The following is a 110,550-nucleotide window of genomic DNA, read 5'->3' on the forward strand; positions in this document are numbered from 1 at the left end:
GCTGGCGGGCGGGACCCCGGTCCTGGTTCACAATTCCAACTGCCCGCCCGATGAAACAGTCAATAACCTGCCGATGGGCGCCGCAGTATTCGGATGGGTGATCACGAGATGAACAGCAAGCCCACAATACTCCGTCACTAACACATGGACTGTCGGCAATACAATGCAGCAGCGAGTTCCCTTGGGGGGAAGTGATGAGAGTGGAAGTTCTGCAGGTCCTGGCCCCTTCGCAAGGGATCGTGCGCTTCAGGTGCGAGTCCGGTACGGCGTCTGGCCGCTGGATGGGGCGAGGCCCCGCCGAGGTGGGCCGATTCGATGTCGAGATCGAGGTTCCGGAAGAGGTCGCAGAGTGGACTGCGACTTCCTCGAGTGTTACCTCCCTCTCGGACGTAGGCGCGGGGCCCGGATCCCTGATTACGGGTGAAGTTGTCAGGTTCGAGGATGGCGATGATTCGGTCGTTGAGGTCAGAGTAGGGTCGGACATCCTCCTGATTGAAATCCCGAATCGAAGGTCAGAGCTTTCCGTCAAGGGGCTCATCTCCTTCCGGGCTCCCGAAATTCAGCTCTACCCGTACGACCTGTAGGTCAGCTGAGTCGAAGAAATCGGGGAAGGGTTGCGCTTCAGTACCGCCCCGGAAGCCCCACCGAAAGTGCTCGGTGGGGCTTCCGGGGTTCTTGAGAACCAGAACCGGTGGGCGTCTACGAGTCGGCCTGGGGGACAGGCCGGGGTCAGCGGCCCAGGGGGCGCCTTGGTAGGGGAGAGGAGTAGACGATGCTGGTGGTCACCGACCCCAGTGCGCCGATCTTCCCGGCGACCTCCTCCAAGTGGCTCATCGAGCGCGCGGCGACCTTGATCACGAAGCAGTCGTCGCCGGTGACGTGGTGCGCCTCCAGGATCTCGGGGGTCACCTCCACCAGGTCGTGGAACGGCTTGTAATGGCCGTTCGGGTACCGCAGGCGCACGAACGCCAGGATGGGCAGGCCGAGACGCTCCGGGTCCACCACGGCCGCGTACCCCTGGATCACGCCCGCCTCCTCCAGGCGGCGGACCCGTTCGGTCACGGCGCTCGGAGACATGGCGACGGCGCGTGCCAGCTCGGCGTAGCTGGCGCGGCCCTCACGCTGGAGGACGTCGAGGATGCGCCAGTCGGTGGCGTCCGTGGAATAACCGGTCATGCCCGAGAGGTAACAGGGGAATCCCCGGCAGATCAAGAGGTACGCCGGTGATCGGCTCTTCTGGGGCGGCGGGCTCGCCCGTAGATTTTTGGCCATGAGCACAACGACGAACACAGCGCACACCGAAGCGACCAGCGCCGCGAGCACGGCGGCCACCGCCGTCGGCGCCCCGAACTCCGTCCTGCGGGTGGCCCCCGCGTCCCCGGCTGCCGCCGCCGCGTACTTCGGCGCGAGCCTCGCCTTCCACGCCGACGTGTCCGACGTGGCGTCGGCGCTCGCCGCCGGCGGCGACCCCGGATTCGTCGTGGTCGACTCCCGTTCGACGGCGTCCTGGGACCAGGGCCACATCCCCGGCGCGATCCACCTTCCCACCGCCCTCATCCCCGAGCAGGCCGAGCAACTCCTCGACACGTCCGTCCCGGTCGTCACATATTGCTGGGGCCCCGGCTGCAACGGCGCGACCCGCGCCGCCCTCGCCCTCGCCCAACTCGGCTACCAGGTCAAGGAGATGATGGGCGGCTTCGAGTACTGGGCGCGCGAAGGCTTCGAGTTCGAGACCTGGGAGGGCAAGGAGCGCCGCACTCCCGACACCCTCACAGCCCCGGCGGACGCGGAGGACTGCGGGTGCTGAGAGGGGTGGTGGCGGGGTGAGGCGCGCGTCAACTCGGGTGCGTGGCGTGGCTAAAGGGCTGACAGCTCGGCCACCAGGTCGTCAAGACCCAGCGACCCCTGCGACAACGCCGCCATGTGCCACGCCTTCGCGTCGAAGGCGTCGCCTAGCCGCCGCCGCGCGTTCTCGCGGCTGATGAGCCACGCCCGCTCGCCCAGCTTGTAGCCGATGGCCTGGCCGGGGATGGAGAGGTAGCGGGTCATCTCGCTCGCCACGTAGTCCGTGGGACGGCTGCAGTGCGCGTCGTAGAACTCCTGCGCCAGGTCAGGGGTCCACCGCTCGCCCGGGTGGAAGGGCGAGTCCGCCGGGATCTCCAGCTCCAGGTGCATGCCGATGTCGACGATCACGCGCAGAGCCCGCATCATCTGGGCGTCCAGATAACCGAGCCTGCGTTCGGCGTCCTTGAGGAAGCCGAGCTCGTCCATCAGCCGCTCCGCGTAGAGCGCCCAGCCCTCCGCGTTGGCGCTGACGATGCCGATGGTCGCCTGGTAGCGGGAGAGGTTCTCCGCGACGTGCGCCCACTGCGCCAACTGGAGGTGGTGGCCGGGGACGCCCTCGTGGTACCAGGTGGAGACCAGGTCGTAGACGGGGAAGCGGGTCTCGCCCATCGTCGGCAGCCACGTCCGTCCGGGGCGGGAGAAGTCCTCCGATGGGCCGGAGTAGTACGGGGCCGCGGCGCCACCCGGCGGGGCGATGCGGGACTCCACCTTCCGTACTCGCTCGGCGAGTTCGAAGTGTGTGCCGTCCAGCGCCTCGATCGCCTCGTCCATCAGCTCCTGGAGCCAGACCCGCACCTCCTCCACGCCCTCGATGTGCGTGCCGTGCTCGTCGAGGTGGGCGAGCGCCACCCACGGTGTCCCGGCGCCGGGCAGGATCTTCTCGGCCTCGGCGCGCATCTCGCCGAGCAGCCGGTGGAACTCGGACCAGCCGTACGTGTACGCCTCGTCGAGGTCCAGGTCGGTGCCGTTGAAGTAGCGGGACCAGCGGGCGTAGCGCTCGCGGCCCACCGTGTCGGGGGCGCCCTCGATCGCGGGCGCGTAGACGTCACGCATCCAGTCGCGCAGTGCCACGACCGAGGCGGTGGCGGCGCGGGCCGCGGCGTCCAGCTCTGCCCTCAGCGAGTCGGGCCCGTCCGCGGCGAACTCCTCGAACCAGCCGCGGCCCTCGGCGCCGCCGGGGCCCGCCCACTCGCCGAGCTGCCCGATGAAGACGGCGGTGGGTCGGGGAGCCGCGAACAGCTCGCGCTCCAGGCCCAGTTCGAGCGAGGCGCGATACCCCTCGTACGCGGCCGGCACGGCCCGCAGCCGCTCGGCGATCGCCGCCCAGTCCTCGTCCGTCTCCATCGGCGTCACGGTGAAGATCTCGCGCACCGCGTGCGGGATCGTATGCAGATTGCCGACCGCGCGCAGCCCCTCGCCTGCCTCGTGCACGGCGAGTTCGGCGGTGAGCCGCTCCCGCAGGAGCCGCGCGCACCGGCGTTCGGCGTCGCTGTCGGCGCCGGGCAGGCGTTCCGCATCGTCCAGCCGGGCAAGGGTCGTGCGGGCCAGCTCCGCGACGGCTTCCTGGCCCGCCGGTGAGGTGTCCGGGAGCTTGCTGTGACTCGCCTTGACGCCGAGAAAGGTGCCGTTGATGGGATCGAGGGCGATGAGCTCGTCGACGTAGGCGTCGGCGACCTGGCGAGGCAGCGGGCTCCCGCTCCCGTTCTCGCTCGTGTTCGGGATCTTCGTGTCTGACATGCGGACATCCTCATACGCGGGACGCGCCCCCGTCATCACGATTGGCCGGAGGCCGCCCCTTGGCCATCGGCTCCCGGGGCCGGCGGCAGGAGCGGGCCGCACTCCCACTGCTGGAAGATCAACCGTGTCTCCACGCGTGCCACTTCGCGCCGCGCCGTGAACTCGTCGAGGACGAGCCGCTGGAGGTCTGCCGTGTCGGCCACCGCCACGTGCACCAGATAGTCGTCGGGCCCCGCGAGATGAAACACCGACCGGGACTCCGGCAGCGCTCTGATCCGCTCCACGAACGGCCCCACCAACTCCCGCCGGTGCGGCCTGACCTGCACGGACAGCAGCGCCTCCAGACCGCGTCCGAGCTTCGCCGGATCGAGGCGCAGCTGGTGTCCGAGGATCACACCGGAGCGGCGCAGCCGGGAGATACGATCCAGACAGGTCGACGGCGCGACGCCGACCTGGGCCGCGAGATCCCGGTAGGTGATCCGGGCATCGTTCTGCAGCAGCCGCAGGATGCGGAGATCCACCGGGTCGAGTACGACAGAATCAGCCACTTGCCGAACGTAGCACGGGCTTCAACTGCCCGGTACCGGCCTTTGTTCAGGCTGTCGGGCATGGACACGAACACGGAACCCCGCACCGGATCCGGCCACCCGGCCCCGATGCCGGCATCGCCCGCTCCGCGCGCACTCGCCACCGAGGCCGTGCACGCCGGACGCGACGACCTCGCCGGACTCGGCCTGCACGCTGCGCCGATCGACCTGTCCACCACCTACCCCTCGTACGACACCCGCGGCGAGGCGGCGCGCATCGACGCCTTCGCCGCCGACGGCGCCCTGGACGAAGGACCGCCCGTCTACGCCCGCCTCGCGAACCCGACCGTCGCCCGCTTCGAGACAGCCCTGGCCCGGCTCGAAGGGACGGAGAGCGCCGTCGCGTTCGCGAGCGGCATGGCGGCGCTGACCGCGGTCCTTCTCGCACGAGGGGCGGCGGGACTGCGCCATGTCGTCGCGGTCCGCCCGCTGTACGGCTGCAGCGACCACCTCCTCACGGCGGGGCTCCTCGGCTCCGCGGTGACCTGGGTCGACCCCGCAGGGATCGCCGACGCGATCCGCCCCGACACGGGCCTGGTCCTTGTCGAGTCGCCCGCCAATCCGACCCTCGCCGAACTCGATCTGCGCGCGGTGGCCCACGCCTGCGGCACGGTGCCCCTCCTTGCCGACAACACCTTCGCCACGCCCGTCCTGCAACGGCCTGTCGAGAGCGGGGCGCGACTCGTGCTGCACAGCGCCACCAAGTACCTGGGCGGCCACGGCGACGTCCTCGGCGGAGTGGTCGCGTGCGACGAGGAGTTCGCGCGGCAGTTGCGGCAGGTCAGGTTCGCCACCGGCGGGGTGTTGCATCCGCTCGCCGGATATCTCCTGCTGCGGGGTCTTTCCACGCTGCCGGTGCGGGTACGTGCCGCCTCCGCGAACGCGGCGGAGCTCGCGCGGCGCCTTGCCGCCGACCCGCGCGTGCGCCGCGTGCAATATCCGCGGCTCGGCGGCGCCATGGTCGCCTTCGAGGTCATCGGCGATCCGCACGCGGTGACCGCCGGGGTGCGGCTGATCACCCCGGCGGTCAGCCTCGGCAGCGTGGACACGCTCATCCAGCATCCGGCGTCCATCAGCCACCGCGTCGTCGACCCGGCGGACCGGCGGTCATCGGGCGTGAGCGACAACCTGTTGCGCCTCTCGGCCGGGCTCGAGGACGTCGAGGACCTGTGGCAGGACCTCGACCGCGCCCTCGGCCCTCGGGTGCCCGGCACGGACGCGGCGGCCCGAGTGCCCCGGGTCAGTGCCGCTCCGCACGCCCCCGCGGCTGGTCGTACGGCAGCCGTGAACTCACCGGCGTAGCCCCGAGGCCCGCGGTGATCACCAGCGTGCCCTCCTCGATCTGGTAGTCGAGGGGAAGCCCGAGGCCGCGCATCGCGGCGACCATGCCGGTGTTGGACGCCCGCGTCACCGCGTACACGCTCTCGCAGCCCGCCTCGATGGCCATCGTCACCAGGCGGCCGAGCAGTTCGCTGCCGATGCCGCGGCGCTGCCAGTCGTCCTCGACGAGCAGCGCGATCTCGGTCTCGTCGCCGTCCCAGAGCAGATGGCCGAGGCCGACGATGCGCCCGGACGCCGTCCGCACCGCAAGGGTGCGGCCGAACCGGGGGCTCAGCAGGTGGTTGAGATAGCGGTCCGCGTCCCGCACGGGGCCGTGGTAGCGCATACCGAGGGTGCGCTGCGAGCAGCGTTCGTGCATGGCCCTGGCCGCGTCGAGGTCGCCGGTGTCGGCCCGGCGCACGGTGATGGAGCTGCCCTCGGCGAGGGTCAGGACGTCCTGGCTGCGCGGGATGCGCGGGCCGAGCCGGGTGTCGAGCTCGACCAGGGCACGTGCGCGGGCGAACTCGGTGGGCGTGAACGGCAGATACGGCCGCTCCACGGTGATCACTTCGCCGTCGGGGGCCTGCAGCCGGAGCACTGTCCCTTCGCCTTCAAGGGCACCCTCGACGGGTGCGCCGTCGTCGGGCTTGTCCGACCGCGGCCCGGACGTGGCGCCCTGTGACTTCGCGGGCAGCGACCGGATGGTGCAGCGGCCCAGCAACTGACGCAGCGCGAGCGGCAGTTCGGCGGCGTCCAGGGCGGTTCGGGTGGCCAGGCCCAGGATGCGGGTGGGGGCGTCCACCAGGTCATGGGCGTCCGCCCGCTCGATCCAGGTGCCCGAGCCGCCGGCCTGCGCGACGTCTCGGGTGATCTCGGCCGCGGGCAGGTCGGCGGGGGCACGCAGCAGGAACTCGTCGACGGTGCCTTCGGCCAGCGGGTGCGCCTGGAGGCTCAGGATGTCGACCTTGTCGTGGGCCAGGGCCGTGCACAGGGCGGCGAGCGCGCCCGGCTCGTCCCGCACCGTGGTGCGCATCCGCCACAGGGTCGTCGCCTCCGCGCTCTGGTGCCCCGCGCTCTGCTGCCCTGGGGTCTGCTGCCCTGGGGTCTGGTGCCCTGTGGTCTTCTGCCCGGCGGTGTGCGACCGGGCGCCGGTATCGTCCGTCGTCGGGGGTGCGTGGTTGTGGCGGCGTGCCCACCATGTGTGGAAACCGACCGTGGCGAGCAGCGCCACGGCCGAGATCACGAGCAGGGCGGGGACGTCGGGTCCGTGCCCGATCATGTTCGCCACCGCGTCCGCCACGGCCACCGCCGTGAGGAGGGCGGCGAGTTCCACCAGATCCCGCCGCCAGTGGTGAACGGGGCGGCCGTGTTTGGTTCGCGTCACATCAGACATGTCAGCACTCATACAGCCACTGTGGAGGAAGGGTGTTGCGTGATCACGAACGTTTTGTGACTGATGAGTTAAGACACCTTCTGCCCGTTTAGTTCATCTTTGGTCTTTCGTGGCGTCCGGAGGTGACTTCTCGTTGCGTGTTCGGGGGCGTAATCACTGCTGCCCCACCCGCCCCGGCGACAGCACCTTCGTGAACAGCACCGCGCCGTCCTCCTGGCGCAGCCGCACGGTCAGCTCCCCGCTGCCGCCGTCGATGTCGACCTCGCCGAAGTACTGCGGGGTCTCGGCCGGTGACGTGTTGGCGCGGTTCGGAGCCTTGACGAAGCGCTGCTCGGCGCCGAACGTCCCGTCGAGCTTGAGGGCCTGGAAGCCGCCCGCGGCCAGCGGCCCCGACACGAACTCCCAGAACGGCGCGAAGTCCTTGAACGCCGCACGCGAGGGGTCGTAGTGCTGCGCCGACGTGTAGTGCACGTCGGCCGTCAGCCACAGAGTCCCGGTGATCTTGCGGTGCTTGATGTGCCGCAGGAGCTCGGCGATCTGCAGCTCGCGGCCGAGCGGCACACCGGGGTCGCCCTGCGCCACCGCCTCGAAGTTGGCCGAGCCGTCGGGCACGACGAGGCCCAGCGGCATGTCGGAGGCGATGACCTTCCAGGTGGCCCGCGAGCGTGACAACTCGCGCTTCAGCCACCGCAGTTGCCGGGCACCCAGAATGCCGGTGGTGTCGTCGGGCTGCCGGCCGGGAGAGTTGGCGTTGCGGTAGGAGCGCATGTCCAGGACGAACACGTCGAGGAGAGGGCCGTGCCGCAGCACGCGGTACACCCGTCCGTCCTCGTCGCCCGGCGGGAGCGTCGAGATCGGGTAGTACTCGCTGAACGCGCGCAGCGAGCGGCCGGCGAGGACGTTCACGTCCTTCTCCGTGTAGCGGGGATCGGTCAGAATCTGGCCCGGGTACCAGTTGTTGCGCACCTCGTGGTCGTCCCACTGGACGATGGAGGGCACCTGCGCGTTGAAGCGCCGCACGTTCTCGTCGAGCAGGTTGTAGCGGAAGGCGCCGCGGAACTCCGCGAGCGACTCGGCGACCTTCGACTTCTCCTCCGTGGTCACGTTCCGCCACACGCTGCCGTCGGGCAGGTTGACGCTGGGCAGGATGGGCCCGTCGGCGTAGATGTTGTCGCCGCTGCACAGGAAGAAGTCCGGGTCCCTGCGACGCATCTCGTCGAAGACGCGCCAGCCGCCGCGGTCCGGGTTGATGCCCCACCCCTGCCCCGCGATGTCACCCGACCACAGGAAGCGCACCCCCTCCTTGCGGCCCTTCGGCGTCGTACGAAAGGTGCCGGTGACCGGCTCGCCGCTGCGTCTGGGGTCGTCGGGGTCGGCCAGGACCACGCGGTAGTGGATCTGCTCGCCCGCGGGAAGGCCGCGCAGCCGAGTCGTTCCGGTGAAGTCGGTGCCCGGGCCGAGCACCGGGCCCTTCCAGCGGGTCGGGTTGCGGAACGACTCCGTGGCGGACGTCTCCACGATCATGCGGGCAGGACGGTCGGAACGTACCCACACCAGACCCGCGTGCGCCGTCACGTCACCGGCCTGCACACCCCACTCGGCCCGCGGACGCCCCGACCGGGCGAACGCCGGAGCGGCCCCGGCGACGGACGGCACGGCCAGCGCCGCCGGCACGGCGAGCGAGCCGCGCAGCACACTGCGGCGGCGAGGGGACGGGCTCGGCTGAGGGTGTGACATGAATGCGCCTCCAGTGACAGGTCCGACCAGTGTGCAGGGCCACAACTAGCGGTGCGCGGCGGCGCACACACAAACCACAAGTGAACAACTGCCCATGGGTGGAAGGGAACCGCTGTGCGAACGCCATGTCGCCCGCATCGTCGCTTCCTTGATTGCCCACACCCATTGCCCACACCCATTGCCCACACCCATTGCCCACACCCATTGCCCACACCCATTGCCCACACCCATTGCCCACACCCATTGCCCACACCCTCGCCTACATCTCCGGTCGCAGGTCCTGAGCCCGATGCCGGAAGATCGTTCGCTGTCTACGCTCGGCGGCAGAGGCGCGCGGCCGAGCGCGTTCGTTCGAAGGGGGAGCCCCATGCCGGTCAACGGGCAGAGCCACATCCGTATCGCCCGCCCGTCCCGAGACCTCGCGGCGGCCGAGCGCTTCTGGGTGACGGGCCTCGGCCTGGACGTCGTCTGGCGTTCCGAGGGCGGCGGCGCTCCCGGTGAACACGACCTGCTCATGGCCGGCTGGCCGGATGCCTCCTGGCATCTCGAACTCGTGCACGAGGCGAACAAGCCGGTCCTGCCGCGCCCCACGGAGGAGGACCTGCTCGTCATCTACCTCGACGAGCCCGTCCCCGACGACCTGGTGGCCCGCCTGGAGGCGCACGGCGGCACGCGCGTGAAGTCGCCCAACCCGTACTGGAACGAGTGGGGCGTCACCATCGAGGACCCGGACGGCTACCGCCTGGTGCTCTGCACGCGCGCGTGGGCCAACTCCTGACGGTTCTGGGCTCCTGGCGCAGCGGAGGGGGCCGTCACGCGATCCGTGACGGCCCCTTTCGTCGACGACGACTGCTCAGCCCTGAGCCGCCGGCGCGCTCCCGGCGTCCATCGACACGCCATCGGCGGACTGCCGGGCCTCCTGCTGCTCCTCACCGGGGCCGGCGACCTCTCCGGCGTCGGCGAGCCGGACGAGTTCGGCGAGCCGGCTCGGGGCCTCGCCGCCGTCCGTGGCGGAGCCTTCCGGACGGGCCGACTCCGTCGTCTGGGGAGCGGCGGGCCCGGCGTCGACGGCACCCGTGGCGTCCCGTGCCACGGAGAGCTGCCGCCCCGCCCCGGCCGCCGGGGCCGCGCCCGCGTCCTCCGCGATCGTGATGTGCACCTTCATGGCCGTTCCCCCCGCCTAGTTGAGAACCGCGTACCGGCCTTCGAAGTTCATCTGGGTGCTGCCGATGTTCTTCACCGTCAGCCAGTACGTGACCGCCGTGGCAGATGCCCGCTCGACCTCGGTCTCCCACTCGATCTGCGGGCTGCCCGTCTGCGGCGTCGTCGGCATGAAGTACCAGACGACGTGCCAGTCCTGGGGCCAGCCGAAGGTGAACCAGCGTCCGGTCTGCCCGGGGTTGAGTGTTCCGGTGAACTGTGTGCCTACTCGCATCGTCGTTTTCCTCTCACCATCCGAGAAACAGCGGAGCCCCGTCCGAGACCGCGCATCACCATCCGAGGACCGCGAACCGGGCCTCGAAGTCGACCGAGTCGGTCACGAGGTTCGTCACGTCGATCCAGTACGTCGCGTAGGTGTCGTTCGCCCGCTCGACCCGGACCCTCCAGCGGATCTGCGGGGCACCGGGGCGCGGACTCGTCGGGACGACCGTCCACACCACATGCCAGTGGGCGGGCCAGTTGAAGGTGAACCAGCGCCCGGTGCGGTTCCCGGCGAGGGTGCCCCGGAACTGGACGCCGACCCAGCTGCTCGTCTGGAGAGCCGCCGGGACGAGCTGGCGCAGATCGGGCCGCCTGCCGATGCGCTGGGTCGCCGGGCGGCCGGGCGCGTCCTGCTGCGGTGAGCCGGTGGAGCGCAGCAGCTGCCGGGCCCGCGAGGGCGACAGCGGGATGCGGCGGTTCGCGCGCAGCACGCCCTGGGTGCTCGCCAGCGCGCCCACCACGATCGGCGAGGCGCTGGACGTGCCGCTGAACTGGTCCGTGTACCAGAAGTCCTGGTTGTCGCCCGCCTGGAGGTCGCCGTAGCCGGTGGTGGTCACCTCGCGTCCCCAGCCCTGGGCGTCCACGCAGGCGCCGTAGTTGGAGAAGTCGAGCCGGGAGCGGTCCGGGCCGTGCTGGCGGCCGTGGGTGCCGGGCGGCGGTGCCCCGGCGCCGACGATCACGGCGCCGGCGTCGAGCGCGGTACGCCGGAAGGGGTTGCGCCACCAGGAGGGGAAGCCCGCCCTGGGGGTGTCGTAGTCGGCGTGGTCGAGGTTCTCCGCGCCGTTGCCCGCGGCCTCGACGACGGTGATGCCCTTGTTGACGGCGTAGCGGATGGCCAGATAGTCGTCCGGCCACCACTCGACGGCGATGTACCCCACCTGGCCGACGCCGGTCGCGTGCGGCCCCGCGCGGTGGATCTCGAGCAGGATGATGTCGCCGGGGCCGAGGCGGTCGGCGGCGTTCCTGATCGCCGTGGCCGTGGGGATGGAGAAGGCGGACGCGCTGGTGACGGCGTCCGGCGCGATCCCGGTGATCCCGAACGCGTTGACGTCGCCGCCGATCTCGCCGAGCACCGCGGTGCCGTGATCGGTGTCCGTGCTCCCGGTGCCGGAGACGATGCCGCCCTGGTTGAGCCGCAGGTCCTCATGGGTGAAGCGCCAGCCCCACTCGCAGTCGATCACCCGGACACCGGCGCCGCGCCCACCCGGCAGGGTCCACGCGTAGCGGGCGTCGACGCCGCCCGGCGCCGCGTCGAGATAGCCCTGGCGTGCGGTGAAGTCCGGGGTCACGGGCGGCGCGTCGGCTCCCGTCGGCTGCATGTCGTTGAGCGGCGGGCCCTCTGCCTCCTCGCTCTCCTTCTTCGGGACGACATCGGGGACGGCGAGGGCGACGGCGGGCTTGACGTAGGCACCCTCCACGGCGTCCGACGCGCGCAGCCGCTCGGCCAGCGCATCCAACTGGTCGGCCGGAGCGTCGACATGGAAGAAGAGCCCCATCCGGTCGAGGATCTCCAGCGTGGCGTCGTCGGTCCCGGCGCCGGGGCCGTCCGCGGTGGCCCCCGCCTGAGCCCCTGCCTGGGCGCGCAGCCTCTCCTGGTCGGCGCCGAACAGCGGCCTGATGGTGACGTCCTCCTGGGCCGCCACGGCGTCGAGACCGCTCACGGAGATGCCCGCCGCGGCGGTCGCGCCGGTCGGGGTGATGCGTACCCCGGCGTCGGCGCGCGTGACGCACACCAGCTCGGGACGTCCGAAGAGCGGCTCGAATCCTGGAGCCGGGCGGCTGTTCCCCCGGCTGTTCCCCGCACCTGATCGCTGTGGCACAGCTGACTCCTTCACCACGTTACGGAAGGTCCGCCGGTGGTTTCACATAGGCGGCCTCGACTGCCGGGTGGCCGCGCAGGGCCGTGGCGACGGCCTCGGCGTCCACGCCGGCGGGGACGGCGACCCGGTGCCATCCGATGAGCGCCGGGTCGCCGGCGCCGGGGTGCAGCGGCTCCGGCGTGACGCCGAACCGCCGCTCCAGAAGGCTGTGGACGTCCGGGAGTTCCGTGGTGGCCGCCGTCGCGGGTCGCGGTGTGGTTCGGAGCTGGATGATGACCTCGGCCTCGGCCACAGGTCTGCCCCCCCCTCGGACGCCTCCGGCACCGCGTGCGTCCCGCTCGCGGTCACCGGGCCCGGCCGACCCTAATGAGGGGCTGTCACCGGAGCGTCGCAGTGGCGTCACCGTGCCGGTGGTCCGCCTCGGCGAGGAGCCGCACCCCCTCGGCGATCCGGGCGGGCGCGAGGTGGGCGTAGCCGAGGACGAGAGCCACCCCCGCGCCGTCCGCCGCCGAGCCGTAGTCGCTCAGCGGACGGACCGCGACCCCGGCTGCCGAGGCCCGCCGCAGGAAGACCTCCTGTCCTCCCGGACGTGCGGGCAGCCGGGCGATGACGTGCAGACCGGCGGCGATGCCGGTCACCGCCGTACCGGGAAAGTACGTGTCGAGCGCCGCGACGAGTGCGTCCCTGCGCTCGCGGTAGGCGCGCTGACAGCGGCGCAACTGACGGTCGTAGTCCCCGCGCTCGACGAACCGCGCGAGCAGCGCCTGGTCCAGCGCCGGATTGCCCAGGTCCATCATGCGTTTGCGGGCGACGACCTCATCGGTCATCGACTCCGGTACGCGCAGCCAGCCGAGGCGCAGCCCCGGAGCGAGCGACTTGCTGACCGAGCCCGTGTAGGCGACGTGTTCGGGGTCGAGCCCTTGCAGCGCGCCCACCGGGGCCCGGTCGTAGCGGAAGTCCCCGTCGTAGTCGTCCTCGATGACCAAGCCGTCCACGTCCCGGGCCCAGTCGAGGAGTTCGGTGCGCCGCCGCGCCGAGTAGCCGATGCCCAGAGGGAACTGGTGGGCGGGCGTGGTGACGACCGCGCGCAGACCCCGCTCTCTCAGTACGCCGGTGACGACGCCCTCGCCGTCGAGGGGTACCGGCTCCGTCGCGACGTCCGCCGAGGCGAACAGCTCGCCGTGCTGCGGGCTCCCGGGGTCCTCGACCCCGACACTGCGCACTCCGCGCGCGTGCAGCACGAAGCCGATCAGCGCCATGGCCTGCGCGACGCCGGAGCAGACGACGATCGCCTCCGGGTCCGCGACCACGCCCCGGCGGCGTACGAGCAGTTCGGCGAGGGCCGTACGCAGCCGGGGCAGGCCCCGCGGGTCCGGGTATCCGAGTGCGTGGTGGGGGAGTTCGGCCAGCACCCCGCGGTGCGCGGCCGCCCACGCGGCGCGCGGGAACAGGGACAGGTCGGGCGTGCCCGCGATGAAGTCCACGCGCGCGTGGACGGGACGCGGAGCCAGATCGTGTGCGCCCCGAACGGCCTTCCGCGCCGCGCCACCCACCCAGGTGCCCGCGCCGCGGTCGCTGCGCAGATAGCCCTCGGCCGTCAACTGCTCGTACGTCTCCGTGACAAGGCCGCGTGAGACGCCCAGATCGGCGGCGAGTTCACGGCTCGATGGCATGCGCGTGCCCGGAGCGAGGCGTCCGGACCTGACCGCGTCGCGCAGCGCCGACCGGAGGCTGCGGCCACGGCTGCGGGCGGGAGCGGACGCGGCCGGGAGCAGTAGCTCCCAGGCGGCTGATCCTTGACCCGACGTGGATGTCACAGGGATGCGCCTCCTGAGAGCGACGGACGACCGGGGCCGGAAATCAGCGAGCCCCGAAAAGTGGTCCCCGAACAGGCCCCGGAAGTGGACCTTAAACCGGTCCGCGGCCGTTCCTAACGTCAGGGCCATGAACGCGAACCTCACACGCGGGTCCCTGCTCGCCGCCCTCGCCTGCCTCCTCGTCGGCGGCGCCTTCACCGCCAACAGCCTCCTCGGCGACTACCCGTACGCGGGCGGCCAGTTCCTGCGCTACGGCCTGGCCTGCCTGCTGCTCCTGCCGCTGCTCGGGCGGGGCGGCGCGGCGCCGCTCGGCCGCCTGACGCGACGCCAGTGGGGGCGGCTCGCGGTTCTCGCCGCCGTCGGTATGGTCGGTTTCAACCTGGCGATCCTCGCCGCCGAACGCACGGCGGAACCTGTCGTACCGGGCGTCTTCGTAGGCTGCGCCCCCGTCGTCGTGGCGGTTGTCGTGCCACTCCTGGAGGGGCGGCGGCCTCAGCGGGCGGTCATGTACGGATCGTTGGTCGTGGCCGCCGGAGCGTTCACCGTGCAGGGGTGGGGCCGTACGGACGCGTTCGGCATCCTCTTCTCCGCGGGCGCGCTCGCGGGCGAGGTCGGCTTCGCGGTCCTCGCTGTTCCCGTGCTGCGGCCGCTCGGCCCGAAGCTGCTCTCCGCGACGGTCTGCGGGATCGCCGCCGTCGAGTCCGCCGTCATCGGTGTCGTGGTGGACGGCGGGAACTTCCTGCGGATGCCCGGCACCACCGAGGCGGCGGCTCTGCTGTGGCAGGCGGGGATCGTCACCGTCATCGGGTTCGTCTGCTGGTACTCGGGCATCCAGCGCATCGGCGCCGAGCGAGCCACCCTCTTCTCCGGTCTCATTCCCGTCGCGGCGGCGTTCACCGCCCCCCTGGTCGGCACCGGCACCTACGGCGTCCCGCAGGCCGTGGGCAGCGCGCTCGTCGGCGCCGGGGTGGCACTGGGCTCCGGCGTGCTACGCGGCCGGCGCGCGGCGGCAGGTGTCGAGGACGACGCGCGAGACGAGAGCCGGATCGTCGTTCATCGGGACGTGCCCACATCCGGGAAGGCGCACCAGGCGGGCCTCGGGGACGGCGTGCTTGGCCCGCACGCCCTGGCGGCGCAGCAGGATCCGGTCGCGCGAGCCCCACGCCACGGTGACCGCGAGGCCGGGCACGTCGTCACTGAAGAGCACGTCGCGCCCGGCGGCGAGGGTCTGCTCGAACCCCGTGGCCTCGCGCAGCGCGAGCGTCTCGGCGACGACGGCCTCGGGTGAACGGCGCCCGGGCCGGGCGTAGATGCTGCTGGTGAGCGCCGCCCGGCCGGCCGCGGTCCGCGCGAGCCGTTCGATCATCGGCAACGGAAGGATCCGCGCTCCGTGCCGCATGGCGAGCAGAGTGTTGAACGCGTACCGCCGCTCCCCGGGCGTCCAGAAGCCCGCGGGGGACAGCGCGGTGACCGAGCGCACGAGCTTTTCCCGGCCGAGTTCCAGGGCGAGCAGGCCGCCCAGGGAGTTGCCCGCCACGTGCGGACGCTCGATCTCCAGGGCCTCGCACAGCGCGCCGAGCACGGACACCACCGTCGAGATGTCGTAGGGGAGCCCGTCGGGCAGGGCGGGGGACTCCCCGAAGCCCGGCAGGTCCACGGCTATCACGTCGTACTCGGCGGCCAGAATGCCGAACACCGGGCCCCAGGCCTGGCGGTGGTGCCCGATGCCGTGCAGCAGGAGCAGCGGCTCGCCCTCGCCCCCGCGTTCGTAGGCGACGGACAGCGTCCGCGGGCCGCCGGGCGATTCGACGCTGAAGGACACCTCTGCGGCCATTGCTGCTCCAGTCCCCGTCGCCCGGCGACGGTCCTCAGACACCTTAGACACCTTGTCAGCAACAATTACCGCTCAGTAGCCTCCAGTTCAAGAGGGTGGGGGGTGGGGGGAACGGCCGCCGGGCCGGTGTGGGCCGCGACGCACCCGATTCGTCTGGACACCGGGTGTTCTGTCGGATGGGATGGAGACGTGGCGACCGATACCGTGACCGACGTATTCGAAGAGCACCGGCCCGTCCTGATGGGCGTGGCCTACCGCATGCTCGGCCGGGTGGCCGACGCGGAGGACATCGTGCAGGAGTCCTGGCTGCGCTGGTCGGCGGCCGACCAGTCGCAAGTGCGCGAACCGCGCGCCTACTTGGTGCGTGTCACCACACGGCTCGCGATCGACCGGCTGCGCCACGTGCAGTCACGCCGCGAGTCCTACGTCGGTCCCTGGCTGCCCGAACCCCTCGTCACGGACTACGGGCCGACCGTCCCCGACACCGCCGAGCAGGCCGTGCTCGCCGATTCCGTGTCCATCGCCGTCATGGTCGTCCTGGAGTCCCTGTCGCCTCTGGAGCGCGCGGTGTTCGTGCTGCGGGAGGCCTTCGGGTTCCCGTTCTCGGAGATCGCCCTCACGCTGGACCGTGGCGAGCCCGCCGTCCGGCAGCTCGCGGCCCGGGCCCGCAAGCACGTCGACGAGGGGAGGCCGCGCTACGAGGTGGATCCGGACGAGCGCAGGGATCTGACCGAGCGGTTCCTCGCCGCGGCGACCGGTGGCGACCTGGACGGCCTGATGTCCTTGCTCGCTCCGGGCGTACGCCTCGTCGGCGACAGCGGCGGCAAGGCGAAGGGCCCGCTGCGCGTCATCGAGACCGCCGACAAGGTCGGCCGGTTCCTCGGCGGTGCGACCCGCAAGGGCGTGCCGGAGGGGGCGGAGCTGGAGGCCCGGTTCCTGGAGGTCAACGGCGCGCACTCCGTACTGGTCCTGGTCGACGGCAAACCGGACTCCCTCTTCCAACTGGACGTCGCCGACGGCCGGATCACCAACCTCTACATCATCCGCAACCCGGACAAGCTGGTCGGCCTCGCCTCCTAGAACGCAGACGGCGGACCCCCGTCACCCCCCGTCCTTACAGGGCGGGGGTTTTTGTCTTGTTCGCTACGCGTACGTGACACGACGCCAACATCGCGTGAATGCTCTGTGGCATCGTCCCTGTGCACGCTGTAACGGATCCAGGATTGGTCTTGACCAAGGGTGGGGGCCGCTCTATCGTCGCAGAGATAGTGCAGGAACCTTTAATAAACAAGGGCGCTAAAAAGCCGTCGGCACACGGCGATTGCGGAGGACAGGGTGGGGACCACGCAGCTGGAAACGGCTCCGGAGCCGAAGTACTGGCACCTCAAGACCGTGCTCAGCGAGGCACTCGACTCCGAGTTCACCGTCGGCGAGATCCTGCCCAACGAGCGTGATCTCGCGGCCCGGTTCGGCGTGGCCCGCGCCACGCTCCGTCAGGCACTCGAGCAGCTCGAGCTGGAAGGCAGGCTGCAGCGCCGCCGCGGGGTGGGCACGACCGTCGCCCCGCCGCGGATGGGTGTGGCCGTCGGATCCGCACAAGGCACCTGGCCGGGCGAGGTCGGCGACGCCTGGCAGCCCGCCGACTGCGCGCCGGCGGTCCCGCCCGCCGAAGTGGCCCGCTCGCTCGCGGCCCGCCCCGAGGAGCAGGTGCACGTCGTGCGGCGTACGCGCGTCTCGCACGGCCAGCCCGTGGCCGCCGAGCTGCTGTACGTTCCGCTGTCATCCGTCGCGGAGCTCTCCGCCGTCGACGCCCCGTCCGGACCGGCACGCGCGCGCGGCGTGCTGCGCGAGCTGCACCGGCTCGGCCTCGAGGGTCAGGACCGCGCCGTCGAGCTCGGATCGGCCCGCGCGGACGACGCCAAGGCGCTCGACCGGCTGCCCGGAGCCCCCGTCCTCGTCGTGACGACCCGCTTCTTCGCCGAGGGACGCACCGCCGCGGTATCCGTGGCCACGTACCGCGCGGACACCTGCCGCCTCACGTTCGGCGACGCGGGCGGCGTCGAGATCCACCACGGCCCGGAGCGCCAGGCTTCCTGACGCCGCGCTTCCCGTGCACCGCGTGGCGCCTCAGCGCCGCGCGGTGACCGTCCCCTCGACCGCGAACAACTCCTCCTCGACATGGTCGAGGGCCAGGCGCAGCGCGCCGGTCGCGACGGCGGCCTCGCCGAGCATCGACAGGGCCACCCGCGGCGGCCGCAGGCAGTAACGCGCCAACTCGCGGCGCAGCGGCTCCAGAACACCGTCCAGGCCGGCCGCCCAGCCGCCCACGACGACCAGCTCGGGGTCCAGCGCGAGCACCAGCGCCGCCACGTCGTGCACCAGGCGCTGGATGAACCGCTCGACGGCCTGCCGCGCCCGTTCGTCGCCCTCGCGCGCGTGGGCGAACACCTCCGCCACCGCCTGCTCGTCGAGCGGGTGCAGCGGCTCGTCCGTGGTCGAAAGGAGCGTCTCCGGGGTCACGTCACGGCCAAGGAGATGCAGGGCTCCGATCTCCCCGGCGGCGCCGCCGTAGCCGCGGTGCAGCCGCCCGCCGATGAGCGCCCCGGCACCCGGGCTGAGCCCCGCGAGGACGAACACCACGTCGTCGGACTCGGCCGCCGCGCCCTTCCAGTGCTCCGCCACGGCCGCCGTGTTCGCGTCGTTCTCCACCAGAACCGGGCACTTGAAGGACCGACGCAGGCGCTCGCCCAGCGGGAGACCCGTCCACTCCGGCAGCGCCGTCCCGAGGCGCACCGTGCCGTCCGCCTCCACGATCCCGGGGCTGCCGACGCCGACCGCGCGCAGTGAGCTGCGGGCGACCCCGCAACGGCGCAGCAGATCGGCGACCGCCGTACGCAGGCGCTCGATGCGTTCGTCCGCCGACGCCGTCTCGTCCACGTCCTTGGCGGCGGTCCCCATCACCCGGCCGTCCAGGTCGGACAGGACGGCCGCCACCCGATGCGGGCCGATCTCCAGGCCGAGCAGATGCCCCGCCTCGGCCCGGAAGCGAAACCTCCGCGCGGGCCGTCCCTGGCGTCTGGCCGCGCCTTCCTCGGCTGCGGTCTCCACCACGAGCCCGGCCTCGATCAACCCTTCGACCACGCCCTCGACGGTCGGCCGTGAGAGCCCGGTCACCCGGGTGACCTCGGTGAGTGTCGCGAAGTCCGCCGCACGCAGCGCGTGCAGCACCACCGCGGAGTTGATCCGCCGCAGCAGAGAGGGATCCCCGCCGGTCAGCCGCCCCAACGTCCGTCCTCCCAGCTTGTGCGCATGATGGGCGGATCGTACTCGCCGGGGCCGACCGCTGCGAGTGCCGGGCCCTCCTGTGGCACGGAGTGCCGATCAACTGTGGCTCACCTCGGGCCGTCTCCCGCGCCGCGTCGCGGGCCGTCGGTGGGCGCCATGGTGTCCGCGCCCTGCTCGGCCGGGGCGAGAAGAGTCGCGAACACGGCACGCAGCTTGCCCGCGGTCTCCCGCGAGAACATGCCGACGAGCGCGCCCAGCGCGGTCACTCCGTACGGATTGATGTCGGCGGACGACGCCATCGTGGTGGTGAGTCCGCCGCGCAGCACGAAGTACACGACCAGCGCGAGACCCGCCCCGGCGAACGGCTCGACGATGTACATCAGCACCCAGCTGCGCCGCAGCCCGCGGTTGCCCACGTACCAGTAGAGCGAACGCAGCGTGTGTATCACCGCACCCAGCCCCCCGGCGGACGCGACGACGATGAACAGCCTCGTCTCGCGCAGCAGATCCGGGGACCAGAACAGCACGCGTACCTGCGCCGCCCTGTCCGCGCCCTGGGCGGCACCGGGTGTGGGAGCGGGTGGCCACGTCTGGACGAGCGCGACACCGAGCGTCGAAGCCATGAGGATCAGCAGGCCTGCCAGGAGGATGATGTCCCGCGTCCCTGCGTACTGGGTTCCCACGGTCGACGGACCCCGGTCATCGGCCATCATGGCTCAGGCACTGCATGGCCACCGCGGCGGCGGCCAGGGCGCCGACCCCGTCGTCGTAGGGCTTGGCTGTCAGAGTGACGTCGTCGGCGGCCGTCGAGAAGGCCTGCTGGCTCACCGTCCTGCGGACGGCGGCCATGAACAGTCGAGCCGAGTCGAATTCGCCGTCCGAGACCAGTCCGCCGGGGCCGTAGAGCACGATCCGGTCCGGGTTGGTCAGGTTGATCAGCGCCGAGAGGCCGAGCCCCAGGGCCTCTCCGGTCCTGCCGAGCACGTCCTCGACGTACTTGCGGCATGCGGCATCGGACAGCAGGGCCAGTGCGGCGTCCAGGCCTTCGGCGGACCGTTCGGTCAGACCACGGATGTCTTCGGCGATGACATCGGTGCCCGCGACGCTCTCGAGGCATCCGCGGTTGCCGCAGCTGCACAAGGGGCCGTTGGACTGCACCACCACGTGGCCGATCTCCCCCGCGGAGCCCGTCGCCCCGTGGTGGATGCGGCCGTTGACCATCAGTCCCGCGCCGACGCCCTGGTCGAGGATCACCGCGGCCTCGGTACGTCCGGTCGCGGGTCGGGTCAGGGAGTTCTCCAGCTGGGCGAGCGCGTTGGCGTCGTTCTCGAGGACGGTCGGCAGCCCGGTCGCCCGATGGAGCGGCTCCGCGAGGGAGAAGCGCGACCAGCCCGCTCCTACGGCGTAGTTGGGGGCGTAGACGACGTGGCCGCGGGCCGCGTCCACATGGCCGCCGATCTCAACTCCGAGCCCGACCCGGCCGGCAGCCGCCGGTGCCCGGGCCGACGGAGCCTCGGCGAGCAGTTCGCGGACGAACTCCGCGAGCACCGTGACCGCCTCGTGCGCGGTCCAGACGGGCTTCAGCCTGCGGTGGGCGCGCGCGATGGCTGTGCCCTTGGCGTCGGTCACGACACCTGACAGGTGTCCGGGCCGGACCTTGATCCCCGCGAAGTAGTCGAAGTCCGAAGGCTGTTGTCGGGGGTGGGGGCTGGGCTCGGGGTGGGCCTCGCGTCGGTACAGGCCGGTTTCCTCGAGGTACTGCCGGCCGCGCGGGGTGATGTCCCAGGAGTTCTGCCGCCACTCGCGGCGCTTCCAGGCCACATCGGCGTCGATCATCTTCCGCCCGATGCGGCTGACCTCGGTGATGTCCACGTCGAGTCGAGCGGCGAGCTGGGAGTTGCTCTGGCCCGGCTGCCGGGCCACCTCGACGAGGAACCGCGCCGCGTGGCCTGTCGGGTCGAGCGAGAGTTGCAGGGTGGACGGCAGGCGGCGCAGCGCCCAGTACGTCACATCGATGAGCCCGAGCAGGCGTCCACGTAACTCGGCGGACGACTCTCCCTGGCTGTCGCGCAGTTGGCGAAGGCGCCCGTACTGACGGCGCAGCCCCTCGTGAGCCGCCTCCAGAGCCTCTTCGTCGCCGGCCAGCGAGGCGTCGGTGACCATCATGCCCAGCGAACTGAACAGCCCGTCGGATATCTTCTCCGACGACTTCATTTCGTCGATCAGGCTCTGGACCTCGGTTGCTCGATCGTATCGATGGCGCCTTCCGTCACTCATGTCACTCACCGTTTCCCTCTCCCCCGAGTTGACCGACCTTTCCAGCGTGGAGCGATGTCAACTGAGTGTCAAGTGAGGGCGCCAAGATTCTTCTGGGCGTTTGCAAGATCCGTGCTGCCGTGTGTGTGGAATTTTCGTCAAGTTCTTTGTGAATATGACGGCGCGCTGCGTTAATATCTGGTTAAGCGGCATGGACTCGGGGGGGATCATGAACGAAAGTATGTCAGCAAGCGGTGGCAAACATTCGATCAAAGGTATTCTTCTGCCCACGGACCCGGCGGATCTCTTCGCGGTTCTCTACGACCTCCTCCCGGACCGTCCCTTCCGGGGACTCGAGGCGAACGAGTGGCACGGCGACGAGACCGTGCACCGGCTGGCCGAGGAAGTGTGCGAGGACGTGGAGTCCTTCGGCAGCGCCGACACCGCCCGCGTCGAGGAGGTCTTCGAGCGGTATGGCGACAAGGGTGTCTTCGCCGTACTGATCGGCCTTGACCAGGCACTCGGCGCTGTCAACCCGTTCAGTGGTGCGCGCTGCGCGTCGCTCCTGACCAGGATCGCCCGCCGGTACAACGAGAAGAATCAGCTCAATGACCCGGACGGAACGACGACCGGAAAGGTGCTGCCCCGCTGTACGCGGCCGGGGAAGCTGCTCGTGCAGCCCACGGGGAAGCCCGACTTCTTCAACAACGTGCATCGCGTGGCTGAAGACCACTGCAGGAACGTGCGCCACATCGGATTCAAGCAGCGAAACGGTGCACATTTCTCAGGAAAGAAAGCGATTCCTATAGGGTCTGCACCATTACTGGAGAGCTATGAGGATCTGGAGTTCGATTTTCCCCAGGTCGACGGCAAAACCTTTTACAAGGTGTTGCCGCAGGACGAACGTCTGCGCTACCGCATCGACCACGTGGTGAAGAACCTCGACGACTCGGGTGCGGAGATCGGAGTGATGCCGGAGAGCACACTGTCCAACGCGCTCCTGGACCACTGGGCCACCCACATCGGCAAAGACCCTGAAGGCAGCCGTCTGCGGTGGGTGCTCCTGGGAACCGGCCCTCTGGGCGAGGGTGACCTGCTGCCGAACCGTGCCGTCCTGGTGGACCGTTCCACCGGGGAGACCCTCCTGACCCACGACAAGATGCACGGTTTCACCATGGGCAAAGGGCAGGCGGACAGATGGCAGCTGCCGGGCCGTCCGGAGCACGAGGCGGCCGCGGAGTTCCTGGAGCGTGGAGACGTCGTCACCGTCGCCGAAACCGCGATCGGGCGTGTGGCGGTCCTGGTGTGCGAGGACATCAAGCAGTCGACCGACTGGGAGGCGCCGCTGCGTGCCTTCGGGGTCTCCCACCTCTTCGTGCCGCTGCTCGCCTCACCGATCAGCAGGGAGAGCGTGCGCTGGGACCGGCAGGCCGCCCAGCGGTGCGTCGAGGTGATCGGCGCCTGGGTCGTCCTGGCCAACAGCCTCGCCGTGGGCGCCACCATGAACCTGTCGGCGGAGAACTGCTTCAACACCCTCGTCGTCGGACCGCGGTTGCCCCGCTCGCTGGACAACGGCGACTGCGTCGCCCAGTTCGCCCGCTCGGAGAACGGTTCGGAGCTGGCCCGGGTCGTGGAACCGGACCAGGAGGGCGGGCCGCTGCGGCGCTACCCCGAGGAAGGGCCACTCCCGACGATCGTCCGGGGCGGTACCGCTTAGGACCCGACGGCATCGGGTGCCGGCCCGCCGGGGCGCCCGCTCGTTCACCCCGGCGCGACGAAACCGGATTCGTACGCGGCGATGACCGCCTGCGTCCGGTCGCGGGCCCCCAGCTTCGCCAGCACGGAACTCACATGCGACTTGACCGTTTCGGCGCCGACGATCAGCTCCTTCGCGATCTCCGCGTTCGACAGGCCGCGCGTCATGAGACGCAGCACGTCCGCCTCGCGTTCGGTGAGCGCGGCCCGGTCGAGGGCCGCCCTGGCCGCCGCGTTGCCGGGCCGCCGGCCGTACTCGCCCGCCAGCTGCCGCACCGCCGCGGGGAACAGCAGCGACTCGCCCTCCGCGACCAGACGGACTGCGTTCACGATCTCCGCCGGGCGGGCGCGCTTGAGCAGGAAGCCGTCGGCACCCGCGCGCAGCGCCTCGTACACGTACTCGTCGTTCTCGAAGGTCGTCACGACGAGGATCTTCGGCGGGTCCTGCACGGTGCGCAGAACCGCGCGCGTGGCCTCGATGCCGTCCAGGAGCGGCATGCGGACGTCCATGGCGACCACGTCGGGCCGCAGTTGACGCACGAGCGGAATCACAGCCGCGCCATCGGCCGCCTCGCCGACCACCTCGATGTCGGGCTGTGCCTCGAGGACCGCGCGCAGGCCCGCGCGTACGAGGGGTTCGTCGTCGACGAGCAGGACGGTGACCGGCATCCGGTCAGCGTAGATCACCCCGGGTTCCTCGGCCCCAACGGCGCCGGCAAGTCCACCACCATGCGGCTCGTCCTCGGTCTCGACCGGCCCACTTCGGGCACGGCGACGGTGGGCGGCCGCCCCTATGCGGCCATCGACGAACCCCTGCGCCGCGTGGGGGCCCTGCTCGACGCCCAGGCCGCACACGGATCGCGCAGCGCACGCAACCACCTCCTCGCCCTCGCCGCGAGCAACCGCGTCCCCGCCCGCCGGGTGGAGGAGGTGCTCGAAGAGGCGGGCCTCGCCTCCGTGGCGGGGCGCCGGATCAAGACGTTCTCCCTCGGCATGCGCCAGCGCCTGGGCATCGCGGCGGCGCTGCTCGGCGACCCGCGCGTCATCATGCTGGACGAGCCGTCCAACGGGCTCGACCCCGAAGGCATCATCTGGATCCGCGAACTGCTGCGGCGCCTCGCCCGCGAGGGCCGGACGGTTCTCGTGTCCAGCCATCTCATGAACGAGACCGCCACGTTCGCCGACCACCTGGTGGTCCTCGGCCGCGGCAAGCTGCTGGCGGACACCTCGATGCCGGACTTCATCGCGGCGCACAGCAGCCCGCGGGTGCGGCTGCGCACGCCGGAGAGCGACCGGCTGCGGGGGCTCCTGGAGGGCAAGGGGTACGCGATGACGGCGGGCGATGACGGCCGCTGGGCGGTGGACGGCGCGAAGTCCGACGAGATCGGTTCCCTTGCCGCGGGCCACGGCATAGCCCTCCTCGAACTCTCCGACGAGCAGGCCTCCTTGGAGCAGGCCTACCTCGCCCTCACGGCCGACGACACCGAGTTCGCCACTGTCCCCTCGACGCCCCGCCGGGAGGGCTGACCATGTCGACGACCGCCGTGCTCCGCTCGGAGTGGATCAAGATCAAGTCGGTGCGTGCCAGCCTCGGTTCGCTCATTGCCGTGTTCGTGGCCACCGTCGCCATCACCGTCCTCGCGTTCGCCGCGGTCGGCACGACGGAGGCGGGCAACGCCGAATACGAACCGCTCTTCGGTGCCTTCTACGCGCTCAACTTCGGCCAGATCGCCGCCATCAGCTTCGGAACGACGGCCATGTCCTGCGAGTACCTGAAGGCGCGCTGCGGATCTCGCTCTCCGCGGTGCCGCGCAGAGGGCTCTTCTACGGGGCCAAGGTCGCGGTGGTGGGCGCGCTCGCCCTCGGCGTGGGGGTACTCACCAGCTTCGTCGGCTTCCTGACCGGGCAGGCGTTCCTGGGGGAGTACGCCATCGGCCTCGGCCACGACGGTGCCGTCCGGGCGTGCGTCGGCGGAGGCATCTACCTCGCGCTCATGGCGCTGCTCGCCGCGGGCCTGACCATGCTGCTGCGCAGCGGCGTCGCCGTTCTGAGCATCCTCATCCCGTTCACTCTGATCGTGTCCTTCGTGGTCGGGGACGTGGCGAGCGGCGTCGCGGACTTCCTGCCGGACCGGGCGGGACAGCAGGTGCTCCACGAGAACCCGTCCGGAACTCTCGGGCCCTGGGCGGGGCTTGCCGTCACCGCGGCGTGGGCGGCCGCCGCGCTGCTCGCGGGCTGGTGGGCGGTGCGGCGGCGCGACGCGTGACGTGCCGTGCGGCTCGCGCCGTGCGGCTCGTGTCCGGATGGCGACGCCGAGGGCCTGACGGCGGGCCAGTTGTCAGTGGTGGCCGCTTTACTGGGTGTCATGAGTACCGCAGAGCATCTCGCCGCGATCGACCTGCTGCGCTCACGGGAGTTCCCCGCTGAGCGCGGCAGGTCGCCGTGCGGCGTCGGCGGTCCCGGGTATCACATCGCCGAGTTACTGACGAGCGGCGACTTCTGGGAGGACGACGGGACGGAGTGGGAGGCGACCTCGGACCAGTACGACGCCGAGCGCGACAGTCTGACGGTCCTGCTCGCCGAGCGCTGGGGAGCGCCCCGGATATTCAGCCTGGCGAGCCTCTTCGAGCGAGCGCAGGGCGAGATGTACGACGCCGGGGACGAGGCCGATGCGGCCGAGGACATACCGGAGCCCTGGGGCTCGCTGAGCTCCTCGGTGCCGGACCTTCATCTGTGGCGGGTGGACGAGCAGTGGATCGCTCTCGGCGTCTCCCAGTGGGACAAGGAACAGCCGTTCCAGCTGCTCGCGGTGGTCACGGAGATCGATCCGCCCTAGCGGGCGCGTCCAGGATCCGGATCAGGGTCACCGTGAGCCCGTCCCCGGGGCGAGACCGAGCTCGTCGCCGTCGCGCGGCGCGAAGTGGCGGGCCACGTCCGCTTCGGTCACCTGGGTGAGTTCGGCGGGGGACCAGTGCGGATCGCGGTCCTTGTCGACGACCTGGGCGCGGATGCCCTCGACCATGTCCGGCGCGGTGATCGCGGTGGCCGACACGCGGTACTCCTGGTCGAGCACCTGCTCCAGGGAGGCGAGGGCGCGGGCCCGGCGCAGGGCGGCCAGGGTGACCTTCAGGGAGGTCGGCGACTTGCCGAGGATGGCCTCGGCCGTCTCCTTGGCCGCCCGGTCACCGGAGTTGTACAGCCGGTCGACGATCTCCTCCACGGAGTCGGCGGCGTAGCAGGCGTCGATCCACTCGCGCTGGGCGGCGAGTTCGCCCCCGGGCGCGGCGGCGGCGTACTCCGCGACGACCTCGCTCACGTCGGCATCGGCAAGCGCGTCCGTGAACTCCGCCAGCCTCTCCGACGGTACGTAGTGGTCGGCCAGGCCGCACAGGAGCGCGTCGCCCGCGCCCACCGCCGAGCCGGTCAGCGCGAGGTGGGTGCCGAGTTCGCCGGGCGCCCGCGTCAGCAGATACGTACCGCCGACGTCCGGCACGAAGCCGATCCCGGTCTCCGGCATGGCGATCCGGGAGCGCTCGGTGACGATCCGCACGCTGCCGTGCGCCGAGACGCCGACCCCGCCGCCCATCACGATCCCGTCCATGACGGCCACGTACGGCTTCGGATAACGGGCGATGCGGGCGTTGAGCCGGTACTCGTCACGCCAGAAGGCCACGGACGCGGCGCCGCCCCCCGCACGGATGTCGTCATGGATGGACCGGATGTCGCCCCCCGCACACAGTCCTCGCGCACCGGCGCCGGTGAGAACGACGGTGGCGACGGCGTCGTCCCGCTCCCAAGCGGTGAGCGCGTCGTCCATCAGCCGGACCATGGCGTGGTTGAGGGCGTTGATGGCACGGGGGCGGTTGAGGACGATGTGTCCCGCGCGGCCGTCGGTGCGCAGGAGGACGGGAGCTTCGTCGGAGTCAGCGGTGGGCATGGGGCGGGTGGCTCCTTCGACGGGTGATGCGGGCATCCGGGTGCGTGCCGGGCGGGGCGCGCACAGATCGAATCTACGGCGTGACGTCGCCGGGCGGCGGAGGGGGCCATGGTCAGGGCGAGTGGAAGGTGACCTGCGGGCCGGCCTTCGAGGGGCCGTCGAGGAGGAGGCGGCGCCGGTCGCGGAGAAGCTTGTCGAAGAAGGCCGCCACATATCCGGTGGTGATCTCTCCGACCGCTTGCCGGAGAGCGGGGCCGACGGATCGGTCACGTGAACTGACCGCCGAGTATCGGCAGGTCGGTGAAGGTGAGATGGCCGGAGTCAGCGACCGTGAGCCAGCGCTTGCAGCCGTGCAGGCGGTGCTACTGACGTGGCCAGGTGGCATCTTCGGCAAGGGGGTTGTGGTCCTTGCGGTGCCGAGCACGAGGAGGGGGCGGCCGGTTCCGGCCGACGGGGCCGGGGCGAAGAACGAGCGAGTCGTCCGGCATCGACCAAGGTGCTGAGCAACCCACTACTTTCGTCAGGGTTCTCGTGGGTCAGCCCGGCCGGCACGGTCAGCCCGAACCCTCCCCGCCCCCCTGAAACGCCTCCAGAATCCGCTCGGCCGCCAAAGTAGCCGTCAACGTGCCCTCCCGTACCCGCTGTTCGAGGTCAGGGGCCATATCCCGTACGGCGCCGTTCCCCCGCAGCCGGTCCAGGAGCTCGTCCCGCACCATCGTCCACGTCCAGTCCACCTGCTGGTCGCGTCGCTTGGCGGCGAGGCGGCCCGTGGAGTCGAGGAGCGTGCGGTGCTGTTCCAGGCGGTCCCACACCTCGTTCAGGCCGCTGGACTCGCGCGCGCTGCAACTGAGCACCGGGGGAGTCCAGGCCGCGTCCGCCGGGTGCATGAGACGTAGCGCGCCCGCGAGTTCACGCGCCGCCGAGCGCGCGTCACGTTCGTGCGGGCCGTCCGCCTTGTTGATGGCGAGGACGTCCGCGAGTTCGAGGACCCCCTTCTTGATGCCCTGCAGCTGGTCGCCGGTGCGGGCCAGGGAGAGGAGGAGGAACGAGTCGACCATGTTCGCCACCGCCGTCTCCGACTGGCCCACGCCCACCGTCTCCACGAGCACCACGTCGTAGCCCGCCGCCTCCATCACCACGATCGACTCGCGCGTCGCCTTCGCGACCCCGCCGAGTGTCCCCGCGGTGGGCGAGGGGCGCACGAACGCCGCCGGGTCCACCGCGAGGCGTTCCATCCGCGTCTTGTCGCCGAGGATCGAGCCGCCCGTGCGCGTGGACGACGGGTCGACGGCGAGGACCGCGACCCGGTGCCCGAGGCCGGTCAGCATCGTGCCGAGCGCGTCGATGAACGTGGACTTGCCCACGCCGGGCACCCCGCTGATGCCGATCCGCCGCGCCCGCCCGCTGTGCGGAAGCAGCTGGGTCAGCAACTCCTGGGCGAGGGACCGGTGTTGCGGCCGGGTCGACTCGACGAGCGTGATGGCACGCGCGATCTGCGCCCGCTTCCCGTCGAGTACGCCCTTGACGTAGGCGTCGATGTCGATCCGCGGCGCCGCCATGCTCACAGCTCGTGGCCGAGGTCGGCCGCCAGCCGCTTCACCAGGTCGTAGGCGGCGTCCGGGATCACGGTGCCGGGCGGGAAGACCGCAGCGGCGCCCATCTCCAGGAGCGTCGGCACGTCCTGCGGCGGGATCACACCGCCCACCACGATCATGATGTCCTCGCGGCCCTCGGCGGCCAGCTCCGCACGCAGCGCCGGTACGAGGGTCAGGTGCCCGGCGGCCAGCGAGGAGACGCCGACGATGTGCACGTCCGCCTCGACCGCCTGGCGCGCGACCTCCGCCGGGGTCTGGAAGAGCGGGCCGACGTCCACGTCGAAGCCGAGGTCGGCGAAGGCCGTGGCGATGACCTTCTGGCCGCGGTCGTGGCCGTCCTGGCCCATCTTGGCGACCAGGATGCGCGGACGGCGCCCCTCGGCCTCCTCGAAGGACGAGACGAGCGTGCGGGTGCGTTCCACGGACGGGGACGAGCCTGCTTCGGTGCGGTACACACCGGAGATCGTACGGATCTGCCCCGCGTGCCGCCCGTACGAGGTCTCCAGGGCGTCGGAGATCTCCCCGACCGTCGCCTTCGCGCGGGCCGCGTCGACCGCGAGCGCGAGGAGATTGCCCTCCAGGCCCGGACCGGGGTCACGCTCGGCCGCCGCCGTCAGCGCCCGCAGCGCGTCCTGGCAGGCCGCCTCGTCGCGCTCCGCGCGCAGCCGCTCCAGCTTGGCGATCTGCTGGCTGCGTACGGAGGAGTTGTCGACCTTGAGGACGTCGATCTGCTCGTCGGTCTCCACCCGGTACTTGTTGACGCCGATGACGGGCTGGCGCCCCGAGTCGATCCGCGCCTGCGTGCGCGCCGCGGCCTCCTCGACGCGCAGCTTGGGGATGCCCGCGTCGATGGCCTGCGCCATGCCGCCCGCCGCCTCGACCTCCTCGATGTGCTGCCAGGCACGCCGTGCCAGGTCGTGCGTCAGCTTCTCGACGTACGCGCTGCCGCCCCACGGGTCGATCGTCCGCGTCGTGCCCGACTCCTGCTGGATGAGCAGCTGGGTGTTGCGGGCGATGCGCGCGGAGAAGTCGGTCGGCAGGGCGAGGGCCTCGTCGAGTGCGTTCGTGTGCAGCGACTGGGTGTGGCCCTGCGTCGCGGCCATCGCCTCGACGCACGTACGCGTGACGTTGTTGAACACGTCCTGCGCGGTGAGCGACCAGCCCGAGGTCTGCGAATGGGTGCGCAGCGAGAGCGACTTGGCGTTCTTCGGGTCGAACTGCTTGACCAGCTTCGCCCACAGGAGCCGAGCCGCGCGGAGCTTGGCGACCTCCATGAAGAAGTTCATGCCGATCGCCCAGAAGAAGGAGAGTCGCGGCGCGAACGCGTCGACGTCCAGGCCCGCTTCCTGACCGGCCCGCAGATACTCCACACCGTCCGCGAGGGTGTACGCCAGCTCCAGGTCGGCCGTCGCGCCCGCCTCCTGGATGTGATAGCCGGAGATCGAGATGGAGTTGTAGCGCGGCATCTTCTGCGAGGTGTACGCGAAGATGTCGGAGATGATCCGCATCGAGGGCTTGGGCGGATAGATGTAGGTGTTGCGGACCATGAACTCTTTGAGGATGTCGTTCTGGATGGTCCCGGCAAGTTTCTCGGGCGGCACGCCCTGTTCCTCGGCGGCCACGATGTAGAGCGCGAGCACGGGGAGCACGGCGCCGTTCATCGTCATCGACACCGTCATCTTGTCCAGCGGAATGCCGTCGAAGAGCTGACGCATGTCGTAGATCGAGTCGATCGCCACGCCCGCCATGCCGACGTCGCCGGTCACCCGCGGGTGGTCGCTGTCGTAACCGCGGTGCGTCGGCAGGTCGAAGGCGACCGAGAGGCCCTTCTGGCCTGCCGCGAGGTTGCGGCGGTAGAAGGCGTTGGACTCCTCGGCGGTGGAGAACCCGGCGTACTGCCGGATCGTCCAGGGCTGGTTGACGTACATCGTCGGGTAGGGGCCGCGAAGGTAGGGCGCGACACCGGGGTACGTCTCCAGGAAGTCGAGGCCTTCGAGGTCGGCGCCCGTGTACAGCGGCTTGACCGCGATGCCCTCCGGCGTCTCCCACAGCAGATCGTCGTCGGCCTTGCCGGTGGACTCCTTGACGGCGCTGCGCCACTGGTCCTTGGAGACCTCGGTTTTCGGGACCTCGGACGAGGCGTCCGGCGTCAGACCGACGCCGGAGAAGTCGGGGATCGCCATTACGCCACTCCCATGTGGTCGAGGGTGGAGGAGAGCACGGACACGGCGTCGCAGCCCGCGAAGACATACGCGTCGACGGCGGCATACTCGGCGGGCCGTCCCGCGAGGAACACCCGCCGCGCGCCTGCCGACCCGAGCGCTTCGGCGACCGCTTCGGCCTTCTCTTCGTAGAGCGCGTCGCTGGAGCAGAGACATGCCACCGTGGCGCCGCTGGCCTTGAACGCCTCTGCGGCCGTCGTCGCGTCCACCGTCACCGGTTCGTGTACGGCCTCGATGCCGCCCGCCTGGAAGAGATTCGACGCGAAGGAGGCCCGTGCGGTGTGCGCGGCGGCGGGGCCGAGCGCGGCGATGAACACCCGGGGGCGGGCCCCAGTCGATGCGAGGTGCGCGTCCGAGCGGGAACGCAGGACCTCGTACGCCTCGTCGCGGCGGACGCGCGGCAGACCGCCGGACGCCTCGGCGGGCGGGGCCTCGCGCTCGACCGGACGCTCCGTCAGGTTCGGGAACTCGCTGACGCCGGTGATCGGTTCGCGCCGCTTGGCCAGCTTCTCGCTGCGCTTGGCCCAGGTGGCGGCGAGCCGTTCGCCGATCAGACCGGAGCGCAGAGCCGCGGCCTGGCCGCCCGCGCGCTCGATCTCCTGGAAGAACTCCCAGCCCGCGTACGCCAGTTCGGCGGTGAGCCGCTCCACGTACCAGGAGCCGCCCGCCGGGTCGATCACGCGAGCGAGATGCGACTCCTCCAGGAGGATCGTCGAGGTGTTGCGGGCGATGCGGCGCGCGAACGCGTCCGGAAGGCCGAGCGAGTGGTCGAACGGCAGGACCGTCACCGAGTCCGCGCCGCCGACGCCCGCGCCGAGGCAGGCCACCGTCGTGCGCAGCATGTTCACCCACGGGTCGCGACGGGACATCATCACCGGCGAGGTCACGGCGTGCTGGCGCTGCGCCCCCGCCTCCGGGGCGCCGCACACCTCGGCCACGCGCGCCCAGAGCCGCCGGGCGGCCCGCAGCTTGGCGATGGTCAGGAACTGGTCGGCGGTGGCCGCGTACCGGAACTCCAGCTGGGCGCAGGCCGCTTCGACGGTGAGCCCCGTCTCGGTCAGCTCGCGCAGGTAGGCGACCGCCGTGGCGAGCGATGCGCCGAGCTCCTGCCCGGCCGAGCCGCCCGCCTCGTGGTACGGCAGGGCGTCGACGGCGAGCGCGCGGAGGTTCGGGTACTCCTGCCCGCACAGCCGGGCCAGTTCGAGCGCGGCGGCCGGGTCGAGCCGCTCGCCGGTGCGGGCCTCGTGGCCCAGGGGGTCCGCGCCGAGGGTGCCGCGCGCCGCGTCCTTCGGGACGCCCCGCTCCTCGTAGAGCCGGAACAACTCGCGTGCGGCGGGCTCGCATTCGGCGCCCGCGTCCAGGGCGAGTGGCGCCAGGTCGAGGTAGACGCCATCAAGAGCGCGCGCTATGCCGGACACCGGCAGAGCGCCGGGGCCGATGCCGAGCCACAGCGAGGTGACGCCGTTCTCCAGGTCCGCGAGCACGGTCTCGTTCGAGCCCACGGGATCCGTGGCCGCGTGCCGCTGCCGTACGTCCCAGCCGGCCGCGGCACTGCCCGCGGCGGTGCCGCCCCTGACAAAGGGGGCGAAACCCGGGTAACCGGCGTCGGGCGCGGCTTCGCGGGCGGTGTACAGGGGGCGGGTGCTGAGCCCGTCCTCGAGTGCGGTGGACAGCGCTTCCTCGGCGGCCGGCCCCGATACGTCCTTACCCGATTTGCGCAGCACGCCTTCCACCAGGCGCTGCCACTGCTCATGGGTCGCATCAGGGAACTCGGCGGCCAGGGAAAGCCCGTCGTCAGGCAGGACCGTCATGGGCATGATGCTAGGGCGGAACCCCTGGCACTCGGTGCCGTCCAGGGCTGTGACCTTGGCCTCTTCCGAACTCTCTTGATCTCAAACGAGCGGGCGGCTACGGCGGCGCGTGGCCCGGGCCCCTCCACGCCCGCTCCGGAGTCATTCCAGGCCAGAGGCCCTGAAGACCCCCTCAGCCGTCTCGCGGTCGACACGGTCCGAGAGCCGGCGCAAGGCGGTCGTCCCGCTAAGGAGCGATCCGTCGGCGACAGATGTGCGCGCACCCGCGGCGACGAGACGCCAGAGCGCCGGATTGACGACGAGTACCTCGGGGTCAAGGAGGACCTCGCCACCGGACGCGTCCCGCAGGACGAGCCGAGGCGCGATGCCGTCGCGACGGCGCACCGCCACGAGCCGGTCGAGGCGCACCGACCGGACGCGGACCGGGCCACGGGAGACCAGGGTCGTGCCGTGCGCCGCCACGCGCGGCGGCGTCAGCACGGCGAACAGCAGCACGCCGAGCCCCAGCCAGAGCAGCGCGCGCCGGACGCCGAGCCCGCCGGTCGCCGCGTCAAGGGCGAGCAGCAGTCCGAACAGCAGCGTGGCGCAGGCGGCCGCTGAGCGGGCGTCCCCGGCCCAGGTGAGGTCGTGCGTCCAAGGGGCGTGCGTCCACGGGGCGTGCTTCCGGGGCGTCGCGGGGACGCCGGAGGTGCGCCGTGCGGGGCGCGTGGTACGTCGGGCCATGAGGCGACGCTAGAGGCGCCCCCGGCCCGCACGCGCCGTCGAGCTCGACTCTTGACGCACCGCTGATGTGACCGCCGGCGCGTTCCTCCGCTCGCGTCAAACCCTCGTCAACACCGGCTGCTCATCCGTCAACGTCCCGTCATGGTGGGGAGGTTGGTACCTGGTGCCGGGCATAGCGTCGGTGCAGGCCCCCGGGTTCCCGCCCGGCCCCGGGGGGCCGCCCTTCACCGAACAGCATCCTCAAGGAGGAACCCCATGGCAGTGCCCCAGTGCGGCGAGGACCCCGAGCCGTCCGAACCCGGCCCGGCCGGACCGCTCTTCGTCCCCGTCCGGCCGGGACCCGCGGGCTGCGTCGCCCGCCTGTTCCGCACACCCGTGGGCGGCCGCACCGCCGTGGCCTTCACCACGCCCCAGCGGCTCAGCACCGCCCTCGGTGACCGCCAGACCTGGATCAGGCTCTCGGAGCCTGCGCTGCGGTCGCTCACCGAGCCGCTCGGCGTCCGCGAGGTCACCGTCGACCCGCGGCTGGCCGCGCATCCCGTCGGCGGCCCCGAACGCGCTCTCGTACGCGCCCCCGAGCGGCGCACTCCCGCCTGGCGCGAGTGGGACCCGCAGGCGGTCGGCGCGCTGCGCGTGACGGGGGCCGCGGCGCTGGTCGGCGCCCTGACCACCTGGATCGGCTGAAGACGCGAAGCGCAACAGGACAAGAACGAGGACGAGGACGAGGCGAGGAGAGAACCTGCCATGACCACCCTGCACGAACTCGCACCCCCGGACGCCACCGCCGGCGACGACCTGTCCGTCTGGCCCGCGTCCACCGCGCGGCTGCCCCACGGCGACCTCGCCGTCGGTGGCGTACCGCTCACCGAGATCGCCGAGCGCTTCGGCACCCCGGCGTACCTCATCGACGAAGCCGACGTACGCACACGCTGCCGCACCTACCTGCACGCCTTCCCCGATGCCGAAGTGCACTACGCCGCGAAGGCGTTCCTGTGCCGCGCGATGGCCCACTGGGTGGCGGAGGAAGGGCTCGGGCTCGATGTCTGTTCCGCCGGTGAGCTGGAGCTCGCCGTCACCACGGGTTTCCCCGCCGAGCGCATCGTGCTGCACGGCAACGCCAAGAGCCCGCACGACCTGGAGGCCGCGCTGCGGCTCGGCGTGGGGCGCATCGTCATCGACAGTGCCTCCGAGATCGCCCGGCTCGCCGCCGCCGTGCCGCCGGGCAGTCGGCAGAAGGTGATGGTCCGGGTGGTGCCGGGCATCGCGGCAGGGGGTCACGCCAAGATCCGCACCGGGACGGACGACCAGAAGTTCGGTCTGTCGATCACCGACGGTTCCGCGCAGCACGCGATCGCCCGCATCCTCGGCCAGCCCGGACTCGAACTGACCGGACTGCACTGCCACTTGGGCTCGCAGATCACCACCGACAAGCCGTTCCTCGCGGCCGTACGCCGCCTGGTCGGCCTGATGGCCCGCGTCAGGGACCAGCACGGCGTCACCCTCCCCGAACTGGACCTCGGCGGTGGCCACGGCATCGCCTACCGTCCCGGCGAGCCGGCGCTCGACATCACCACCCTCGCCCGCAGAGTGCGCGCGGAACTGATCGAGAGCTGTGCGGCGGCCGGGCTCACCGTCCCCAAGCTGCTCATCGAACCGGGGCGCGCGATCGCGGGCCCCGCGGGGGTCGCCCTCTACCGCGTGCTCGCCGTCAAGCGGACCGGCGGACACACCTTCGTCGCCGTGGACGGCGGGATGAGCGACAACCCGCGGCCCGCCCTGTACGGCGTGCGGTACGCGCCGCGCCTGATCGGGCGGCGCTCCACGGTTCAGCCCGCCCCGGTGACGGTCGTCGGGCGGCACTGCGAGGCGGGCGACGTGCTCGCCTCCGACATCGAACTGCCGGGTGACGTACGGCCGGGAGACATCCTGGGCGTGCCGGTGGCCGGGGCGTACCACCTGTCGATGGCGTCCGGCTACAACCTCGTCGGGCGCCCGCCCGTGGTGGCCGTCGCCGACGGGAGCGCGCGGCTCCTGGTGCGGCGCGAGTCCCTCGAGGACTTCCGCGGCAGGGACGTCGGCCTGTGAGCGTCACGGACTGACAGGATGTCAGGACCCGAGATAGCGCAGGACGGCGAGCACGCGGCGGCTGTAACCGGTCGTCCCGGTCAGTTCCAGCTTGTCGAAGATCGCGTTGATGTACTTCTCGACGGCACTCTGCGAGACGTACAGCTGCCCGGCGATCGCCGCGTTCGTATGCCCCTGCGCCATCTTGCCGAGCACCTCGCGCTCCCGCGGGGTCAGGCGCCGGAGCGGGTCGGTGTGGCTGCTGAGGGTCAGCAACTGCCGTACGACCTCGGGGTCGAAGGCGGTCTGGCCCGAGGCGACACGCTCCAAGGCGTCCAGGAACTCGTCGACTTGGACGACCCGGTCCTTGAGCAGATAGCCGACGCCTTCAGTGGCGGTGCTCAACAGCTCGGTGGCGTAACGGCGTTCGACGTACTGCGACAGCACGAGGACGCTCGTCCCGGGCCACTCCTTGCGGATCTCCAGCGCGGCCCGCAGCCCTTCGTCGGTGTGCGTGGGCGGCATGCGTACGTCGATCACGGCGGCGTCCGGCGGATCCTCGGCCACGGCGGTGAGCAGCGCCTGCGCGTCACCGACCGAGGCCGTGACGGTGTGCCCCTCGTCCGCGAGGAGCCGGGCCAGGCCCTCCCGCAGCAGCGTCGAGTCGTCGGCGAGCATTACGCGCATGGCAGCTCCGCGGTGATGAGGGTGGGCCCTCCGGCGGGGCTGTCCACGGTGAGGGTGCCGTCCAGGGCCGCCACACGCCGGGCGAGCCCGAGCAGACCGCTGCCGGACGGATCGGCGCCGCCCCGCCCGTCGTCCTCGACGCGCAGGTGCAGCACGGCACTTCGCTGCTCGGCATGGACGGTGACGAGGGCGGCGTCCGAGTGCTTGACGGCGTTCGTGACGGCTTCGGCGGCGACGAAGTAGGCCACGGCCTGCGCGGTCGGGGGCGGAGTCTGGTGCAGGGCGCAGTCGAGACGTACGGGAATGGCCGCCCGCTCGGCGACCGTCTCCAGGGCGGCGGCGAGGCCGCCCTCGTCGAGGGCGGCGGGGTAGACCCGCCAGGCGACGTCGCGCAGTTCGACGAGGGCCTGCTGGGTCTCCTCGTGCGCCTGGGCGAGGAGCCGCGCGGACTTCTCGGGATCGGAGGCGCGGCGGGCCCTGCCGAGCAGCATGCCGAGGGCGACGATGCGCTGCTGGACACCGTCGTGCAGATCGCGTTCGATGCGGCGCCGTTCGTCGTGCACGGCCTCCACCACCCCGGCGCGGCTGGCGACGAGTTCACCGATCCTGCGCTCCATGAGCTGCCCGTCGTTCGGGCCGAGGAAGCGCCGCGCGTGCCGCTCGTCCGCGAGCGCGACGCCGTACGTCCCCTGCACGCAGAGGTAGAGCAGGAACAGACCGCCGATCGAGGAGAGCACCAGGGTTCCGGGGGAGCTGATGTCGGCGACGAACCAGCCCCACACCGCAAGCGAGGCATACCCCGCACCGAGCAGCGCGCAGGCGAGCACGACACCGCCGAGCAGTCCGACGGCCCAGCGCGAGGCGATGTAGTTCACGGCGGGCAGACCGGTCGGAGGCGTGGCGAGTTCGGTGCCGAAGAAGGCGGCCATGCGGCGGCGCTCCATCTCGGCGAGCCTGCGGGCGCCGCCCACGATCCGGGTTTCGGCACCGCGCCCGGTGCGCCGCCCGAGCGTGGCAAGCAGCCACAGCCCGGCCAGCAGGGCGAAGGCCAGCTCGACGAGCCCGGTGAGGGCACCGGCGAGGACGCCGACCGTCACCCTGAGCCAGCGCTTGATGTGCGTACGCATGATCGGTCACGCTAGCCGAGCGGCTGCCGCGCCGGGACTGCGGAAAACCACAATGCCGCCCTGCGGTCCACCGCACACGACGTTTGTGGCCCCCCTCATACCTCCGGGCGCCCCACTTACCTAGCGTCGAAGGCATGATCCTCACTGCCGCGCACCATGCGTCCGCCGCCGGGCACGAAGCGCCCACCGGCGGCATCGCGGGCTGGGCCACCGACATGATGGACTCGCTCGGCGCCCCCGGCGCCGGATTGGCCATCGCCCTGGAGAACCTCTTCCCACCGCTGCCCAGCGAAGTGATCCTGCCGCTTGCCGGCTTCGCCGCGAGCCAGGGCAGGTTCGGAGTCGTCGAGGCCCTGATCTGGACCACGGCGGGCTCCGTGATCGGCGCGCTCGCGCTCTACGCGATCGGCGCGCTGCTCGGCAGGGAGCGAACCGTGGCCATCGCGGCCCGCCTCCCGCTCGTGAAGGCGTCCGACATCCAGCGCACGGAGAAGTGGTTCGCCCGGCACGGCACCAAGGCGGTCTTCTTCGGCCGGATGATCCCGATCTTCCGCAGCATGATCTCGGTCCCCGCGGGCGTCGAGCGGATGCGGCTGCCCGTCTTCCTCGCCCTGACGACCGCGGGCAGCCTCATCTGGAACGCCGCGTTCATCCTGATCGGCCATGCGCTCGGCGCGCGCTGGCACCAGGTAACGGACCTGGTGGGCGTGTACTCCAAGGGCGTTCTCGCGGTGGTGGCACTGGCGACGCTGACGTTTGTGGCGCTGCGGGTGAGCGCCCCGAAGGGGCGCGGGGAACTGCGTGACAAACCGCGACACACCCGTAGAAAGGGAAGCGCCCGCCGCAAGCCCTAAAGAATCGCCCCCGGCGCGTAGGCCGCGGCCTCAGGGTGCTCCTTGACCACCGCGTCGATCTGCGCCACGAGGACAGAGACCTGGTCACTGGCGGCACCGGTGAACGACAGCTTGTCCGCCATGAGCTCATCCAGCTGCGCCCGATCCAGCGGGATACGCGAATCCGCGGCGAGCTTGTCAAGCAGCTCGTTCCGCTCGGCACCCTGCTCACGCATGGCCAGCGCGGCGGCCACCGCGTTCTCCTTGATGGCCTCGTGGGCCTCCTCGCGGCCGACGCCCGCCCGCACCGACGCCATCAGGACCTTGGTCGTGGCGAGGAAGGGGAGGTAGCGGTCCAGCTCACGCGCGACGACGGCGGGGAAGGCACCGAACTCGTCGAGCACAGTGAGGAAGGTCTCGAGCAGCCCGTCCAGTGCGAAGAACGCGTCCGGCAGGGCGACACGGCGTACGACCGAGCAGGAGACGTCGCCCTCGTTCCACTGGTCGCCCGCCAGCTCGCCGGTCATCGACGCGTAGCCGCGCAGGATGACGGTGAGGCCGTTCACGCGCTCGCAGGAGCGGGTGTTCATCTTGTGCGGCATCGCGGACGAGCCGACCTGGCCCGGCTTGAAGCCCTCGGTGACGAGCTCGTGCCCGGCCATCAGACGGATGGTCTTGGCCAGCGAGGAGGGGCCGGAGGCGAGCTGCACCAGGGCGGTGACGACCTCGTAGTCGAGGGAGCGGGGGTAGACCTGGCCGACCGAGGTGAAGGCGCGGTCGAAGCCGAGGTGCCCGGCGATCCGCTGCTCGAGCTCGGTGAGCTTCTCGGCGTCGCCGCCGAGCAGGTCGAGCATGTCCTGAGCCGTGCCGACGGGTCCCTTGATGCCGCGCAGGGGGTAGCGGCGCAGCAGGTCGTCCACACGGCGGTACGCGACGAGCAGCTCGTCGGCGGTCGTCGCGAAGCGCTTGCCCAGGGTCGTCGCCTGCGCGGCCACGTTGTGCGAGCGGCCGGCCATGACCAGCTCGGCGTACTCGCCCGACAGCTTTCCGAGCCGCGCGAGCACCGCGACGGTGCGGTCGCGCACCAGCTCCAGGGAGAGGCGGACCTGCAGCTGCTCCACGTTCTCGGTCAGGTCGCGGGAGGTCATCCCCTTGTGGACCTGCTCGTGCCCGGCGAGGGCGTTGAACTCCTCGATGCGGGCCTTCACGTCATGACGCGTGACCTTCTCGCGCTCGGCGATCGAGGCGAGGTCGACATCGTCGATGACCCGCTCGTAGTCGGCGAGGGCGGCGTCCGGCACCTCGATCCCCAGGTCCTTCTGCGCCCGCAGGACGGCGAGCCAGAGCTGACGCTCCAGCTTGACCTTCTGCTCGGGCGACCAGAGGGTGGCGAGCTCGGCGGAGGCATAACGCCCGGCGAGGACGTTCGGGATACGGGGCTTTGCAGGCGCGACAGTCACGTGTACGGAGTTTACCTGCCGCCCGAGCTGCTCTTTGACCGTCCGTACAGTCCGGAAAGCGCAGGTCATTGGAGCATCGTCCAGGATGCGCGGTGCGGCCTGCCGCGACGGCGATCACTCGCAGGGTTCCCTGCGCGGGGCCCTGCAGCACACGCCGCAACGCGTCCACGTTCCGGCGCCATGGCTGCGGGGCCCCGCCCGGACACTGCGCGGCGGCCAGAGAGGCGGCGGCCACGGCCGTCTCGGCGACATCGGCGTCGAGGTCCCCGCAGAAATCCGCCGGGGTGTCGTTGTCGTACGGCCCGACATCCCAAGTACCCATACCCGCTCCCGCTCTTGTCCCGGTCAAGGCATCGTGCCATCGACCACTGACAACGGCCGTCCACCGGCCGGTTCGCGGAAACCGGGCCCCGCACCTGCCTGCGCCCCGGCTGTGCCGCAACTCCCGTTGATCCGCCTACGTCTAGGCTTCATGGCATGGAGCAGCGCGAGATCATCCAAAGAGTTGTGGGCATCCTGACCGAGGCGATCGAGATGCGCCGACAGGTACGTGAGAACCCGGACGGCGAGGTCGAACCCAGCGGCGCGGTCGGCGCGATGCTCGAGGAGATGCTGCCGCGCATCGAAATCCCCGCCGACGCCACCGCCATAGAGGTGGCCGAGGTAGTGGGCCGGGAACTGAGCCCGGTCATCGAGCAGATCACGTCGGCCTTCGCCTTCTCCTTCGCACAACTGGCGGAGGCCCACGACGAGGGCCGCACGGACGTGACGTCGGCGGACGTGCTGCAGTCCATCGCGCTGCATTTCGAGGATGAGGTGGAGGAGTAGGGAGGGGTACGCGGTATTCGGGGGGGGCGAGGTACGGACATGGACCAAGGCCTGGCGGCCGTAATCGGCGCGGCCGTGGGGGGCGTAGACGACGGACCTGGTCGCCGAGCCGCTGCTGCTCGTCACCCGCTGGAGCACGGGCTCGTCACCGGCCCCGGACGATCAGCTACGGTCCTTCGCCCGCGCCATGGAAGCCTCGCCCAGGGTCGGACGCGCTTACGCCCGCGGATCCTCGTAAGGCAGCAGATCCGGGCGCTTGGCCGGGAGGCCGTCGCCGGAGGAGCGGCCTGTGAGGCGGCGGGCGATCCACGGGGCCAGGTGTTGCCTGGCGAAGCGGATGTCGGCTACGCGGCGTGCCGACCAGTTCGGTGCGGCCGCGGCGGGGAGCGGGGTCCGCCAGTCGTCCTCGGGGTCGTAGCCGAGGGACTGCCACACCGCTTCGGCGACCCTGCGGTGGCCCTCGGCCGTCAGGTGCAGCCGGTCCACGTCCCAGAGGCGCTGGTCGCCGAGCGCGCCCGATCCGTACAGGTCCACGACCGTGGCACCGTGCCGTGCCGCCAACGCGTCGATGTGGACGAAGAGTTCTTCCATACGGGGGCGGAAACGCTGCATGACGGGGCCGTTCCTGCCCGGGCTGCGCATCAGGACAAGCTGCTTGCACGCGGGGGCGAGACGTTCGACCGCCTCCTCCAGGAGGCCGCGTACGCGGACCATGTCGCACTTGGGGCGCAGCGTGTCGTTGAGGCCGCCCACCAGCGTGATCACATCGGGCTGCATGGCAGCCGCGACATCCACCTGCTCGGCCACGATCTGCCCGATGAGTTTCCCGCGCACCGCGAGGTTCGCGTACCGGAAACCGGGGGAGGCGGCGGCCATCCGGGCGGCGAGCAGATCGGCCCAGCCGCGGTAGCTGCCGTCGGGCAGCAGGTCCGACATGCCCTCGGTGAAGGAGTCGCCGACCGCGACGAGACTGGTGTAGTTGGCATTCATCTGCATGGCGGGAGCGATCGTACATGGAGCTTCGTCCCTTCGCCGTGGCGGATGCGGTCACGGTGGCGCGCTGGCCCGCCTCCGTCGCCGACGTTGCTCTGTGGTGCGGGCTGCGCGACTTCCCCGTGGACGCGCGAGTGGTCGCCGGCTGGCAGCTGGAGGGAGATGTGCGCGGGTACGCGCTCGTCGAGGGGGAGGCGCTCCTCGGCTATGGGGAGGTGTGGTGCGACGAGGAGGAGGGGGAGGCGGAACTCGCCCGGATCATCGTGGCGCCGGGCGCCCGGGGGCGAGGTGCCGGGCGTGTACTGGTGCGGGGGCTGACCGGGCTCGCTCTGCGGGCCGGATACCCGGAGATCTTCATGCGCGTCCACCCGGGGAACGCCACGGCCCTGCGCTGCTACCGCGGCACCGGATACCTCCCCGTCGACCCCGCCCTGGCCACGGAGTGGAACGCCCCGCAGCCGGTCGGCTATGTGTGGCTCCGGCACGCGGGCGAGGGGGCGTGAGCAGCGCTGCCGCCAAGCCGTCACCGGCCCGTAGGAGCGGCTTCCGGGTCGATCGTTGTGCGGCCGACCAGCCGTTCGTAGCGCTGCCTGGCGGCCTGCGGAGTGCCCAGGCCCAGGCCGAAGGCGATCTCCGGCCAGGTCATGCCGCGACCGCGCGCCATCTGCAGAAGCCCTGCCTCCACCTCGTCCATCTCGCCGCGCGCCATCGGCATGAGCGTCAGCGCCGCGGTGATGTCCGCGTGGTCCACCTCCGGTTCGCCCTCCGCGGGATGCGCGATGCCGGTCAGCAGGAACGTCACGAGCCGCGCCGCCTCGTACGGGCCGATGATCGTGGCGTGGGCCTGTCGGCGTCGCTGCTCGTCCGTGGCCGCGTGTCGCTCGACGATGCGGAACAGGGCGGCGGGGGCGCGGCCCGCGCGTACCCGGTCGGGGTGCGTGGGGCTGAAGGGGTCGGTTTCGGTGGGCGCGTTCTCGGTGTGCCGCTGTCCGGGAGTCGGGGAGGTCATGGGGGTCAGCGTCGATGGGAGCACGCGATGCTGTCAAGGTTTCGTTGTGAACAATCTGTTTGCACCTCCTCTCTGTGTCGCCGGTCGGGTCGCCGTATGGAACGGTAGGAAACGTCCGAAATGCCACTCGTGGCCAACCTGGCGAACCTGGCGAGAGGGGAATCGCATGTCATCGAAGCGACGCCGCAAGAAGAAGGCACGCCGCAAGCACCCGGCCAACCACGGCAGCCGCCCCCAGTCCTGACCGCTGGCCGTGCGTCCTGTGCAACCGGCTCCCCCCGGCCCGGGGTAGGTGATCAGGGCGACCCGTGGCGATCAGTACATGATCCCCACGAGGCCGTCCCCCTGTTCCGCGCAGATGAGCCCGCCCGCGCAACAGGCGCCCCAACTGCCGGAGCCGGGCCCGAGGAGGGTCGCCCGCTCCCAGTGCTCCGCGGTCGGTCTGGCCCGCGAGAGGCGCAGGCCCAGTTCTTCCACGGCCACCTCCGCGGGAAGCTGTCCTCCGGACGGAGTGGCGGCCCCTGGCAGCACGGCCAGGATCTCCGCGGCGGGATAGCCGAACAGGTCGATGTCGTCCCAGGCCACCGGGGTCACCTCCGGTCGGTCCGCACGGCCCGCCCGGTCCGCCCCGGCCCGTGCCTGGATCTCCACGCGGGCGAGCCGGTCCGTGACCCCGGGCCCGCCACCACCGAAACCCAGGACGACGCCGTCGAGCTCGGCGTCGAAGTTCCACTCGGGTTCGAAGAGGAGGCCGCCGAGCCAGGCGTCGTGCGCGTGCCGGAGCTCCGCGTACTGGCCCAGGGTCAGTCCCATGCACTGCCTGCGGTGTGTGACCCTGTCGGGCGGCAGCAGTTCAAGGACCTCGCCGGGTGTCATCCCGAACTTCAACAGCCCAGCGCCGCCCGGCAGTTCCACGCCGACTTCTCGCAACAACTCCAACATTGCACCATTGTTCACCCGTTGACCCAGGTGGCAAGGCTGTTGACGAGATCACACAGAAACCGGTCATGGCCGTCGCCCGCCCGCCCCCTCCAGCGCCGACAGGATCCAACTCCTCGACTCCGCCGGGTCGATGACCGCGTCGATCTCCAGCGCGGCCGCGGTGTTCACCGCCTTGCCGTGCTCGTACAACTCGGCGACATGGGCGTCGAACACCCGCTGCCGCTCCCCGGGATCGGCGATCGCGGCCAGCTCCTTGCGGTAGCCCAGGCGGACGGCGCCCTCGAGCCCCATGCCGCCGAACTCGGCGCTCGGCCACGCTGCGCGAGCTGCGCGCCCGCCGGCGACATCGGGCGCCTCGACGAGGACGGCTCCTCCACTACCTGGGCCGCGACAAGGGCATGATCAAGGTCAAGGGCATGGGCGTCTTCCCCGCCGAGGTGGAGAACCTGCTCACCCGGCACCCCGACGTCCTCGCGGCGGCCGTGGTCGCCGTCCCGGACGCGGACGCCGGCCAGCGGCCCTACGCCTACGTGCGCACCGCCTCCGGCAGTGCGCTCACCGCGCAGGAGATGGGCGCCTGGGCAGCCGGTGCCATGGCGACATACAAAGTGCCGGCCGTCGAGATCCTCGACGAGCTGCCCCTCACCGCGACCGGAAAGATCAAGAAGACGGAGCTCGCGGAGTGGGCCGCGACGACGGCTACCGCTGTGTCCGCGGCCGCGTCAGCGCGGTCAGGTGGTCCCATGCCGCCTGCGCCGTGAACTCGGCCTGCCCGCCCCGGAGCAGCAGCCCCGCCGAAGCGAACGCCGGTTCGTCCGCGTGGGCGGTGACGTAGGGGATCGCGATGCACCGCATGCCCGCCGCGTGCGCCGCCGTCGCGCCCGGAGCGGCATCCTCCAGGACCACGCAGTCGGCCGGGTCCGCACCGAGGAGCGCGGCGGCGGCCAGGAAGACGTCGGGCGCGGGCTTGCCGTGCGCGACCTCGTCGGCCGAGACGACCGTGGTCAGGTGCGCGTCGAGTCCGGTGCCGCTAAGGATCGCCTCGATCGCCGCGCGGGACGACCCGGAGGCCACGGCCATCGGCACCCCGGCACCGCGCAGTCGCTCCACGAACTTCCGCATCTCGGGGAAGACGTGCGTGTCGGCGCGGGCCAGCTCCAGATAGCGGCGGTCGAGCTCCGGGAGCAGTTCGGCGACCGGCACCTCGATGCCGTACAGGTCGTTCCAGACGGCGAGGCTCTCCTGGGTGCTGATGCCCACGAACCGCTCGTTGTCGGCCCACGTGTAATCGATGCCGTGCTCGGCGAGGAGACCGCGTTGTGCCGCGAAATAGTTCGGCTCGCTGTCCACGAGAGTGCCGTCGAGATCGAAGATGACCGAGGTGTCGCCGAAGGTGCTCATGGACTCCAGCATGCCAAAGCCGCAGCTCACCGCCGCACGGGTGGGCGGCGGCTGATCACTTCCGATCGGCGGATGCCCTGCCGATCGACTCGACCAGCGGCAGCAGGCGGTGCGGGACGCGCTCGCGCAGGGCCATCTCCGTACGGGTGCGGACCACGCCCGGCATCTGGATCAGCTGCTGGACCACGTCCTCCAGGTGGCCGTTGTCCCGGGCGACCACGCGGGTCAGGAGATCACCGCCGCCGGTGATCGAGAAGGCCTCGATGATCTCCGGCACGGCGGCGAGCGCGTCGCCCACCTCGTCCAGGTGCCCCTGCGTGACCTCGATGTGCACAAAGGCGAGCACGGGATGCCCGAGCGCGGCGGGCGAGAGGGAAGGCCCCGTCCCAGTGATCACCCCGTCCCGCTCCAGCCGGTCGAGCCGGGCCTGCAGGGTGCCGCGGGCGACACCGAGCACACGCGCGTACTCACGGACGCTGGTGCGGGGCTGCTCCAGGAGGAGCCGCAGAATGCGGGTGTCGAGTTCGTCGACGGCCATGGTGCGGGGTCTCCCGGCTACGAGGGATGAACCTCGTGACTGTACCAATGGAACCTGTGGGACAGCCGCACGCAGACTGGTCTGACCTGCGGATACTGGCTGGTCCTCAGGCCTCGGACGGTCCCGGCCCCCCACCTCGGACAGCCCCGTCCCTCCGGTGGATCGCCCCTATCGCCTCCACCAGTGCCGTGACGCCCCGCTCGGCCTTGGCACGTGGACAGCCCACGTTCAGGCGCAGATGGCCGGGGGAACCGTACGCCGTGCCGGGCATGATCGCCACCTTCTGGGTCTCGATCAGCTCGCGTTGCAGGGCCTCGTCGTCCACGCCCAGGGGGCGTACGTCGATCCAGGCGAGGTAACCAGCCTGTGGCGGAGCCCAGTTGAGGGACGGGAACGCCGAGTTCAGCCGGTCGGCGACGAGTTGGAGATTGCCGCGGAGATAGGCCCCCAGATCCTCGAGCCAGGGGGCTCCCTCCCGGTACGCGGCGATGTGTCCGACCAGTGAGAGCACCGCCGGGGACGAGAGGCCGTCGGCCTCCTTGAGATCGCGGAGATACGCGTCGCGTGCGGCAGGGGCGCCGATGATGCCGTAACTGCCCGTGAGCGCCGGGATGTTGAAGGACTTCGAGGCCGATGTCACCACCGCCCAGCGGCCTTCGCGGCCCCCGTGCAGGGGCCAGGGGCGGTGGACGTGCGGCGGGTGGGCGAGGTCCGAGTGGATCTCGTCGCTGATCACCGCGACGCCGTACCGCGCGCACAGTGCCGCCATGCGGTCCAGCTCGGCCCGTGTCCAGACGTGGCCGGTGGGGTTGTGGGGCGAGCACAGCAGCAGAACGGCCGTGTCCGGCAGGGAGAGCAGCCGTTCCAGCTCGGTCCAGTCGCCCAGCGGGCAGCGCAGCAGCCGCCGCTCGTGGGCGGCGACGGTCTTCGGAAAGGCGTCGTACGCCGGTGTGTGGACCACGACGCCGTCGCCGGGGCGCGACCACAGCCGCAGCAGCCGGCCGACCTGGTAGATCACGGAAGGGCCGTAGACGATCGAATCCGGGGCCACCTCGGTCGCGTGGCGTTCTCCGTACCAGTCGACGATCGCGGAGAGGAAGTCGGCCTGGCGCCAGCGGGAGTAGCCAAGGACACCGTGGTCGAGCCGGCCGCGGAGGGCCGAGAGGACGGCGGGCGCGGTCTCGAAATCCATGTCCGAGATGGTGAAGGGCAGCAGGCCGGGGACGCCGAAGCGGTCCTCGACGTAGTCCCACTGCGTGCACCACGTGCCGTGCCGGTCGACCGGCACATCGAAGTCAAAGGGCGCGAAGTCAAAGGGCTGGGGGACAGAGGGCTGGGGGTCAGAGGGCTGGGGGTCAGAGGGCTCGGGCACCGGTCAGCCCACCCGGACCATCGAGGCGATCGCGTCCTTCACCGACTGCACCTGCGGGCCGATGATGACCTGCACGTTGTGCGCGTCGAGCGTGATGACGCCGACCGCGCCGAGCTTCTTCAGACGGGACTCGTCGACGCGTCCGGCGTCCTCGACCGTCATGCGCAGGCGGGTGATGCAGTTGTCGAGGGTCTGGATGTTCTCGGCGCCGCCGATCGCCTCCAGGATCGCCACCGCGTCGTACTTCCCCGCGATGAGCTCACGCGGAGCCGCCGCCCCATCCTCCGCGGGAGTCGCCCCTTCCTCGGCGGCCTCCTCCGCCGGGGGCTCGTCGCGCCCCGGCGTCTTGAGGTCGAAGCGGGTGATGGCCCAGCGGAAGAGGAAGTAGTAGCCGGCGAACCACACCGCGGCGATCACCGGGATCAGGTACCACTTCGTGGTCGTGCCCTGAAGGACCCCGAACACGAGCCAGTCGATGACGTTGCCGTCGGTGTTGCCGATGAACACCCCGAGGACGGCGGCGGTCAGGAACCCGAGGCCGACGAGCACGGCGTGGATCAGGTACAGCCACGGCGCGATGAACAGGAAGAGGAACTCCAGCGGTTCGGTGATGCCGCCGACGACACACGCGACGACGCCGGAGATGAGGAGCGCCTTGATCTCCGGGCGCATCTTCCTGTTCGCGCAGTGATACATCGCGAGGGCCGCGCCCGGCAGCCCGCCGAGGTAGACCGCCATCTTGCCCTGGGACAGGAAGTGGGTGGCGCTTGTGACCGAATCGCCGGGCGGGTTGGCGCAGTTGAGCTGGGCGTAGAAGAGGTTCAGCGCGCCGGAGACATGGTCGCCGCAGACCGCGCCCGAGCCGCCGACATCCGTGAAGCGGAACATCGCGACGAGGATGTGGTGCAGGCCGATCGGGCGCAGGAGCACCTCTCCCATGCCGAAGAAGAACGGGCCGAAGACGCCCGCGTGACCGATCGCGCGCCCGAGATCCGTGATCCAGCCGTTGAACGTCGGCCACACCAGCGGAATGAGCAGCCCCAGCAGGCTGAGTACGAGCGTCGAGATGATCGGCACGAACCGCAGACCGCCGAAGAAGGCGAGAGCATCGGGCATCCGCTGGGCACGAAAGCGCTGGTGGAGCACGCTGACAACGATGCCAACAGCGACGGCGCCAAGCAGTCCCGTATCGATGGACTGGATGCCGATCACGTCGGCGATGCCGTAGTGGGCGATGGCCTTCTCGTCCTCGAGATCCACGCCCTTGGCGGTGAGGTAGAAGTTCACCGCCAGGTTCATCGCGGCGTAGCCGACGAAACCGGAGAACGCCGCGACGCCCTTGTCCTCGCGGGCGAGGCCGAGCGGGATGGCTATCGCGAACATCACGGGGAGGAACTTGAAGGCGACGAGGCCGGTGCTCGCCATCCATGTGAAGACGAGGTGGAAGCCCTCGCCCTGGAGGAAGGTCAGATTCTCGGTGACGGCCTCGCTGGAGAGCGAAGAGCCGATGCCCAGCATGATGCCGCAGAACGCGAGCAGGGCCACCGGAAGCATGAACGTCTTGCCGAGGCCCTGGAGGAACTCCCAGAGCGCGGACTTGGTCTTCTGCATGTGTGGGGGTCTTTCGGGCCTGAGCGGAGGCGTGCAAGGACCGGCCCACGGGCACGCGGGCCAGGACGGTGGCCGGTCACATGCTGCACACAGGGATCGCCTGCTGCTCAGCGCGGAAGGTCCGTCGATCCACGCCGAAGGTCGATCGATCCGCCCGACCGGATGAGATCACAGCAGATCGGGGGCTGTCCATGGCCGTTGCGCATGGTGTGCGCGGCCCTCGGGTGTGCGGTGTTCGCAGCACCGCTCACCGGCGAGGACCGCCGGACTCCGGTCATGACGCCGCTGGCTGCAGGGGCACCCGTTCTTGAGGATTGCCGTCGCGCACCGCGTCGAGACTCCGCGATGGCGTCCCTGTTGCGGGCCAGGCAGTTGACGCGTTCGGTCATGCGGTCCCGCTGGTGTTCCAAGGTGGCGATCATCTCCGGTGTCGCGTCCGGGAAGTAGATGGTTCGGGGCTTGTCCAGGCACGGCAGGATCTGCTTGATGATGCGGGTGGGAAGGCCCGTGTCGAGCAACCCTCTGATCTGCACGACCCGGTCCACGAAGCGTTCGTCGTACTCGCGGTAGCCGTTCGCCGTGCGCTCGGCCATGATGAGGCCCTGCTCCTCGTAGTAGCGCAGCAGTCGCCGGGGTGTCCCGGCGCGCTCCGACAGCTCCCCGATCCGCATCTGCCGGACGGCAGCGACCTGCCCCACTCGCGCGCCTCGGCCGCCCTGTCCAGGGCGGCGCGCAGCCGCTTCTCCTTGCCGAACTCACGGCGGAACTCGCCGTGGTCATGCCCTGGCCCACCTCGGCCCGGGGCACCGCGAACGACGCGGTGCCATCGCTGTGCACCTGGACTGCGATCAGGCCGGACGTCGGCGCCGCCGCCAGGTTCTGCAGATCCCCCAGGTCGAGCAGGTTCTCGGGCTGCGGAGGCGACGGCACCACGGCCTCGGCCGACTCCCCGCCCGCCGAGTCCACCCCGAGCCGGACACCGACGGCCAGCGTCGGCGCCGCGAGCAGATACGCGAGCACCCTGCGGCGGCCGGGCCCGTCGGACGCGTCGGGCAGCAGCTCTTGTTCCGCCGTGCGTGCTCCTCTCGGGGGACGCGAACGGCCGTGGGGGAGCCGTTGCGTTGATCGACCGCGCAGCTTATGGCGCGGAGGCCGAGAGGAGCACAGGCAGGGCGGAAACTGCACACAGCCGCCACAGGGACTGGCCGGGAATCACCCCAGGGGTACGTCGAGCCGGGCCTTGCGGTGGCTGAACGTGGCGATGGAATGCGGGCCGTGGTAATTCCCGACGCCGCTCTCGCCGACTCCGCCGAACGGCAGCTCGGGGACGCGCAGATGAGCCATCGGAAGGCCGAAGCCGAGGCCGCCCGACGACGTCTCCGCGGCGAGGCGCTGCCGTGTCGTCTCGCTCTCGGTGAAGCCGTAGAGGGCGAGCGGCTTGTCGCGGTCGTTGATGAACGCGATGGCCTCGTCGAGCCCCCCGACGTTCACGATCGGGAGTACGGGACCGAAGATCTCCTCCCGCATGACCGGCTCGTCGGGCTGCACGTCGGTCAGGACGGTCGGCGCGATGTAGACGTCGTCGCGGTCGCTCTGCCCGCCGAACGCCGTCTTCCCGGAGCCGAGGAGGGCGGAGACCCGGTCGAAGTGCCGCTCGTTGACGATGCGTCCGTAGGCTTCCGAGGACTTGGGGTCCGCGCCGAACACCCGCTCCACGGCCGTCCGCAGCTCCCGGGCAAGGGCGGGCGCGGTGTCCGGGTCGGTCAGTACGTAGTCGGGGGCGACGCATGTCTGGCCCGCGTTACGGAACTTGGACTCGGCCAGGCGGGTGGCGACGGCTGCCAGGTCGACGTCCCGGTCCACGAACACCGGTGACTTGCCGCCGAGTTCGAGGGTGACCGGGGTGAGGTGCTCTGCGGCGGCGCGCATCACGATGCGGCCGACGGCGCCGTTGCCGGTGTAGAAGATGTGGTCGTAGCGCTGGGCGAGCAGCGCGGTGGTCTCCGGCACGCCGCCCTCGACGACGGCGACCGCGTCCGTGTCCAGGTACTCGGGGATGAGCCGGGCGATCAACTCCGAAGTGGCCGGGGTGACTTCGCTCGGCTTCAGGACGGCGGTGTTGCCCGCCGCCAGCGCGCCCACGAGGGGGATGAGCAGGAGCTGGACGGGGTAGTTCCACGGCGCGATGATCAGGACGGTGCCCAGCGGTTCGTACTGCGTACCGGCGGTCGATCCCTCGGGCAGCCCCGCGAGAGCGCCGGGCGCGAGCTGCTGCGGGCTCAGCCACTCCTTCAGATGGGCCAGCGTGTGGTCGATCTCCCGTACGGGGAGGTCGACTTCGGCGGTGTGCGCTTCGGTCCGCGGCTTGTGCAGATCGGCGTAGAGGGCATCCACGATGTCCTCGCGGTGCTCCGTGAACAGGGAGCGCAGCTGGGTGAGCTGCTCCTCGCGCCAGGCCAGGGGCCGGGTGCGGCCGGTGGCGAAGGTGGAACGGAGCTTGGCGACGAGGGCTGCGGGGTCGAGTACTTCCGGCTCGAGCACTTCGGGGTGGTGCATGAGGGGTCTCCTCGGGAGGTCTCAGGTAGGGCGGCTGTGTGCAAGGGGCGGTCAGCGGGTCGTCGTCGTGGTGACCGGCGATCCCAGCAACCCGGTCAGGAGCGCGTCCGTGGCGGGGCCGAAGAGCCCGCGGCCGTCGGCCACGGACTCCAGGCCTGTGACCAGGGCGATGCAGATGTCGGCGGCCTCGGCGGGCTCCACCGCGGCCGGGGTCCCCGCTTCGGTGAAGAGGTCGATGAGCAGGCGCCGCAGCGAGCCGGTGAAGCCGTGGCAGATGTCGCCGAAGACGCGGGCCTTCGCGTCGAGGAGTTCGGCGGAGTGCGGTGAGTCCCCGGCCAGACGCAGGACCAGGTCGAGCTTGGCGGCGAGGACGCCCCGGACGCGCTCGGCGATGGAGGTGTCATCGGCCGCCGCCTCCCGGGCCCGCGCGAGCGCCTCGGCGTGCAGGCGCTCGGCGAGCTTGCGGAAGGCGTCGTCCTTGTTGCGGACGTACTGGTAGACCGCTGACCGGGACACGCCCATCGTGGAGGCGATGTCGTCCATCGTGGTGCGCCGTACGCCGTACCGCGTGAGGGAGTCGTAGGTGGCGTCGAGGACCTCTTCGAGCCGGTCGCTGCCCATGAGGGTCAGGCCAGCTTCTTGAGCAGCTCGTCCGCCAACGGAGCCGCTGAGGCGGGGTTCTGACCGGTGATCAGGTTGCGGTCGACGACCACCTTGGGGGCCCACGCCTCGCCCTCCTGGAAGTCGGCGCCCGCCGCGACGAGCCGGTCCTGGAGCAGCCACTCGGCCTTCTCCGCGAAGCCGGACTGCGTCTCCTCGACATTGGTGAAGCCGGTCAGCTCGTACCCCGCGAACGTGTTGGAGCCGTCCTCCTTGGTGGCGGCGAGCAGGGCGGCCGGGCCGTGGCAGACGACGCCGAGGGGCATGCCGATCTCCAGCGCGGCGCCGAGCAGCCTGCCGGACTCCGCGTTGACGGCGAGGTCCTCCATGGGTCCGTGGCCGCCGGGGACGAAGACCGCCGCGTACTCCGCGAGGTCGACCTCCTCCAGCTTGACCGGAGACAGGAACTCGGCGATTTCCGCGAGGGTCGTGGCGACCTTCTCGGCGCCTTCCTCGCCGCCGTTGAACTCGGGCGCGAGGCTCGCCTGGTCGACGGTCGGTACGACGCCGCCCGGTGTCGCGACGACGATCTCGTGTCCGGCGGCCTTGAACGCCTCGTACGGCGCGACGGCCTCCTCGGCCCAGAAGCCGGTCGGGTGCTGGGTTCCGTCAGCCAGCGTCCAGTGGTCGGCGCCGGTCACGACGAACAGGATCTTGGACATGGTGTCTCTCCGAGGCTGGAATCTCTGACGTTCTGTGCTCAGAGCGTCAGGCGGTGCTGTCCTCGAAGGTAGGTGGGTGTACCCAACGAAATCCAATAGGCTGACCCATATGGGAGATAGGAATTCCGATGGTTCGGCGGGAATAGCCCCGGGGACGCTCGACCTGAACCTGCTGCGTACGTTCCTGGCCGTGTACCGGTCGGGTTCCTTCACCGCCGCGGCCCGTCTCCTCGGCCTCTCGCAGCCCACCGTCACCACGCAGATCCGGGCCCTGGAGCGGCAGGTCGACCGGGAGCTGTTCGAGCGGCTGCCGCGCGGTGTGGCCCCCGCGCCGTACGCGGACGCGCTCGCCGCCCGTGTCGTGGACCCCCTCGACGCCCTCGCCGCGGTCACCGGCCACGGCGGCCCCCTCGACGGCGCCCCCGCGCAGCCCGTCCAGCTGGCGGGCCCCGCGGAGATGCTCTGCCACTGCGCGCTGCCCGCGCTCGCCCCGCTGGTCGAGCAGGGGGTCAGGCTGCGCGTGACGACGGGCCTGACCGACCGGCTCCTGGACGGGCTGCGGGCGGGACGGCACGACCTGGTGATCGCGACGGCCCGCCCCCGCGGGCGCTCCCTGAGTTCCGTGCCGCTGGCGGACGAGGAGTTCGTCCTGGTCGCGACGCCCTCGTGGGCCGAACGCATCGGCGGCACGGAGCGGATCGCCGCGGACGGCCCCGGGGTGCTGCTCGGCGTCCCCCTGGTGACGTACGCGGAGGACCTGCCGATCGCCCGCCGCTACTGGCGACATGTCTTCGGCAAGCGGCTGACCTGCGAGGCCTCGGTGACGGTCCCGGACCTGCGCGGCGTCCTCTCGGCGGTCACCGCGGGCGCGGGCTTCTCCGTGCTGCCCCGCTATCTCTGCCGCGACGCCCTGGCCGCCGGCACCCTGGCCCTCCTCCACGACCCGGAGGACGCCCCGATCAACACCGGCTTCCTGGTACGGCGCCCGGGGTCGGCGGACAACCCCCACGTGGCCCTGGTGCACGACCACCTCGTTCAGTCGGCCCGCGCCTGGTAGCCCCGAGACGCTAGGCGCCGGCGGCCTCCTGCGTGATCCGGTCCCACTGGGCGCCCATGGCCGCCGCGAGCGCCTGCGCGGCCGACAGCGGGCGGACCATCACCATGAACTCGTCGATCAGCCCCTCCTCGTTGACGTGGAGGAAGTCGCAGCCGGTGATCTGCCGGTCGCCGACCCGTGCCTCGAAGACGAGCGCGGAGTCGCGACCTCCGGCGTCGTTGATCTCGCGTACGTACCGGAAGTCCTCGAAGACCCGCGTGACGCCGCGCAGGATCGCGACGGTCGTCGCCTTGCCCGGGTAGGGACGGAAGACGACCGGGCTGGAGAAGACGACGTCCTCGGCCAGGAGCGCCTCAATGGCCGCGTGATCGTTGGCCTCGACGGCCTTGCGGAAAGCCTGCATGTGCACACCTCGGTCATCGGTAGTAGTCAATTTGTTGAGTAGGTGCGAAGGAGAGTAATCACATCGGTGTACGGTGTCCAGATGTCTCTCAAGTACGCGGTGCTCGCGGCGCTCCTGGAGGGCGAGTCGTCCGGCTACGACCTGGCGAAGATCTTCGACGTGTCCGTGTCGAACTTCTGGTCCGCCACCCCCCAGCAGCTCTACCGCGAGCTGGAGCGACTGGCCGCCGATGGCCTGATCGACGCACGCGTGGTGCAGCAGGAACGCAGGCCGAACAAGCGCATGTTCACGCTCTCCGAAGCGGGGCGGCGGGACCTGCACGCCTTCGCCGCCGAGCCGCCCCGGCCCATTGCCATCCGGGACGAGCTCATGGTCAAGGTGCAGGCCATGGACGGCGGCGACCCGGCGGCCACCCGCGCGCTGATCGAGGAGCGCATGGCGTGGTCGCGCGGCAAGCTCGCCCGGTACGAACGGCTGCGCGTCCACCTCCTCGGCGGCCGGGACGAGGAGACGTACCTGCGCGAGGCCGAGCGCGTCGGCCCCTACCTCACGCTGATGGCGGGCAGGTCCCTGGAGGAGTCGAACCTGCGCTGGGGTGAGCGGGTCCTTGAGATCCTCGACCGACGATTCGACTACGCCGACAAGGGCGGGACTTGAGGAGGCAGAAGTGGACGAACTGCTTGAGGCACGGCCGGAGGGGCCACCGCGTGCGGTGCTCACCGACTTCGGCGGTGTGCTGACCACCAGCGTGCTCGACTCGTTCCGTGCCTACTCCACGCGGGTAGCCGACGATCCGATGCTGATCGAGCGGCTGTTCCGGGAGGACGAGGAGTCGTCGGCGCTCCTGGTGGAGCACGAGTGCGGTCGCATGAGCGAGGCCGACTTCGAGCGGGGCATCGCGGGGCGGCTGCGTGAGAAGGGCGTGGAGGTGGAGCCCTCGGGCCTCGTCGCCGCGATCGGGGCGGGGATGCGGCCGGACGAGACGATGCTCGCGGCGTTGAGCGTGCTGCGGGCCCAGGGCGTCCCGGTGGCGATCGTGTCGAACGCGCTCGGCGACGACTGCTACCAGGGATACGACCTGCACGCGCTCGCGGACACCGTCGTGATCTCCAGTGAGATCGGCTCCCGCAAGCCGGGCCGCCGCATCTACCGGACGGCCTGCGAGCGCCTGGGCGTCGAACCGTCCGCCTGCGTCATGATCGACGACCTGGAGCACAACCTGCGCGGCGCGGCGCGGCTCGGCATCCGGGCCCTGCACCACGTACACAGCGACGAAACGGTGCGCGCCCTGGGAGAGCTGTTCGGCATCGACTCACTCGCCGGACCTGACGTCCCGGCCCCGCACGCCGGGCCCCGCCCGCCCGGCCCGGCGTGAGCGCTGGGTCCCTCAGCCCGCCGCGTACACGTCCTCCACGTAACGGCCCTTGGCGATCAGCTCGTTCAGCCACTGTTCGGAGTCGGTGGCCGTTGCCCCTGGAGTGCGGTCCCGGTGGAGTGTGCGCAATGCGTCACGTACGCCCGGGGCCATGCGTGAGCCGTCGCCGCACACGTATACCCGGGCCCCGGCGGTGAGCAGGTCCCACACCTCGTCGGCCTCCGCCGCGATGCGGTGCTGGACGAAGGCCGCCCCGTCGACGGGGGACGCGCTGAAGGCGGGGCGCAGCGATACCGCCCCGGCGGCCTCCGCGGCGTGCAGTTCCTCGGCGTGCAGGAAGTCCGCGTCCGGAGCGTCGCAGCCGAAGTAGCAGAGGGCGGGCGGTAGTTCCGCTCCCTGGGAGTTCAGGGCCGCGCGGTCCGCGATGGTGCCGCGGAACGGTGCGAGGCCCGTGCCCGCGGCGACCATGATGACGGGCGCGGTGCCCGAGTGGTCGATGCGGAAGTCCTCGCGGCACGGCTGGATTCGGGCCAGGACCGTGTCGCCCGGCCGCACCCGGTTGAGATGGCCGGAGCCCGTGCCGCGGTACAGCCGCCCGTTGCCCGAGCGGGCCGGCGCCTCCAGGAGGGACACCATCAGGTCGGCGTGAGCGGGATGGACCGCCGGTGACGAGGACACCGAGTAGTGGCGGGGGCGCAGGGGCGTGAGCATGTCGAGCAGTCGCGGCCACTCCAGCGCCCCGCGCAGAGCCGGGCAGGCCTCGACCAGTTCGAGCAGCGTGCGCCCGTCGGCCGCGCGGGCCTCGGCGTCGTCGACCAGAGCGGAGAGGGCGGCCCGTTCCGGCGGGCAGGGGTTGGCCGAGGCCAGTTCGGCCAGCTGACCCGCCGTAGGACGCCCCTGCAACTCGACGTGGTGAGCCAGCAGTTGGCGTACCGTCAGGGGCCGGTCCACGGCGAGGCCGTCGCGGCGCGGGCGGCTCGCGCGGATGTCGAGAACCGCGTCCAGGTCCACGCCGAGCGCGGCGGCGGCCCGGTCGACGAGCGCGGGGTCATTGACCGGCAGTACCGTGAGATGGTCGCCGGTCCGGTAGGTCGTCCCGTCGGGCAGGGCGAGCCGTACGAAGCGCTTCGTACGGGGATGGCCGGGCGCGGTGAGATCGTGGGCCTCGGTGACCGCCATCGGGACAAGACCGTGCCGCGCGGCGAGCGCGTCCAGCGGACCGCCGGTCACCTCGCGAACCTCGTAGGCGTCCGAGGGAGCGGCGTCGTCGGGTCCCTCCAGCGCATCGGGATCGCCGTACCGCTCAAGAAGCGCCGTACGCAACTGTGCCGTGAACTCCCGTACAGAGCCCCCGAGATCGCCCGAAGCGTCGGCCGCCACACGCGCCAGGAGCCGGGTGCCGCCCAGCTCCGCGAGCCGCTCGTCGAAGCGCGTGGGGACGTGCTGGTACGTGGCGGCCCAGTTGCGGTCGCCCACGCCGAGGACCGCGTACGTGACGTTCTCGGCGACGGCCGCCGGGGCGCCGTCCAGCCAGCAGGCGAATGCCGTGGCGTCGTCGGTGGGCCGGCCGTTGTAGGAGGCGGCGGTGATGACGACCGGGCGGTCGGTGGGCAGCGCGCCGGCGTACTCGTCCAGCGGTGCGACCTCCGTCGCGCAGCCCACCGACGCGGCCTCGTCGGCGAGTTGGGCCGCGAAGTCCCTGCACGTGCCGTAGTTGCTGCCGTGCAGGAAGAGCGCGCGGGTGCCGGGCACGACACGCGAGGGCAGGGCGGTGGCGTCGGGCTCCGCCACGGCCCGGTCGGCCGCGGCACCCGGCAGCCCGCCGTGCACCCGGTCGGCGGCTGTGCGCGGCGTCAGCGTGAGCGTGAACCCGTCGGGCTTGAGGGTGAGCGTCTCCTTGACGGTGAGCCGGTAGTCGGCGCGGTCGTGAAGGCGGTAGCGGTGCACCAGCATCCCGAGGAGCATGGTCGCCTCGTGCAGCGCGAACTGCCGCCCGATGCAGGCCCGTTCACCGGTGCCGAACGGCTTGAACGCGTGCGGGGAGCGCGCCGCCTCCGCCTCCGCGGTGAAGCGCGCCGGGTCGAAGAGCTCCGGGTTGTCGCCCCACACCGGCTGCCGGTGCAGCATCGGCGTCAGGACGGTGACGCCCTGCCCCGCGCGCAGCGGGATGCGACCGCCGAGGAGCGTGTCCTCGCGTGCGTGCCTGCCGAACGCGGCGGCCGTCGGCCACAGGCGCAGCGCCTCGTTGAGCACCTGCCGGGTGTACGTGAGCCGCCCGACGTCGTCGAAGGACGGTTCAGGATCGGCCGCGTCGCCCCACAGGGCGTCGACCTCGCGCCGCGCGAGGTCAAGGACGGTGGGGTGCTTGGCCAGGTAGTACAGCGCGAACGACATCGCGCCGGACGTCGTCTCGTGCCCCGCGATCAGGAAGGTGATGACCTGGTTGCGGATGTTGGCCGTGTCCAGCTTCGTGCCGTCGCCCGGGTGCGCGGCGCTGAGCATGAGGCCGAGCAGGTCGTCGGCGGGTTCCGCGCCCGGCGCGTCGCCCGACCGCGCGGAGATGACCTCGTCGACCACCTGCGCCAGATAGTCGGCGTCCGCCCGGAAGGCCGCGTCCGCCGCCGAGTGGTCACTGCCGGGCGTACGGCTCAGCCGCCTCATGCTCCACTCCAGGCAGCGGACCATGGAGTCGATGAAGGGATGCGGCTCGGCCCGCTCGAACGACCCGAAGTCGTAGCCGAACCCGGCGAGCCCGATCGTGTCCAGGGTCATCCGGGTCATGTCGCCCGGAACGTCCACGGGGCACCCGTCCCGCGCGCCCCGGTCCCACGACTCGATGAGCCGGCGGGCGACTCGCAGCATCATCGGGTGGTACGTACGCATCGAACCCAGCGCGAAGGCGGGCATGAGGATGTCGTGCGCGCGAGCCCAGTTGGGCTCCTCGTTGTACGCGGTGAACAGCCCGTCGGCCGTGAACTCCCGCACGTTCTCCAGCGCGGGACCGACGTGCTTGGCGAACCGGGTCTCGTCGGCGAGCTCGGTCACAAGATCGAGATCGCTCACGAACAGCGCGTCACGACCGTGCAGCCGCCGCCGCACCACGGGACCGTGGCGGCGGACCATGTCCATGACCTGCTGCAGAGGGGCGGGCCCTGGCCCGGTGGCGGAGATGTCGATCAGCGGTACGCCGTCGAGGCCGGAGCCGGCGTCCTGGGGGAGCGGTGCGGTGGTGGTGGGGGGCATGGCGTGACAACTGCCTTTCGCCGTACGGAAGTCACTGCTCACCAGCTTGATCGCCGCTCCCCGCGGGTCCGCGCCGTCGCACTACATGATTGTGTAGTGGAGAACGACGTTCCGCTCTTGACTGCCCCGGAAGGAGCCGCCCTGTGGACTCCGCGGACTCCGTGCTGTGGCGCAACCGCGCCATGCTCCTCTTCAACCGCATCCCGATGCCGGTCGCGGTCTGTGACGCGAGCGGGGCGATCATCCTCGCCAACCCGGCGATGGCGGCGCAGTGGGGCGAGACCTCCGGAACCCTGCGCGACCGCAACGTACTGGAGCTGTTCCGCCCCGAGGAGAAGGCGCAGGTCCTGCGGATCGCCGAGGCGCTGCGACTGCGGCGCCGCTCGCGCTACCCGGTCGCGGTGCACTGGGAAGCGGCGGACGGGGTGCGGCGCCACGGTGAGCTGACGGCGGAGCCGGTGAGCGACACCGTCGACGAGACCCCTGGCCTCCTCGTGCTCCTCCGCGTCCTGGGCGAGGAGCGAGCCTCCGCCCCCGCTCCGGCCCCCGCCGAAGCCGCCACTGCCGCCGAGGCCCGCATCCTGGCACTCCTTGCCGGCGGCGCCACCACGGCCCAGGCGGCCCGCGGAACGGGCCTCACCACGGACGGCGTCACCTACCATCTGCGCCGCCTGACCGAGCGCTGGGGCGCGGCGAACCGGACGGAGCTGGTGGCGCGGGCGTACGCGCTGGGGGTTCTCACCCCGGGGGTGTGGCCTCCGGTCGCGTGAACCTGGCCTGCCGGGGGAGTGGCTCCTGGCGAGAAGGGAGTAGTGGCCCCTGCCGAGAGGAGCGGGCTCAGCTCGGGCTCTCGCTCGACTCTGCCGCGGTGCGGCGGTGCTCGGCGTTGATGCGCTGAGCCTCCTCGAGCTGGTCCTCGAGGATGACGATGCGGCATGCCGCCTCGACCGGGGTCCCCTGGTCCACCAGTTCGCGAGCGCGGGCGGCGATCCGCAGTTGGTAGCGGGAGTACCGCCGGTGTCCGCCTTCCGAGCGGAGCGGTGTGATCAGTCGCGCTTCACCGATGGCCCGCAGGAAGCCGGGAGTGGTGCCGAGCATCTCGGCGGCCCGCCCCATGGTGTAGGCGGGGTAGTCGTCGTCATCCAGACGACCACTGAGTGGGGTATCTGCTGTCATGTCACCTCGTTATGCCAACGCGTCGAGGGGCCTTGGTGCCGTACGACACCAAGGCCCCGAAGGAAATTCAACACCATCTGTCGGCCCTAATGCTGCGCCGACCTCTTGTTTCCGCTGTCCGGCCCTGCCTGCGGGCGGGAACGCGGGGATCGCTGATGCGTGACCGAGGACCACCTTCCGTTCCGGGGTCTTGCGGTACCCGGGCCGACATCGATCTCGGGCCGGGCGATCCTGATGGCGTCTGCTCCCTCCGTTCTCCCTCTGGGTTACAGCTACGAGAGAAACCCTAATCATGCGATCGCGCAATGTCTACTCCGGCGAGCATAGATTTTGTGGGCTGTCGCGTAGGTGCGTGCGATGGGCAACGCGAAGAGGGCCCTGCCGGCGCGCGCCGGCAGGGCCCTCTTCGCTGTACTGGTGTCGTGTCCCGCGTCTCCCGCTACACGGGAGTGGCGGCGCCGAGCATGGCCGACGCCGTCTGGAGCGGGGTGAGGACGCGCGGGGCGGGGTCCTCGGAAGGCGTGCGGCAGGTGAAGCCGAGCAGCGTCATGGCGCGGGTGACTTCCCCGGCGCTGAAGTCACGACGGTCCTGCCGGGTGATCACCGCGCCCACCTGCTTGATGGGGTAGTGGCGGCGGCCGATGATGACGGAGTCGCCCGTGATGGGCTCGGGCTTGACGCCCTTCATCGTGTCCAGCACCCCGCTCTTGGTGAGGTCGAACGGGAAACGGGCGATGACGCAGCGCATGAAGCCTCACAGGTGAGGAGATGGGACGGCTGACAGGGGCGAGGCGCTCAACGCGAGAGGGCGAGAACGTCTCGTAGGCGGACCTGGTCCGTGTAGGCGGGGCCTTCGCGGACCGCGATGAGCCGGGCCCGGGTGATCAGGCCCGTGCACTGGTCGTCCTCGTCGCACAGGAACAGATGGCCGGCGTCCGCGCCGGCCATGACCGAAAGGGCCAGCTCCACGGTCATGTCGTCACGGACCTGTGGTCCGCCCGGTGTCTGAACCGGTGTCAAAGGTGCCTCCTGCGGGGGTGGGGGAAGTGACGGTCGCGAAGGCCTCAGGCCGCCGAGGCGGACGGCCCCTGAGCGGGCCGGCGCGGAGCGCGGTCGGTGCGCCGGTCCTGGGCGCTGCGGCTGCGGCGGCCCCGGGCCGAGGACGCACTGCCGCGCCGGGGGCGCTCCGCCGCCGGCATGGTGATGGTGACCGGGACGCCCGAAGGAGCCTGGGCGCCGGTGATACGGCTCAACTCCTCGTCACCGGAGCGCACCTGGGCGGTCTGCGGGGTGATGCCCGCAGCGGCCATCAGGCGGCTCATGTCGCGGCGCTGGTTGGGTGTGACCAGGGTGACGACACTGCCGGACTCTCCCGCACGGGCCGTGCGGCCGCCGCGGTGGAGGTAGTCCTTGTGGTCTGTGGGCGGGTCGACGTTCACGACCAGGTCGAGGTTGTCGACGTGGATCCCGCGTGCGGCGACATTGGTCGCCACGAGCACCGTCACATGGCCGGTCTTGAAGTGCGACAGGGTCCGGGTGCGCTGCGGCTGGGACTTGCCGCCGTGCAGGGCCGCGGCGCGCACACCGCTGTTCAGGAGGTGCTCGGTCAGCCGGTCGACGGCGTGCTTGGTGTCCAGGAACATCAGCACCCGGCCTTCGCGGGCCGCGATCTCGGTGGTCGTCTGGTGCTTGTCCGCGCCGTGCACGTGCAGCACGTGGTGCTCCATCGTGGTGACGGCGCCCTGCGAGGGGTCGACGGAGTGGACCACCGGATCATTGAGGTAGCGGCGGACCAGCAGGTCGACGTTGCGGTCCAGGGTGGCCGAGAACAGCATCCGCTGGCCTTCGGGGCGCACCTGGTCGAGCAGCGCGGTGACCTGGGGCATGAAGCCCATGTCGGCCATCTGGTCGGCCTCGTCCAGGACGGTGATGCCGACCTGGTTCAGCCGGCAGTCGCCGCGGTCGATGAGGTCCTTGAGGCGTCCGGGCGTGGCGACGACGACCTCCGCACCGGCGCGCAGCGCACCGGCCTGCTTGCCGATCGACATGCCGCCCACCACCGTGGCGAGCTTCAGCCGCAGGGCGCGGGCGTACGGCGTGAGCGCGTCGGTGACCTGCTGGGCCAGCTCGCGGGTGGGTACGAGGACCAGGGCGAGCGGCTGGCGCGGCTCGGCGCGCTGACCCTCGGTACGGGCGAGCAGCGCGAGTCCGAAGGCGAGGGTCTTGCCCGAGCCGGTGCGGCCACGGCCGAGTACGTCACGGCCCGCGAGGGAGTTGGGCAGCGTCGCTCCCTGGATCGGGAACGGCACGCTCATGCCTTCGCGGCCGAGCGCGGCGAGCAGGGGCGCCGGCATCGCCAGCTCGGCGAACGTCTCGACGGCCGGGAGCGCGGGGGTGATCGTGACCGGCAGGGCGAACTCGCCCTGGGGCGCGGACGGTCGGCGGCCGTAGCCACCCGAACGGCTCGGGCCGCCGGAGCGGCCGGAGGGGGACCCGGAGCCGTAACCGCCGGAGCGGGAGCGGGAAGAGCGGTCGTTCGTGCGTGCGCGGTTCATGCGGAACCTTCCTCGATGCGGCACGTACCAAGGAATTTCCGCAGCGAGAGCGCAGCGCGGAGAATCGCGAGAACGGGCCGGATGAAATGCGTGAAGCGAATCCGGCCGACGGCAGTGTTCTGCGGGGGCGGATGCGCGGGAACGAGTGACGTTCCGGACAGGGCACGGCGAGCGCGATACTGAAGAACATTCGCGCAGGAAATTCGTGACCCGGTGGTGCGGGAAATGCACGAGCTGGGGCCCGCACCCCAAGGTGCGGGCCCCAGCTACGAAGTACGCGTGAGCGTCAGGCGGGAACGATGTTCTCGGCCGTCGGGCCCTTCTGGCCCTGGGCGATGTCGAAGTTCACCTTCTGGCCTTCCTGGAGCTCACGGAAGCCCTGGGCGGCGATGTTCGAGTAGTGGGCGAAGACGTCGGGGCCGCCGCCGTCCTGCTCGATGAAGCCGAAGCCCTTTTCCGAGTTGAACCACTTCACGGTGCCAATAGCCATGTCTTATCTCCTTCGGGGCAGTGCCCGGAGCCGCACTGTGCGAACTCCGCGTCGCCGCGATGATTGCCCCGCCGGAAATGACCGGAAATACAAAAGTGCTCCCACCGGCCGAAAAAGGCAGTGAGGGCACTTGAAGTTTTTGGGAACCACAACTGCAACTGAGATCGACAGTAGCACGGTGTGGTCGGCTCTGTGTGGTAAAAAAGTCCGTTCCGGGCGTCGCACAAGAAACTCTCAGAGCGCCTGGCACTGATTTCTCTCACGGCCGGAACACATATTGGTTCGTGCCGATGATCAGTGCATAGGAGCCGAGCCCGACCAGGCGGCTGCCGGGTACCCGCTCGCTTCCGATGTGCAGATCGCCGACGCTGCCGGTGTCCGGGTCGAAGGTGACTTCGGTGAGTGTCCCGATGTCCTCGCCGAACTCGGTGAGGACCCGCTTGCCCAGCAGCCTCTTGTGCGCACGGGAGTGCGAGCCGCCGCGGCCCGCCTCGCTCGCGGCGGCGGCGCCGGTGTCGATGATCACGGCGTCCGGCCCCATCCCGCGCACCTGCGACCAGGGGACGCTGTCGCCGCCGTTCTTGGCGTCCCGCAGGTACAGCTCCGTGATCCTTCGGGTGAGCGGATCGATGCCGATTCCGGCCACCTGCCCGGCGGGGCGCGCGTCCTCGGCGCTGATGACCGGATGCCCAAGGACCTGGCTGAGCAGCATCATCGGTCGTCCCCTTTCCGGAGGCCCGTCTCACCCGCGGTCCGGGTCCGTTCCCATGCCGCGGCCAGCGCGTCGAGATCGTCCACCGCCTGCCCGGCGAGCTGGGCCGGTATCACCAACGTGTCCCCGGTCATGGCCAGTTGGCCGTGCGCCGGCAGGAACGCCCTGCGTTCGTGGCGGCCCATCGCTTCGGTGGTCGCGACCTCGAAGCCGACCACCCGGCCACTGGTGCCGCCTTCGATCACCGCGTCCAGTACGGTGCCCAACTCGAGCCCCGCGTCGCTCAGTACGCGGGCGCCGCGCACCTGGCCGGTGCCGGCCTCGCCCTTGTCCACCACCGCGTCCCTTGCCTGAAGAACCTCCTCGGCAGGGATCATCACGGCGTCCGGTCCCAGCGCGTGGACGCCGGACCAGGGCAGGCTCTGCTTGAGCGGGCCGGACAGCAGGCCGCGGCCCGCCAGGGTGAAACCGGTGATCTGGCCGCCCGAGGCATCGAAGACGGTGTCCTTGACCTGGGCCACCGCTTCCCCGCCGAGCGTGACCACGGGCCGCTTGGTCAGCTCGGCCGCGAGCATCAGTGTGATCATCGATTCCTCCCGCGTCCCACGCGGCGACCCCGCCGGACCACGATCGCGCCGCCGCCGCGGCGCCGGGCCTGAGTCCCCAGGACCGCACCGGCCAGCAGGAGCAGTGCGACCAGCACCGCGGTCAGCCACATCCACCAGATCACAGCCGTCCACCTCCCGTGTCACCCCGCGGTTGCTCCGAGTTCCCCGGTAGGCGCTTCCTATACGGAGAGTCAAGTCACGGGAATGTAACGGGGGATGGTGGGTAAGAGCCCGTGCACAGCGCGCTCTCGCCCGGAGGGTGCCATCTGTTTCGGGAGTGACGACGGTGGCCTCGATGTCCAACGGCCCAGCACCCACGATGTCGTACGCCGAGCGACATACCACCGGCCCCGAATCCGCCACAGCCGTGCCCACAGCCACGGAGCTCCGTCCGCCGCACACCGGCCCGCACACGGGCAGTCGGCGCACGGCCGACCTCCGGGCCCTGTCCAACGCGCTCTTCGCCCGCCTCGACGCGGTGGAGGAAGGAACGCCCGAACACTCCTACGTACGCAACTCGCTGGTGGAGCTGAACCTCAACCTCGTGCGCTACGCGGCGCATCGGATGCGCCCGCGCGACGAGTCGTACGAGGACGTCGTCCAGGTGGGCACGATCGGTCTGATCAAGGCGATCAACCGCTTCGACCTCCAGCGGGGCGTGGAGTTCACCACCTTCGCGTTGCCGACGATCATGGGCGAGATCAAGCGCTTCTTCCGCGACACCACCTGGGCCGTGCGCGTTCCTCGCCGACTGCAGGAGCTCCGCCTCGACCTGGTGAAGGCCACCACCGACCTCGAACAGGCCAACGGGCACGCCCCGACCACGGCCGAACTGGCCGAGCACCTTGACCTGGACGAGGCCGAGATCAGCGAAGGCCTCACCGCGGCCAACGGCTACACCACAGCCTCCCTGGACTATCCGGCCGACGGTGTCGACTCCGATGACACGCTGGCCGACCACGTGGGCTACCGCGATCCGGAGCTGGACAAGGTCGAGGATCTGCACAGCCTGAAGCCGCTCATCGCCGCGCTGCCGGAACGCGAACGCAGGATCCTCGCGATGCGCTTCGCCGCCGATATGACGCAGAGCGAGATCGGTGCTGAGCTGGGCATCTCCCAGATGCACGTCTCGCGCATCCTCACCCGGACTCTCGGCCGGCTGCGGGTGAAGCTCCTCGACAAGAGGTAGCGCGAGCAGGGCGCGAGCCGCTCGGAGCTGTTTCGGGAGAGGTCACTGGGTTGATCTCGGTACGATGGCTCATGGGGGTGCGATGTCCACTGAGACCCATCGCCTGACCATCACCGAGCTCGCGAGTTGCTCCGACTCCGCGGTGCTGCGGGTCAGCGGCGAGCTCGACCAGTCATGCGAGGAGTACTTTCTGCGTACCCTCGGCGCTTCCGTCGAGGCCGGGCACCGGCATCTGGTCCTGGACGTGACGGCGCTGATGTTCTGCGACTCGCGCGGACTCAACTGCCTGCTCGCCGTGCGCTGGCTGCTCGCCCGCCGCGAGGGACTGCTGCTGCTCGCGGGGGCGGGGCGCAGGCTGTCGGAGATGCTGGTGCTCACCGGGAGCACGGAACTGCTCCCCGTCCACCGCACGGTCGGCCAGGCCCTGCACGTCCTCCCGGCCGACCAGCGCCCCCAGTGGCCGCCGACGGCGCGCTAGCCCCCAGCGGCCCCCGAGCGGCCGACGACTCAGCGGCGCCCGCGGAACTTGCCCAGCATCCGCCTGGCCTGGGCCCGCTTCCTGGGGTCGGCCGAAGCCCGGCGGACCTGCTGGATCGTGCGCTGTCCTTGAGGGCTCCGGACGAACTGCTTGATGCGGTTGATGACTCCGGGCATGCCGACTCCTAAGACGTGAGAACCGTCAGCCTACGACGGGGTGCTCGGCGCGTACCCAGGTCCGCGTGACTTAGGCCATGAATGATCCGTTGGCCCTCCTGTGGTACGGCTTGAGAGTGGGGGAGTGGGCCAATGGATCAGTGAAATGGGTGCCTGTTGAGCCAGCGGGGCTCTGGATGGTGTGATGGGTCTGTCGATGGCGCTGCGGATCCCCGCGGCGCCTTTTTCATGTGGGCAGGTCGAGCCGGACGCGGAAGGGGCGGGGTAGCCGTGCTGAAGAGGGTGTTCGTGGCGCCGGATCCGGGGCGGGCGCGATTGCGGTTCGCCGCGCGGGCCGTCATCGGCATCGCGCTCGCGGTGACCGTGTGCGGGCTGGCCGGGCACTCGCTCGTCGCGGCGATCACCGGCGGGCTCGCGGCGCTGCTCGCCCTGTTCACCGTCAGCGACTCGACGGTACGGGGGCAGGCCCTCACCACGGCTCTGCTGCCCGTCGTCGGGTTTCCCGTGCTCGCTCTCGCCGCGATGCTGCACGACGTGCCCGTGGCGCGCGATGTCGCCTTCCTCGGCGTGATGGGCGCGGGCGTGTACGCGCGGCGGTGGGGGCCGCGCGGGCACTCGCTCGGTGTGTTCGCGTTCATGATGTTCTTCGCGACCCAGTTCCTGCACACCGGCCCCGGGCAGCTGCCCGAGCTGTTCGCCGCCATCCTGCTGTCGCTGTGCGCCTCGTCGGGCGTACGGTTCGCGCTCTGGTGCTACGAGCGCCGCCTGCCGCCCGTAGCCGTGCCCGCCGTGCCGGGAGGCAGGGGCCTGGCCAGGACGACCACCCGGCAGGCGATTCAGGCGATGCTCGGCGGCGCCTTCGCGCTCGCCGCGGGACAGATCCTCTCCCACGAGCGCTGGTACTGGGCCGTGGGCGCCACCTGGTGGGTGTTCGTGAACACCGCGTCGAGCGGGGAGACGCTGGTGCGGAGCTTCAGGCGCGTGCTCGGCACGGTCATCGGGATCGGTGCGGGCTTCGTCCTCGCGCTCCCGCTGAACGGTGCGCCGGTGCCTTCGGCGATCATCGTCGCCGTCAGCATCTTCGGGATCTTCTACACCGCCGCCGTCTCCTACACCTGGATGATGCTCGCGGTCACCGTGATGGCCGGGGTGCTCTACGGGCTGCTCGGGGTCCTAGACCCGGGACTGCTCGCCCTGCGGGTCGCGGAGACCGGCGTGGGAGCGCTCGGTGCCGTCCTCGCCGTGCTCCTCGTCCTGCCCGTCACCACACACGCCACGACGCACGCCTGGATCGAGCGCGCCCTGCGGTGCGTGCACGCCTGCACGGCGGAGGCCGCGGCCCGGCTCGCCGGATCCGGGAGCGCCGACCCCGCGCCGCGCGTCGCCGAGCTGGAGCAGCTCCTCGCGAGGGTGCGGTTCTCGCTCGCTCCGCTGGTGCACCCCTTCAGTCCGCTGCGGGCCCGCAAGGAACGCGCCCGCCAGGTGCTCACGCTGCTCGACGCCTGCGCCCGCGAGGTGCGCGGGCTCGCCTCGATCGCCGCGGACCCCGAGGCATCGCACGACGACCGGCTCGCCGCCGCCTGCTGGCGCGTGGAGGCCGCCGTGGAGGCGCTCACCGCGCCAGAGGCCGCACGGGGCCCGGCCGCCGACGCCGTCACCCTGCCGCACCCCTCCACCGTCGAGCCCGTGCTTGCCCATCTGCACGGCCTGGAGAAGGCGCTGGTCGAACTGGCCGAGCCGCTGCGCAGTCCGACGCGTACGCCCTTGATCGGCGCCTGAGCAGGCTCGTTCCCCTCGGTGTGCGACGCCGGACGGACCATGCCGTTCGGTCGCGCCGATCGATGACTCCGGCCGATGACACATGAGGTGGCTCATCGCGTGGTAGACGAACTCCCGCTCATCGAGGCGCGCGACTGAGAGGGATGATCACCATGCCGGAGGAATCACCGTCGATCGTGCATGACGTGTCGGTCGCGGCAGCTGTCGGGCGACACGCGCTGCCCAACCGGCTCTGCGCCGCGTTCACACACTCCCTCGGCGCGCAGCGGGCGGCCCTGTCCTGGCTGCCCCGGCTCGAGGACTGGCAACTGCTGCACGCCACCGACGAACCGGCCCTGCAGGCCGAGGCGGTGCAGTTCACCCGCGCCGACGGCCCTTCCGTCAGCGCCGCACTGGGGATGCAGCCCGTGTTCGTGCCGGACCTGCGGGACTACCCGTGCCGCACAGGACCGCCCCTGGCCGAGGAACTGCCGGACACCCGGCGCGTACTGGCGCTCCCGCTGCACGACTGGCAGACACCGGTGGGTGTGCTGTGCCTCTACTACACCGAGCGCACCGACGTGACCTCTATCCACATCACCCACGCCCAGCGCGCCGCCGCCCTGGCGCTCGACGCCCTGCTGCGCTGGCGGCCCGTGCACGACGCGGGCACCGGCTGCCGGCGCCCGGTGTGGGCCACCAGCACGCGCGCGGCGCGCTGGGAGCGCATCCACCAGGCGGCCGACTACGTCGCCGCTCGTCAGGAGTGCGCCGTCGCCGAGGGGTTGGCGTGGCTTCAGGAGGTGAGCGCCCGGGACGGTCTCTCGCTGCTCGACGTGGCCGACACCGTCCTGCAGCCGTCCCGCGCCCACCACGACGACGAGCCCGAAGGAAGGAGCGGCCATGAACGAGCCCGTGGAAGTGCTGCTTGACCGTGTCCAGGAACGCGGAGGCTACGTGGAGCGGCAGGAGGCCGCCGGAGCGGTACAGAGCGTCCTCGAGGTCCTGGGGGAGCATCTGGTGGGGGACGACCGCACCGATCTCGCCCGTCTGCTGCCCCGTCAGTGCGGCCCGCTGCTCACCGAGGGATCACCGGCGAGCGAACCCCTGACACCCGCGGCCTTCGTCGCGGCGGTCGGCGCACGCGTCGACGTCGACGCGGGGCAGGCACGCCGCGCCGTCACCGCGGTCCTCGCCACCGTCGCGGAGGTCGCCGACGACGCCCTGCTGCGCCGCATCCTCACGCAGCTTCCGCCGGGGCACGCCGGTCTTTTCGGCCGTACGGACCCCACATGATCCGCGAGACACACGTGACGTGCCGCAACCGGAAGCGGGTCCACCGCTCATGCCGGGGAAGACGCAGTCAGAACACTCCCTGAATGGAGGCTCGTGATGGCACGGACAGTTCCGCAGGGCAAGGCGACGAAGGCAGCAGGGAACAGGAGTGCTCCTGGTGCGCCCCCGCTCTCCGGATGGGCGCGTGCGACGGCCATGCTGCTGGCCTTCGCGGGGACGGTGGTCTTCGCCGTACTCCTGGCCCGGCTGACGCTGGAACCCTCGGCAGCATCCGAGCCCCTGACACACAGCAATCTGCGCCCCGGCGACTCGATCCAGGACTATCTGGCGCAGCCCGCGTTCCGCGACACCGTCAAGCAGCTCGGCGGCAACATCGTGCTCGGCCTGCCGTTCGGCATGCTGCTGCCGGTGCTCGTGCCCCGTGCCCGGGGGCTCATACGGGTCATAGCCGCCACGGCACTGGTGATGCTCCTCGTCGAGCTCGCGCAGGGCTTCCTTGTCACCGGGCGGGCCTTCGACATCGACGACGTGCTGCTCAACACCACGGGTGCCGTGCTCGGTTACCTGCTGATCGGCCGCAGGCTGGGCCGCGCCGTGCACCCTCGCCGCAGGCACTGGTGGCACCGCTTCACGAAGCGACACGACGCCGCCGGCTAGTCACACGGTCGGCGTCACACGGTCAGGCGGCCGACGGCCTGCGGGTCGAGGCCGGTGAGGCGGGCGATGCGCGGCGCGGGGATGCCCGCGGCCAGCGCCCGGTGCACCAGCGCCTCCCAGTCCTGGGTCGTGTCCCGGAACTCCAGGAGTTCGCCCTCCATGTCCGTGACGGACTGGGGTGCGCACTCCTGCTGGACCCGCAGCGCCTCCTCCTCGCTCAACGGAACGGGCAGGCGCTCGGCCTCATCGGGAATCAACGCCTCCGCATCGGCGGGCAGAATCCGGACCAGTTCGGACGAGGCCGACACCTCGTGGGCCTGCAGCCAGCCGTGGACGGCCGGGGTCTGTGCGCACTCCAGAGGGCCGGCGGCGGCCAGCGCCGACCCCAGCCGTGGGTGCCGCTCCGGAAGAAGGAAGAGGTAAGCGTCGTCGGCCATCGCGGGAGTCGCCTTCTCGATCGGACGTCAGCGCGTGGTGAGCATGCCGTCGCGCAGGCGGGACAGGGTGCGGGAGAGCAGACGCGAGACGTGCATCTGGGAGACGCCGAGGCGTTCGCCGATCTGTGACTGGGTGAGTTCGTCGACGAACCGCAGACGCAGGATGTGCCGGTCGCGCTCGTCGAGTTGGGCGAGCAGCGGTGACAGGGCGTGGAAGTCCTCCACGAGCTCCATGGCGGGGTCCTCCGCGCCGATGAAGTCGGCGAGGGCCGCCTCGCCCTCGTCGCTGTCGCCGTGGACGGCCGCGTCGAGGGAGGTGGAGTTGTAGCCGTTGGCGGCCGTACGGGCCTCGATGACCTCGTCCTCGGAGAGATCCATCAGCTCGGCCAGTTCGCCGACCTTGGGGGCGCGGCCGAGGCGGGTGCTGAGCTCCTCGGTGGCCTTGGCGAGTTCGACGCGGGCCTCCTGGAGGCGGCGCGGAACGTGCACGGCCCAGGAGGTGTCGCGGAAGAACCGCTTGATCTCCCCGACGATGTACGGCACGGCGAACGTGGCGAACTGGACCTCGCGGGAGAGTTCGAACCGGTCGATGGCCTTGATCAGGCCGATCGTGCCGACCTGGACGATGTCCTCCATGTCGTCGCCGCGGTGGCGGAAGCGCCCGGCGGCGTACCGGACCAGCGACATGTTCATCTCGATGAGGGTGTTGCGGGCGTACTGGTACTCGGGCGTGCCCTCCTCCAGCGTGGCGAGCCCGGAGAAGAACAGCTGAGACAGGTCGCGGGCGTCCCGCGGCCCGACCTCCTGGGGAGAGACGATCTCCGGCAGTTCCGTGATGCCAGTGTCCGTGGATGTGCCGGTAGCCGCTGTCGCCACTGTCATGGTTCTCCTCCCCAGTCCGCCGGCCCTCCGTCGTCCCCCGACCGGCCGGTGAAGCGCAGGTACCCGCACGTGGGCGCTTCATGCGTGTCACTCTGCAACAAGATCCGTTATGTGCCGGGGCGTTACAGGGGCGGCATCGCGGGCATGTGAGCAATTCGGACAGCGGCCATCCCCTATTCGGACAGAGGCCACCCCGTACGAGGAGGGCTCATGAGGACGCACGGGACGCGACTGGACACCGGACCCTCGGACCTGGAGACGGGACCGACGGACGGTGCGGTCTTCGACAAGCGGCCGGAAGCTGTCGCCCACGCGCGGGACTTCGCCCGTGCCTTCGTGGACAGGCTCCGCCCGGCCGTGGATGCCCAGGACGCCGTGAGTGTCGAACTCACGGTGTCCGAACTCATCACCAACGCCGTACGGCACGCCCGCGGCACATCGTGCTCCCTGCGCCTGCAGGCGCAGCCGGACGCCGTAGCGGTGACAGTCGGTGACGCCGACCCGCGACCGCCGCAGGAGCGGGCGCCCGACCTGGCCGGAGGCACCGGCGGGTTCGGCTGGCCCATGGTCCAGCACATGGCCAGGACGGTCACCGTGACCAGGGGGCCCAACGGCAAGACCATCCGGGCGGTCCTGCCCCGCTAGCCACTGCCCGCAGCGCCGTGCGGCACACGCCGTGCCACGAGGCGTACGGCATGAGAGCGCACCGGCAGGGCAGGAGAGGTCAATGGACGACCTGTCTCAGCTACTCCAACAGACCATGCGCCGCCGTCATCTGACGCCGCAGGCGATCGCGGACAAGACCGGAATCCGCACTCCACGCATCCGCGCCTTCGCGCAGGACGGCGCCGAGGGTCCCGTCCGCCCCACCGACGAGGAACTGGCCGAACTGGCCGGCGCCCTCGCGCTGCCCGCCATCAAGGACGCCGCGCGGCCCACGGCCGCGGCAACCTCCCCTTGACCTCGGCGGCCTCACTGCGAGGACAGTTCGCCTGCCTCCCCCGTGGACAGTTCATCCGCCTCTGAGGCATGTGCACTGGGCACATACAGGGTGGATCAGCCCGTCGGAGGGGTAATCCGGTGGCTGACAGACGCGCGGACCGTGCGGGAGCGGTTCGCGCCCCGCAGCCGCCCCTGGGGGTGCACCATGCGCACTGTGCAGCGCGGGGTCGCCGCCGAGTTCATCCGCCTCCACCACGGCGAGGCCCGCCGCGGTGACCCCGGACCGCGGATCGCCCAGGTGTTCGCCGAGATCGCGGAGACGGGGACGTACCGCCACACCCACGACGAGCTCGTGTTCGGTGCCCAGCTCGCCTGGCGCAACGCCGCCCGCTGTATCGGACGCCTCTACTGGCGCTCCCTGCGCGTCCGGGACCGCAGGCAGCTGACCGGCGCCGATGAGATCGCCGCTGCCTGCGCCGACCATCTGCGGGAGGCCGTCAGTGGCGGGCGGCGCATCAGGCCCCTCATCACCGTCTTCGCGCCCGACGAGCCAGGCCGCCGCGGCCCCCGCATCTGGAACGAGCAGCTCATCCGGTACGCCGGTTACCGGCGCCCCGATGGTGGAGTCGTCGGGGACCCGCGCAACATCGGGATCACCGCGTTCGCGCGCGGCCTCGGCTGGCCGGGCGGCCCCGGCACCCCCTTCGACGTCCTGCCCCTGGTGGTCCAAGGCAGTGACGGCGCACCCCGCTGGTTCCGGCTGCCGCCCGACGCCGTGCTCGAAGTACCGATCGAGCACCCCGAGTACGCCTGGTGGGCCGGGCTCGGCCTGCGGTGGCACGCCATCCCCGCACTGGCCGGCATGTGCCTGGAGATCGGCGGAGTCTGCTACCCCGCGGCGCCCTTCAACGGCTGGTACATGGGCACCGAGATCGGCGCCCGCAACTTCGCCGACAGCGACCGCTACGACCTGCTGCCGCGCGTCGCCGAACGGCTCGGGCTCGACACGGCGAGCGACCGTTCGCTCTGGAAGGACCGGGCCCTCGTCGAGCTCAACCGGGCGGTGCTCCACTCCTTCGACCTGGCCGGTGTCACCATGGCCGACCACCACACCGAGTCCCGGCGCTTCTTGACCCACCTCGGCCGCGAGGAGAGCAAGGGTCGCACCGTCGGCGCCGACTGGTCCTGGATCGTGCCGCCGCTGTCCGGCAGCGCGACGCCCGTCTTCCACCGGACGTACGACATGGTCGAGCGGCACCCCGCCTACGTGCACCACCCGGAGGCCCTCGCGAGGACGCGCGGTGAAAGCCGCGGCGCCTTGGTCTAGACCGACTGCTAGCGTCTGCCGCACGAGTGCCCCCTGGACACGGCGCTCGGTCGAGAGTCGAGAGGGGAACGCAGTGGTCGGCAGGCACGGCGACAGCCAACGGGCGTACATCGGGTCCTTCACCGCGGCGGGCGGGGCCGGCATCCTCACCGCCGCCGTTGACGCGGACAGCGGCGCGCTGACCGTACTCGGCGCCACGGACACCGTCGCCGACCCCTCGTACCTCGCCCTCTCGGCCGCGGGCGACACGCTCTACGCCGTCAGCGAGACGTCCGACGGGGCTGTGGCCGCGTACCGCCTCGAAGGCGACAAGCCCGAGCAGGCCGGACCGCCGGTCCCGGTCGGCGGGGCGGCGCCCACGCATCTCGCCCTGCACGCGGGACACGTCCTCACCGCCAACTACGGCTCCGGCAGCGTCTCCGTCGTGCCCGTGCGCTCCGACGGCAGCCTCGCGCCCGCACCGTCGGGCGTCCTCGCGCACACCGGCGCCGGGCCCCACCCACAGCGCCAGCAGAGGCCGCACGCCCACCAGGTCCTACCCGATCCGAGCGGCCACTGGGTGGTGAGCGTCGACCTCGGCACCGATTCCGTACGCGTCTGCGAGCTCTCGGCGGCGGGCGAGCCGACCCTGGCGCGCGAGATCGCGCTGCGGCCCGGTTCGGGGCCGCGGCATCTCGTGTTCCACCCGCGCGGCGACCGCGCGTACGTCGTGAACGAGCTGGCCCCCACCGTCACGATCTGCGCCTGGGACGCCTCCGACGGGGTGCTCAAGCCGCTCGGCGAGGCGGCGCTCCTGCCGGGCCCCACGGACGGCGACGGCGAGGCCCACCCCTCCGGGGTCGTGATCGCCCCCGACGGGCGCTTCCTGTGGACCGCGACCCGCGGTCAGGACGTCATCTCGGTGCTCGCCCTCGATGAGGCGGGAGTGCGGCCGCGGCTCACCGCCACCGTGCCGTGCGGCGGACACTGGCCGCGTGACCTGGCCATCGACCCGTCGGGGCGGTTCCTGTACGCGGCCAATGAGCGCTCAGGCGACGTGACCTGGTTCGGCGTGGACCCGGAGACGGGTATTCCGCGGCGCGCGGGCTCGATCGAGGCTCCTGCCGCCTCCTGTGTGGTCTTCAACTGACCGTCTGCGCCGCGTACGCCGATGGGCCCGCCCCCTGCATCAGGGGGCGGGCCCATCGGCGTGACGGCATCAGGTCTGCCGGCGCGGTGCGGTCAGTGGACCGGCGTGCCCGACGGCTGCGGGGCGATCCCGAGCGCCGACGTGTACTTGGAGAGCGCGAGCTTGCCGATCGCCGGGTAGGCGCCGAGCGACTCGGCGACCGAGCAGCCGGCCTCCTTGGCGGCAGCGTCGAGCAGGCTGCCGTCGATCTCGGGACCGATCAGGTACGGGGCGAGCGCCAGCTGCGTGGAGCCGGAGCCGCGCAGTTCCTCGGCGGTGTTCGCGATGGCGCCCTCCTGGTCGAGCGCGGCGGCCATCACCGGCACCGCGAGGCGGGCCGCGAGCAGCATGCCGGTGATCCCGGCGGCCTGCACGGCCTCCTCGCCGCCGACCGTGGCGAGGACGATGCCGTCCGCCGCGGTGGCCACCGTGAACAGGCGGGCGCGGTCGGCGCGAGCCAGACCGGCCTCCGAGAGGCGCACGTGCAGCCCTTCGGCGAGCAGCGGGTGCGGGCCGAGGACGTCCGTCAGCTCGGCGGGGGCGCGGCTGTCCATCACGGCCTGGCGCACGCGCCGCATCAGCGCGTTGTCGGGGCCCGCGAGGAGGGGCACCACGACGGCGACGGGGCCGTCGGGCTCGGCGACGTCCGCTCCCGCGGCGCGCGCCTGCTCAAAACGCGCGGTGCGCTCGGTGGCGGCGCGCGCGAGCACGGAGTGCAGCGAGGGGAACTCCGGGAACGAGGTGGTCGTGGCGTCCTCGGTCCCGTCGAGGTACCCGATACGGGCGTCGAGGCCGGGCAGCTCGGAGCGGGCGATGCTCACGACCTCTTCGGCGAGGCTGCGCGTGGCGCTGCTGGGTACGCCCGGTACGGCGAGAACGAGCGCGGGCGCGTTCTCGGGAGCCGCCACGGGCTCCGGGCGGCGGTGCCGACCGGGCTGGCGGGGTCGCGGCATTCGTACGGGCAGGCCTGATGCGGGCCCGGTGGGGGAGCTCATGGCCCCGCATGCTACTGGTCTGGGGGGCTTCGCTGTTCGGGGAGGGTGCAGGTGGGCGGTATAAGTCCAGTTTTGTCTTATGAGTTACGTAAAGCTCAACTGTCATATTCCGGTGTGGTCAACTGTCGCCCCGCAGGTGCACGGTGAGCATGCGAGGGTCGAGCGGCAGGCGCATCCCCCCCGTGGCGATGTCGGCGGCGATGCGTACCGCGCCGTCCAGCGGGTCACCCGCGGCCGGCACAAGGCGCACGTGCCGCAGGTGTCCCTCCAGCTCGGCGCGCACCGGACGGAGCAGCGCGTCGCCCATCTTGAACAGGCCCCCGGTCAGGGCGGCTTCGGGCCGCTCGTCCTGGCTCGTCGCGTCGGGAGCCGGGCAGACGGCGGCCGCGGCTTCGGCGATGTGCCGGGCCGCGTCCCGCAGGATCGCCTCGGCCACGGGGTCGTCGGGGGCGCAGCGCGCCACCTCGGGTGCGAACGAAGCGAGCATCGCGGGCCGGTCCGTACGGGGATAGAGCCGGCCGGGGATCTCCTGCGCGGGGCCGAAGAGTTCCTCGGCGCGGGCGAGCAGCGCCTTCGAGCCGCGGTGCCTGCCGTCGAACGCCCGCATCGCCGCCTCGAGGCCCGCGCGGCCGATCCAGGCGCCGCCGCCGCAGTCGCCCAGGAGGTGCCCCCAGCCGTCGGCGCGGTGCCATGCGGTCAGGTCCGTGCCGATCGCGATCACGCCGGTGCCCGCGGCGACGACCGCGCCGGGGCGGACGCCGAGCGCGCCCACATACGCGGTGACGCCGTCCGCGGCGAGCGCGATGCGCCCTACGCCCAGAGCCTGGCGGAGGGCCGCCGGCAGCTGTGCGCGCAGGTCGTCACCGAGGGTCGCCATGCCGGCGGCACCGATGGCGACAGCGGTCACCCGTCTCTTGCCCGCCCGCTCCAGCAACTCCCTTGCCATGGCCGCCAGTTGCTCCGTGAACTCCCCGGCGTCGATGCCGCGCGCGCCGGTGCGCACCGGCTCCTTCGAGCTCACCGGGGCCAGACGGTCCGACCCGTCGAGGCCGCCGATGGCGACCCGCATTCCGGAGCCGCCCGAGTCGACCCCGAGGACACACGGGGTGTCCGTCACGGAAGCCGCCAGTCCACCGGCTGCCCGCCCTGCTGCACCAGTAGGTCGTTGGCCCGGCTGAAGGGACGCGAGCCGAAGAAACCGCGGTCCGCCGACATGGGCGACGGGTGCGAGGACTCGACCGAGGGCAGCGGGCCGAGCAGCGGCCGCAGATTGCGGGCGTCACGCCCCCACAGGATGGAGACGAGGGGCCGCCCGCGCGCCGCGAGCGCCTTGATGGCCTGCTCGGTGACCTCCTCCCACCCCTTGCCCCGGTGCGCGGCAGGACGCCCCGGGGCGGTGGTGAGCGCCTTGTTGAGCAGCAGGACCCCCTGCCGCGTCCAGGGCGTGAGGTCGCCGTTCGACGGCTGAGGCAGACCCAGGTCGGAGCCCAGCTCGCGGTAGATGTTGATGAGACTGCCGGGCAGCGGGCGCACCTCGGGCGCGACCGAGAACGACAGACCCACCGCGTGCCCAGGAGTGGGGTAGGGGTCCTGGCCGACGATCAGCACCCGCACCTCGTCGAAGGGCTGTTGGAACGCGCGCAGGACGTTCGGCCCGGACGGGAGGTAGGTGCGTCCCGCGCCGATCTCCGAGCGCAGGAAGCCTCCCATCTCGGTGATCTTCCCGGCGACGGGTTCGAGGGCCTTCGCCCAGCCCGCTTCGACGATTTCATGCAAGGGTCGTGGTGCCACGGCGTCACCCTACTGCCGCTACAGGGGCGTCGATCAACCGATGGCCGCAGCCCTGACGCACAGTACGTCGGGCAGGTGGGACGCCAACTCCCGCCAGCTGTCCCCGTCGTCCACCGATGCGTACACCTCGCCGTTGCGGTTGCCGAAGTAGATGCCCGCCGGGTCCTGGCCGTCGCTGCACATCGCGTCGCGCAGCACCGTGCCGTAGTGGTCGCCCGTCGGGAGGCCCGCGCTGAGCGGCTCCCAGCTCTTGCCCGCGTCGGACGTGCGGTAGACGCGACACCGGTGGTCGGCGGGAACGCGGTCCATGTCGGCGTTGATCGGGAAGACGTAGGCCGTGTCCGCGCGGTGCGGGTGGGCGACGGCGGCGAAGCCGAAGTCGGAGGGCAGGCCCTCGCCGATGTCCGTCCAGTGCGCGCCCGCGTCGTCGCTGCGGAACACCCCCCAGTGGTTCTGCAGATACAGCCGGTCCGGGTCGGCCGAGTCCCGCGCGACTTTGTGCACGCACTGGCCGAACTCGGGGTTCGGGTCCGGCAGGAAGACCGCCGAGACGCCGTTGTTCGACGGGGCCCAGCTCTTGCCGCCGTCCAGGGTGCGGAACACTCCCGCGGTGGAGACGGCGACCGTCACCGCGTCCGGGTCCCGGGGGTCGGTCAGGATGGTGTGCAGGCCCTCGCCGCCTCCGCCCGGCACCCACTGGGCGCGCGTGGGGTGCTCCCAGAGGGGGCGCACGAGCTCGAAGGTCTCGCCCCTGTCCCGCGATTTGTAGAGGGCTGCCGGTTCCGTGCCCGCGTACACGACATCCGGTTCGGCGGCGGCGGGGTGCAGTTGCCAGACCCGCTCCAGGGAAGCCTCCGTGTCCTTGGGGAACTTGACCGGAGCCTTGGGCGGTTCCGTCCAGGTCCTGCCGAGGTCGTCGGAGTGGAAGACGGACGGGCCGAAGTGGGAACTGTCGCCGCCCGCCAGGAGACGAGGGGTGTCGCCACGGGTGTCGATAGCCACTGAATAGATGGCCTGCGCGTTGAAGTAGGGAGTGTCGTCGAACTGCCAGGTGCTCGTGCCGCCGCGCTTGCGGCCGATGAAGAGGCCTTTGCGGGTGCCTACGGTCAGGATGATCTCGGTCATGGTGGCCACCTCCGGGACGTCGTTGTCTCAGGTACGGCCCAGTCTGCACCTCGGCACTGACAGTTACCCCCGGGCAGGACGTCCTCGCAGGTCGGGGCGGGTGTGGCGGAGATGTCGCCCGCCCTGAAACCTCGTTACGCCTGAAGGCCTCACTGCGCTTGGAGGCCCCGCTACGACCGGCCGGCCCCCGACAACTCCGCGGCCACCCGCGCGATCCTTTCCGGCCCCACACGGCAGCACCCTCCGATCAGTCGGGCCCCCGCGTCCCGCAAGGCGGCGACCCGGCCCGCGGCGAAGTGGGTCGGGCCCCGCCACGTCCTGGCGGTCGCGTCCCACGTCTCGCCGCTGTTCGGGTACGCCACCGCCGGCTTTCCCGTGATCCGCGCGGCGAGGCGCACCGCCGAGTCCGCGTCCTGGGGATCGCAGCAGTTGACGCCGACCGCGAGGATCTCCTCGGCGTCGGCGGCCAGCGCGAAGGCCTCCGTCAAGGGCTGGCCCGCACGCGTGTAGCCGCCGGAGACGGTGTACGAGAGCCAGGCGGGCACCCCCAGACCGCGCACGGCCCGCAGCAGCGCCCGCGCCTCGTCCGTGTCCGGGACCGTCTCCAGGGCGAGGACGTCCGGCTCCGCGTCCGCGAGGACCTCCAGGCGCGGGCGGTGGAAGCGTTCGAGATCGGCCACCGTCAGGCCGTACCGGCCGCGGTACTCGGAGCCGTCCGCGAGCATCGCCCCGTACGGTCCCGCGGACGCGGCCACCCACACCTCGCGGCCCGCGTCCGCTCCCGCTTCGCGCGCCAACTCCACGCTCAGGCGCAGCAGTTCGGCGGTGCTCACCGCGTCGATGCCGTGCTTGGCGAAGCCCTCGAACGTCGCCTGGTAGCTCGCCGTGGTGGCGATGTCCGCGCCCGCCTCGTAGTACGCCCGGTGCGCCCCGGCGACAGCCTCCGGCTCGTCGGCAAGGAGCCGTGCCGACCACAGGGCGTCGCTCAGGTCGTGCCCGGCGGCCTCCAGCTGGTTCGAGAGGCCGCCGTCGAGCACGAGCGGGCGGCGGGTCAGGGCATCCGCGAGTTTCACACCGTCGACGCTAGCCGAGGCGCGGACAGGGGGAAGTGGCACGCGACCTGGTGTCCCGCACTGTTCGGGATGGACACCGGCGGTTCCGTGGTGGCGCACACCTCCTGGGCGAGCGGGCAGCGGGTACGGAAGCGGCAGCCCGACGGCGGTTTCGCGGCCGATGGCGTCTCGCCCTCCAGGGGCGCGCGGTCAGGGCCCTCCGCTGCTGCCGGGTCCGGCAGGTTGACCGTGTCGAGGAGGCCCCGGGTGTAGGGGTGCAGCGGATGGGCGTAGACCTGCTCGGCCGGGCCCGACTCGACCAGCTTGCCCAGATACATCACGCCGACCGTGTCCGCGAGGTGGCGCACCACCGCCAGATCGTGCGAGATGAACAGATACGTCAGGCCGCGCTCCCGCTGCAGCTCCCGCATCAGGTTCAGGATCTGGGCCTGGACTGAGACGTCGAGCGCGGAGACCGGTTCGTCCGCGACCACCAGATCAGGGGAGAGCGTCAACGCCCTTGCCAAACCCAGGCGTTGCCGCTGGCCCCCGGAGAACTCGTGCGGGTAGCGGTGTACGGCGCCGCGTGGCAGGCCGACCGCGTCCAGGAGTTCGGCGATCAGCTTCTCCTGGTCGGCGCGGGTGCCGACGCCCTGGATGACCAGGGGTTCCCGCAGGATCTCGCCCACCCGCATGCGAGGGTCCATGGCGGCGGTGGAGTCCTGGAACATCAGCTGCACGCGGCGCCGGTGCGCCCGGCGCTCGGCCCGCGACATCCGTGCCGGGTCGTGGCCCGCGAAGCGCACATGCCCGGCCGCCGGCTCCTCCAGGCCCGCGACGATCCGCCCGAGCGTGGTCTTGCCGCATCCCGACTCGCCGACCATGCCGAACGTCTCGCCCTTGCGGATCTCCAGGGACACTCCGCCGACGGCGCTCACCGTGCCCCGGCTGCGGGAGAAGGCGCCGCCCTTGAGGGGGAATTCCTTGACCAGGGAGTCGAGTTCCAGGAGAACCTCACCTGGCGCGCGCGGTGCGGGCACGGCCGGCGGCGCCACCACCTCCTCCTCCGACGCGTTGTCCGGCACGGGATGGAAGCAGGCGAACCGGTGCTCCACGCCGCGCACTTCGTCGTCCGACAGCTGCGGCTCCCGCTCCCGGCACTCGTCCGTCGCGAAGGTGCAGCGCGGCGCGAAGCGGCATCCGGTCGGGCGAAGCGCCAGGTTCGGCGGGAGGCCCGGGATCGTGTGGAGCACGGTGCCGCTGTCCGCGGCGCGCTCGGGGAGCGAGGCGAAAAGCGCCTCCGTGTAGCGATGCCGGGGTCTCGCGAACAGGCTCCGCACATCGGCCTGTTCGGCGACCCTGCCCGCGTACATCACCGCGACCCGGTCGACCCGGTTGGCGATGACGCCCAGGTCGTGGGTGACGAGGATCATCGCCATGCCGAGCCGCTCACGGAGACCGTCGATCAGCTCCAGGATCTGGTGCTGCGTCGTGACGTCCAGAGCGGTGGTCGGCTCGTCCGCGATGAGCAGCTTCGGCTCGCAGACCAGGGCCATGGCGATTGCCACGCGCTGGCGCATGCCGCCCGACAGCTGGTGCGGATAGGCCTTCATGCGCTCTGCGGGCTGCGGCATGCCGACCAGGCGCAGCATCTCCTCGGCCCGTGCCCACGCCTCCTTCCTGCTCAGCTCCGGGCGGTGCAGGACGAGCGGCTCGGCCACCTGTGCGCCGATCGTCATCGTCGGGTTCAGCGAGGTCAGCGGATCCTGGAAGACCATGCCGATGGTGTTGCCCCGTACGTCCTGAAGGACCGGCGCGGGGGCGGCGGCCAGGTCATGGCCGTCGAACAGGACGCGTCCGCCGGTGACTTCACCGCCGGGCGGCAGGAGCCCGAGGACGCTGAGCGCGGTCATCGTCTTGCCGCAGCCCGACTCGCCCACGATGCCCAGGGCCTCACCCGGGGCGAGTTCGAGGGAGATGCCGTCGAGGGCGTGGACGGTGCGCTCGCGCGAGGTGATGTCGACGCGCAGATCCTCGATCGTGAGCAGCGCGTCGGTGCTGCGCGGCGGGTCGGTCTTGAGCAGGGGCTCGGTCATCTTGTCGGTTCTCCCTTACTTCCGCAGCCGTACTTCGAACGCGTCCCGCAGCCCGTCACCGATGAAGTTGAACGCGGCGACGACCAGGACGATCGCGATGCCCGGCGGGAAGATCAGCCACCAGTAGCCGTTCTGTGTGTAGGTGATGCCGGCCGAGAGCATCGAGCCCCAGTCGGCCGACGGCGGCGGAATGCTCAGCCCCAGGAAGGCGAGATAGCTGACGTAGAGGATGGCGTCGGCGATCTGGAAGGTGCAGTTGACGATGACCGTGCCGATCGCGTTCGGCACGATGTGCTTGAACACGGCCCGCGCGCCACCGCCGCCCATCATCCGCATCGCCTGTACGTACTCACGGTCGCGCAGCGAGAGCGCCTCGCCGCGCACCAGGCGGGCGGGGGAGAGCCAGGCGACCGACGCGATGATGACGATGAGGACACCCTTGCTGGGCGTGATGATGGCGGCGACCACGACGAGCAGGAACATCGCCGGGATCGCGAGCGCCGCGTCCGTGATCCGCATCATGGCCGCGTCGACCCAGCCGCCGAAGTACCCTGCTACCGCGCCGTACACCGTCCCGAAGAGTGTTGCCAACAGGCCCGCTGCCAGGCCGATTTCGAGCGAGGTCTGCCCAGCGACCATCAGCCGCCCGACCATGTCGTAGCCGAGGTCGGTGGTACCCAGAAGGTGGCCGGAACTGCCCGGTGCGAGGTTCGCCTGGGACAGGTCGGTGTGCGTCTGCTCGGTGGAGTACAGGAGCGGTCCGAGGTAGCTGAAGGCCAGGAGCAGGACCAGGACCACCACGCCCGTCAGGGCGAGCTTGTTGCCGGTGAAGACCTGGAGCGTGCGGCGTGCGAGCGAGGGCGTGGCCTGTGCCGCCGCCTCGTTCCCCGGGGCGGCCTCGGGGGTGACGTCTGCGGTCGCGGTACTCATGCCACGCTCCGGATCCGGGGGTCGAGGACGGCGTAGAGGATGTCGGTGAGCAGCGAGCCGACGACGGTGGCGACGCCGACGACGAGCGTCACGCCGAGCAGCACCGGGAAGTCGGAACCCTGTGCCGCGTTCCAGAAAAGGAGCCCCATGCCGGGGTAGTTGAACATCGACTCGACGACGAGAGCGCCGCTGAAGAGCGTCGGGAGATAGAGGCCGAGAAGCGTCGCGAGGGGGATCAGCGCGTTGCGCAGGACGTGGCGGACCATGATCCGGCGGCTCGACTGGCCCTTGGCCATCGCCGTACGGACGTATTCCTCGGTGAGGTTGTCCAGGACCGCTGAGCGCATGTAGCGGCTGAACATCGCCACGATGCCGAACGCCATGGTGACGACCGGAAGCACCAACCCCGTGAAGTCTCCGAGCAGTTCACCGACAGTCTCGCCCTGCGGTGCCTCCGCCGGGAGGATCGGCAGCACCTGCGCGAACAGGATGATCATGATGAGGCCGAGGAAGAACACCGGCGTCGCGTAGAGGAGGAAGGCGAGCCCCGTCAGGGCGTAGTCCGACGCCTTGCCGCGCCGCACGGCCTGCAGCAGGCCAAGCGGGACGGCGATGACCACGGCGAGCGCGGTGGAGAGCACCGTCAGGAGCAGCGTCTTCGGCAGCCGCTGCTTGAGCAGGTCGAACACCGGGGAGTTGAGCTTGAACGACTCGCCGAGGTCGCCGGTGAACAGCCGCTTCAGGTACATCACGTACTGCGCGGGCAGTGAACGGTCGTATCCCTGCTGGTGGTTGAAGGTCTCGATCTGTTGCGGCGTGCCCTTCGGCCCGAGGATGGCGCGTGCGGGGCCGCCGGGCAGCATGTGGAGCAGCGTGAAGACGATGATCGAGACCAGGAACAGCACGACCAGCGCCTGAAGGAAGCGCTTGACCAGAAAGCCGGTCACTTGTCGGCTCCCTTCTTCTTGACGTAGTACCAGTCCTGCGGCGCGAAGGTGACGGTCGGGTTCTGGCTGACGCCCCGCAGGTCGTTGCGGATCACCGAGACCTGGTAGGCGGGGTTGGGCATCCACATCACCGGCAGCTGCTCGGCGAGGTACTCGCCGTACTCGTGCACGGCCTTCATGTCGGGCGAGTACTGCACGCCGCGGATGATCCGGTCGGCCTTCTTGTCGCTGTAGTTGCCGAAGTTGGCCGAAGCGCCGGTGGAGAAGAGCTGCTCACCGCTCGGGTTGAGCGGGTAGTACCAGCTGCCGGCCGTGCCGAAGAACGACATGTCCCAGTCGCAGCCGGGGTCCTTCGCCTTGCAGGGAACGGAGTTGCCGAGCACGGAGTTCAGCGGCTGCTGGCGCACGGTCAGGTCGATGCCGCCCTTGGAGAGCGAGGACTTGAGCTCCTGCATCATGTTCGTGGTCTCGGTGGAACCGGACTGGGAGAGCAGGGTGAGTTCGAGCGGGGCGTTCTTGGCGATGCCCTTGCCGCACTCGTCGGTGCCCGTTCCGGGGCGCACGCAGCGGGCAATGCCGTCGTCCGTCCGCCAGCCGTGCTCGGTGAGGAGGCGCTGAGCCTTCTTCACGTCGAAGGGGTACTGGTTCTTCTCCATCGCCTCGGACAAGTACTGGCTCTTCGGCGTCACCGGCACCGGACCGAGCGTCGGTGTGGCGCTGCCCTGCCAGATGACGTCGCTCATCGCCTTCTGGTCGACGAGGTGCTGCATCGCCTGGCGGATGTAGAGCTGGTCCATCATCGGGCCCGCGTGCGTGGAGTTGAAGTTGTAGACGATGTACGTCGCCGCCCAGCCCTCCCAGGGGTCGACGCGGTAGCCCTTCTCCTCGAACTTCTCCTTCTGCGCCATCACCGACGGCGGGATGTAGCCGTAGTCGACGCCACCTGAACGCAGCACGTTGTACTCGGAGTCGGCCGTGGTGAAGGGCGTGAAGACGACCTTGTCGAGGTGCGGGCGCTGCGACTTCGGGCCGGTGTACTTCTCGTTCGGGACGATGGTGACCTGGCCGCTGTCGCGCCAGCCAGCCAGCTTCCAGGGGCCGTTGACCGTCCTCCAGAGGGGGTCGGAGCCGTACGATCCAAGGCTCTTGGCGTGCCGTGTGAGCCGCGCGAAGACGGCCTTGGCGCCACCCTTCGTGCGGTCCCAGTCGCTGATCCGGCCGCCATCGGTCTTGGCGTCCCAGGCGTGCTGGGGGAGCGCGCGCATGAGGGTGAGCTGGTTCGCGGTGAACCAGTCGGGGTTGTACGCGCGACTCAGGTGCAGGCGCACGGTGTGGTCGTCGACGGTCTCGAAGCGCTTGACGTTGTCGGGCATCGTACCGACGGAGTAGTTGCCCCAGCTCGTCTTGTTGGCCTTGACGAGGTTGAACCAGAACTCGATGTCGCGCGCGGTGACCGGCTTTCCGTCGGACCACTTCACGCCCTCGCGCAGCGGCATGGTCACGGTCTTGTTGCCGTCGCTGAACTCCGGCTTCAGGCCGAGCGTGCTCGGGCCGTGCGTGGTCAGCGCGCCCTTCTCCTGCACGGCGTCGTACACCGGCATGAAGAACAGCGAGTAGATGCCGTTGTTGTACGAGGCCCCGTAACCGGGGGCCCCGATCGGGAAGATCCAGTTCGGCGTGGCGGCGGGCGGCAGCGCCATCGTCACGGTGCCTCCCTCGACCGGAGTGCCGCCGGTGGGGCCCATGTCGACGCGGCCGCCCTCCTGCGTGCAGCCGGTGACTGCCGTGAGGGCGAGCGCGGCAATGCCTGCCGCCGCGGCCATGAGCACGCGGCGCCGCGCGCGGGGACGTGATCGCCTTGAGCGCATGGCGAAGGGCCTCCAAGGATGCGAGAGCCGGACCGTGCCGGAGATCGACGGGCGGCGCCTGAACGCTAGGTCTGGCGACAAAATCAAGTCAAGAGCTTCGTTCGGCAAGAAGTCTCAAAGTCGGGAGACTCTGGCCAACTTGCTTCGAAGAGACTTAGTGTTCGTCCCGATGTCGAAGGAACTGATCGAAGCAACTGGGGGCGGCATGGCCGGAACACCGCACGGCGAACCGGGGTCGGCTCAGCACATCCTGCAGCTGGTCTCCTCGGGCGCCGCCTCCTCCCGGGCCGATCTCGTACGGGAGCTGGGACTCGCCCCGTCCACCGTGTCGCTGCGCGTGCAGGAACTCGTCACCGCGGGCGTACTCACCGAATCCGGCGAGGGCGCGTCCCGCGGCGGCCGCCGCCCCCGGCTCCTGCGCGTCCACGCGCAGGGCGGCGTCGCCCTGGCCGCCGACCTCGGCAGCCACCACGCGCGCATCGGCGTCGTCGACCTCGGCGGCACCGTCCTGGACGCCGTCGACCTGCCGCACGACATCACCGCGGGGCCCGAGTCCGCCGTCGACTGGCTCTGCGGCCAGGTCGCCGAACTGGGCGCACGGCAGCGGGAGTCGGGCCGTACCGTCCGCGCCCTCGGTGTTGCCTTCCCCGGCCCCGTGCAGCCCGCTCAGGGCCGCGTCATGAGCCCGTCCCGGATGCCCGGCTGGCACCGCTACCCGCTGCGCGACGTCCTCGCCGAACGCCTCGGCATCCCCGTCACCGTCGACAACGACGCCACGATGATGGCCGTCGGCGAACACCGCACCGCCCGCCCCGGACTCGACCACATGGTCGTCGTCAAGGCGGGCCGCGGCATCGGCAGCGGCGTCATCGTGGCGGGCCGCCCGCACGACGGCGCGAACGGCTCCGCGGGCGACATCAGTCACGTACGCATCGAGGCGGCGGGCGACCGCCCGTGCAGCTGCGGCAACATCGGCTGCCTGGAGACCGTGGCGAGCGGCGCCGCCCTCATCCGCGAACTCGCCCTGCAGGGCGTCGAGGTGGAGGACACGACCGACCTCCTGCGGCTTGTCGCCGACGGCGACCCGCAGGCCACCACCCTCGTCCGCACCGCGGGCCGGCACATCGGCACCGTCCTGTCCGTCGTCGTGAACTTCTTCAACCCCCAGGCCGTCGCCCTCGGCGGCGTACTCGCCACCGCCGAACCGCTCGTCGCCGCCGTACGCGGCGTCCTCTACGAGCGCTGCCTGCCCCTGGCCACCGCGGACCTGGAGATCACCACCACCGTGACAGGGCGCGACGCGGGCCTCCTCGGCGCCGGACTCACCGCCCTGCGCCAGAACCTCCCGACCACCCCGGCACCCCAGGAAGAGAGCGTCCAGGCATGACCACCCCCGCAACGAACCAGCGTCGCCTCCGTATCGGCATCGGCGGCATCGGCATCGAGTCCTCCACCTTCTGCCCGCACCGCTCCACCACGGACGACTTCCGCCAGACCCGCGGCCAGGACCTCCTGGACCGCTACACCTGGACCCAGCCGGAATCCGACCTCGCCTACACGGTCGAATGGGTGCCGCTCCTGCACGCGACCTCGCTGCCCGGCGGCCCGGTCGAGGCCCAGTCGTATCTGACCCTCAAGGACGAACTGGTCACGCGCATACGGGAAGCCGGCCCCCTGGACGGCCTCGTGTACGACATCCACGGCGCGATGAGCGTCATCGGCCTGACCGACGCCGAGGCCGACCTGACGGAAGCGGTCCGTGCCGCCCTCGACGCCGTCGGCACCCCCGACGGCGGCCGCCCCATGATCTCGACCGCCATGGACCTGCACGGCAACGTCTCACGCCGGTTCGCCGAGCCCATCGACCTGCTCACCGCCCACCGCCTCGCCCCGCACGAGGACGCCTGGGAGACCCGCGAGCGCGCCGCCCGCAATCTCGTACGCTGCCTGCGCGAGGGAACCCGGCCGCACCGCGCCTGGGTCCAGGTGCCGGTGCTCCTGCCCGGCGAGAAGACCAGCACCCGCCTGGAGCCCGCCAAGTCCCTCTACGCCTCGCTCGCCGACATCGAGAAGCTGGACGGCATCCTCGACGCCGCCTTGTGGGTCGGCTACGCCTGGGCGGACGAACCGCGCTGCAAGGCAGCGATCGTCGTCACCGGGGAAGACCCCGAACTGGCCGCCGCGGAGGCCGAGAAGCTCGCACGCCGCTACTGGGACGCGCGCCGCGACTTCGTCTTCGTCGGCCCGACCGGCGGCGCCGACGAGTGCATCGAGAAGGCCGTCGCGTCGGACAAGCGGCCCTTCCTGATCAGTGACTCCGGCGACAACCCGACGGCGGGCGGCGCCGGCGACCTCGCGTACATGCTGGGCAGGCTCCTGGAGAACGACGCGATCCGCTCCGGGAAGGTCACGGCCGTCCACCCCGGCATCACCGACCCGGTCGCCGTCGCCCGCTGCTTCGAGGCCGGAGTGGGCGCCGACGTCACCCTGAGCGTCGGCGGCAAGGTCGACGCGAACCACGGCGGCCCCTACGAACTCACCGGTACCGTCGTGGCGTTGCAGCGCGCGGCCGAGCAGAAGGACCGGGCGGAGGGCGGCGCCTACGACCGTGGGGTCGACATGGCGGCCGTACGGACCGGTGGCGTGACCGTCATCCTGGTCGAGCGCCGCAAGCCCTTCCACACCCTCGCGGACTTCATGGGCCCGGCGGACGGCGGCCTCGGCATAGACCCGCGGACCTTCGATCTGGTGGTCGTCAAGATCGGCTACCTGGAGCCCGAGCTCTACGACATGGCCGCCGACTGGCTCCTCGCCCTCACCCCGGGCGGCGTCGACCAGGATCTGCCGCGGCTCGGTCACCATCGAGTGGAGCGCCCGCTCTACCCGTTCGACGAGGACGCGTACGACGCCGGGGAGGGCCCCGACCTGACGCCCGCCCGGCTGGCCCCGCTCGGCAGGTGAGAAGGGGCTTCACCGGCCACAACGCTTCTGCGAAGGTGATCCCTTCGAGCCGCGAACCCGTACGGAGGAGCCCCCGTGAAGCGTGCCGCCACCCTGTCCGCCCTGGTCTGTCTGCTCGCCGTCACGGCCGCCGCGCCCGCGTCCCCCGACGCCGGGCGCGGCAAGGACCGCCACCGCGGAAGCCTCCTGGACTCCGTGCCGAAGTCGGGCGTCCTGAAGGTGTGCACGACCGGCGACTACCGCCCCTTCACCCACCTCGACCCCGCAGACAAGACCTACAGCGGTGTGGACATCAAGATGGCCGAGGACCTGGCGGAAAGCCTCGACGCCAAACCCAAGTACGTGGCCACGACCTGGGCGGACCTGACCAAGGACGTCGCGGCGGGCCGCTGTGACATCGCGGTCGGCGGCGTCTCCATCACCCTGCCGCGCGCCCGCCAGGTCTACTTCAGCGAGCCCACCCGTGAGGACGGCAAGACGCCGATCGTGCGCTGCGCCGACAAGGAGAAGTTCGGCGAGGGCACGCTCAAGGACATCGACAAGCCGGGCACCACCGTCATCGTCAACCCCGGTGGCACGAACGAGCAGTTCGCGCGCGCGAACATCAAGCAGGCCACGATCAAGCTGCACCCGGAGAACACCACGATCTTCAAGGAGATCATCGCGGGCCGCGCCGACGTGATGATGACGGACGCGAGCGAGACCCGCTACCAGGCCAAGATCCACCCCGAGCTCTGCTCCCTGCACCCCGACAAGCCCTTCACCTTCTCCGAGAAGGCGTACGCAACTCCGCGCGGGGACGAGGAGTTCAAGGAGTACGTCGACCAGTTCACGCACCTGGCGACGCACGACGGGACGTACGCGGCGTACGAGGCGGAGTGGATGGGTCCTGCCTCGGGTTCCTAGTCGTGCGTGGTGTTCGTGGTCCGGGGTTATCCCTGAGCTCGTCCCCGATGTCGGGGACGGTGGCGCCGCCCTACCTTCCTGGGCATGGCTTCCTTCCGTGAGCGGTGCATCCACAGCCGGCAGGGTGGTCGACTCGCCTCGACCACCACCGCCGACATCGACGAGCTCGTGGCAGGGCTCAAGGACCGGCCGCGTGTGGTGCTCCACTTCCACGGCGGACTCATCGACGACACGCTGGGCTTCGCCACCGCCGAGCGGCTCGCGCCCGTGTACGAGGCGGCGGGCGCCGAGCCCGTCTTCTTCGTGTGGAGCAGCGGACTCCTGGAGACCCTGCGGGGCAACCTGCCGCAGATCCTGAACGAGAGCGTCTTCCGTACGCTGCTCAACAGGGTCACCCGATACGCCACCGGCACCGTTTTCCGGGAGCCGGGACAGCGAGCTCTCGGGGCGGTGGCCACCCCCTCCCCGAGGGCTGTAGCAGCCGAACTCGCCCAGGTACGAGCCGGACAGGAACCCTACGCGCGGCTGACCGCACCGCACGAGGTGGCGCCGCTGAACGAGTCCGAGCAGAGGCAGATCGCCGCCGAGCTGTCGACGGACACCGAACTGGCCGAGCGCACCAGGGAGATCGTGAACTCGGCGATGCCCCCGGACCGGCCCCGCCCCACAGAGCCGGTCGCCGCGGCGCGAGACATCATCGGGGGGCGTGCCGCGGCGGCCACACTGATGTCGCCGGACGTCGTGGCCGACCTCGCGGCCAGGGCGGGCACCGGGGAACGTGCCCTGGTGAGCACGGCGTTGATCGTGCGCAAGACCGTGCGCGTCGTGGCGGCCGTCGTCGGCCGCTTCCGGCAGCGCAACGACCACGGGCTCTATCCGACGGTCGTCGAGGAGATCCTCCGCGAGTTCTACCTCGCCAACGCGGGCGCCGCGATCTGGGACGCGATGAAGCGGCAGACCGCGGAGACCTTCGCCGGCGCGGACGACGAGGCCCGCGCCGGGCGGTACTTCCTGGACCGGTTCGCCGAGCTGCTCGCCTCCGGCACCCACCCCCAGGTGACCGTGGTCGGCCACAGCGCGGGCGCCGTGTTCATCGGCAACCTCCTCGACGACCTCGTGCGCAGGCGTGCCGCGGAGAACGACCCTCTTCCTGCCGACTTCCGGCTGCGGGACGTGGTGCTTCTCGCGCCGGCCTGCACAGTGGCGCGGCTCGCGCCCGTGGTCCGCCGACAGGCCGAACTCTTCGACCGGTTCCGGATGTTCACCATGACCGACAGGGCGGAGCAGGCCGACCACCTGGTGCCGTTCCTGTACCCGAGGTCGCTGCTCTACTTCATCTCCGGCGTCCTGGAGCGCGGACCGTCCAAGGAGCCCGCCGTCACGCCGATCGCGGGCATGCAGCGCTGGTACCTCGACTCCGCGGCCGTGGGGCCCGACTCCGACGACCTGCGCGGCTTCCTGCGGGCGGATCCCGCCCGCACGGTCTGGTCACCGGGCCTGGACGCGGGGGCACGCAGCCACACTGCGTTCGACGACGACCCGCTGGTCCTCGCGAGCGTGGCGGCGATGCTCGCGGACTGACGGCGCGAGGACTGAACGCAGGGGGGAGGCCGATCCGGGGCGGGTCGGCAGCCTCCTGGAGCGCCTCGTCCACTACGCCCCCGTGCAGCCGGACATCGCCGCGCTGTGCACCCTGCTCGACGAGCCGGTGCCGCCGGTCGCCTCGCCGCCCATGCTCGCGGCCTCGTGCCGCCTCCTGGTCCGGGCGGACTCGGCCGACCCGGGCATCCTCCAGGACGGTTCGGTGGCCGAGAGCGCGGCGGAACACCTGGTCGGGCGAGGCGTCTGGACCACCTGGCTGGAGCAGGAGCCGCGACCGGGCGGCGCGGCGCGCGGGGGCCTCGCCCCGCCCGTGGTGGGGGCCGCCGTCGACCCGGTCGACCGCGTCCGGCGCTACGTGTGGGATATCGCGAGCGTCGAGGACAGAAGCGTCGACGACGTGCTGAGCAGCATGGAGCCGAAGGACCTGTCCCGCAGGACCGGCCTGCCGCACAAGGCCGTCGACAAGGCCATCGAGGAGCTCAGACGGCCGCAAGGGAAGTGAAGGACCGCTGGAGTGAAGGGGAACGGTGACGGCCCCGGGAGGCATTCGCCTGCCGGGGCCGCCACCGTCACCGGCGTCCTACGCCGCGCTCGGCACCCCCGTGACCGTGCGTGGCGGAACGTCGGTGGCCTGCCGGCCGCGTCCCCCAACGCGGTCGGCAGGGGCGGGTGGGACGACCTGCGGCCCGTGCACCCCCGAGCGCGCACGGACAGACAGGCCATCGGTGACGTGGCGGCACGTCACCTGTTCTTGGAAAACCCCCGCCGCGGTCCCTGTCACCATGGCTGCCTCGCCTTCCCGCCGTGTCCGTCAGGTCACCGCGCGCCGCACCATCGTGCGGAACTGCTCCGAGGGCTCGATGCCGAGCTCCGTGCGGAGCAGCCCGCGGAACGCCTTGAAGTGCCGCACCGCTTCCGCCAGGTTGTTCTCGGCGAGGTGCACCGTCACGACCGCGCGGTGCGCGCTCTCGCGCAGCGGGTCGATCCGGGTGCTCTCCAGGGCGGCCTCCAGCGCGGGGGCGTACTGCTCGCGCATGACGAGCCGCGCCGAAAGGGCCTCGAGCGCGTGCAACCGCAGCTGATGCAGCCGCTCGCGCTCGAACATCACCCAGTCCTGGTGCCAGCCGGGCAGCAGTTCCCCCCTGTCCATCAGTGCGGAGCACGCGGCCCCGGTCCCCTCAGCCGGGGCCGCGAGAATGCGGTGTGCCGTGGCGGTGAAGTCCTGGATGTCCATCCGGACACTCCGGCTGAGTGCGAGCACCCCGGGCGGGGAGCCGCAGACGGCCGAACTCGCCGCGTTGAGACGCCAGATGGCGGTACGGAGACAGGCCCGCGCACGCTCCTCGGTGACATCGGGCCACAGCGTCCCCGCGAGCGCCGAACGTGTCGCGGGGCCGCGCAGCCCGAGGAGGGCGAGCAGCTGCTGCCCGCTGGCGGACACGTCGACCTGCCCGCCGTCACCCTCGCCGCGGCTGAGGTGGAATCCCCCGAGCAGCCGCAGACGCAGGGCCGGTGGCGCGTCGCCGCGTACCGTCGGACATTCCGTGACAGCCATCTGCGCACCCCCACTTGTGCATCCCATCCCCTGACCAGCCAAGAAACTACGCCGGACAGCGGCAGGGGTGCCTCAGGGAACCGCCCAGGGATAACCCCGGCGTGCCGGGGCGCCGGCCCGGGGGCTACGACGGCGTACGCCGTTCCTGGGGAGCGAAGTGCTGCACGAGCCCGATGCGCGAAGTGATGCCGAGCTTCGTATAGGTGTGGCCCAGGTGGTACTCGATGGTCTTGACGCTCAGTGCGAGCGCGGTGGCGATCTGCCGGTTGGTGAAGCCCTGCGACGCGAGACGCGCGACGGCCAGCTCCTGCGGGGTCAGCCCTTCGGCGGCGGAGTCCATGTCCGCCGGATCGTGCGCGGGCCGCGGGGGCGCCGCACGCCCGCAGGCGTCCAACTCCCGTTCGCACCGGGCGAGATAGGGTACGGCGTTCAGTTCCTTCATCGTCGTGTACGCCGCCTGGAGCTGGGCCACGGCGACCGAGCGGCGGCCGATCCTGCGCAAAAACGCCCCGTGGTCGAGCTGGACGCGGGCGCGGCCGAACGGCGACGGGATCTGCGCCGCCTGGTCGTGCGCGCGCAGGAACGACGCCTGGGCGCGGTCCGCCTCCCGGCGTGCCGCGTGCAGGTTGCCGCGCACGCGTGCCGCGGCGGACAGCGCCGCGTGCTGCCCGCGCGCCTGCGCCCGCTCTTCGTAGGGCAGAAGCACCGCCTGCGCCTCGTCGAACTCGCCGAGCTGGATGAGCGCGTCGACCAGGAGCTCACGCCAGGACACCACGCCCGGTTCGTTCACGCCGTCGTGCGAGGCGAAATCCAGGAGCGGCCGCAGCGCCTCCACGACGCGCTCCGGCTCCGCGCGGGCCTCGGCGAAGGCCCCGTGCGCCGACGCCGCGTACGCGTAGGCGAGGGCACTCTCGTCGCAGCCGGGCGCGTCCAGGGCGAGCCGCAGATGCACCGACGCACGGTCCCAGGTGCCGCGTGCCGAGAGGATCCAGCTGGCGATGGCGTGCGTGACGGGCTTCAGCCACGACTGCTCGGTGTCGTCGGCGATGGAGGCGGACGCCTCGGCGTGGATCAGCGCCTCGTCCCAGTCGCCGAGCCGGTGCAGGGTCTGGGCGAGCGCGGAGGCCGAGAGGAGCCGCAACGGCACCGTGCCCTTGCGGCAGTTGGCCACGGCGCCGAGCAGGTCGGCGCGTGCGCCGAGCAGATCGTCCGACCAGAGCCGCAACTGACCGCGTGCCAACAGCAGATCGATGCTCGAGGGCGGCACGAGCAGCGGATCGGGAAGGTCACCGGCGAGCTCGATGCCCTTCTTGGCGGACCCGCTGAGGCCCAGTGCGAGGAGATGATTGAAGCGCAGCATCCGGCTCGGCCCCTGGAGGGTGGAGAGCCGCTGGGCGCGCTCCGCCCACTGGGCGGCGTCGGATGAGCGCCCCCGCATCACGGCGGCGTAGCTCAGCTGCTCCGCCGCCCGCGCGGCGAGCGAGGGATCGCTCTCGTGGTCGCACTGGTTCCAGGCGTCGACGAGCAGCGTCTGCGCCTGCTCCATGCGGCCCTGGACGCGCGCCACATACCCGCGTACATATCCGCGCAGCGCCGGGTCCGCGCCGGCCGGAATGCCCGCGGCGAGTTCGGCCGACTCGTGGACCCGGCCGTCGAGCAGCAGCGCCTCGACCGCCTCGACGGCGAGCCGGTCGCGCTCCAGGTCGGTCGTCGCCACCCGTGACGCGTGCCGCAGATGCTGGCCCGCCACCGCCCACTGCCCGGTGGCCGCCTCGCGCCTGGCGCAGGCGGCGAGGGCGGCGGCGAGATGCTCGTCCGGGCCCGTGGCGGCGAGCACGCGGTGGCGCAGACTCGCGTAGTCGTCGTCGACCAGGGCGGCGGCCCGCGTGTGCAGATCGGCGCGGTGCGCGGGGCCGATGTCCTGGTAGACGGCGGCATGGACGAGGGGGTGCGGGAAGGCGATCTCGGGCGCGGCCCCCGAGTGCGACTCCTTCAACAGGCCTGCCTTGACGGCCCGTTCGAGCGCGGGCAGCGGAGCCGTGACGCGGGCGAGCGCGGCAGCCACGCTCAGCGGGCAAGGCAGCCCGAGCACGCTGACCGCCTGGACGAGCCGCAGCGCCTGGGGTCCGCACTCCGCGAGGTTGGCGAGCACCAGCATGGCGTACGAGCGCGGCGCGGGCAGCGGCGTGGTGACGTCCCGCAGGACGTGCGCGGGCACCTGGTCCAGGAGCGCGCGGGCGTGCAGTGGATTGCCGTGCGTGTGGTCCCGCAGGCGTACGGACGCCGAGTGCGGGAGCCGGTCGCTGCCCATCTGCGCGCTGAGGGAGCCCAGTTCGTCCGGGCTGAGCCCGTGCAGCGGGATGCGCCGGGTGCGGACGTCGGCGAGCAGCCTGCGGATGCCCTCCGGCAGCTGGGGAGCCTGCGGGTCCCGTGCCGTCACGATCGCGAGGACCTTGTCGACGCGCAGCCGCCGCAGCGCGAACGTCAGCGCGTTCAGCGACGCGGAATCGGCCCAGTGGGCGTCATCCAGCACCAGGATGACAGGGCCCTTGTCCTGCAGTTCGCTCAGCAGGTCGAGCAGTCCGAAGCCCGCCGCGAGCGGTGGCAGGGTGCCGGGCGCCGAGCGGGGCGTACGGACCAGCGACCCCAGGCTGTCGGGCAGTGGGAGCGGGCTCTGCCCGACGAACTGGGCGAGCACCCCGCAGGGCAGGGCGCTCTCGTTCTCCTCGCCGCTGGCCTGGAGCACACACGCATCGCCCGCCGTGTCGAGGAACCTGCGCACCAGAGCGGACTTGCCGATACCGCCGGGCCCGTCGATCAGGACGAGCCGTGGCACACCCTCGCGTGCCTGGCGGAACTCCTCCTGGAGCGCCGCGAGTTCGCGCGTACGACCGGAGAACGCCTCATGGGGCGCCGGTGCGTTGACATGGCTGTTCAGTATGTCGCCGGACGTCATCACCGCCCCCACATGTCGGCACCCGGTACGGGCGCCATGACTGTGACGGTGACCCGTGCCGGGCGCATGGCCCTGAACGTCCACGATGATGCCGAAACCGCTCTCGGGACAAGCCGATTCGCCACTCCCGGAGAGTCAGTTACCGAGAGGTGGCATCAGGCGTCACAGGAGTCATCACCTGCCGCGCAAGTGCGTTCTCCGGCTTCCGTGGACGCGGCGTCCGGCGGTTCGAGCAGTGAGAGCAGTTCGAGCCAGCCGTGAAACGGCGTGCGGTGACCCGTGTCCTCTTCCTCGCGGCCCGCATCCACCACATTGCCGTGCACGCCCCCGGGGGAGCGGAACACCTCGATGACGTAGCGCACAACGTCCTCCCGAGGGCCGGTACAGGCCCCGAACCGTGACACATCGCGACAGCGCCACGGTACGAACCCCGGTCGGGGCCGCGCTTCGGGGAGTCACCTAGGGATGACCCCAGTCCCCAACCCTTGGCCAAGGCTCATGGGGTGCGTGGGCCCGCACCGTGGGGCTCAGACCATCCGGTGGTACTGCTGAGGCGTGGCGACATCGCCGCCCAGGTCACGGGCCGCGTGGCGGGCCCACGAGGGGTCGCGCAGGAGCTCGCGGCCCAGGAGCACGGCGTCGGCCTCGTCATTGGCGAGGATCTTCTCGGCCTGCTCGGGGTCGGTGATCAGGCCGACGGCCGCGACGGGGAGCGACGTCTCGGCCTTCACCCGCGCCGCGAACGGGACCTGGTAGCCGGGGCCCGCCTCGATGCGCGCTCCAGGGGCGTTGCCTCCGGTGGAGACGTCCAGGAGGTCCACACCGTGGGCGTGCAGCTCCTTCGCGAGCCGGACCGTGTCGTCGGCCGTCCAGCCGTCCCGGTCGTCCTCGGGGTTCTCCGTCAGCCAGTCGGTCGCGGAGATCCGGAAGAAGAGGGGCAGCTCCTCGGGCCACACGGCGCGGACGGCGTCGACGACCTCGAGGGCGAACCGGGAGCGGTTCTCGAAGGAGCCGCCGTACTCGTCCGTGCGGTGGTTGGAGAAGGGCGAGAGAAACTCGCCGATGAGGTAGCCGTGGGCGCCGTGGATCTCGACCACCTGGAAACCGGCGTCCAGCGCGCGCCGGGCCGCACTGGCGAACTGGCCGACGACAGCGCGGATTTCCTCCGTGGTGAGTTCGTGCGGCAGGTGGTGGCCCTCGTCGAAGGGCAGCGCGCTGGGCGCGAGCGGCTGCCAGCCGTGCTCCTCCTGGCCGACGGGCCCGCCGCCCTTCCAGGGGCGGTCGGTGGACGCCTTGCGCCCCGCGTGGGCGATCTGGATGCCCGGCGTGGTGCCGTGGGTCTTCAGGAAGCCGGTGATGCGGCGGAGCGCCTCGACCTGCGTGTCATTCCATATCCCGAGGTCCGCGGGGCTGATGCGGCCCTCCGGGCTCACGGCCGTCGCCTCGAGAAGGATCAGGCCGGTGCCGCCGGCGGCGCGCGCCGCGTAGTGGGCGAAGTGCCAGTCGTTCGCCACACCCGCGTTCGGTCCGAACACCTCGGCCGAGTACTGGCACATCGGGGCCATCCACACTCGGTTGGCGACGGTCAGCGATCGCAGGGTGTAGGGCTCGAACAGCGCGCTCACGGCGGACTCCATTCGTCGTGGACTTCGGTACGGCTCGCACGATAGACCTCGTAGTACGGCGGATGTCAAACTACGATGACTCTCGTACTATGGGGCCTTCGAGAAGACGTGAAGCCGCGATGCGAAGCCCCCACGCGAAGCCCGGACGAAGTGGAGCTGTCATGACGACCGCCGCACCCATCAGCAGCCGCGCGCTCGACCATCCGACGCGCGAGGATATCCGGCTCGAGGGTGTGCTGCACGCACTGTCGGATCCGATGCGCCTGCGGGTCGTGCGGCAGCTGGCAGGGTGCGAGCCCGGCCTCGACGGACTCTCCTGCTCGCGCATCGACCTGCCCGTCACGAAGTCGACGAGCACCCACCACTTCAGGGTGCTGCGCGAGAGCGGCGTGATCCAGCAGATCTACCGAGGCACGGCAAAGCTGAACGGCCTGCGCCGCGAGGACCTGGACGCGCTGTTCCCTGGACTCCTGGCGAGTGTCCTGGCCGCGGCAGCGTCGCAGGCGGAGCGCACGAGCGCCCCTTGAGGGGCGCGGGGGACTGCGCGCCCAGCCCCCACCGACCCGCGGTCAAAGTCCCGGCAGGCTCACCGCTCACCGCCGCGCGAGGCGCCACGCGCGGCGCCCAGCAGCCCCGCCCAGTCCGGGATCTTCACAGGCCCACGCCCAAGCGCAGCGCCCAACTCCGCCTCCGCCCGCTCGATCGCCTGCCAGCCCCGCCACTCGACGGGGTGCAGGCCGGCCTCGCGCAGAGTCCGCAGAGGATCGTCCGGCACCCCTTTCCGTACGAGGGCGGGAGCGTCCGCAAGGAGGGACAGCACCGTCTCCTTGGCGCACGGGCGGTTGGTTCCGATCACGCCCGTCGGCCCCCGCTTGATCCAGCCCGCCACGTACTCGCCCGGGGACGCGACGCCCTCCCGCAGCACCCGCCCCGCCGCGTGCGGCACCGTGCCGAGCCCGGGATCGAACGGCAGCCCGTCGATGGGCACCCCGCGATAGCCGACCGAGCGCAGGACCAACTGCCCCGCGACGTCCTCGTACAGCCCGGAACCGGTTACTCCGCCGCGGCCGTCCGGCAGCGTCCGCTCGAAGCGCACTCCGCCGACGCGCCCCGCCGCCTCCGTCAAGGCCACCGGACGCAGGAAGAACCGGAGCCGGATGCTGCGCGGCAGGTGCCGCACGGGGCGCTCGGCCCAGCCGCGCATCACCTCGACGTTGCGGCGGCCCACCGCGGGCAGGCCGGAAGGGTCGGCGTACGCCGGATCGAGCGCCAACTCCGCGGGATCCACGATCACTTCGGTGTCCGGGAGTGAACCGAGCTCGCGCAGCTCCTTGGTGGTGAAGCGTGCCTGCGAAGGGCCGCGCCGCCCCACCATGTGGACCTCGCGCACCCGGCTCCCGGCCAGCACGCCGAGCGCTTCCTGAGGCATGTCGGTGGGCCGCAGCTCGGCCACGCCGCGCGCCAGCATCCGGGCGACGTCCACCGCGACGTTCCCGACGCCGATGACCACGGCGGACTCCACGCCCCCGATGAAACCGTCGGTCGTCGCGTCCGGATGCGCGCTGTACCAGGAGACGAACTCCGTGGCCGAGTGGCTCCCCGGCAGGTCCTCGCCCGGCACGCCCAGCTTGCGGTCCGCCGCCGCGCCCACGCAGTAGACCACCGCGTGGTAGAGGTCGAGCAGCCGCGCCGTCGGGAGGCCGCCGGGGCCGACCTCGATGCCGCCGAGGAAGCGCACGCGGTCGTGTTCGAGGACCGTGCGCAGATTGTTCTGGAGAGACTTGATCTTCTCGTGGTCGGGCGCGACACCGTAACGGACGAGGCCGTACGGGCAGGGGAGCCGGTCGATGACGTCGACCCGCACCCCCGGCACGAGGTCCTGCTGGACGAGGGACTGCGCGGTGTAGACCCCGCTCGGGCCCGATCCGACGACGGCGACCTGCAGCACGGCGGTGCTCCTTCCGCGAGGCGGCCTCGGGGGATGACTTCAGCATCGCACCCCCGCGCGTGAAGGGGGAGACGCCGTGAGGGGGCGCGTCGATCCGGGCGCTCCGCTCCAGGGTCGACAGCCGCGCGAGCCCTGCGTGCCGTTCGTGACCTAATGCGATCGCACGGCTACCTTTTGATGGTGCTTGAGAGCCCCTTTCTTGGCGTTTCTGATCACTATCGACCGAATGCTGACGGCTCGCCCTCGTTCGCACCCCCATCCCCGCCCGTCCCGCCCTCGTTTCATGTGCGGCTGACCTTCGGTGACGGAGCCGCCATCGACGCACGGGCCGTGGTGTCGGAGGGGCGGATCACCCTGGAGGGCCTGCGCGCCCAGCCACCGCATCAGGGCGACGACCTCCCGCAGGACCGGCCCGCCGTACGCCGCGCCCGCCCGTCGTGGCCGCGCGGGCGCGAGGGGCGGCTGATGGTGGCTCGGGAGTACCGCGCGGCGCAGGCCGAGGGGCGGGACCCCGTGCTCGCGGTGATGCAGGCGACCGGACGCAGCCGCCGCAGGTCGCTCAAGCTCATCGCGGCAGCCCGGGACGCGGGCACGCTGCCGCCGCGCCACCACCGCCGCTAGGCACCCTCGCCCGCAGCACCGCTCACCACGCCCGCGCGGAGCCGCCGGCGCGGGACGCGGGTTGTCGCGGCGCCGGATCAGCTGCGGTCGTTTGACCCGCGGACCCATCGCCGGTTTGGATGCCGCAGGTCAGGGTGAGGTCGTTCGAGCGCGACGGCGAGGGGTGGCAGTGGCACCGGGCAGGGAGGCCAGGCGGTCCCTCGGGCGGCAGTTCGGCTGGTTGTGGGCGGCGTACACGGTCAGCGTGTTCGGTACGCGGCTCGCGTTCGACGCGTTCCCCCTGATCGCGATCCTGGCCCTGGACGCCGGTCCGACGGAGGTGTCGGTGCTCGCGGCGGCGGGGTTCGCCGTGGGCGCGGTGGTGGCGGTGCCGCTCGGGCCGTGGGTGGAGTTCCGCCGCAAGCGGTCGGTGATGATCGCGATGGACCTTGTCCGGTGCGCGGCGCTGCTCAGCGTCCCCGCCGCGTACGCGCTCGGCCTGCTCGGCTTCGGCCAGCTCCTGGCCGTGTCGGTCGTCGTCGGGGCGGCCGACATCGCGTTCGGCGCGGCGAGCGGTGCCTGCGTCAAGGCACTCGTACGGCCACAGGACCTGCTTGTCGCTAACGGCCGCCTGGAGTCCACGAGTTGGACCGCCCTGGTGCTCGGGCCGCCGCTGGGCGGGGCCGCGCTCGGGTTCTTCGGTCCGGTGATGACCGTGGTGGCCGACGGGGTCAGCTATCTGCTCTCGGCCCTGGGGGTCCGCGCGATCGGCGGCAAGGAGCCGCACCCCGTGCGCACCGGGCCGCGCACCCGCTTCAGGGCGGGTGATCTGCTCGACGGCTGGCGCTACATCCTGGCGGGCCCGGTGCTGCGCCCGCTGTTCTTCAACACCCTTCTGAACAACGGCCTGATCATGGCGACATCGCCGCTGCTGATCGTCCTGATGGTCGGCGAGCTCGGCTTCGCGCCGTGGCAGTACGGCCTGGCCTTCGCCGTGCCCTGCGTCGGCGGTCTGCTCGGCTCGCGGCTCGCCCGGCCGCTCGTCGAGCGGTTCGGGCGGCACCGCGTCCTGCTCACCGCCGGGACGCTGCGGGCCTGCTGGCTGCTCTGGCTTGCCTTCATCGGCCCCGGCGTCGCCGGGCTCGTCCTCGTCATCGTCGTCGAGTTCGGCCTGATCACGTGCTCGGGCGTGTTCAACCCGGTGTTCGCCACCTACCGGCTCGACCACACCCCGGCCGACCGCGTCGCCCGCACCCTGTCCGCGTGGTCGGTCACCAGCAAGCTCTCCATCGCGGCCATGACCGGCCTGTGGGGTCTGCTGGCCGCCGTCACCGGGCCGCGCACCGCGATCGGGATCGCCGGGGTCCTCATCCTCGCCACCCCGCTGCTGCTGCCGCGGCGCGACCACGAGCCGCACGACGAGCGGGACGCCGCCGCCCGGAGCCACAGCTGACGTCCCGCGCCGCGCCTCACATCTCGCGCATCCGGCCGATCTCCGTCGTCTGCTGCGCGATCACGTCGTTGGCCATCTCCTCGACCAGGATGTTGTTGCCGTCGGAGAGCACATCCGTGGCCATCGTGACCGCGCCGTTGTGGTGCGTGATCATCAGCTTCAGGAAGAGCTCGTCGAACGTCTTGCCCTTCGCCGCGCGCAGCTGCTTCAGCTGCCCCTCGGTGGCCATGCCCGGCATCGTCCCGTGGTCGTGACCGGGCTGCTTCTTCGGGCCGCCGTGGGTCTTCAACCAGCCTTTCATGGCGCCTATTTCGGGCCGCTGCGAGGCCGTGATGCGGTCGGCGAGACGCTTGACCTTCGTGGACTCGGCACGTTTCGGGGCGAGTTCGGTCATCTTCAGGGCCTGGCCGTGGTGCGTGATCATCATCTGGGTGTAGGTGAAGTCCGCCGAGTTGGGGGTGTCGTCGTCGGTTCTCCGCTTGGCCGCGTCCTCGGCCGACATCGTCTCCGCGCGCTCGCCCGGCTTGCCGGGGGCGATCACAGAAGGGCCGGGCGCGGCCTTCTTGTCCGGCGGTGAACCGGCGTCGGAACCTCCTGAGTCGCAGGCGCCGAGCGCCAGAACGGCGGCCGTGAGGAACACGGTGACGGCGGGCGTACGGCGGTGGTGCACGGCTGCCTCCTGTGGCGCGCGGGGGAGTTGGGGACCGTCCTAGCACGCTTACGCGCGGTAGTGATCAAAAACTTTCATTACAGATGTGTTGCCATCTGTTGATCTGTGCATGATGAGCACGATACTGCGGGGTGTCCGTGAACCGTTCACATACGAACGGCGACTAGGGAGGACGCAGTGACCCTGTTGAACAACCCCCGAACACGGCGCAGACGCTTCGGCGTCGGCGCGGCCGCGCTCGGTCTGATAGCCGCGCTGTTCAGCGCGGCGCCCGCCGGAGCGACGCCCGACCCGGGCGACTCACCGGCCGCGCCCAAGAGCGTGTCGAAGAGTGACGCCGCCGACGCGAAGGCGGCCATCAAGAGCGGCAAGATACCCGCGCCCGACGAGATCGTGCACTCGGACAACATCAAGCACCTTGCCAACATCCCCAAGGACGCGCTGCCGGGAACCAACTCCGACCTCGCGTTCCAGGGGAAGTACGCCTTCGCGGGCAACTACGACGGCTTCCGCATCTTCGACATCAGCAACCCGAAGAAGCCGCGGACCGTCTCCCAAGTCCTGTGCCCCGGCTCGCAGAACGACATCTCCGTCTCCGGGAACCTGCTCTTCCTCTCCACCGACTCCTCGCGCAGCGACAGCTCCTGCACAAGCACCACGCAGCCCGCGACCGAGAAGTCCTCGTGGGAGGGCATGAAGGTCTTCGACATCAGCGACAAGAGGAACCCGAGGTACGTCTCCGCCGTCGAGACCGCCTGCGGCTCGCACACGCACACCCTGGTGCCGGAGAAGCGGAACGTCTACGTGTACGTCTCCTCGTACGCCCCGAGCGCGACGTTCCCGGACTGCCAGCCTCCGCATGACGGCATCTCCATCATCAAGGTGCCCCGCAAGGCCCCGCAGAAGGCGGCCGTCGTCGACTTCCCCGTGCTCTTCCCGGGCGAAGGCCCCGACGGCGGAGGCAACCCGGGCGGGCCCACCAACCCGGGCGTTTCCAAGACCACCGGCTGCCACGACATCACCGTGCTGCCCTCCGAGGACCTCGCGGCGGGCGCCTGCATGGGCGACGGAATCCTCTTCTCCATCAAGAATCCGGAGAAGCCATGGGTCATCGACCAGGTCCAGGACAACAAGAACTTCGCGTTCTGGCACTCGGCGACGTTCAACCAGCGGGCCAACAAGGTCGTCTTCACCGACGAGTTGGGCGGCGGTGGCGCCGCCACCTGCGACGAGGCCACGGGCCCGGAACGCGGCGCCAACGGCATCTACGACATCAAGGGCAAGGGCGATCACCGCAAGCTCGTCTTCAAGAGCTACTACAAGATTCCGCGCCACCAGGCCGCGACCGAGAACTGCGTGGCCCACAACGGCTCGCTGATCCCGGTCAAGGGCAAGGACCTGATGGTCCAGGCCTGGTACCAGGGCGGTGTCTCCGTCTGGGACTTCACCAACTCCTCGAAGCCGAAGGAGATCGGCTACTTCGAGCGCGGCCCCCTCAGCACCGACACGATCCAGACCGGCGGATCCTGGTCGGCGTACTACTACAACGGTTACGTCTACTCGAACGACATGGCCAAGGGCTTCGACGTCCTGAAGATCGACGACAAGCGGACGGATCCCGCCGAGCGGGTCCGCGTCCGTGAGCTCAACGTCCAGACCCAGCCGGACTACTTCGACTGAGTGGACTGCTCCGTGGATGGCTGACCGGACCGCGTCTCCTGCGCGGCCTGATCGGCGACTCGCGCGTGCGTCCCGCCGGGCGGCTCCTCGCCCGGCGGGACCCCGAGCTCCCACGCGAGCCCGTACCGCTGGAACAGCTCGGCACGCAGCGCGCCCGCGGGCATCGGCGCCCCCGGAAGCAACACCGCGAAGACCGCGCCCATCAGGAGCGCGCGCAGCAGCGGGTAGTCGGTGTCCACGTCGGGCGACCCATGGCGTACGACGGTGTCGCGGAGCAGTTCGGCGAGGTGCTGCTGCTCCGGGCAGCGCACGAAGCCGTCCGCCTGGAGGATGCCTGCCATGTGCGTGCGCATGAGGAGGGGCTGGTCACCGGCCAGGCCCAGGATCGCGTCGATGGCGCGGGCCAGGAGCTCGTCCCCGTCCGTGGTCCGCGGCTCCCGTTCGAGCGCGGCCTGCAGCGTGCGGTGCATCAGGCGGTGCACCGCCGACTGAAGGAGCTGACGCTTGCCGGGGAAGTAGTACGACACCAGACCGCGGGCCGAGCCCGCCCGGTCCGCGATGTCGCCGAGTGTCGTCGCCTCGTAGCCGCGTTCGCTCACCAGCTCGACCGTGGCCTGCAGGAGTCGTTCCCTGGAACGCCTTCGCAACTCTTCATTGACCGATGCGCTACGCGGGGACATTCTGTAACTCCTGCGTTGACTGGCTCGGAGCCAGTATACTCAGCGTGTCACGGACCGAGGCCCTCAGCGGTCGTCTTGTGGTCCGTGCGACCTGGAGCAGGCAACACCGCGGGGGAGTGTTGCCTGCTCACAGGTGCCGATCGGCCGAACCCTCCTTACAGTGGGCCCGGGGGCCGAGGAGGCGTACTGAGATGGATCAAGAGCAGATTCTGTCCCGGATCGCGTCGATGGTCGACGACGAGCGGACGCTGCGGGAATCTCTGGCATCGGGAGCGATCGACGAGGCGACGGAGCGCGCGAGGCTCGGTGTGCTCGAGCGTGAACTCGACCAGTGCTGGGACCTGCTGCGCCAGCGGCGCGCGAAGGCGGAGTTCGGCGGAAACCCGGACGAGGCGCGGGTGCGGCCGGCCGCAGAGGTCGAGAACTACCGGTCCTGACGCCGCGCTCCCGATTCGCGCTCCTGATCACCCCCTGAGCGCAAGGCGGGCTTCGGCGACCCCGCCGGCTGAGGAGCCGGCGTGTGCGCGGGGCGGGGCCGGCCGTACGGAGGACAGCAGCTCCGTCACCTTCGACGGGCGCGGCGGCGTCTGCACGCCGCGGAGTGCGTACGCGGGCTGCCCCCAGGTCTTCGACGTCGCCCCTACCCGCGGGGGCGACGGTAGGGGCTTGGGCCGACCACCACGGGGACGTACGTACGGTCGTGGCCTCCTCGCGCGGAAGCGGGCAGCGGCAGCGGCAGCGCGACGGCCCGGCTCCGGTGAGAGCCAGGCGATTCCGCAGCACACCCTCCTTGCCGCCGCGCGTCCCGTACCTCAGCGTCAGTGTCAGCGGCGTGGCTGGGCGCGAGCGGGGAGCAGCCGTACGGGGAGCAGCCGTACGGCGATCACGCGAGCCCCTGCGGAAAGCCGTCCGGCAAGGTCCGGCAACATCCGGGAACGCCTGACATCCCGTCCAGCCTCTCAGCCCCGGTCGACGAGGCCGAGGACGGGGCGCAGGCCGTCCGGCCGCCGGTCCACGGGCAACGGGTCCACGAAGTGCACGGCACAGCCGAGCGCGGCGGCGCCGGCGTCCGCGTGCCGGTCGTCGCCGACCATCAGAGCGTCCGCCGGATCAACTCCGAGATCCTCGCAGGCGCGCGCGAACAGGCGGGCGTCCGGCTTCTGGATCTCGTGCTCGTACGACAGGGCGTACGCGTCGATGTACGGGTCAAGACCGTGGTCGCGGAAGACGGGCCGCAGGTCCCAGCCGATGTTGCTGACCACGGCGATGCGGACACCCCGTTCACGGAGCTCGCCGAGAACCTCGGCCGCGTCGGCGTAGGGGGACCAGGCCTCCGGCCGCATCTGGCGCTCGTACAGGGCGTCGTGCAGGAGCGGATCGGGCAGCGTGACCTCGCGCGAAAGGGCGGTGAACGCCGCGCGATGCTGTGCGGCGCTGCGGTCGCGCTGGGCCCACAGCTCGGCCAGGCGCTCGGGAACGACCTCGGGCCGCGCGCCGCCAGGCAGCGCACCGGCCCGCTCCAGACCGGCCGCCAGCCGCTCGAACTCGGCGTCGGGGAGCGGCATCCGCGCCTCCTGAAGCACCGCCCGCAGCCAGGCCCCGGTGGACTCGATACGGAACAGAGTCCCGGAGAAGTCGAAGAGCGCACCCTTGATCGTCATGCCATGGATCCTCCGGGACACCCTGAGCGACGGTCAAGTGCAGCTCGGATGCGGGGGTGTTGAGCGACAGGGGGCACACCCGGCAGCCGTCCGGTGAGCGGTCATCGCCAGGGCGAGGGCCGCCGCCAGGTGGTGCTGATGCTGTACGGCGCCACGCTCGACAGGCGGTCAAGTGCGCTCGGATGCGGCGGTGTTGAGCGACACGGATCGTCATGCGGGCGCTTGGGTGGTGGGGGCACGTGGGGTGGGTGTGAGGGGGAGCGGGGGGCTTTGGCGTCGGGTGTGGGGTGTTTGTGCGTCGCCGTCCAGGGGTGGCTAGTCCGTTGGTCGGGGTGTTTCGGTGGGGTGGGTGCCCGGGCGGTGGGCGTACGTGGTGATCGCGAGGGCGACCATCAGGGCGCCCAGGAGCCAGCCACCGACGACGTCCGACGGCCAGTGGACGCCGTTCCAGATGCGGGTCACGCCCACCCCGATGACGGAGACCGCGGCGACCGCGACTCCTGTGCGCCACACGGCGGGGCCCACGCCGTACATGCGCAGCAGCCACAGCAACAGCCCGCAGACCACCGTCGCCGTCAGGGCATGGCCGGAGGGGAACGCCGCGTAGTGCGCGGAGTCCACCGGGTCCGGCCACGTCGGGCGCGGCTTGTCGACCGCTGCCTTGAGTCCCTGCTGCACCACGGTGCCCACCACGCAGGTGACAGTGAGCCACAGGGCCAGCCAGTGCGCCCCGCGGAAGGCGAGCCACACCACAGCCACGGCGATCAAGGCGCGCATCGTCCACGGGTCCCACACCCAGTCGGTCAGGATGCGGCTCGCGTGGGTGAGGCCGTCGTGTGCGACGGCCCAGCGGTGCGTGGTGCGCGCGATGCCGCCGTCGACGGTGCCCAGCGGCCCCCATTCCAGCTCGACCAGAAGGATCAGCAGGAGTGAGGGGACGCTCAGGAGCGCGGCGGTGAGCGGGGCGCGGGGCCCCCGCGGACGGGGTGGACCGGGCGGCGATTCGAGCGGTGCGGCGGGGTGCATGGAGAGATCCTCGCCGACGGGCGGTGCCGGGGGCCATCCCGGGGCATGGTCCCGTGGGGTGAGTCCCGGCCGTCTCGGTCTCCGGCGGCAGGCCACTATCCCAGCGCGCGCAGCCCCGGCACGAACGTCACCAGGAGCGGGACCACCGGCACCAGCGCCGCGGCGGCCGTCAGCCGCAGCCGCCGCCCCGCGGTGAGCCGGGGCCGCGCGGACAGCAGCCGGTGGACCCGCTGCGGCACGTGTGCCTGCGGCGTCGGGCAGGGCCCGAACACGCCCCGGTCCTCGTTGAGCTCGATGAGCGCGAGGGCGATCGTGAGGCGCCCGAAACGCCGCGAGGCCACGTCGTCGGCGGCCAGCTCGACCAGGCGATGCATCTCGTCCCGGAACGCGGCGAAGACAGGCACCTGCGGGAACCCCGTGGCCAGCGCGCCCGAGCAGTGCAGGAGCCAGTCGTGCCGTGCCTGCGCGTGCCCCTGCTCATGGGCGAGCACGGCATCCAGCTGACGGCCCTTCAGGCGGCGCAACGCGGCGGTGGTGATGACCAGTTGAGGTGCTGACCCCGGCAGCCACCAGGCGTCGGGGCGCTCGCCCTCCAGGACGACGAGACGGTCGGCGCCCGGCTCCTCACCGGGCAACAGCGGTGCGCGCAGGAGGAGTTCGGTGCGCCCCTTGCGGCGCCTCGCCCGAGCCCGGGCGATCTCCCGGGTCAGCATCGCGGCGGTCCACACGCCGCCCAGGGCCAGTGCCACGGCGGTCGCGGGCGCCCAGGAGCCGCCCGCCCCGAGGGCGTACGCCTCGACGACGTCGTGCGGCGCGGGCGCGAAGACATGGCCCCGCACGGCCTGCCACGCGGCGGCGGCGCTCAGGGTCATCGACAGGGCGCAGCACATGAGCACGCCCGCCACGACGCACTGCCACGCCCACAGCGCGACCACCGGTTCGCGCTCCGGCCAGTCGCCGCGCGTGAGGAGGCGCGGGGCGACGACGGCGGTGAGGGCGCCCAGCAGCAACAGCGCAACGGGGAGCAACATGCGTCAAGACTATGAGGGTGGCGCTGCCGGAGGGTATGGCCTATCGCCTCAAGTGACGCACGCCACGGCCGATCGCGGGATAGCGCCCCTTACGGCCTTCAAGCTCCCTCGAGCCCCCCGCGCCCCCCGAGACTCCCGAGCCCCGGGGCCCCGGACGCCTCCCGTGGCGTTCTACGGCCCGTGGCGCCCTACAGCGTCAGCAGCATCGCGATCATGGAGATCCCCATGGCGAGTCTGCACGCCATCGCCAGTTCCGTGCGGTCGGCCCACCCCGTGACCGTCGCGCCGCCGCCCCCGTCCACCGTGGCGAGTGTCGGTACGGGCAGGAGGCGGACCCCCGAGCGCAGCACGTATCCGGCGAAGTACAGCAACAGGGCTCCGGTGAGGACCGGGGTGCCTCCGCCGCCGTGGCCCGCGTGTGCCGTGGGTGTCGCGGTCATGGCCACCGCCATGTAGACCATGGCGCAGGCACCGACCAGGTGATGCAGGTGGTGCCGATCCCGGCGGGCTGCCCAGAGCGTGCGGAGCGCCGCCGCGCCGAACACGGCCGCGTATCCGAGCCAGGCCCACCGCGGCGGGGCGAGGACGGCCGCGGGCAGGGCCATCAACGCCATCCCGAAGCCCATGAGTGCCTCTCCGCCGGCCGTTCGGCGCTGTGCCTCGAGCCTGCTGCGCATCCGCAGCAGGCAGTAGGACCCGGTCGCCGCGCACAGCGCGACGAGCAGCCAGCCGGCCTGCGCCGGTCCGTGCACCGCGCACCTCCCCGATCGACGGTGTCGTCGGGTCGATGCCCTCGCACGGGGTGTCGTACGCGAGCGCATGGGTGTACGCGGGGCGCGCGTGGGGGGCGGGAGCGACCCGGAGGTCAGCCCGAGGAAAATCGTTTCCGAGTAAAACACTTGCTAATGTTCTGGGTATGAGCATGAGCAGTACACCGCCACCTCCGCCCGGCCCGTCCTCCAGCCCCTCCCGCGTCCGTCCACTCCCCCTCGCCGGTGTGCTGCGGCCGGGCAAGCCGTCCGACATCTGGTTCAAGCCCGCGTCGAGCGTGGTCGTCGCCACCGCGATACCGAACCTCGCGCTCCTCGCGGCCGGTCGCCTCGACCTGGTCATGTACACGATGGCCGGATCGTTCTGCGCCCTCTACACCCACAACCTCCCGTACGCCGCGCGGGCCCGTGCCCTCGCCGGGGTCGTACTCGGGATGCTCGTCGGCGTCGGCATCGCCATGGTCACCGCCTCGTTCACCACGTCGGCGGCGGTGCTCGTGGCGGTCGGTGCGCTGCTCGCCGCCGCGCAGAAGACGCTCTGCGACGCGACCCGCATCGGCCCGCCCGGCCACCTCATCTTCACGTTCATCAGCTCCGCCACGCTGTTCGCGCCGCAGGCCATCGGGCAGGTCCCCGGTCACCTCGCCCTGACGCTCGGCGCGGGCGCCGTGGCCTGGCTCGTCGGCATGGCCCCCGCCCTGGTGCGCCCGCACGGCCCCGAACGCCGGGCCACCGCGCGGGCCCTGCGAGCGACTGCCGCGTACTTCGAGGCCACGGGCCCGGGGCGGGAGCGTGCCCGCCCGGCCGCGGCAGCCGCCGTCCACGCGGCGTGGCAGTCACTGCTCGCCGCCGGCGCCCGCACGGCGGCACGCCGCGCCCTGGAGCGCCTGGTCATCCGCGCCGAGGAAGCCCTGGCGGCGCCGGCTGACGCGGACCCCGCCCGGCTGCGCTCCTGGGCGGCGGGCCTGCGCGGCACGGGAGCGGTGCCGCGCCCCGGTGGCGTACGGCCCGGAGTGGAGGACGAACTCCTCGGAGCGGAAGCGGAGTTGGCGGCGGCGCAGTCGAAAGGGGCCTCCCTGTGGCGGCGCCTCGGCCCAGGATCACCGCTGCTGCCCATCGCGCTGCGCACGGCAGTCGGCTGCGCGCTCGCGGGTTACGCGTCGCTGGCCCTCGGCGTCGGCCGCCCCTACTGGGCGCTTGTCACTGCCGCGTCCCTCTACCAGGCCAACGTCACGCTCACCTGGAACAGGGGAGTGCAGCGCGTGGTCGGCAACCTCGTCGGAGTGCTCGCCTTCGCCGCGATCGCGCCACTGGCCCACCTCGGGCCCGCCGCGCTGATCGTCTGCTGCCTGGCGCTCGCCTTCGGCGCGGAGGCGCTGATGGGCCGCAATTACTGGCTGGGCAGTGTGTGCGTCACGCCGATGGCGCTTCTCGTCACCGAGTTCGCGCGGTTCCAGCAGCCCGGAGGGCTGATACTCGACCGGATCGTGGACACGTTGGTCGGTGCGCTGCTGGGCATCGTCGCGGCGATCGCCGTCACCAACCGGCGTGCCGCCGACCACATCGAGCTGGCCATCGACGCCACGGACAGGGCCCGGGCGCACGCCGAACGGGCCCTGGCGGCCCCGCTCCCCACCCCCGCAACCCTGCGCCCGGCACGCCGCGGCCTGACCGCCGCACTGGTCGACCTGCGCACCGCCCATGACGCGGCGGCGGGTGAATGGTGGCAACGCGCCCTGCCGGAGCAGCGGGTGCTGGTCGCCGAGCGGGCCGGACACCGTACGCTCGCGGCGACGGTACGTGGCATGGAGCAGGGCGAGCGCGTACAGGTGTGACGAGCAGGCGACACGCGGGGACGAGGACAGAGGCGCATGAGCAACGGAAGCGACGGAGCCACGGCGGGCAAGCCCCCCGCCCGCGCGAAAGCCGCCGACACGGGCACCGCCGGGCCCACTCCGAACGGCGCCGGGCCCACCCCGGACGGCGCCGCCTCCGCGTCGGGCAGCTCCGCGCCCGCGGGGGGTGGCGTCTACGCGTCGGGGGGCGCCGCGCCTGAGACGGGCCGTATGGGATCCGCGGTGAGCGGTGGCGCCCCCGCCGCGAGCAGCGCCGTCTCCGCGTCGGGTGATGGCATGCCGGCCAGGGATGCCGTCTCCGCATCGGGCAGCTCCGCGCCCGCGGGGAGCAGCGGCGTCTCCGCCTCGGGGGGTGCCGCTCCGGCAGGCGGTGCCGCCTCTGTGTCGGGCGGTGGTGGTGCCGTCGCCTCCGCATCGACCGCCGCGCCCACCGCGCCCACCGCCCCCGCCATGGGTGGTGTGGCGCCGTGACGAGTGACGCCACGCCCTCGTCGGATGGCGCCGCACCTGCGTCGGGCAGCTCCACACCTGCGTCGAGCCGTTCCGCATCCGCCGCGGGCAGCGCGTCGGGCGCCGCCGGTAGTGCCCCGCCCGCGCCCCGCGACACCGTCGCCGCCGTCGTGCGGCAGTGGCGGGCTGTGCGGCCGGACATCGACACCGGGCCCATGGAGGTCATCGGGCGCATCAACCGGTGTGCGGCCCTCCTTCAGCAGGCCGAGGACGCTCCGCTGCGTCGCGTTGGCCTGACGCGCCCCGAGTTCGATCTCCTCGGCGCGCTGCGCCGCACCGGTCACGAACTGACCCCCGGCGAACTGGCCCGCGAGACCTTCTCCTCGGGCGCCGCCGTCACCAAGCGCCTGAAGCAGCTCCAGGAGCGCGACCTGGTCGACCGGCGTGCCGACACCCGGGACCGCCGTGTCTCGCACGTCGGCCTGACC

106 protein-coding genes and 5 pseudogenes (1 of these 111 running past the window's edge) are annotated in these 110,550 nt (G+C 71.3%); 43 read left to right on the forward strand and 68 right to left on the reverse strand.

Going from position 1 to position 110,550, the window contains the following annotated elements:
• Positions 1-729: 729 nt before the first annotated feature.
• Entirely contained in the window at positions 730-1,176 is a 447-nt protein-coding gene (locus ACZ5WE_RS29230) for an Lrp/AsnC family transcriptional regulator (RefSeq protein ID WP_467693378.1), read from the reverse strand.
• 94 nt (positions 1,177-1,270) lie between these two features.
• On the opposite strand from ACZ5WE_RS29230, the gene ACZ5WE_RS29235 reads away from it, so the two are divergent.
• A complete protein-coding gene (locus ACZ5WE_RS29235; protein WP_467693380.1) occupies positions 1,271-1,807 on the forward strand; it encodes a rhodanese-like domain-containing protein in 537 nt (178 codons plus the stop codon).
• A 50-nt stretch (positions 1,808-1,857) separates the two neighbouring features.
• Here the strand turns inward: ACZ5WE_RS29235 and ACZ5WE_RS29240 are convergent, their stop codons facing one another.
• Positions 1,858-3,582, reverse strand: coding sequence for a DUF885 domain-containing protein (locus ACZ5WE_RS29240; protein ID WP_467693382.1), 1,725 nt, complete (start codon positions 3,580-3,582; stop codon positions 1,858-1,860).
• A gap of 35 nt (positions 3,583-3,617) precedes the next feature.
• The gene (locus tag ACZ5WE_RS29245; RefSeq protein WP_467693384.1) at positions 3,618-4,130 is read right to left on the reverse strand and encodes an Lrp/AsnC family transcriptional regulator; all 513 of its coding nucleotides are present in this window, start codon (positions 4,128-4,130) and stop codon (positions 3,618-3,620) included.
• A 60-nt stretch (positions 4,131-4,190) separates the two neighbouring features.
• On the opposite strand from ACZ5WE_RS29245, the gene ACZ5WE_RS29250 reads away from it, so the two are divergent.
• Positions 4,191-5,471 (forward strand): trans-sulfuration enzyme family protein, encoded by a 1,281-nt coding sequence (locus tag ACZ5WE_RS29250; RefSeq protein WP_467693386.1) that lies wholly within the window; start codon positions 4,191-4,193, stop codon positions 5,469-5,471.
• Here ACZ5WE_RS29250 and ACZ5WE_RS29255 read toward each other — a convergent pair.
• A complete protein-coding gene (locus ACZ5WE_RS29255; RefSeq protein ID WP_467693615.1) occupies positions 5,410-6,882 on the reverse strand; it encodes a GNAT family N-acetyltransferase in 1,473 nt (490 codons plus the stop codon). The genes ACZ5WE_RS29250 and ACZ5WE_RS29255 overlap by 62 nt on opposite strands.
• A gap of 153 nt (positions 6,883-7,035) precedes the next feature.
• Positions 7,036-8,619 carry an alkaline phosphatase D family protein gene (locus ACZ5WE_RS29260; protein WP_467693388.1) on the reverse strand — a complete coding sequence of 528 codons (1,584 nt, stop codon included), beginning with the start codon at positions 8,617-8,619 and terminating at the stop codon, positions 7,036-7,038.
• Between the two features lie 367 nt (positions 8,620-8,986).
• Between ACZ5WE_RS29260 and ACZ5WE_RS29265 the strand changes: the two genes are divergently transcribed.
• Complete coding sequence (locus tag ACZ5WE_RS29265) at positions 8,987-9,397, forward strand: VOC family protein (protein WP_467693389.1); 411 nt, start codon at positions 8,987-8,989, stop codon at positions 9,395-9,397.
• Positions 9,398-9,472: 75 nt separating this feature from the next.
• Here ACZ5WE_RS29265 and ACZ5WE_RS29270 read toward each other — a convergent pair whose 3' ends face one another.
• From ACZ5WE_RS29270 to pdxR, 5 genes are all read right to left on the reverse strand, one after another.
• Positions 9,473-9,784, reverse strand: a complete 312-nt coding sequence (locus tag ACZ5WE_RS29270) for a hypothetical protein (RefSeq protein ID WP_467693391.1) — start codon at positions 9,782-9,784, stop codon at positions 9,473-9,475.
• Between the two features lie 15 nt (positions 9,785-9,799).
• Positions 9,800-10,054, reverse strand: coding sequence for a hypothetical protein (locus ACZ5WE_RS29275; RefSeq protein WP_160503574.1), 255 nt, complete (start codon positions 10,052-10,054; stop codon positions 9,800-9,802).
• Positions 10,055-10,109: 55 nt separating this feature from the next.
• Entirely contained in the window at positions 10,110-11,921 is a 1,812-nt protein-coding gene (locus tag ACZ5WE_RS29280) for a S8 family peptidase (protein ID WP_467693392.1), read from the reverse strand.
• A gap of 19 nt (positions 11,922-11,940) precedes the next feature.
• Positions 11,941-12,213, reverse strand: coding sequence for a hypothetical protein (locus tag ACZ5WE_RS29285; protein ID WP_467693394.1), 273 nt, complete (start codon positions 12,211-12,213; stop codon positions 11,941-11,943).
• Positions 12,214-12,298: 85 nt separating this feature from the next.
• Entirely contained in the window at positions 12,299-13,738 is a 1,440-nt protein-coding gene (pdxR, locus tag ACZ5WE_RS29290; protein ID WP_467693395.1) for a MocR-like pyridoxine biosynthesis transcription factor PdxR, read from the reverse strand.
• A gap of 127 nt (positions 13,739-13,865) precedes the next feature.
• On the opposite strand from pdxR, the pseudogene ACZ5WE_RS29295 reads away from it, so the two are divergent.
• A pseudogene (locus tag ACZ5WE_RS29295) lies at positions 13,866-14,270 on the forward strand (EamA family transporter); the annotation flags it as partial.
• A 456-nt stretch (positions 14,271-14,726) separates the two neighbouring features.
• Here the strand turns inward: ACZ5WE_RS29295 and ACZ5WE_RS29300 are convergent.
• Positions 14,727-15,572 carry an alpha/beta fold hydrolase gene (locus tag ACZ5WE_RS29300; RefSeq protein ID WP_467693397.1) on the reverse strand — a complete coding sequence of 282 codons (846 nt, stop codon included), beginning with the start codon at positions 15,570-15,572 and terminating at the stop codon, positions 14,727-14,729.
• A 189-nt stretch (positions 15,573-15,761) separates the two neighbouring features.
• Here ACZ5WE_RS29300 and sigJ point away from each other — a divergent pair, with 189 nt between their 5' ends.
• Both sigJ and ACZ5WE_RS29310 read left to right on the forward strand, forming a co-directional pair.
• Positions 15,762-16,652: an RNA polymerase sigma factor SigJ gene (gene sigJ / locus ACZ5WE_RS29305; RefSeq protein ID WP_467693399.1), complete on the forward strand. Its 891-nt coding sequence runs from the start codon at positions 15,762-15,764 to the stop codon at positions 16,650-16,652.
• 255 nt (positions 16,653-16,907) lie between these two features.
• On the forward strand, positions 16,908-17,669 hold the full coding sequence (locus ACZ5WE_RS29310) for a GntR family transcriptional regulator (RefSeq protein WP_467693401.1): 762 nt from the start codon (positions 16,908-16,910) through the stop codon (positions 17,667-17,669).
• A 30-nt stretch (positions 17,670-17,699) separates the two neighbouring features.
• Here ACZ5WE_RS29310 and ACZ5WE_RS29315 read toward each other — a convergent pair whose 3' ends face one another.
• From ACZ5WE_RS29315 to ACZ5WE_RS29325, 3 genes are all read right to left on the reverse strand, one after another.
• The gene (locus ACZ5WE_RS29315; RefSeq protein ID WP_467693403.1) at positions 17,700-18,857 is read right to left on the reverse strand and encodes an ROK family transcriptional regulator; all 1,158 of its coding nucleotides are present in this window, start codon (positions 18,855-18,857) and stop codon (positions 17,700-17,702) included.
• 107 nt (positions 18,858-18,964) lie between these two features.
• Positions 18,965-19,540 (reverse strand): hypothetical protein, encoded by a 576-nt coding sequence (locus tag ACZ5WE_RS29320; protein WP_467693405.1) that lies wholly within the window; start codon positions 19,538-19,540, stop codon positions 18,965-18,967.
• Between the two features lie 16 nt (positions 19,541-19,556).
• Positions 19,557-21,134 carry an ROK family protein gene (locus ACZ5WE_RS29325; RefSeq protein WP_467693407.1) on the reverse strand — a complete coding sequence of 526 codons (1,578 nt, stop codon included), beginning with the start codon at positions 21,132-21,134 and terminating at the stop codon, positions 19,557-19,559.
• A 220-nt stretch (positions 21,135-21,354) separates the two neighbouring features.
• On the opposite strand from ACZ5WE_RS29325, the gene ACZ5WE_RS29330 reads away from it, so the two are divergent.
• The gene (locus ACZ5WE_RS29330) at positions 21,355-22,830 is read left to right on the forward strand and encodes a hypothetical protein (RefSeq protein ID WP_467693408.1); all 1,476 of its coding nucleotides are present in this window, start codon (positions 21,355-21,357) and stop codon (positions 22,828-22,830) included.
• 44 nt (positions 22,831-22,874) lie between these two features.
• Here the strand turns inward: ACZ5WE_RS29330 and ACZ5WE_RS29335 are convergent, their stop codons facing one another.
• On the reverse strand, positions 22,875-23,537 hold the full coding sequence (locus tag ACZ5WE_RS29335; protein ID WP_467693410.1) for a response regulator transcription factor: 663 nt from the start codon (positions 23,535-23,537) through the stop codon (positions 22,875-22,877).
• Between ACZ5WE_RS29335 and ACZ5WE_RS29340 the strand changes: the two genes are divergently transcribed.
• From ACZ5WE_RS29340 to ACZ5WE_RS29350, 3 genes and pseudogenes are all read left to right on the forward strand, one after another.
• Positions 23,463-24,395, forward strand: a complete 933-nt coding sequence (locus tag ACZ5WE_RS29340; protein ID WP_467693617.1) for an ATP-binding cassette domain-containing protein — start codon at positions 23,463-23,465, stop codon at positions 24,393-24,395. The genes ACZ5WE_RS29335 and ACZ5WE_RS29340 overlap by 75 nt on opposite strands.
• A 2-nt stretch (positions 24,396-24,397) precedes the next feature.
• A pseudogene (locus ACZ5WE_RS29345) lies at positions 24,398-25,134 on the forward strand (ABC transporter permease).
• A gap of 99 nt (positions 25,135-25,233) precedes the next feature.
• Positions 25,234-25,704, forward strand: a complete 471-nt coding sequence (locus ACZ5WE_RS29350; protein ID WP_467693411.1) for a hypothetical protein — start codon at positions 25,234-25,236, stop codon at positions 25,702-25,704.
• A 27-nt stretch (positions 25,705-25,731) separates the two neighbouring features.
• Here the strand turns inward: ACZ5WE_RS29350 and ACZ5WE_RS29355 are convergent, their stop codons facing one another.
• The 5 genes from ACZ5WE_RS29355 to ACZ5WE_RS29375 form a co-directional block, all read right to left on the reverse strand.
• Complete coding sequence (locus tag ACZ5WE_RS29355) at positions 25,732-26,805, reverse strand: enoyl-CoA hydratase/isomerase family protein (RefSeq protein WP_467693412.1); 1,074 nt, start codon at positions 26,803-26,805, stop codon at positions 25,732-25,734.
• Positions 26,806-27,359: 554 nt separating this feature from the next.
• The gene (meaB, locus tag ACZ5WE_RS29360) at positions 27,360-28,364 is read right to left on the reverse strand and encodes a methylmalonyl Co-A mutase-associated GTPase MeaB (RefSeq protein ID WP_467693415.1); all 1,005 of its coding nucleotides are present in this window, start codon (positions 28,362-28,364) and stop codon (positions 27,360-27,362) included.
• Between the two features lie 2 nt (positions 28,365-28,366).
• Positions 28,367-30,583 carry a methylmalonyl-CoA mutase gene (gene scpA / locus ACZ5WE_RS29365; protein WP_467693417.1) on the reverse strand — a complete coding sequence of 739 codons (2,217 nt, stop codon included), beginning with the start codon at positions 30,581-30,583 and terminating at the stop codon, positions 28,367-28,369.
• Entirely contained in the window at positions 30,583-32,433 is a 1,851-nt protein-coding gene (locus tag ACZ5WE_RS29370) for a methylmalonyl-CoA mutase family protein (RefSeq protein ID WP_467693418.1), read from the reverse strand. Before ACZ5WE_RS29370 ends, scpA begins: the two co-directional genes overlap by 1 nt.
• Before the next feature lie 141 nt (positions 32,434-32,574).
• Positions 32,575-33,156, reverse strand: coding sequence for a hypothetical protein (locus ACZ5WE_RS29375; protein WP_467693420.1), 582 nt, complete (start codon positions 33,154-33,156; stop codon positions 32,575-32,577).
• 255 nt (positions 33,157-33,411) lie between these two features.
• On the opposite strand from ACZ5WE_RS29375, the gene ACZ5WE_RS29380 reads away from it, so the two are divergent.
• Positions 33,412-33,840 (forward strand): SAV_915 family protein, encoded by a 429-nt coding sequence (locus tag ACZ5WE_RS29380; RefSeq protein WP_467693421.1) that lies wholly within the window; start codon positions 33,412-33,414, stop codon positions 33,838-33,840.
• Between the two features lie 60 nt (positions 33,841-33,900).
• Positions 33,901-35,241 carry a diaminopimelate decarboxylase gene (gene lysA / locus ACZ5WE_RS29385; RefSeq protein ID WP_467693423.1) on the forward strand — a complete coding sequence of 447 codons (1,341 nt, stop codon included), beginning with the start codon at positions 33,901-33,903 and terminating at the stop codon, positions 35,239-35,241.
• Between the two features lie 21 nt (positions 35,242-35,262).
• Here the strand turns inward: lysA and ACZ5WE_RS29390 are convergent, their stop codons facing one another.
• Both ACZ5WE_RS29390 and ACZ5WE_RS29395 read right to left on the reverse strand, forming a co-directional pair.
• A complete protein-coding gene (locus ACZ5WE_RS29390) occupies positions 35,263-35,898 on the reverse strand; it encodes a response regulator (protein ID WP_467693619.1) in 636 nt (211 codons plus the stop codon).
• Positions 35,898-37,034 carry a sensor histidine kinase gene (locus ACZ5WE_RS29395; protein WP_467693425.1) on the reverse strand — a complete coding sequence of 379 codons (1,137 nt, stop codon included), beginning with the start codon at positions 37,032-37,034 and terminating at the stop codon, positions 35,898-35,900. Before ACZ5WE_RS29395 ends, ACZ5WE_RS29390 begins: the two co-directional genes overlap by 1 nt.
• Before the next feature lie 134 nt (positions 37,035-37,168).
• Here ACZ5WE_RS29395 and ACZ5WE_RS29400 point away from each other — a divergent pair, with 134 nt between their 5' ends.
• Complete coding sequence (locus tag ACZ5WE_RS29400; RefSeq protein ID WP_467693426.1) at positions 37,169-37,888, forward strand: DedA family protein; 720 nt, start codon at positions 37,169-37,171, stop codon at positions 37,886-37,888.
• Here the strand turns inward: ACZ5WE_RS29400 and purB are convergent.
• Both purB and ACZ5WE_RS29410 read right to left on the reverse strand, forming a co-directional pair.
• Complete coding sequence (gene purB, locus ACZ5WE_RS29405) at positions 37,885-39,327, reverse strand: adenylosuccinate lyase (protein ID WP_467693428.1); 1,443 nt, start codon at positions 39,325-39,327, stop codon at positions 37,885-37,887. The genes ACZ5WE_RS29400 and purB overlap by 4 nt on opposite strands.
• Positions 39,328-39,514: 187 nt before the next feature.
• Positions 39,515-39,649 (reverse strand): annotated as a pseudogene (locus ACZ5WE_RS29410) (DUF4259 domain-containing protein); the annotation flags it as partial.
• Positions 39,650-39,804: 155 nt separating this feature from the next.
• Here ACZ5WE_RS29410 and ACZ5WE_RS29415 point away from each other — a divergent pair.
• A complete protein-coding gene (locus ACZ5WE_RS29415) occupies positions 39,805-40,155 on the forward strand; it encodes a hypothetical protein (protein ID WP_363206557.1) in 351 nt (116 codons plus the stop codon).
• 216 nt (positions 40,156-40,371) lie between these two features.
• Here the strand turns inward: ACZ5WE_RS29415 and ACZ5WE_RS29420 are convergent, their stop codons facing one another.
• Positions 40,372-41,151, reverse strand: a complete 780-nt coding sequence (locus ACZ5WE_RS29420) for an SGNH/GDSL hydrolase family protein (RefSeq protein WP_467693430.1) — start codon at positions 41,149-41,151, stop codon at positions 40,372-40,374.
• Between the two features lie 17 nt (positions 41,152-41,168).
• Between ACZ5WE_RS29420 and ACZ5WE_RS29425 the strand changes: the two genes are divergently transcribed.
• Positions 41,169-41,651: a GNAT family N-acetyltransferase gene (locus ACZ5WE_RS29425; protein WP_467693432.1), complete on the forward strand. Its 483-nt coding sequence runs from the start codon at positions 41,169-41,171 to the stop codon at positions 41,649-41,651.
• A 20-nt stretch (positions 41,652-41,671) separates the two neighbouring features.
• Here the strand turns inward: ACZ5WE_RS29425 and ACZ5WE_RS29430 are convergent, their stop codons facing one another.
• The 3 genes and pseudogenes from ACZ5WE_RS29430 to ACZ5WE_RS29440 all read right to left on the reverse strand — a co-directional run.
• Entirely contained in the window at positions 41,672-42,157 is a 486-nt protein-coding gene (locus ACZ5WE_RS29430) for a DNA-binding protein (RefSeq protein ID WP_467693434.1), read from the reverse strand.
• 315 nt (positions 42,158-42,472) lie between these two features.
• Complete coding sequence (locus ACZ5WE_RS29435) at positions 42,473-43,099, reverse strand: hypothetical protein (protein WP_467693435.1); 627 nt, start codon at positions 43,097-43,099, stop codon at positions 42,473-42,475.
• A 63-nt stretch (positions 43,100-43,162) separates the two neighbouring features.
• Positions 43,163-43,468, reverse strand: a pseudogene (locus ACZ5WE_RS29440) (carboxyl transferase domain-containing protein); the annotation flags it as partial.
• Positions 43,469-43,497: 29 nt separating this feature from the next.
• Between ACZ5WE_RS29440 and ACZ5WE_RS29445 the strand changes: the two are divergent.
• A complete protein-coding gene (locus tag ACZ5WE_RS29445) occupies positions 43,498-43,860 on the forward strand; it encodes an AMP-binding enzyme (RefSeq protein ID WP_467693436.1) in 363 nt (120 codons plus the stop codon).
• On the opposite strand, the gene ACZ5WE_RS29450 is transcribed toward ACZ5WE_RS29445, so the two are convergent.
• The 8 genes and pseudogenes from ACZ5WE_RS29450 to ACZ5WE_RS29485 all read right to left on the reverse strand — a co-directional run bounded on the left by ACZ5WE_RS29450 (position 43,799) and on the right by ACZ5WE_RS29485 (position 51,899).
• The gene (locus tag ACZ5WE_RS29450; RefSeq protein WP_467693438.1) at positions 43,799-44,500 is read right to left on the reverse strand and encodes an HAD family hydrolase; all 702 of its coding nucleotides are present in this window, start codon (positions 44,498-44,500) and stop codon (positions 43,799-43,801) included. The two genes, ACZ5WE_RS29445 and ACZ5WE_RS29450, sit on opposite strands and share 62 nt — an antisense overlap.
• Before the next feature lie 55 nt (positions 44,501-44,555).
• A complete protein-coding gene (locus ACZ5WE_RS29455) occupies positions 44,556-45,038 on the reverse strand; it encodes an Lrp/AsnC family transcriptional regulator (RefSeq protein ID WP_467693440.1) in 483 nt (160 codons plus the stop codon).
• 106 nt (positions 45,039-45,144) lie between these two features.
• Complete coding sequence (locus tag ACZ5WE_RS29460; protein ID WP_467693621.1) at positions 45,145-46,326, reverse strand: MalY/PatB family protein; 1,182 nt, start codon at positions 46,324-46,326, stop codon at positions 45,145-45,147.
• 87 nt (positions 46,327-46,413) lie between these two features.
• Positions 46,414-48,021, reverse strand: a complete 1,608-nt coding sequence (gene malX, locus ACZ5WE_RS29465) for a maltose/glucose-specific PTS transporter subunit IIBC (protein WP_467693442.1) — start codon at positions 48,019-48,021, stop codon at positions 46,414-46,416.
• Positions 48,022-48,359: 338 nt separating this feature from the next.
• Positions 48,360-48,692 (reverse strand): annotated as a pseudogene (locus ACZ5WE_RS29470) (MerR family transcriptional regulator); the annotation flags it as partial.
• A 541-nt stretch (positions 48,693-49,233) separates the two neighbouring features.
• Positions 49,234-50,577, reverse strand: a complete 1,344-nt coding sequence (locus tag ACZ5WE_RS29475; RefSeq protein ID WP_467693444.1) for an aldehyde dehydrogenase family protein — start codon at positions 50,575-50,577, stop codon at positions 49,234-49,236.
• 51 nt (positions 50,578-50,628) lie between these two features.
• Positions 50,629-51,198, reverse strand: coding sequence for a TetR/AcrR family transcriptional regulator (locus ACZ5WE_RS29480; protein WP_467693446.1), 570 nt, complete (start codon positions 51,196-51,198; stop codon positions 50,629-50,631).
• Positions 51,199-51,203: 5 nt separating this feature from the next.
• Positions 51,204-51,899, reverse strand: a complete 696-nt coding sequence (locus ACZ5WE_RS29485; RefSeq protein WP_467693447.1) for a type 1 glutamine amidotransferase domain-containing protein — start codon at positions 51,897-51,899, stop codon at positions 51,204-51,206.
• Positions 51,900-52,008: 109 nt separating this feature from the next.
• On the opposite strand from ACZ5WE_RS29485, the gene ACZ5WE_RS29490 reads away from it, so the two are divergent.
• The gene (locus ACZ5WE_RS29490) at positions 52,009-52,956 is read left to right on the forward strand and encodes a LysR family transcriptional regulator (protein ID WP_467693449.1); all 948 of its coding nucleotides are present in this window, start codon (positions 52,009-52,011) and stop codon (positions 52,954-52,956) included.
• A 10-nt stretch (positions 52,957-52,966) separates the two neighbouring features.
• Here the strand turns inward: ACZ5WE_RS29490 and ACZ5WE_RS29495 are convergent, their stop codons facing one another.
• Positions 52,967-53,359: a nuclear transport factor 2 family protein gene (locus ACZ5WE_RS29495; protein ID WP_467693451.1), complete on the reverse strand. Its 393-nt coding sequence runs from the start codon at positions 53,357-53,359 to the stop codon at positions 52,967-52,969.
• Positions 53,360-53,440: 81 nt separating this feature from the next.
• On the opposite strand from ACZ5WE_RS29495, the gene ACZ5WE_RS29500 reads away from it, so the two are divergent.
• Together ACZ5WE_RS29500 and ACZ5WE_RS29505 are read left to right on the forward strand one after the other, a co-directional pair.
• Entirely contained in the window at positions 53,441-54,016 is a 576-nt protein-coding gene (locus ACZ5WE_RS29500) for a PadR family transcriptional regulator (protein WP_467693452.1), read from the forward strand.
• 10 nt (positions 54,017-54,026) lie between these two features.
• Positions 54,027-54,734, forward strand: coding sequence for an HAD family hydrolase (locus tag ACZ5WE_RS29505; RefSeq protein WP_467693454.1), 708 nt, complete (start codon positions 54,027-54,029; stop codon positions 54,732-54,734).
• Between the two features lie 12 nt (positions 54,735-54,746).
• Here the strand turns inward: ACZ5WE_RS29505 and ACZ5WE_RS29510 are convergent, their stop codons facing one another.
• Positions 54,747-57,977, reverse strand: coding sequence for a bifunctional cytochrome P450/NADPH--P450 reductase (locus tag ACZ5WE_RS29510; protein ID WP_467693455.1), 3,231 nt, complete (start codon positions 57,975-57,977; stop codon positions 54,747-54,749).
• A gap of 182 nt (positions 57,978-58,159) precedes the next feature.
• Here ACZ5WE_RS29510 and ACZ5WE_RS29515 point away from each other — a divergent pair, with 182 nt between their 5' ends.
• A complete protein-coding gene (locus tag ACZ5WE_RS29515) occupies positions 58,160-58,747 on the forward strand; it encodes a PAS domain-containing protein (protein ID WP_467693622.1) in 588 nt (195 codons plus the stop codon).
• 67 nt (positions 58,748-58,814) lie between these two features.
• Here the strand turns inward: ACZ5WE_RS29515 and ACZ5WE_RS29520 are convergent, their stop codons facing one another.
• From ACZ5WE_RS29520 to ACZ5WE_RS29550, 7 genes are all read right to left on the reverse strand, one after another.
• Complete coding sequence (locus tag ACZ5WE_RS29520; protein WP_467693456.1) at positions 58,815-59,153, reverse strand: helix-turn-helix domain-containing protein; 339 nt, start codon at positions 59,151-59,153, stop codon at positions 58,815-58,817.
• A 439-nt stretch (positions 59,154-59,592) separates the two neighbouring features.
• Positions 59,593-59,901: an SCO5918 family protein gene (locus ACZ5WE_RS29525; protein ID WP_467693458.1), complete on the reverse strand. Its 309-nt coding sequence runs from the start codon at positions 59,899-59,901 to the stop codon at positions 59,593-59,595.
• Positions 59,902-59,948: 47 nt separating this feature from the next.
• The gene (locus ACZ5WE_RS29530; protein ID WP_467693459.1) at positions 59,949-60,173 is read right to left on the reverse strand and encodes a CBS domain-containing protein; all 225 of its coding nucleotides are present in this window, start codon (positions 60,171-60,173) and stop codon (positions 59,949-59,951) included.
• Between the two features lie 44 nt (positions 60,174-60,217).
• Positions 60,218-61,708, reverse strand: a complete 1,491-nt coding sequence (locus ACZ5WE_RS29535; protein WP_467693461.1) for a DEAD/DEAH box helicase — start codon at positions 61,706-61,708, stop codon at positions 60,218-60,220.
• Positions 61,709-61,994: 286 nt separating this feature from the next.
• On the reverse strand, positions 61,995-62,198 hold the full coding sequence (locus ACZ5WE_RS29540) for a cold-shock protein (RefSeq protein ID WP_361840963.1): 204 nt from the start codon (positions 62,196-62,198) through the stop codon (positions 61,995-61,997).
• A 259-nt stretch (positions 62,199-62,457) separates the two neighbouring features.
• A complete protein-coding gene (locus tag ACZ5WE_RS29545; RefSeq protein ID WP_467693463.1) occupies positions 62,458-62,913 on the reverse strand; it encodes a PRC-barrel domain-containing protein in 456 nt (151 codons plus the stop codon).
• Positions 62,910-63,497 carry a PRC-barrel domain-containing protein gene (locus ACZ5WE_RS29550; RefSeq protein WP_467693465.1) on the reverse strand — a complete coding sequence of 196 codons (588 nt, stop codon included), beginning with the start codon at positions 63,495-63,497 and terminating at the stop codon, positions 62,910-62,912. The genes ACZ5WE_RS29545 and ACZ5WE_RS29550 overlap by 4 nt, the downstream gene beginning before the upstream one ends.
• A gap of 316 nt (positions 63,498-63,813) precedes the next feature.
• Here ACZ5WE_RS29550 and ACZ5WE_RS29555 point away from each other — a divergent pair, with 316 nt between their 5' ends.
• Together ACZ5WE_RS29555 and ACZ5WE_RS29560 are read left to right on the forward strand one after the other, a co-directional pair.
• Entirely contained in the window at positions 63,814-64,707 is an 894-nt protein-coding gene (locus ACZ5WE_RS29555; protein ID WP_467693467.1) for an RNA polymerase sigma factor SigF, read from the forward strand.
• Between the two features lie 82 nt (positions 64,708-64,789).
• Positions 64,790-65,185, forward strand: coding sequence for an STAS domain-containing protein (locus ACZ5WE_RS29560; RefSeq protein WP_467693468.1), 396 nt, complete (start codon positions 64,790-64,792; stop codon positions 65,183-65,185).
• Positions 65,186-65,214: 29 nt separating this feature from the next.
• On the opposite strand, the gene ACZ5WE_RS29565 is transcribed toward ACZ5WE_RS29560, so the two are convergent.
• On the reverse strand, positions 65,215-65,361 hold the full coding sequence (locus ACZ5WE_RS29565) for a hypothetical protein (RefSeq protein ID WP_467693469.1): 147 nt from the start codon (positions 65,359-65,361) through the stop codon (positions 65,215-65,217).
• 270 nt (positions 65,362-65,631) lie between these two features.
• Between ACZ5WE_RS29565 and ACZ5WE_RS29570 the strand changes: the two genes are divergently transcribed.
• From ACZ5WE_RS29570 to ACZ5WE_RS29585, 4 genes are all read left to right on the forward strand, one after another.
• On the forward strand, positions 65,632-67,140 hold the full coding sequence (locus ACZ5WE_RS29570) for an FUSC family protein (protein ID WP_467693471.1): 1,509 nt from the start codon (positions 65,632-65,634) through the stop codon (positions 67,138-67,140).
• A 152-nt stretch (positions 67,141-67,292) separates the two neighbouring features.
• Positions 67,293-68,051 (forward strand): GAF domain-containing protein, encoded by a 759-nt coding sequence (locus ACZ5WE_RS29575; RefSeq protein ID WP_467693472.1) that lies wholly within the window; start codon positions 67,293-67,295, stop codon positions 68,049-68,051.
• The gene (locus tag ACZ5WE_RS29580) at positions 68,023-68,415 is read left to right on the forward strand and encodes a DUF2267 domain-containing protein (RefSeq protein WP_467693473.1); all 393 of its coding nucleotides are present in this window, start codon (positions 68,023-68,025) and stop codon (positions 68,413-68,415) included. The genes ACZ5WE_RS29575 and ACZ5WE_RS29580 overlap by 29 nt, the downstream gene beginning before the upstream one ends.
• Positions 68,416-68,511: 96 nt before the next feature.
• Positions 68,512-69,072, forward strand: a complete 561-nt coding sequence (locus tag ACZ5WE_RS29585; RefSeq protein ID WP_467693475.1) for a VanZ family protein — start codon at positions 68,512-68,514, stop codon at positions 69,070-69,072.
• A gap of 14 nt (positions 69,073-69,086) precedes the next feature.
• On the opposite strand, the gene ACZ5WE_RS29590 is transcribed toward ACZ5WE_RS29585, so the two are convergent.
• Positions 69,087-69,509 (reverse strand): DUF6003 family protein, encoded by a 423-nt coding sequence (locus tag ACZ5WE_RS29590; RefSeq protein WP_467693477.1) that lies wholly within the window; start codon positions 69,507-69,509, stop codon positions 69,087-69,089.
• Between the two features lie 27 nt (positions 69,510-69,536).
• Entirely contained in the window at positions 69,537-70,391 is an 855-nt protein-coding gene (locus ACZ5WE_RS29595; protein WP_467693479.1) for an RNA polymerase sigma factor SigF, read from the reverse strand.
• Positions 70,392-70,601: 210 nt separating this feature from the next.
• Here ACZ5WE_RS29595 and ACZ5WE_RS29600 point away from each other — a divergent pair, with 210 nt between their 5' ends.
• From ACZ5WE_RS29600 to ACZ5WE_RS29615, 4 genes are all read left to right on the forward strand, one after another.
• A complete protein-coding gene (locus tag ACZ5WE_RS29600) occupies positions 70,602-71,036 on the forward strand; it encodes an ATP-binding protein (protein ID WP_467693481.1) in 435 nt (144 codons plus the stop codon).
• Positions 71,037-71,118: 82 nt separating this feature from the next.
• Complete coding sequence (locus tag ACZ5WE_RS29605; protein ID WP_467693482.1) at positions 71,119-71,352, forward strand: XRE family transcriptional regulator; 234 nt, start codon at positions 71,119-71,121, stop codon at positions 71,350-71,352.
• A gap of 186 nt (positions 71,353-71,538) precedes the next feature.
• A complete protein-coding gene (locus tag ACZ5WE_RS29610) occupies positions 71,539-72,660 on the forward strand; it encodes a nitric oxide synthase oxygenase (protein ID WP_467693484.1) in 1,122 nt (373 codons plus the stop codon).
• Positions 72,661-72,733: 73 nt separating this feature from the next.
• Positions 72,734-73,789, forward strand: a complete 1,056-nt coding sequence (locus ACZ5WE_RS29615; RefSeq protein WP_467693486.1) for a lactonase family protein — start codon at positions 72,734-72,736, stop codon at positions 73,787-73,789.
• A 92-nt stretch (positions 73,790-73,881) separates the two neighbouring features.
• On the opposite strand, the gene ACZ5WE_RS29620 is transcribed toward ACZ5WE_RS29615, so the two are convergent.
• The 9 genes from ACZ5WE_RS29620 to ACZ5WE_RS29660 form a co-directional block, all read right to left on the reverse strand.
• Positions 73,882-74,823, reverse strand: coding sequence for a sirohydrochlorin chelatase (locus ACZ5WE_RS29620; RefSeq protein ID WP_467693487.1), 942 nt, complete (start codon positions 74,821-74,823; stop codon positions 73,882-73,884).
• A 118-nt stretch (positions 74,824-74,941) separates the two neighbouring features.
• Complete coding sequence (locus tag ACZ5WE_RS29625) at positions 74,942-75,940, reverse strand: N-acetylglucosamine kinase (RefSeq protein WP_467693489.1); 999 nt, start codon at positions 75,938-75,940, stop codon at positions 74,942-74,944.
• The gene (locus tag ACZ5WE_RS29630; protein WP_467693490.1) at positions 75,937-76,614 is read right to left on the reverse strand and encodes a uracil-DNA glycosylase; all 678 of its coding nucleotides are present in this window, start codon (positions 76,612-76,614) and stop codon (positions 75,937-75,939) included. The genes ACZ5WE_RS29625 and ACZ5WE_RS29630 overlap by 4 nt, the downstream gene beginning before the upstream one ends.
• 33 nt (positions 76,615-76,647) lie before the next feature.
• Complete coding sequence (locus ACZ5WE_RS29635) at positions 76,648-77,739, reverse strand: WD40/YVTN/BNR-like repeat-containing protein (protein WP_467693492.1); 1,092 nt, start codon at positions 77,737-77,739, stop codon at positions 76,648-76,650.
• Positions 77,740-77,909: 170 nt separating this feature from the next.
• Positions 77,910-78,812: a homocysteine S-methyltransferase gene (gene mmuM, locus ACZ5WE_RS29640; protein ID WP_467693493.1), complete on the reverse strand. Its 903-nt coding sequence runs from the start codon at positions 78,810-78,812 to the stop codon at positions 77,910-77,912.
• Positions 78,809-80,887 (reverse strand): ABC transporter ATP-binding protein, encoded by a 2,079-nt coding sequence (locus ACZ5WE_RS29645; protein WP_467693494.1) that lies wholly within the window; start codon positions 80,885-80,887, stop codon positions 78,809-78,811. Before ACZ5WE_RS29645 ends, mmuM begins: the two co-directional genes overlap by 4 nt.
• Positions 80,888-80,902: 15 nt before the next feature.
• Complete coding sequence (locus ACZ5WE_RS29650; RefSeq protein WP_467693496.1) at positions 80,903-81,817, reverse strand: ABC transporter permease; 915 nt, start codon at positions 81,815-81,817, stop codon at positions 80,903-80,905.
• Positions 81,814-82,764: an ABC transporter permease gene (locus ACZ5WE_RS29655; RefSeq protein ID WP_467693498.1), complete on the reverse strand. Its 951-nt coding sequence runs from the start codon at positions 82,762-82,764 to the stop codon at positions 81,814-81,816. Before ACZ5WE_RS29655 ends, ACZ5WE_RS29650 begins: the two co-directional genes overlap by 4 nt.
• Positions 82,761-84,632, reverse strand: a complete 1,872-nt coding sequence (locus tag ACZ5WE_RS29660) for a peptide ABC transporter substrate-binding protein (RefSeq protein ID WP_467693499.1) — start codon at positions 84,630-84,632, stop codon at positions 82,761-82,763. Before ACZ5WE_RS29660 ends, ACZ5WE_RS29655 begins: the two co-directional genes overlap by 4 nt.
• Before the next feature lie 169 nt (positions 84,633-84,801).
• Here ACZ5WE_RS29660 and ACZ5WE_RS29665 point away from each other — a divergent pair, with 169 nt between their 5' ends.
• The 5 genes from ACZ5WE_RS29665 to ACZ5WE_RS29685 all read left to right on the forward strand — a co-directional run bounded on the left by ACZ5WE_RS29665 (position 84,802) and on the right by ACZ5WE_RS29685 (position 90,603).
• Positions 84,802-86,019: an ROK family protein gene (locus ACZ5WE_RS29665; RefSeq protein ID WP_467693500.1), complete on the forward strand. Its 1,218-nt coding sequence runs from the start codon at positions 84,802-84,804 to the stop codon at positions 86,017-86,019.
• The gene (locus tag ACZ5WE_RS29670; RefSeq protein WP_467693501.1) at positions 86,016-87,593 is read left to right on the forward strand and encodes a M81 family metallopeptidase; all 1,578 of its coding nucleotides are present in this window, start codon (positions 86,016-86,018) and stop codon (positions 87,591-87,593) included. The genes ACZ5WE_RS29665 and ACZ5WE_RS29670 overlap by 4 nt, the downstream gene beginning before the upstream one ends.
• 75 nt (positions 87,594-87,668) lie before the next feature.
• Positions 87,669-88,499 (forward strand): transporter substrate-binding domain-containing protein, encoded by an 831-nt coding sequence (locus ACZ5WE_RS29675; protein WP_467693503.1) that lies wholly within the window; start codon positions 87,669-87,671, stop codon positions 88,497-88,499.
• An 84-nt stretch (positions 88,500-88,583) separates the two neighbouring features.
• Positions 88,584-90,080: a hypothetical protein gene (locus ACZ5WE_RS29680; protein ID WP_467693505.1), complete on the forward strand. Its 1,497-nt coding sequence runs from the start codon at positions 88,584-88,586 to the stop codon at positions 90,078-90,080.
• Between the two features lie 82 nt (positions 90,081-90,162).
• Positions 90,163-90,603, forward strand: coding sequence for a hypothetical protein (locus ACZ5WE_RS29685; RefSeq protein WP_467693507.1), 441 nt, complete (start codon positions 90,163-90,165; stop codon positions 90,601-90,603).
• A gap of 309 nt (positions 90,604-90,912) precedes the next feature.
• Here the strand turns inward: ACZ5WE_RS29685 and ACZ5WE_RS29690 are convergent, their stop codons facing one another.
• The 4 genes from ACZ5WE_RS29690 to ACZ5WE_RS29705 all read right to left on the reverse strand — a co-directional run bounded on the left by ACZ5WE_RS29690 (position 90,913) and on the right by ACZ5WE_RS29705 (position 96,237).
• On the reverse strand, positions 90,913-91,656 hold the full coding sequence (locus ACZ5WE_RS29690) for an AfsR/SARP family transcriptional regulator (protein WP_467693509.1): 744 nt from the start codon (positions 91,654-91,656) through the stop codon (positions 90,913-90,915).
• Between the two features lie 124 nt (positions 91,657-91,780).
• Positions 91,781-94,612, reverse strand: coding sequence for a helix-turn-helix transcriptional regulator (locus ACZ5WE_RS29695; RefSeq protein ID WP_467693511.1), 2,832 nt, complete (start codon positions 94,610-94,612; stop codon positions 91,781-91,783).
• A gap of 155 nt (positions 94,613-94,767) precedes the next feature.
• Positions 94,768-94,974, reverse strand: a complete 207-nt coding sequence (locus ACZ5WE_RS29700) for a hypothetical protein (RefSeq protein WP_467693513.1) — start codon at positions 94,972-94,974, stop codon at positions 94,768-94,770.
• A 165-nt stretch (positions 94,975-95,139) separates the two neighbouring features.
• Positions 95,140-96,237, reverse strand: a complete 1,098-nt coding sequence (locus ACZ5WE_RS29705; RefSeq protein ID WP_467693515.1) for an NADH:flavin oxidoreductase/NADH oxidase — start codon at positions 96,235-96,237, stop codon at positions 95,140-95,142.
• Positions 96,238-96,398: 161 nt separating this feature from the next.
• Here ACZ5WE_RS29705 and ACZ5WE_RS29710 point away from each other — a divergent pair, with 161 nt between their 5' ends.
• On the forward strand, positions 96,399-96,764 hold the full coding sequence (locus ACZ5WE_RS29710; protein ID WP_467693516.1) for an ArsR/SmtB family transcription factor: 366 nt from the start codon (positions 96,399-96,401) through the stop codon (positions 96,762-96,764).
• A gap of 59 nt (positions 96,765-96,823) precedes the next feature.
• Here ACZ5WE_RS29710 and ACZ5WE_RS29715 read toward each other — a convergent pair whose 3' ends face one another.
• Positions 96,824-98,185 carry an FAD-dependent oxidoreductase gene (locus tag ACZ5WE_RS29715; protein WP_467693518.1) on the reverse strand — a complete coding sequence of 454 codons (1,362 nt, stop codon included), beginning with the start codon at positions 98,183-98,185 and terminating at the stop codon, positions 96,824-96,826.
• 285 nt (positions 98,186-98,470) lie between these two features.
• Between ACZ5WE_RS29715 and ACZ5WE_RS29720 the strand changes: the two genes are divergently transcribed.
• Both ACZ5WE_RS29720 and ACZ5WE_RS29725 read left to right on the forward strand, forming a co-directional pair.
• Entirely contained in the window at positions 98,471-98,806 is a 336-nt protein-coding gene (locus tag ACZ5WE_RS29720; protein WP_467693520.1) for a DUF6214 family protein, read from the forward strand.
• A 169-nt stretch (positions 98,807-98,975) separates the two neighbouring features.
• A complete protein-coding gene (locus ACZ5WE_RS29725; protein WP_467693522.1) occupies positions 98,976-100,238 on the forward strand; it encodes an MFS transporter in 1,263 nt (420 codons plus the stop codon).
• A gap of 16 nt (positions 100,239-100,254) precedes the next feature.
• Here ACZ5WE_RS29725 and ACZ5WE_RS29730 read toward each other — a convergent pair whose 3' ends face one another.
• Positions 100,255-100,908, reverse strand: coding sequence for a DUF305 domain-containing protein (locus ACZ5WE_RS29730; RefSeq protein WP_467693524.1), 654 nt, complete (start codon positions 100,906-100,908; stop codon positions 100,255-100,257).
• 177 nt (positions 100,909-101,085) lie between these two features.
• Between ACZ5WE_RS29730 and ACZ5WE_RS29735 the strand changes: the two genes are divergently transcribed.
• Complete coding sequence (locus tag ACZ5WE_RS29735) at positions 101,086-102,588, forward strand: LVIVD repeat-containing protein (RefSeq protein ID WP_467693526.1); 1,503 nt, start codon at positions 101,086-101,088, stop codon at positions 102,586-102,588.
• Here ACZ5WE_RS29735 and ACZ5WE_RS29740 read toward each other — a convergent pair.
• Positions 102,576-103,268, reverse strand: coding sequence for a TetR/AcrR family transcriptional regulator (locus ACZ5WE_RS29740; protein WP_467693528.1), 693 nt, complete (start codon positions 103,266-103,268; stop codon positions 102,576-102,578). The genes ACZ5WE_RS29735 and ACZ5WE_RS29740 overlap by 13 nt on opposite strands.
• A gap of 191 nt (positions 103,269-103,459) precedes the next feature.
• On the opposite strand from ACZ5WE_RS29740, the gene ACZ5WE_RS29745 reads away from it, so the two are divergent.
• Positions 103,460-103,705, forward strand: a complete 246-nt coding sequence (locus ACZ5WE_RS29745) for a DUF2630 family protein (protein ID WP_467693529.1) — start codon at positions 103,460-103,462, stop codon at positions 103,703-103,705.
• A gap of 522 nt (positions 103,706-104,227) precedes the next feature.
• On the opposite strand, the gene ACZ5WE_RS29750 is transcribed toward ACZ5WE_RS29745, so the two are convergent.
• The 4 genes from ACZ5WE_RS29750 to ACZ5WE_RS29765 all read right to left on the reverse strand — a co-directional run bounded on the left by ACZ5WE_RS29750 (position 104,228) and on the right by ACZ5WE_RS29765 (position 107,738).
• A complete protein-coding gene (locus ACZ5WE_RS29750) occupies positions 104,228-104,929 on the reverse strand; it encodes an HAD family hydrolase (RefSeq protein WP_467693531.1) in 702 nt (233 codons plus the stop codon).
• Between the two features lie 315 nt (positions 104,930-105,244).
• A complete protein-coding gene (locus ACZ5WE_RS29755; protein WP_467693532.1) occupies positions 105,245-105,955 on the reverse strand; it encodes a phosphatase PAP2 family protein in 711 nt (236 codons plus the stop codon).
• A gap of 95 nt (positions 105,956-106,050) precedes the next feature.
• Complete coding sequence (locus ACZ5WE_RS29760) at positions 106,051-106,986, reverse strand: M56 family metallopeptidase (protein ID WP_467693533.1); 936 nt, start codon at positions 106,984-106,986, stop codon at positions 106,051-106,053.
• Between the two features lie 188 nt (positions 106,987-107,174).
• On the reverse strand, positions 107,175-107,738 hold the full coding sequence (locus ACZ5WE_RS29765; protein WP_467693535.1) for a DUF5134 domain-containing protein: 564 nt from the start codon (positions 107,736-107,738) through the stop codon (positions 107,175-107,177).
• Positions 107,739-107,908: 170 nt separating this feature from the next.
• Between ACZ5WE_RS29765 and ACZ5WE_RS29770 the strand changes: the two genes are divergently transcribed.
• The 3 genes from ACZ5WE_RS29770 to ACZ5WE_RS29780 form a co-directional block, all read left to right on the forward strand.
• Complete coding sequence (locus ACZ5WE_RS29770; RefSeq protein ID WP_467693624.1) at positions 107,909-109,591, forward strand: FUSC family protein; 1,683 nt, start codon at positions 107,909-107,911, stop codon at positions 109,589-109,591.
• Positions 109,592-109,627: 36 nt separating this feature from the next.
• The gene (locus tag ACZ5WE_RS29775) at positions 109,628-110,083 is read left to right on the forward strand and encodes a hypothetical protein (protein ID WP_467693536.1); all 456 of its coding nucleotides are present in this window, start codon (positions 109,628-109,630) and stop codon (positions 110,081-110,083) included.
• A gap of 149 nt (positions 110,084-110,232) precedes the next feature.
• Positions 110,233-110,550, forward strand: partial view of a MarR family winged helix-turn-helix transcriptional regulator gene (locus tag ACZ5WE_RS29780; RefSeq protein ID WP_467693626.1) — the 5' portion only. 171 nt of this gene lie beyond the right edge of the window; 318 of the gene's 489 nt are visible here — the first part of the coding sequence; its start codon is at positions 110,233-110,235; the stop codon falls past the right edge of the window.

This window comes from Streptomyces sp. NPDC033180, from assembly GCF_055577645.1.

What these genes read in the sequence shown, in the direction of transcription:
- ACZ5WE_RS29230 (WP_467693378.1), bottom strand. Translation starts at nt 1,176, where the DNA reads ATGACCGGTTATTCCACGGACGCCACCGACTGGCGCATCCTCGACGTC.
- ACZ5WE_RS29235 (WP_467693380.1), top strand. Translation starts at nt 1,271, where the DNA reads ATGAGCACAACGACGAACACAGCGCACACCGAAGCGACCAGCGCCGCG.
- ACZ5WE_RS29240 (WP_467693382.1), bottom strand. Translation starts at nt 3,582, where the DNA reads ATGTCAGACACGAAGATCCCGAACACGAGCGAGAACGGGAGCGGGAGC.
- ACZ5WE_RS29250 (WP_467693386.1), top strand. Translation starts at nt 4,191, where the DNA reads ATGGACACGAACACGGAACCCCGCACCGGATCCGGCCACCCGGCCCCG.
- ACZ5WE_RS29255 (WP_467693615.1), bottom strand. Translation starts at nt 6,882, where the DNA reads ATGTCTGATGTGACGCGAACCAAACACGGCCGCCCCGTTCACCACTGG.
- ACZ5WE_RS29260 (WP_467693388.1), bottom strand. Translation starts at nt 8,619, where the DNA reads ATGTCACACCCTCAGCCGAGCCCGTCCCCTCGCCGCCGCAGTGTGCTG.
- ACZ5WE_RS29265 (WP_467693389.1), top strand. Translation starts at nt 8,987, where the DNA reads ATGCCGGTCAACGGGCAGAGCCACATCCGTATCGCCCGCCCGTCCCGA.
- ACZ5WE_RS29270 (WP_467693391.1), bottom strand. Translation starts at nt 9,784, where the DNA reads ATGAAGGTGCACATCACGATCGCGGAGGACGCGGGCGCGGCCCCGGCG.
- ACZ5WE_RS29275 (WP_160503574.1), bottom strand. Translation starts at nt 10,054, where the DNA reads ATGCGAGTAGGCACACAGTTCACCGGAACACTCAACCCCGGGCAGACC.
- ACZ5WE_RS29300 (WP_467693397.1), bottom strand. Translation starts at nt 15,572, where the DNA reads ATGGCCGCAGAGGTGTCCTTCAGCGTCGAATCGCCCGGCGGCCCGCGG.
- ACZ5WE_RS29325 (WP_467693407.1), bottom strand. Translation starts at nt 21,134, where the DNA reads ATGAGTGACGGAAGGCGCCATCGATACGATCGAGCAACCGAGGTCCAG.
- ACZ5WE_RS29330 (WP_467693408.1), top strand. Translation starts at nt 21,355, where the DNA reads ATGTCAGCAAGCGGTGGCAAACATTCGATCAAAGGTATTCTTCTGCCC.
- ACZ5WE_RS29335 (WP_467693410.1), bottom strand. Translation starts at nt 23,537, where the DNA reads ATGCCGGTCACCGTCCTGCTCGTCGACGACGAACCCCTCGTACGCGCG.
- ACZ5WE_RS29350 (WP_467693411.1), top strand. Translation starts at nt 25,234, where the DNA reads ATGAGTACCGCAGAGCATCTCGCCGCGATCGACCTGCTGCGCTCACGG.
- ACZ5WE_RS29355 (WP_467693412.1), bottom strand. Translation starts at nt 26,805, where the DNA reads ATGCCCACCGCTGACTCCGACGAAGCTCCCGTCCTCCTGCGCACCGAC.
- meaB (WP_467693415.1), bottom strand. Translation starts at nt 28,364, where the DNA reads ATGGCGGCGCCGCGGATCGACATCGACGCCTACGTCAAGGGCGTACTC.
- scpA (WP_467693417.1), bottom strand. Translation starts at nt 30,583, where the DNA reads ATGGCGATCCCCGACTTCTCCGGCGTCGGTCTGACGCCGGACGCCTCG.
- ACZ5WE_RS29370 (WP_467693418.1), bottom strand. Translation starts at nt 32,433, where the DNA reads ATGACGGTCCTGCCTGACGACGGGCTTTCCCTGGCCGCCGAGTTCCCT.
- ACZ5WE_RS29375 (WP_467693420.1), bottom strand. Translation starts at nt 33,156, where the DNA reads ATGGCCCGACGTACCACGCGCCCCGCACGGCGCACCTCCGGCGTCCCC.
- ACZ5WE_RS29380 (WP_467693421.1), top strand. Translation starts at nt 33,412, where the DNA reads ATGGCAGTGCCCCAGTGCGGCGAGGACCCCGAGCCGTCCGAACCCGGC.
- lysA (WP_467693423.1), top strand. Translation starts at nt 33,901, where the DNA reads ATGACCACCCTGCACGAACTCGCACCCCCGGACGCCACCGCCGGCGAC.
- ACZ5WE_RS29390 (WP_467693619.1), bottom strand. Translation starts at nt 35,898, where the DNA reads ATGCTCGCCGACGACTCGACGCTGCTGCGGGAGGGCCTGGCCCGGCTC.
- ACZ5WE_RS29395 (WP_467693425.1), bottom strand. Translation starts at nt 37,034, where the DNA reads ATGCGTACGCACATCAAGCGCTGGCTCAGGGTGACGGTCGGCGTCCTC.
- ACZ5WE_RS29400 (WP_467693426.1), top strand. Translation starts at nt 37,169, where the DNA reads ATGATCCTCACTGCCGCGCACCATGCGTCCGCCGCCGGGCACGAAGCG.
- ACZ5WE_RS29415 (WP_363206557.1), top strand. Translation starts at nt 39,805, where the DNA reads ATGGAGCAGCGCGAGATCATCCAAAGAGTTGTGGGCATCCTGACCGAG.
- ACZ5WE_RS29420 (WP_467693430.1), bottom strand. Translation starts at nt 41,151, where the DNA reads ATGCAGATGAATGCCAACTACACCAGTCTCGTCGCGGTCGGCGACTCC.
- ACZ5WE_RS29425 (WP_467693432.1), top strand. Translation starts at nt 41,169, where the DNA reads ATGGAGCTTCGTCCCTTCGCCGTGGCGGATGCGGTCACGGTGGCGCGC.
- ACZ5WE_RS29430 (WP_467693434.1), bottom strand. Translation starts at nt 42,157, where the DNA reads ATGACCTCCCCGACTCCCGGACAGCGGCACACCGAGAACGCGCCCACC.
- ACZ5WE_RS29435 (WP_467693435.1), bottom strand. Translation starts at nt 43,099, where the DNA reads ATGTTGGAGTTGTTGCGAGAAGTCGGCGTGGAACTGCCGGGCGGCGCT.
- ACZ5WE_RS29445 (WP_467693436.1), top strand. Translation starts at nt 43,498, where the DNA reads ATGATCAAGGTCAAGGGCATGGGCGTCTTCCCCGCCGAGGTGGAGAAC.
- ACZ5WE_RS29450 (WP_467693438.1), bottom strand. Translation starts at nt 44,500, where the DNA reads ATGAGCACCTTCGGCGACACCTCGGTCATCTTCGATCTCGACGGCACT.
- ACZ5WE_RS29455 (WP_467693440.1), bottom strand. Translation starts at nt 45,038, where the DNA reads ATGGCCGTCGACGAACTCGACACCCGCATTCTGCGGCTCCTCCTGGAG.
- malX (WP_467693442.1), bottom strand. Translation starts at nt 48,021, where the DNA reads ATGCAGAAGACCAAGTCCGCGCTCTGGGAGTTCCTCCAGGGCCTCGGC.
- ACZ5WE_RS29475 (WP_467693444.1), bottom strand. Translation starts at nt 50,577, where the DNA reads ATGCACCACCCCGAAGTGCTCGAGCCGGAAGTACTCGACCCCGCAGCC.
- ACZ5WE_RS29480 (WP_467693446.1), bottom strand. Translation starts at nt 51,198, where the DNA reads ATGGGCAGCGACCGGCTCGAAGAGGTCCTCGACGCCACCTACGACTCC.
- ACZ5WE_RS29485 (WP_467693447.1), bottom strand. Translation starts at nt 51,899, where the DNA reads ATGTCCAAGATCCTGTTCGTCGTGACCGGCGCCGACCACTGGACGCTG.
- ACZ5WE_RS29490 (WP_467693449.1), top strand. Translation starts at nt 52,009, where the DNA reads ATGGGAGATAGGAATTCCGATGGTTCGGCGGGAATAGCCCCGGGGACG.
- ACZ5WE_RS29495 (WP_467693451.1), bottom strand. Translation starts at nt 53,359, where the DNA reads ATGCAGGCTTTCCGCAAGGCCGTCGAGGCCAACGATCACGCGGCCATT.
- ACZ5WE_RS29500 (WP_467693452.1), top strand. Translation starts at nt 53,441, where the DNA reads ATGTCTCTCAAGTACGCGGTGCTCGCGGCGCTCCTGGAGGGCGAGTCG.
- ACZ5WE_RS29510 (WP_467693455.1), bottom strand. Translation starts at nt 57,977, where the DNA reads ATGCCCCCCACCACCACCGCACCGCTCCCCCAGGACGCCGGCTCCGGC.
- ACZ5WE_RS29515 (WP_467693622.1), top strand. Translation starts at nt 58,160, where the DNA reads ATGCTCCTCTTCAACCGCATCCCGATGCCGGTCGCGGTCTGTGACGCG.
- ACZ5WE_RS29520 (WP_467693456.1), bottom strand. Translation starts at nt 59,153, where the DNA reads ATGACAGCAGATACCCCACTCAGTGGTCGTCTGGATGACGACGACTAC.
- ACZ5WE_RS29525 (WP_467693458.1), bottom strand. Translation starts at nt 59,901, where the DNA reads ATGCGCTGCGTCATCGCCCGTTTCCCGTTCGACCTCACCAAGAGCGGG.
- ACZ5WE_RS29535 (WP_467693461.1), bottom strand. Translation starts at nt 61,708, where the DNA reads ATGAACCGCGCACGCACGAACGACCGCTCTTCCCGCTCCCGCTCCGGC.
- ACZ5WE_RS29540 (WP_361840963.1), bottom strand. Translation starts at nt 62,198, where the DNA reads ATGGCTATTGGCACCGTGAAGTGGTTCAACTCGGAAAAGGGCTTCGGC.
- ACZ5WE_RS29545 (WP_467693463.1), bottom strand. Translation starts at nt 62,913, where the DNA reads ATGATGCTGCTCAGCCAGGTCCTTGGGCATCCGGTCATCAGCGCCGAG.
- ACZ5WE_RS29550 (WP_467693465.1), bottom strand. Translation starts at nt 63,497, where the DNA reads ATGATCACACTGATGCTCGCGGCCGAGCTGACCAAGCGGCCCGTGGTC.
- ACZ5WE_RS29555 (WP_467693467.1), top strand. Translation starts at nt 63,814, where the DNA reads ATGTCCAACGGCCCAGCACCCACGATGTCGTACGCCGAGCGACATACC.
- ACZ5WE_RS29560 (WP_467693468.1), top strand. Translation starts at nt 64,790, where the DNA reads ATGTCCACTGAGACCCATCGCCTGACCATCACCGAGCTCGCGAGTTGC.
- ACZ5WE_RS29565 (WP_467693469.1), bottom strand. Translation starts at nt 65,361, where the DNA reads ATGCCCGGAGTCATCAACCGCATCAAGCAGTTCGTCCGGAGCCCTCAA.
- ACZ5WE_RS29575 (WP_467693472.1), top strand. Translation starts at nt 67,293, where the DNA reads ATGCCGGAGGAATCACCGTCGATCGTGCATGACGTGTCGGTCGCGGCA.
- ACZ5WE_RS29580 (WP_467693473.1), top strand. Translation starts at nt 68,023, where the DNA reads ATGAACGAGCCCGTGGAAGTGCTGCTTGACCGTGTCCAGGAACGCGGA.
- ACZ5WE_RS29585 (WP_467693475.1), top strand. Translation starts at nt 68,512, where the DNA reads ATGGCACGGACAGTTCCGCAGGGCAAGGCGACGAAGGCAGCAGGGAAC.
- ACZ5WE_RS29590 (WP_467693477.1), bottom strand. Translation starts at nt 69,509, where the DNA reads ATGGCCGACGACGCTTACCTCTTCCTTCTTCCGGAGCGGCACCCACGG.
- ACZ5WE_RS29595 (WP_467693479.1), bottom strand. Translation starts at nt 70,391, where the DNA reads ATGACAGTGGCGACAGCGGCTACCGGCACATCCACGGACACTGGCATC.
- ACZ5WE_RS29600 (WP_467693481.1), top strand. Translation starts at nt 70,602, where the DNA reads ATGAGGACGCACGGGACGCGACTGGACACCGGACCCTCGGACCTGGAG.
- ACZ5WE_RS29605 (WP_467693482.1), top strand. Translation starts at nt 71,119, where the DNA reads ATGGACGACCTGTCTCAGCTACTCCAACAGACCATGCGCCGCCGTCAT.
- ACZ5WE_RS29610 (WP_467693484.1), top strand. Translation starts at nt 71,539, where the DNA reads ATGCGCACTGTGCAGCGCGGGGTCGCCGCCGAGTTCATCCGCCTCCAC.
- ACZ5WE_RS29620 (WP_467693487.1), bottom strand. Translation starts at nt 74,823, where the DNA reads ATGAGCTCCCCCACCGGGCCCGCATCAGGCCTGCCCGTACGAATGCCG.
- ACZ5WE_RS29635 (WP_467693492.1), bottom strand. Translation starts at nt 77,739, where the DNA reads ATGACCGAGATCATCCTGACCGTAGGCACCCGCAAAGGCCTCTTCATC.
- ACZ5WE_RS29645 (WP_467693494.1), bottom strand. Translation starts at nt 80,887, where the DNA reads ATGACCGAGCCCCTGCTCAAGACCGACCCGCCGCGCAGCACCGACGCG.
- ACZ5WE_RS29650 (WP_467693496.1), bottom strand. Translation starts at nt 81,817, where the DNA reads ATGAGTACCGCGACCGCAGACGTCACCCCCGAGGCCGCCCCGGGGAAC.
- ACZ5WE_RS29660 (WP_467693499.1), bottom strand. Translation starts at nt 84,632, where the DNA reads ATGCGCTCAAGGCGATCACGTCCCCGCGCGCGGCGCCGCGTGCTCATG.
- ACZ5WE_RS29665 (WP_467693500.1), top strand. Translation starts at nt 84,802, where the DNA reads ATGTCGAAGGAACTGATCGAAGCAACTGGGGGCGGCATGGCCGGAACA.
- ACZ5WE_RS29670 (WP_467693501.1), top strand. Translation starts at nt 86,016, where the DNA reads ATGACCACCCCCGCAACGAACCAGCGTCGCCTCCGTATCGGCATCGGC.
- ACZ5WE_RS29680 (WP_467693505.1), top strand. Translation starts at nt 88,584, where the DNA reads ATGGCTTCCTTCCGTGAGCGGTGCATCCACAGCCGGCAGGGTGGTCGA.
- ACZ5WE_RS29690 (WP_467693509.1), bottom strand. Translation starts at nt 91,656, where the DNA reads ATGGCTGTCACGGAATGTCCGACGGTACGCGGCGACGCGCCACCGGCC.
- ACZ5WE_RS29695 (WP_467693511.1), bottom strand. Translation starts at nt 94,612, where the DNA reads ATGACGTCCGGCGACATACTGAACAGCCATGTCAACGCACCGGCGCCC.
- ACZ5WE_RS29710 (WP_467693516.1), top strand. Translation starts at nt 96,399, where the DNA reads ATGACGACCGCCGCACCCATCAGCAGCCGCGCGCTCGACCATCCGACG.
- ACZ5WE_RS29740 (WP_467693528.1), bottom strand. Translation starts at nt 103,268, where the DNA reads ATGTCCCCGCGTAGCGCATCGGTCAATGAAGAGTTGCGAAGGCGTTCC.
- ACZ5WE_RS29745 (WP_467693529.1), top strand. Translation starts at nt 103,460, where the DNA reads ATGGATCAAGAGCAGATTCTGTCCCGGATCGCGTCGATGGTCGACGAC.
- ACZ5WE_RS29750 (WP_467693531.1), bottom strand. Translation starts at nt 104,929, where the DNA reads ATGACGATCAAGGGTGCGCTCTTCGACTTCTCCGGGACTCTGTTCCGT.
- ACZ5WE_RS29755 (WP_467693532.1), bottom strand. Translation starts at nt 105,955, where the DNA reads ATGCACCCCGCCGCACCGCTCGAATCGCCGCCCGGTCCACCCCGTCCG.
- ACZ5WE_RS29760 (WP_467693533.1), bottom strand. Translation starts at nt 106,986, where the DNA reads ATGTTGCTCCCCGTTGCGCTGTTGCTGCTGGGCGCCCTCACCGCCGTC.
- ACZ5WE_RS29770 (WP_467693624.1), top strand. Translation starts at nt 107,909, where the DNA reads ATGAGCAGTACACCGCCACCTCCGCCCGGCCCGTCCTCCAGCCCCTCC.
- ACZ5WE_RS29775 (WP_467693536.1), top strand. Translation starts at nt 109,628, where the DNA reads ATGAGCAACGGAAGCGACGGAGCCACGGCGGGCAAGCCCCCCGCCCGC.